This window comes from Nocardioides cavernae (assembly GCF_013410035.1).
GTDB classification, from domain to species: Bacteria; Actinomycetota; Actinomycetes; order Propionibacteriales; family Nocardioidaceae; genus Nocardioides; species Nocardioides cavernae_A.
Map to the genome: position 1 here is coordinate 1464401 of NZ_JACCBW010000001.1, position 91448 is coordinate 1555848.

83 protein-coding genes and 2 tRNA genes (1 of these 85 cut by a window edge) are annotated in these 91448 nt (G+C 72.1%); 39 read left to right on the plus strand and 46 right to left on the minus strand.

Annotated features, from left to right (window positions below):
- The 5 genes in view from F4692_RS07135 to pknB are tightly spaced (at most 19 nt apart) and all read left to right on the plus strand, a layout consistent with a single transcriptional unit that may run on beyond the window.
- Positions 1-732: the 3' portion of a PP2C family protein-serine/threonine phosphatase gene (locus F4692_RS07135; RefSeq protein ID WP_179618864.1), read on the plus strand. It extends 510 nt beyond the left edge of the window; the window shows 732 of its 1242 coding nt (coding positions 511-1242); its start codon lies beyond the left edge, outside the window; it ends in the stop codon at positions 730-732.
- A 19-nt stretch (positions 733-751) separates the two neighbouring features.
- Positions 752-2152, plus strand: a complete 1401-nt coding sequence (locus F4692_RS07140) for an FtsW/RodA/SpoVE family cell cycle protein (RefSeq protein ID WP_179618865.1) — start codon at positions 752-754, stop codon at positions 2150-2152.
- Complete coding sequence (locus F4692_RS07145) at positions 2149-3609, plus strand: peptidoglycan D,D-transpeptidase FtsI family protein (protein ID WP_179618866.1); 1461 nt, start codon at positions 2149-2151, stop codon at positions 3607-3609. Before F4692_RS07140 ends, F4692_RS07145 begins: the two co-directional genes overlap by 4 nt.
- Positions 3606-5168, plus strand: a complete 1563-nt coding sequence (locus F4692_RS07150; protein ID WP_179618867.1) for a serine/threonine-protein kinase — start codon at positions 3606-3608, stop codon at positions 5166-5168. Before F4692_RS07145 ends, F4692_RS07150 begins: the two co-directional genes overlap by 4 nt.
- A complete protein-coding gene (pknB, locus tag F4692_RS07155) occupies positions 5165-6964 on the plus strand; it encodes a Stk1 family PASTA domain-containing Ser/Thr kinase (protein WP_179618868.1) in 1800 nt (599 codons plus the stop codon). Before F4692_RS07150 ends, pknB begins: the two co-directional genes overlap by 4 nt.
- 122 nt (positions 6965-7086) lie before the next feature.
- On the opposite strand, the gene F4692_RS07160 is transcribed toward pknB, so the two are convergent.
- Positions 7087-7839 (minus strand): DUF881 domain-containing protein, encoded by a 753-nt coding sequence (locus F4692_RS07160; protein WP_179618869.1) that lies wholly within the window; start codon positions 7837-7839, stop codon positions 7087-7089.
- A 92-nt stretch (positions 7840-7931) separates the two neighbouring features.
- Here F4692_RS07160 and F4692_RS21750 point away from each other — a divergent pair, with 92 nt between their 5' ends.
- Entirely contained in the window at positions 7932-8384 is a 453-nt protein-coding gene (locus F4692_RS21750; protein ID WP_179618870.1) for a cell division protein CrgA, read from the plus strand.
- A 333-nt stretch (positions 8385-8717) separates the two neighbouring features.
- Here F4692_RS21750 and F4692_RS07170 read toward each other — a convergent pair whose 3' ends face one another.
- On the minus strand, positions 8718-9683 hold the full coding sequence (locus F4692_RS07170; RefSeq protein WP_179618871.1) for a rhomboid family intramembrane serine protease: 966 nt from the start codon (positions 9681-9683) through the stop codon (positions 8718-8720).
- Positions 9684-9719: 36 nt separating this feature from the next.
- Positions 9720-10232, minus strand: coding sequence for a peptidylprolyl isomerase (locus F4692_RS07175; protein WP_179618872.1), 513 nt, complete (start codon positions 10230-10232; stop codon positions 9720-9722).
- A 139-nt stretch (positions 10233-10371) separates the two neighbouring features.
- On the opposite strand from F4692_RS07175, the gene F4692_RS07180 reads away from it, so the two are divergent.
- On the plus strand, positions 10372-11181 hold the full coding sequence (locus F4692_RS07180; RefSeq protein WP_179618873.1) for a hypothetical protein: 810 nt from the start codon (positions 10372-10374) through the stop codon (positions 11179-11181).
- A 95-nt stretch (positions 11182-11276) separates the two neighbouring features.
- Here F4692_RS07180 and F4692_RS07185 read toward each other — a convergent pair whose 3' ends face one another.
- From F4692_RS07185 to F4692_RS07220, 8 genes are all read right to left on the minus strand, one after another.
- A complete protein-coding gene (locus tag F4692_RS07185; protein ID WP_308645193.1) occupies positions 11277-11993 on the minus strand; it encodes a siderophore-interacting protein in 717 nt (238 codons plus the stop codon).
- On the minus strand, positions 11990-12370 hold the full coding sequence (locus F4692_RS07190) for a DUF3817 domain-containing protein (RefSeq protein ID WP_218858174.1): 381 nt from the start codon (positions 12368-12370) through the stop codon (positions 11990-11992). The genes F4692_RS07185 and F4692_RS07190 overlap by 4 nt, the downstream gene beginning before the upstream one ends.
- 9 nt (positions 12371-12379) lie before the next feature.
- On the minus strand, positions 12380-13108 hold the full coding sequence (locus F4692_RS07195) for an SURF1 family protein (RefSeq protein WP_179618874.1): 729 nt from the start codon (positions 13106-13108) through the stop codon (positions 12380-12382).
- A gap of 59 nt (positions 13109-13167) precedes the next feature.
- Positions 13168-13704, minus strand: a complete 537-nt coding sequence (locus F4692_RS07200; RefSeq protein ID WP_179618875.1) for a GNAT family N-acetyltransferase — start codon at positions 13702-13704, stop codon at positions 13168-13170.
- Between the two features lie 77 nt (positions 13705-13781).
- Positions 13782-17006 carry an ATP-binding protein gene (locus F4692_RS07205; protein ID WP_179618876.1) on the minus strand — a complete coding sequence of 1075 codons (3225 nt, stop codon included), beginning with the start codon at positions 17004-17006 and terminating at the stop codon, positions 13782-13784.
- 159 nt (positions 17007-17165) lie between these two features.
- Positions 17166-17702 carry a P-loop NTPase family protein gene (locus tag F4692_RS07210; RefSeq protein WP_179618877.1) on the minus strand — a complete coding sequence of 179 codons (537 nt, stop codon included), beginning with the start codon at positions 17700-17702 and terminating at the stop codon, positions 17166-17168.
- 10 nt (positions 17703-17712) lie between these two features.
- Positions 17713-18195: a TlpA disulfide reductase family protein gene (locus F4692_RS07215; protein ID WP_179618878.1), complete on the minus strand. Its 483-nt coding sequence runs from the start codon at positions 18193-18195 to the stop codon at positions 17713-17715.
- Between the two features lie 15 nt (positions 18196-18210).
- Complete coding sequence (locus tag F4692_RS07220; protein ID WP_179618879.1) at positions 18211-18756, minus strand: carboxymuconolactone decarboxylase family protein; 546 nt, start codon at positions 18754-18756, stop codon at positions 18211-18213.
- A 98-nt stretch (positions 18757-18854) separates the two neighbouring features.
- Between F4692_RS07220 and F4692_RS07225 the strand changes: the two genes are divergently transcribed.
- A complete protein-coding gene (locus F4692_RS07225) occupies positions 18855-19520 on the plus strand; it encodes a MarR family winged helix-turn-helix transcriptional regulator (RefSeq protein WP_179618880.1) in 666 nt (221 codons plus the stop codon).
- Positions 19521-19647: 127 nt separating this feature from the next.
- On the opposite strand, the gene F4692_RS07230 is transcribed toward F4692_RS07225, so the two are convergent.
- The 11 genes from F4692_RS07230 to dnaA form a co-directional block, all read right to left on the minus strand.
- Positions 19648-19723: transfer RNA gene (locus F4692_RS07230), tRNA-Ala, on the minus strand.
- A 15-nt stretch (positions 19724-19738) separates the two neighbouring features.
- Positions 19739-19864 (minus strand): DLW-39 family protein, encoded by a 126-nt coding sequence (locus F4692_RS20690; RefSeq protein ID WP_308645194.1) that lies wholly within the window; start codon positions 19862-19864, stop codon positions 19739-19741.
- 34 nt (positions 19865-19898) lie between these two features.
- Positions 19899-19972, minus strand: a tRNA-Ile gene (locus tag F4692_RS07235).
- 83 nt (positions 19973-20055) lie between these two features.
- Positions 20056-20601, minus strand: coding sequence for a DUF3566 domain-containing protein (locus F4692_RS07240; protein ID WP_179618881.1), 546 nt, complete (start codon positions 20599-20601; stop codon positions 20056-20058).
- A gap of 7 nt (positions 20602-20608) precedes the next feature.
- Positions 20609-23350, minus strand: a complete 2742-nt coding sequence (gene gyrA / locus F4692_RS07245) for a DNA gyrase subunit A (protein WP_179618882.1) — start codon at positions 23348-23350, stop codon at positions 20609-20611.
- A gap of 51 nt (positions 23351-23401) precedes the next feature.
- Positions 23402-25597 (minus strand): DNA topoisomerase (ATP-hydrolyzing) subunit B, encoded by a 2196-nt coding sequence (gyrB, locus tag F4692_RS07250; protein ID WP_374757291.1) that lies wholly within the window; start codon positions 25595-25597, stop codon positions 23402-23404.
- A gap of 269 nt (positions 25598-25866) precedes the next feature.
- The gene (locus tag F4692_RS07255) at positions 25867-26451 is read right to left on the minus strand and encodes a DciA family protein (protein ID WP_179618883.1); all 585 of its coding nucleotides are present in this window, start codon (positions 26449-26451) and stop codon (positions 25867-25869) included.
- Positions 26441-27577: a DNA replication/repair protein RecF gene (gene recF, locus F4692_RS07260; RefSeq protein ID WP_179618884.1), complete on the minus strand. Its 1137-nt coding sequence runs from the start codon at positions 27575-27577 to the stop codon at positions 26441-26443. Before recF ends, F4692_RS07255 begins: the two co-directional genes overlap by 11 nt.
- 1 nt (position 27578) lies before the next feature.
- The gene (gnd, locus tag F4692_RS07265; RefSeq protein WP_179618885.1) at positions 27579-28553 is read right to left on the minus strand and encodes a phosphogluconate dehydrogenase (NAD(+)-dependent, decarboxylating); all 975 of its coding nucleotides are present in this window, start codon (positions 28551-28553) and stop codon (positions 27579-27581) included.
- A 193-nt stretch (positions 28554-28746) separates the two neighbouring features.
- A complete protein-coding gene (dnaN, locus tag F4692_RS07270; RefSeq protein ID WP_179618886.1) occupies positions 28747-29883 on the minus strand; it encodes a DNA polymerase III subunit beta in 1137 nt (378 codons plus the stop codon).
- A gap of 468 nt (positions 29884-30351) precedes the next feature.
- Positions 30352-31800, minus strand: a complete 1449-nt coding sequence (dnaA, locus tag F4692_RS07275) for a chromosomal replication initiator protein DnaA (protein ID WP_179618887.1) — start codon at positions 31798-31800, stop codon at positions 30352-30354.
- A gap of 506 nt (positions 31801-32306) precedes the next feature.
- Between dnaA and rpmH the strand changes: the two genes are divergently transcribed.
- From rpmH to F4692_RS07315, 8 genes are all read left to right on the plus strand, one after another.
- Positions 32307-32444 (plus strand): 50S ribosomal protein L34, encoded by a 138-nt coding sequence (gene rpmH, locus F4692_RS07280; RefSeq protein ID WP_011758123.1) that lies wholly within the window; start codon positions 32307-32309, stop codon positions 32442-32444.
- A gap of 24 nt (positions 32445-32468) precedes the next feature.
- On the plus strand, positions 32469-32822 hold the full coding sequence (gene rnpA, locus F4692_RS07285) for a ribonuclease P protein component (RefSeq protein WP_179618888.1): 354 nt from the start codon (positions 32469-32471) through the stop codon (positions 32820-32822).
- Entirely contained in the window at positions 32819-33073 is a 255-nt protein-coding gene (yidD, locus tag F4692_RS07290) for a membrane protein insertion efficiency factor YidD (protein ID WP_179618889.1), read from the plus strand. The genes rnpA and yidD overlap by 4 nt, the downstream gene beginning before the upstream one ends.
- 36 nt (positions 33074-33109) lie before the next feature.
- The gene (yidC, locus tag F4692_RS07295; RefSeq protein WP_218858349.1) at positions 33110-34048 is read left to right on the plus strand and encodes a membrane protein insertase YidC; all 939 of its coding nucleotides are present in this window, start codon (positions 33110-33112) and stop codon (positions 34046-34048) included.
- Between the two features lie 62 nt (positions 34049-34110).
- Positions 34111-34659, plus strand: coding sequence for a Jag family protein (locus F4692_RS21055; RefSeq protein ID WP_179618891.1), 549 nt, complete (start codon positions 34111-34113; stop codon positions 34657-34659).
- A gap of 50 nt (positions 34660-34709) precedes the next feature.
- Positions 34710-35411, plus strand: a complete 702-nt coding sequence (gene rsmG, locus F4692_RS07305) for a 16S rRNA (guanine(527)-N(7))-methyltransferase RsmG (protein ID WP_308645195.1) — start codon at positions 34710-34712, stop codon at positions 35409-35411.
- A gap of 40 nt (positions 35412-35451) precedes the next feature.
- Positions 35452-36555, plus strand: coding sequence for a ParA family protein (locus F4692_RS07310; protein WP_179618893.1), 1104 nt, complete (start codon positions 35452-35454; stop codon positions 36553-36555).
- Positions 36552-37556 carry a ParB/RepB/Spo0J family partition protein gene (locus tag F4692_RS07315; RefSeq protein WP_179618894.1) on the plus strand — a complete coding sequence of 335 codons (1005 nt, stop codon included), beginning with the start codon at positions 36552-36554 and terminating at the stop codon, positions 37554-37556. The genes F4692_RS07310 and F4692_RS07315 overlap by 4 nt, the downstream gene beginning before the upstream one ends.
- A 160-nt stretch (positions 37557-37716) precedes the next feature.
- Here the strand turns inward: F4692_RS07315 and F4692_RS07320 are convergent, their stop codons facing one another.
- Both F4692_RS07320 and F4692_RS07325 read right to left on the minus strand, forming a co-directional pair.
- Complete coding sequence (locus tag F4692_RS07320; protein WP_179618895.1) at positions 37717-38496, minus strand: lysophospholipid acyltransferase family protein; 780 nt, start codon at positions 38494-38496, stop codon at positions 37717-37719.
- Positions 38497-38543: 47 nt separating this feature from the next.
- A complete protein-coding gene (locus tag F4692_RS07325) occupies positions 38544-39758 on the minus strand; it encodes a pyridoxal phosphate-dependent aminotransferase (protein WP_179618896.1) in 1215 nt (404 codons plus the stop codon).
- A gap of 43 nt (positions 39759-39801) precedes the next feature.
- Between F4692_RS07325 and F4692_RS07330 the strand changes: the two genes are divergently transcribed.
- On the plus strand, positions 39802-40482 hold the full coding sequence (locus F4692_RS07330; RefSeq protein WP_179618897.1) for a GNAT family N-acetyltransferase: 681 nt from the start codon (positions 39802-39804) through the stop codon (positions 40480-40482).
- On the opposite strand, the gene trxA is transcribed toward F4692_RS07330, so the two are convergent.
- Complete coding sequence (trxA, locus tag F4692_RS07335) at positions 40475-40798, minus strand: thioredoxin (RefSeq protein WP_299930264.1); 324 nt, start codon at positions 40796-40798, stop codon at positions 40475-40477. The two genes, F4692_RS07330 and trxA, sit on opposite strands and share 8 nt — an antisense overlap.
- A gap of 346 nt (positions 40799-41144) precedes the next feature.
- On the opposite strand from trxA, the gene F4692_RS07340 reads away from it, so the two are divergent.
- On the plus strand, positions 41145-43373 hold the full coding sequence (locus tag F4692_RS07340) for a sensor histidine kinase (protein ID WP_179618898.1): 2229 nt from the start codon (positions 41145-41147) through the stop codon (positions 43371-43373).
- Positions 43374-43407: 34 nt separating this feature from the next.
- Positions 43408-44043 carry a helix-turn-helix transcriptional regulator gene (locus tag F4692_RS21755; protein WP_179618899.1) on the plus strand — a complete coding sequence of 212 codons (636 nt, stop codon included), beginning with the start codon at positions 43408-43410 and terminating at the stop codon, positions 44041-44043.
- A gap of 23 nt (positions 44044-44066) precedes the next feature.
- Here F4692_RS21755 and trxB read toward each other — a convergent pair whose 3' ends face one another.
- From trxB to F4692_RS07375, 6 genes are all read right to left on the minus strand, one after another.
- Positions 44067-45080 (minus strand): thioredoxin-disulfide reductase, encoded by a 1014-nt coding sequence (gene trxB, locus F4692_RS07350; RefSeq protein WP_179618900.1) that lies wholly within the window; start codon positions 45078-45080, stop codon positions 44067-44069.
- A gap of 99 nt (positions 45081-45179) precedes the next feature.
- Positions 45180-45884, minus strand: a complete 705-nt coding sequence (locus tag F4692_RS07355) for a hypothetical protein (RefSeq protein ID WP_179618901.1) — start codon at positions 45882-45884, stop codon at positions 45180-45182.
- Between the two features lie 74 nt (positions 45885-45958).
- Positions 45959-46627: an RNA polymerase sigma factor SigM gene (sigM, locus tag F4692_RS07360; protein ID WP_179618902.1), complete on the minus strand. Its 669-nt coding sequence runs from the start codon at positions 46625-46627 to the stop codon at positions 45959-45961.
- Entirely contained in the window at positions 46624-48573 is a 1950-nt protein-coding gene (locus tag F4692_RS07365) for a protein kinase family protein (RefSeq protein ID WP_179618903.1), read from the minus strand. The genes sigM and F4692_RS07365 overlap by 4 nt, the downstream gene beginning before the upstream one ends.
- A gap of 67 nt (positions 48574-48640) precedes the next feature.
- Positions 48641-50278, minus strand: a complete 1638-nt coding sequence (gene murJ, locus F4692_RS07370) for a murein biosynthesis integral membrane protein MurJ (RefSeq protein WP_179618904.1) — start codon at positions 50276-50278, stop codon at positions 48641-48643.
- Positions 50275-52485: a DUF6049 family protein gene (locus tag F4692_RS07375; RefSeq protein WP_179618905.1), complete on the minus strand. Its 2211-nt coding sequence runs from the start codon at positions 52483-52485 to the stop codon at positions 50275-50277. The genes murJ and F4692_RS07375 overlap by 4 nt, the downstream gene beginning before the upstream one ends.
- 53 nt (positions 52486-52538) lie before the next feature.
- Between F4692_RS07375 and F4692_RS07380 the strand changes: the two genes are divergently transcribed.
- Positions 52539-53987, plus strand: a complete 1449-nt coding sequence (locus tag F4692_RS07380; protein ID WP_179618906.1) for a CCA tRNA nucleotidyltransferase — start codon at positions 52539-52541, stop codon at positions 53985-53987.
- A 6-nt stretch (positions 53988-53993) separates the two neighbouring features.
- Here the strand turns inward: F4692_RS07380 and F4692_RS07385 are convergent, their stop codons facing one another.
- From F4692_RS07385 to F4692_RS07400, 4 genes are all read right to left on the minus strand, one after another.
- Positions 53994-55025, minus strand: coding sequence for a hypothetical protein (locus F4692_RS07385; RefSeq protein ID WP_179618907.1), 1032 nt, complete (start codon positions 55023-55025; stop codon positions 53994-53996).
- Positions 55022-56710: a YncE family protein gene (locus F4692_RS07390; protein WP_179618908.1), complete on the minus strand. Its 1689-nt coding sequence runs from the start codon at positions 56708-56710 to the stop codon at positions 55022-55024. The genes F4692_RS07385 and F4692_RS07390 overlap by 4 nt, the downstream gene beginning before the upstream one ends.
- A gap of 179 nt (positions 56711-56889) precedes the next feature.
- Complete coding sequence (locus F4692_RS07395) at positions 56890-57972, minus strand: inositol-3-phosphate synthase (RefSeq protein WP_179618909.1); 1083 nt, start codon at positions 57970-57972, stop codon at positions 56890-56892.
- Positions 57973-57985: 13 nt separating this feature from the next.
- Complete coding sequence (locus tag F4692_RS07400) at positions 57986-58576, minus strand: PadR family transcriptional regulator (RefSeq protein WP_179618910.1); 591 nt, start codon at positions 58574-58576, stop codon at positions 57986-57988.
- Between the two features lie 72 nt (positions 58577-58648).
- Between F4692_RS07400 and F4692_RS07405 the strand changes: the two genes are divergently transcribed.
- Together F4692_RS07405 and F4692_RS07410 are read left to right on the plus strand one after the other, a co-directional pair.
- Entirely contained in the window at positions 58649-60988 is a 2340-nt protein-coding gene (locus F4692_RS07405) for a transglycosylase domain-containing protein (protein ID WP_179618911.1), read from the plus strand.
- Positions 60989-60996: 8 nt separating this feature from the next.
- The gene (locus F4692_RS07410) at positions 60997-62259 is read left to right on the plus strand and encodes a hypothetical protein (RefSeq protein WP_179618912.1); all 1263 of its coding nucleotides are present in this window, start codon (positions 60997-60999) and stop codon (positions 62257-62259) included.
- Here F4692_RS07410 and F4692_RS07415 read toward each other — a convergent pair.
- From F4692_RS07415 to F4692_RS07430, 4 genes are all read right to left on the minus strand, one after another.
- Positions 62170-63249: an alanine racemase gene (locus tag F4692_RS07415; RefSeq protein ID WP_179618913.1), complete on the minus strand. Its 1080-nt coding sequence runs from the start codon at positions 63247-63249 to the stop codon at positions 62170-62172. The genes F4692_RS07410 and F4692_RS07415 overlap by 90 nt on opposite strands.
- A 7-nt stretch (positions 63250-63256) precedes the next feature.
- Entirely contained in the window at positions 63257-64393 is a 1137-nt protein-coding gene (locus F4692_RS07420; protein WP_308645196.1) for a lipid II:glycine glycyltransferase FemX, read from the minus strand.
- 148 nt (positions 64394-64541) lie between these two features.
- Positions 64542-65351, minus strand: coding sequence for a deoxyribonuclease IV (locus tag F4692_RS07425; protein ID WP_179618914.1), 810 nt, complete (start codon positions 65349-65351; stop codon positions 64542-64544).
- Entirely contained in the window at positions 65348-66265 is a 918-nt protein-coding gene (locus tag F4692_RS07430) for a serine/threonine-protein kinase (RefSeq protein WP_308645197.1), read from the minus strand. Before F4692_RS07430 ends, F4692_RS07425 begins: the two co-directional genes overlap by 4 nt.
- A 171-nt stretch (positions 66266-66436) precedes the next feature.
- Here F4692_RS07430 and F4692_RS07435 point away from each other — a divergent pair, with 171 nt between their 5' ends.
- From F4692_RS07435 to rplI, 5 genes are all read left to right on the plus strand, one after another.
- Positions 66437-66982: a hypothetical protein gene (locus F4692_RS07435; protein WP_179618915.1), complete on the plus strand. Its 546-nt coding sequence runs from the start codon at positions 66437-66439 to the stop codon at positions 66980-66982.
- A gap of 159 nt (positions 66983-67141) precedes the next feature.
- Entirely contained in the window at positions 67142-67432 is a 291-nt protein-coding gene (gene rpsF, locus F4692_RS07440) for a 30S ribosomal protein S6 (RefSeq protein WP_129426827.1), read from the plus strand.
- Between the two features lie 114 nt (positions 67433-67546).
- Entirely contained in the window at positions 67547-68155 is a 609-nt protein-coding gene (locus F4692_RS07445) for a single-stranded DNA-binding protein (RefSeq protein WP_179618916.1), read from the plus strand.
- 93 nt (positions 68156-68248) lie between these two features.
- Positions 68249-68485, plus strand: coding sequence for a 30S ribosomal protein S18 (gene rpsR / locus F4692_RS07450; protein ID WP_056603689.1), 237 nt, complete (start codon positions 68249-68251; stop codon positions 68483-68485).
- Positions 68486-68499: 14 nt separating this feature from the next.
- Positions 68500-68946, plus strand: a complete 447-nt coding sequence (gene rplI, locus F4692_RS07455; protein ID WP_179618917.1) for a 50S ribosomal protein L9 — start codon at positions 68500-68502, stop codon at positions 68944-68946.
- A 132-nt stretch (positions 68947-69078) separates the two neighbouring features.
- Here the strand turns inward: rplI and F4692_RS07460 are convergent, their stop codons facing one another.
- The 4 genes from F4692_RS07460 to F4692_RS07475 all read right to left on the minus strand — a co-directional run bounded on the left by F4692_RS07460 (position 69079) and on the right by F4692_RS07475 (position 76970).
- Positions 69079-69492, minus strand: a complete 414-nt coding sequence (locus tag F4692_RS07460; protein ID WP_179618918.1) for a hypothetical protein — start codon at positions 69490-69492, stop codon at positions 69079-69081.
- Between the two features lie 87 nt (positions 69493-69579).
- Positions 69580-74271, minus strand: a complete 4692-nt coding sequence (locus F4692_RS07465) for a S8 family serine peptidase (protein WP_179618919.1) — start codon at positions 74269-74271, stop codon at positions 69580-69582.
- Positions 74272-74462: 191 nt separating this feature from the next.
- Positions 74463-75611 carry a hypothetical protein gene (locus tag F4692_RS07470; RefSeq protein WP_179618920.1) on the minus strand — a complete coding sequence of 383 codons (1149 nt, stop codon included), beginning with the start codon at positions 75609-75611 and terminating at the stop codon, positions 74463-74465.
- A gap of 33 nt (positions 75612-75644) precedes the next feature.
- Positions 75645-76970 (minus strand): MATE family efflux transporter, encoded by a 1326-nt coding sequence (locus F4692_RS07475; RefSeq protein WP_308645198.1) that lies wholly within the window; start codon positions 76968-76970, stop codon positions 75645-75647.
- A 550-nt stretch (positions 76971-77520) separates the two neighbouring features.
- Here F4692_RS07475 and dnaB point away from each other — a divergent pair.
- The 4 genes from dnaB (at position 77521) to F4692_RS07495 (ending at position 82862) form a co-directional block, all read left to right on the plus strand.
- The gene (gene dnaB / locus F4692_RS07480; protein WP_308645199.1) at positions 77521-78924 is read left to right on the plus strand and encodes a replicative DNA helicase; all 1404 of its coding nucleotides are present in this window, start codon (positions 77521-77523) and stop codon (positions 78922-78924) included.
- A gap of 63 nt (positions 78925-78987) precedes the next feature.
- On the plus strand, positions 78988-79173 hold the full coding sequence (locus F4692_RS07485; protein ID WP_179618923.1) for a hypothetical protein: 186 nt from the start codon (positions 78988-78990) through the stop codon (positions 79171-79173).
- 100 nt (positions 79174-79273) lie between these two features.
- Positions 79274-80281, plus strand: a complete 1008-nt coding sequence (locus F4692_RS07490) for an RNA polymerase subunit sigma-70 (RefSeq protein ID WP_179618924.1) — start codon at positions 79274-79276, stop codon at positions 80279-80281.
- A gap of 160 nt (positions 80282-80441) precedes the next feature.
- Entirely contained in the window at positions 80442-82862 is a 2421-nt protein-coding gene (locus F4692_RS07495) for a 5'-nucleotidase C-terminal domain-containing protein (RefSeq protein WP_179618925.1), read from the plus strand.
- 45 nt (positions 82863-82907) lie between these two features.
- Here the strand turns inward: F4692_RS07495 and F4692_RS07500 are convergent, their stop codons facing one another.
- The 3 genes from F4692_RS07500 to F4692_RS07510 form a co-directional block, all read right to left on the minus strand.
- Complete coding sequence (locus F4692_RS07500) at positions 82908-83198, minus strand: DUF1540 domain-containing protein (RefSeq protein ID WP_179618926.1); 291 nt, start codon at positions 83196-83198, stop codon at positions 82908-82910.
- Positions 83199-83300: 102 nt separating this feature from the next.
- Positions 83301-83621, minus strand: coding sequence for a hypothetical protein (locus tag F4692_RS07505; RefSeq protein ID WP_179618927.1), 321 nt, complete (start codon positions 83619-83621; stop codon positions 83301-83303).
- Between the two features lie 142 nt (positions 83622-83763).
- A complete protein-coding gene (locus F4692_RS07510) occupies positions 83764-84801 on the minus strand; it encodes an HNH endonuclease signature motif containing protein (RefSeq protein WP_257029525.1) in 1038 nt (345 codons plus the stop codon).
- Between F4692_RS07510 and F4692_RS07515 the strand changes: the two genes are divergently transcribed.
- The 8 genes from F4692_RS07515 to F4692_RS07550 all read left to right on the plus strand — a co-directional run bounded on the left by F4692_RS07515 (position 84800) and on the right by F4692_RS07550 (position 91352).
- The gene (locus F4692_RS07515; RefSeq protein WP_179618928.1) at positions 84800-85180 is read left to right on the plus strand and encodes a hypothetical protein; all 381 of its coding nucleotides are present in this window, start codon (positions 84800-84802) and stop codon (positions 85178-85180) included. The genes F4692_RS07510 and F4692_RS07515 overlap by 2 nt on opposite strands.
- A gap of 118 nt (positions 85181-85298) precedes the next feature.
- Positions 85299-85610: a hypothetical protein gene (locus tag F4692_RS07520; protein WP_179618929.1), complete on the plus strand. Its 312-nt coding sequence runs from the start codon at positions 85299-85301 to the stop codon at positions 85608-85610.
- Positions 85611-85685: 75 nt separating this feature from the next.
- The gene (locus tag F4692_RS07525; protein WP_179618930.1) at positions 85686-86135 is read left to right on the plus strand and encodes a BLUF domain-containing protein; all 450 of its coding nucleotides are present in this window, start codon (positions 85686-85688) and stop codon (positions 86133-86135) included.
- Between the two features lie 51 nt (positions 86136-86186).
- On the plus strand, positions 86187-87056 hold the full coding sequence (locus F4692_RS07530) for an aldo/keto reductase (RefSeq protein WP_179618931.1): 870 nt from the start codon (positions 86187-86189) through the stop codon (positions 87054-87056).
- 17 nt (positions 87057-87073) lie between these two features.
- Positions 87074-88036, plus strand: coding sequence for an SDR family NAD(P)-dependent oxidoreductase (locus tag F4692_RS07535; protein WP_179618932.1), 963 nt, complete (start codon positions 87074-87076; stop codon positions 88034-88036).
- A 69-nt stretch (positions 88037-88105) separates the two neighbouring features.
- Positions 88106-88561, plus strand: a complete 456-nt coding sequence (locus F4692_RS07540) for a Fur family transcriptional regulator (protein ID WP_179618933.1) — start codon at positions 88106-88108, stop codon at positions 88559-88561.
- 29 nt (positions 88562-88590) lie between these two features.
- Positions 88591-90864 carry a catalase/peroxidase HPI gene (gene katG / locus F4692_RS07545; RefSeq protein ID WP_179618934.1) on the plus strand — a complete coding sequence of 758 codons (2274 nt, stop codon included), beginning with the start codon at positions 88591-88593 and terminating at the stop codon, positions 90862-90864.
- 113 nt (positions 90865-90977) lie between these two features.
- Positions 90978-91352 (plus strand): bleomycin resistance protein, encoded by a 375-nt coding sequence (locus F4692_RS07550; RefSeq protein ID WP_179618935.1) that lies wholly within the window; start codon positions 90978-90980, stop codon positions 91350-91352.
- Positions 91353-91448 lie beyond the last annotated feature (96 nt).

Genomic DNA, 91448 nt, shown 5'->3' on the forward strand with positions numbered 1-91448 from the left:
TTCGAGTTCCCCGCCGAGGCCGGCGACCGCGTCTTCATCTGCAGCGACGGCGCCTGCGGCACGCTGACCGACGAGCGGATGGCCGACATCCTCTCCACCGGCACCCCCGACTTCGCCGCCGTCGAGCTGGTCCGCGCGAGCCTGGAGGCCGGCAGCACCGACAACGTCACCTGCATCGTCGCCGACGTGTCCGACGAGGAGCCGCCGGCCGAGCTCCAGCCGCTGCTCGTCGGTGCGGCCGCCGACCTGCCCCGCCGGATGCCGCTGGGCGGTGCGGTCGGCGGGCTCTTCCGCGGACACCGCTCGGGCGACACCGGCGAGATCCCGCCGGTCCCGGCGGACGTCCCCGAGGGGGCGTTCCTCGCCGACCCCATCGACCCCGAGGCCGCGCGCTACGCGCCCCGCGAGCCCGGCCGCCACGCCTGGCTGCGCCGCCTCCTGCTGGCCGCCGTGCTCCTCGGCCTGGCCTGGGTGGTCCTGGCCGCGCTGTGGTCGTGGAGCCAGCAGCAGTTCTACGTCGCCGAGCAGGACGGCCGGATCGCGATCTTCCGCGGCATCGACGCCGACCTGCCCGGCATCTCGCTCTCCCACGCCTACGAGGTGACCGACGTCGACCTCGACCGGCTCAGCGACATCGACGCCGAGCAGGTGCGCGAGGGCATCGACGCCTCCGACCTCGACGAGGCCCGGCTGACCGTCGACAACTATGCCGCGCGCCAGGACGTCGACTGAGGGTGACGGGCGGACGAGGATGAGTCAGACCGGGACCCTGATGGGCTTCGTGCACCGGCGACGCCGGGGCGCGGAGCTGTTCCTGCTCGTGCTCGCCCTGATGGTCGGCATCGGGGCGTACGCCGCCGTCGGCCTCGGCGTCGAGGGCGTCGTCCCCGCCGACCTCGTGGGCTACGGCGGGTGGCTGACCGCCCTCATCGTCGGCGCCCACGTGACCGTGCGCCTCGTCGCGCCGTACGCCGACCCGGTGCTGCTGCCCCTCGTCGCGGCCCTCAACGGGCTCGGGCTCGCCGTCATCCGCCGCCTCGACCTCACCTACGAGGCCAACGGCCTCGACCAGCACACCTTCGCGCGCCAGCAGCTGACCTGGATGACCCTCGGCGTGATCCTGTTCGTGGCCACGCTCTTCCTGCTGCGCGACCACCGGGTGCTGCAGCGTTTCACCTACACCGCCGGCCTGCTCGGCATCGTGCTGCTGATCCTGCCGTTCCTCCCGGTCATCGGCCGCGAGATCAACGGTGCGCGGATCTGGATCAACGTCGTCGGCTTCAGCTTCCAGCCCGGCGAGGTCGCCAAGGTCCTGCTCGTGATCGCGTTCTCCGGCTACCTCGTCCTGCACCGCGACGCCCTCGCCCTGGCGGGCAACCGGATCCTGTTCATCGACCTGCCGCGCGGCCGCGACCTCGGTCCGATCCTCGCGATGTTCGGCGTCTCGATGATGATCCTCGTCCTGCAGAACGACCTCGGCTCGTCGCTGCTGTTCTTCGGCCTGTTCCTGGCGATGCTCTACGTCGCCACCGAACGCCCGGGCTGGCTCGTGGTCGGTGGGCTGCTGTTCGGTGCCGGCGCGCTCGCGGCGTACACGCTCGTCGGCAACGTGCAGCGGCGCTTCGACATCTGGCTGCACCCGATGGACTACTACCCCGGCACCAGCTTCCAGCCGGTCGAGGCGATGTTCGGCATGGGCTGGGGCGGGCTGATCGGCCGCGGCCTGGGCAACGGCTTCCCCGAGCGCGTGCCGTTCGCCTACTCCGACTTCATCCTGTCCACCGTGGGCGAGGAGCTCGGCCTGACCGCCGTCATGGCGATCGTCCTCTGCTACGGCCTGATCGTGGAGCGCGCGCTGCGCATCGCGCTGATCTCGCGCGACGGCTTCGGCAAGCTCATGGCGCTCGGCCTCGGCGCAATCATCGCGCTGCAGGTGTTCGTGGTCGTCGGTGGCGTCACCGGCCTGATCCCGCTCACCGGCCTCACCACACCGTTCCTCTCCTACGGCGGCTCCTCGCTCGTCGCCAACTGGGTCGTGATCGCACTGCTGCTCCGCATCTCCGACCAGGCCCGCCGGCCCGCGCCGCGGCTCGAGCCCGTCGACGACTCGGTCGCCGACAGCGAGAGCACCCAGGTGGTGAAGCTCCGGTGAACAAGCCCATCCGCGTCGTCTCGGTCTTCTGCCTGCTGCTCTTCCTCGCGCTGCTGGTCAACGCCACCTACCTCATGTACGTCCGCTCCGACGCGCTGTCGGAGGACCCCAACAACCGCCGGGTCATCACAGCGACGTTCTCCCGCGAGCGCGGCGCGATCCTGGTCGGCAAGGACGCCATCGCGCGCAGCGTGCCGTCCGACGACAAGTACAAGTTCCAGCGGACCTACTCCCAGCCGTTCAAGTACGCCCCGATCACCGGCTACTTCTCCTGGTACGACCAGACCGGCGTCGAGCGCTCCCAGAACGAGGTGCTCTCCGGCGACGACTCGCGCCTGTTCGTCACCCGGCTCGTCGACCTGCTGAGCAACAGCGACCCCAAGGGCGGCAACGTCCAGCTGACCATCAACGCCGCTGCCCAGGACGCCGCGTGGGAGGGCCTCGAGGCGCTGCCCGGCGACGCCCAGGGTGCCGTCGTCGCGCTGCAGCCCACCACCGGGCGGGTGCTGGCCATGGCGTCCACGCCGACCTTCGACCCCAACAAGTTCGCCTCGCACGACTTCGGGGCCGTCCGCGACATCAGCGAGCAGCTCAACGACGACCCGCGCGACCCGCTGATCAACCGCGCGACCGGCACGACCCTCCCGCCGGGATCGACCTTCAAGCTCGTCACCGCGGCGGCCGCGATCGAGTCCGGCAACTACGACGCGGACTCGATGGTGCCGGGTGGCTTCCAGTTCAAGCTGCCGCAGTCCACCGCGGTCATCCGCAACCACGACGGCGGCAACTGCGGCGGCGACCGGATCACGATGACGCAGGCCATGCAGGTCTCGTGCAACGTCACCTTCCTCAGCCTCGCCAACGACCTCGGCGTCGAGGCGATGGCCGACCAGGCCGAGAAGTTCGGCTTCAACGACACCTCGCTCGAGGACCTCGGCGGCCAGGCCGAGTCGCTCTACCCGCGCGACATGGACCCGCCGCAGACCGCGATGTCCGGCATCGGCCAGTCCAACGTCACCGCGACGCCGCTGCAGATGGCGATGGTCGCCGCGGCGATCGCCAACGACGGCGACGTGATGCGGCCCTACGTCGTCGACGAGGTCCGCGCGCCCAACCTGTCCGTCCTCGACCGCACCGACCCGCAGAGCATCAGCAAGGCCATCTCCAGCACCACCGCGGAGGAGCTGACCAAGATGCTGGTCGCGACCGTCGACTCCGGGACCGCCACCCCGGCGCAGATCCCGGGGGTCGAGGTCGCCGGCAAGACCGGCACGGCCCAGTCGACGCCCGAGCGCCCGCCGTACGCCTGGTTCGTCTCCTTCGCGCCCGCCGACGACCCGCAGGTCGCGGTCGCCGTCCTCGTGCAGTCCAGCGACACCTCGCGCGACGAGATCGCCGGCGGCCGCCTCGGCGGCCCGATCGCGAAGGCGATCATGGAGGCGGTGATCAACCGGTGACCGCGCTCGTGCCCGGCGGCGCCGTCGACGGGGCGCACCGCTACGTCCTGGAGTCGCGCATCGCCACCGGCGGGATGGGCGAGGTGTGGGCGGCGCGCGACAGCGTCCTCGACCGGCCGGTCGCGGTGAAGGTGCTCAAGACCGAGTACGCCGACGACGCCCGCTTCCGGACGCGCTTCGCGACCGAGGCCCGGCACGCGGCGTCGCTGCACCACGGGGGGATCGCGGCCGTCTTCGACTTCGGCGAGGCCTCGCTCGACGACGGCTCGGGCACGCCCCGCCCCTACCTCGTCATGGAGCTCGTCGAGGGACAGCCCCTCTCCGCGCTGCTGCGACCCGACGCGCCGCTCGACCCGGCGGTCGCCGCGGAGCTGCTCGCGCAGGCCGGCGACGCGCTCGGCGTCGCCCACGACGCCGGGATCGTCCACCGCGACGTCAAGCCCGCCAACCTGCTCGTCACCCCGGACCGGCAGGTCAAGGTCACCGACTTCGGCATCGCCCGCGCCGCCGAGGCGATGGCGCTCACCGAGACCGGACAGGTCCTCGGGACCCCCGCCTACATCTCCCCCGAGCAGGCCGAGGGCCGCACGGCGACGGCGGCGTCCGACGTCTACTCCCTCGGCGTCGTCGCGTTCGAGTGCCTCGCCGGCCGCAAGCCGTTCGTCGCCGACACCCCGGTCGCCACCGCGATCGCCCACCTGCGCAACCCCGTGCCCGAGCTGCCCGCCTCGGTGCCCACCGACCTCGCTGCGGTCGTACGCCGCGCGCTGGCGAAGGCGCCGGAGGAGCGGTTCCGCGACGGGCGGGCGTTCGCCCGGGCCCTGCGCGAGCCGTCTCGCGCCGCCGCCGCCGGCGCGGACGCCGCCACCGCCGTCACGCCCGCCGCGGCTCCCGCCGCGTCGGCGTCGACGACCCAGGTCATGCCCGCGGCCACGCCGGCCCCGACGCCCGCACCGACCCCGACGCCCGTGCCGACCCCCACCGCAGCGCCGCCTGCGCGACGCCGGTCGGTGCCGTGGCCGACGATCATCGGGCTGGTCGCCGTGGCGGCGGCCGTCCTGCTCGCGGTCTGGCTCGGTACCCGCGACGGCGACGACCAGCCGACCGGATCGACGGGCGAGCCCTCGGCGTCCTCGCCGACCGGGTCGGCCGAGACCCCGGACGAGACCCCCGACGAGACGCAGGAGACTCCGGAGGAGACCGCCGGCCCGCCGGAGACGCCGGAGAAGCCCGAGCCGACGACGGTCGAGGTCGACCCCGCCGCCTACGTCGGCCGCGACCACAAGGACGTCGAGAAGGAGCTGCGCGACCTCGGCCTGCAGCCCGAGCCCCTCGAGCTGGAGAACCCCGGTGACCAGCCGGAGGGCATCGTGGACTCGGTCGAGCCCAGCGGCAGCCTGCAGGAGGGCGACGCCGTGACGGTCGGCTTCTGGGCCAAGGTGCCGCCCGGCCAGGACCCCGAGGGTCCCGGTGGCAGCGGCTCGGACAGCAGCGGGCCCGGCAACAGCGGATCCGGCGGCCCGGGTCCGAAGGACGAGAAGGGTGGCAGCAAGCGATGACGCAGTCGGAGCCGACACTGATCGGCGGCCGCTACGAGCTCGGTGAGCTCCTCGGGCGTGGAGGCATGGCCGAGGTGCGCAAGGGCAAGGACCTGCGCCTGGGCCGCAACGTCGCCGTCAAGCGGCTGCGCACCGACCTCGCCAGCGACGCGACCTTCCAGGCCCGCTTCCGCCGCGAGGCGCAGTCGTCGGCGTCGCTCAACCACCCGGCGATCGTGTCGACCTACGACACCGGCGAGGAGATGGCGACCGACGGCTCGGGGGTCGCCCAGCCCTACATCGTCATGGAGTGCGTCGAGGGGCGCACGCTGCGCGACATCCTGCGCGAGGGCCGCAAGATCCTGCCCGAGCGCGCGCTCGAGATCACCGCGGGAGTGCTGTCGGCGCTCGACTACAGCCACCGCGCCGGGATCATCCACCGCGACATCAAGCCCGGCAACGTGATGCTGACGCCCTCGGGCGACGTGAAGGTGATGGACTTCGGCATCGCCCGCGCGATCTCCGACGCGTCGTCGACGATGACCCAGACCGCGGCCGTGGTCGGCACCGCGCAGTACCTCTCCCCCGAGCAGGCTCGCGGTGAGACCGTCGACTCGCGCTCCGACGTCTACTCCACCGGCTGCCTGCTCTACGAGCTCCTCACCGGCCGACCGCCCTTCGTCGGCGACAGCCCCGTCGCGGTGGCCTACCAGCACGTGCGCGAGCAGGCCGCCCCGCCGTCGGACCTCGACGACGAGCTCGACCCCGAGATCGACGCCATCGTGATGAAGTCGCTCGCCAAGCGCGTCGAGGACCGCTACCAGAGCGCCGCCGCGATGAAGTCCGACATCGAGCGCTACCTCGCCGGCCACCCGATCCAGGCGCCGGCCGTCGTGCCGCCGCCCGTCGACACCCAGTACGTACCCCCCGTCCCCCCGGCCGACGCCACCTCGGCGATGGCCGCCGCCGCCCCGCCGCCACGGCGCGACGAGCCCTCGCGCAGCCGCACCGGGATGTGGGTGCTCGTCGGCATCCTCGTCGTGGCGCTGCTCGCGGGAGGGGCGTACGTCCTCAACGGCCTGCTCTTCGAGGACGCGCCCGAGCGGACCGCCGTGCCCAACCTCGTCGGGATGACCGAGGACGAGGCGCGCCTCGCGATCGTCGACAAGGGCTTCGAGGTCGGCCGCGTCGACCGCGAGCCGTCCGAGACGGTCGAGCCCGACATCGTCATCGAGCAGGACCCCAACCGTGACACCTTCCAGGACCCCGGCACCTCGATCAGCTTCGTGATCTCGCTCGGCCGTCCCGAGGTCGAGGTCCCGTTCGTCGTCGGCACGCTCCGCAAGGAGGCGCGGGCCGCGATGCTGGAGCGCAACCTCAAGGTGCGCTTCCAGGAGGAGGACTCCGACGAGCCGCGCAACCAGGTCCTGAGCACCAACCCGCCCGCAGGCACCTCCGTGGCCGAGGACACCACGATCACGATCGTGTTCTCCGACGGTCCCGAGAAGGTGCCGGACGTGCGCGGGATGATGCAGCGCGAGGCCGAGCGGGCGATCCAGGCGGCCGGCTTCGTCGCCGACGTGCGCACCGACGCCGCGTCCACCGAGCCCAAGAACACCGTCGTCGACCAGATCCCGGTCGGCGGCACCCTCGACCAGGGCGCCACCGTCACGATCTTCGTCTCGGCCTACGAGGAGCCGGTCGAGACCCCGACCGAGACGCCCACCGAGACCCCGACGGAGACCCCGCCGACGCCCACCGAGACGCCCCCGACGCCCACCGAGACGCCGACGACGACCGCGCCGCGGCGCCCCTGAGCTCCGGGGCCCCCGATCCCCGGGGCTGTGGTTGCGGGGCTGCGGTCACCGGATGTCCGGTGACCGCCGGGGTCACAGGTGGAGATCTCGACCGATGACCCCGGAACTCGGGTGCAGAGCACCTACTCCGGCATCGGGGTGGCGTAGGTCAGGTCCAGCAGGCCCTCGTAGGGCGGTGCGACCGCGGACTCGAGCGGGACCATGTCCCAGGTGACGCTGCCGCCGGGGATCAGGGTGTAGTCGCGGTAGGTCGCGAGGATCGGGTCGATGGACAGCTCGGTCTGCAGCGCGAGCTGGTCGCCGATCCCGACGATGACGTAGGGCGGCGAGTAGGGGATCCCGTGGAGGGTGACCTGGTTGCCCTCGCACTTGATCCCGGTCGTGGAGATGAGCCGCTGGCCCTGGATGGTCACGGCCGTCGCGCCGGCGTTCCACATCGCGTTGGCCACCGCCTGGATGTCCTGCTGGTGCACGACGAGGTCGGCCGGGTCCCCCTCGTAGGCCTCGCGGGACTCGAACGGCGCGTCGTCGAGCGTGACCTGCACCGCCGGGCCGCTGCGCTCGGTCAGGCCGGCGGGGTCGACGAGGGTGGCGACCTCGTCCTGCACGCGGCGTACGGACCGGTCGCCGAGCCGCGTGCTCAACGTCTCCACCTCGGCGTTGAGCGCAGCCGCCTGGGCGGTCAGGTCGGCCGCCTCGTCGCGCTCGGCGCGTACGACCGACGCCAGGTCGGTGAGCCGTCCGCCACGCAGGTCGAGGCCGTCGCTCTGCTCCGCGCTGACGGCGAAGAGGGCGCCGCTGAGCAGCACGACCAGCGGGGTCGCCACCCGCCAGACGCGGCGGCGCCCGGGGGACGAGTGGGACGGCGACCGCATGGCGACTACGCTAACCCCCCGTCGGGTGCCGAGCCGCCCGTGACCGGCGCCGTCGCGACCGGGACCCACGCAGCCGAGCCCCAGGAGCAGCAGTGCCGAAGTCCACCACGATCACCACCGGGGAGAAGACCTCGCTCTTCACCGTCAGGTTCCTGGTCGCCCTGCTGCTCGTCGTCGCCGGCATCGCCTGGATCGCGTACTACTACGTCGGTCCGCGCGGCAACCCGCTCGCCTTCCCGCCCGTCGAGGGCAGCCCGAAGGCGATCGCCGACCTCGGTCGCTGGAACTACCTCATCGGCTTCGGCGCCCTCATGCTCGGCCTGATGGTGTCGGCCCACCCGTCCACCCCGCTCGGCCGCGGCCGCGGCGTCGTGGTCGGCATGCTCGGCTGCTTCCTGGTCGGCCTGCTGTGGATCTGCACCTTCTACGTCTTCTCCGACGACCTGTCCAAGCTGTGGGTGATGAACGACCTCGGCCAGTGGAACCTCGTCGTCGGCATCGCGTTCATGGCGGTCGGGTTCAGCTTCGCCACCAAGTGGGAGTAGGTTTCTCCCGCGGCCGTCCACCGGCCACCAGCATTCGTCGCCTCGAGCGGTGAGTGAGGCGCCTTCCTGGGGAAGGGAAGGCGTCTCTCTCACCGCTCGAGTCGTTTCAGGTCCAATCCCGGCGCTCGCGACGCACCCGGGGGTTGTCAGGCTTTCGCTGACGTTGTCAGGCGTTGCAGAGGCCGACAACGTCAGCGATCCCCGGTCGCCCGGGGATTCCTCCACGGGCTCGAAGGCACCGACCGATTTCCACACTGTGGAGAACTGCTGTGGAGAATTACACCGGTGTAGTTGTCCACAGATGTGTGCACACCTGTGGGTAATCCGGGGCGGTCAGCCGAGGGCCGTCGCGCGGACGAACGCCAGGGCGAGCAGCAGCACGACGAGCAGGCCCACGCCCGCCCACTGCACCAGCGCGCGGCGCGCGCGAGGGGCGTACGCGATGACGACGGCGCAGGCGGCGCCGCCGAGGAACCCGCCGAGGTGGCCCTGCCACGAGATCGAGCTCCAGCCGACGACGGTGATGACGACGCCGAGGACGAGGTTCTGCACGAGCCACTGGGAGTCCAGCCTGGCCTTGCGGGCGACCACGAGCAGGGCGCCGAGCAGCCCGAAGAGGGCGCCGGACGCGCCGACGGTCGAGCCGTCGGGATCGCTGAGGTAGAGCACCAGCGTCGAGGAGGCGAGCGCGGCCACGACGTAGATCGCGAGGAACCGGGCGCGACCGACGATGCCCTCGAGGGCCGGTCCGAAGATGAACAGGGCGAACATGTTCATCGCGACGTGCCAGATCTCGACGTGGGTGAAGGCGGTGGTGATCAGCTGCCACCACGCGCCATCGGCCACGCCGGCCTTCCAGAACCCGTCGCCGTTGGTGAAGCCGGTGCAGATCTGCGAGGTCGGGATGCCGGGGTAGTACTGCTCCGGCGTCGAGGTCGACCCGCAGCTGCCGGTGGGCGCCAGCGCGAGCCAGTCGGCCACGCGGGAGAGCCGGCCGCCGGTGGCGGTGATGAGGAGCCAGACGGCGGCGTTGATGCCGATGAGGACGAAGGTCGTCAGCCGGGGGTCGCCGCTGCGCTCACCGCCGTACATCGCCCGGTTCTGGCGCGAGCCCTTGTTCGCCTGCTTGACGCAGTCGGGGCACTGGAAGCCGACGGCGGCGTCCCGCATGCAGTCGGGGCAGATCGGCTTGTCGCAGCGCTGGCAACGGATCCAGGTCTCGCGGTCGGGGTGCCGGTAGCACGTCGGCACCCCGGCCGCGGTCTGGTCCGCAGTCGGCCCCTCGGGCGGCTGGGTCATCGGCTGTGGATCAGTGGTGCGACGGTGGTCGGCGCGTCAGCGCTCGATCGTCACGGACTCGATCACGACCGGGTCCGACGGGCGGTCCATCGCACCGGTCGACGTGGTGGCGATCGCGTCGACGACGTCGCGGCTGGCCTGGTCGGCGACCTCGCCGAAGATCGTGTGCTTGCGGTTGAGCCACGGCGTCGCGGCCACGGTGATGAAGAACTGCGAGCCGTTGGTGCCGGGACCGGCGTTGGCCATCGCGAGCAGGTAGGGCTTGTCGAAGACGAGCTCGGGGTGGATCTCGTCCTTGAACGTGTAGCCCGGGCCGCCGGTGCCGGTGCCGAGCGGGCAGCCGCCCTGGATCATGAAGCCGTCGATGACGCGGTGGAAGCCGAGGCCGTCGTAGTACTTCTCGCCCGAGCGACCGGCGTCGTCGCGGTAGTCCTTGGTGCCCTCGGCGAGGCCGACGAAGTTGTCGACCGTCTCGGGCGCGTGGTTCGGGAACAGGTTGACGACGATGTCGCCCCGGTTGGTCTTGAAGGTCGCCTTGGGGTCGGCCATGGAAGTGCCTCTCGAGTGATGTCTGTGTGCGGGTCGATCCTGCCACGCGGCACCCACGCGGGGCCGACCACCCGGGAGGGGCTGGCCGCCCCTTGGGGGGCATGGTGAGATGGAGACACACTGACTGAGGAGGTCACGCATGCCTTTCGGCCGCAAGAAGTCCCTCGTGGACCGCGCCCACGACTATGTCGAGCAGCTCTCGGAGACCGTCACCGAGACCGTCATCCCCCAGCTGGAGCAGGCGTGGGACCAGGCCGTGGAGAAGGCGGGCCCGGCCCTGTCCGACGCCCGTGACAAGGCCGCCCCGCTGATCGACGAGGGTCGTACGCGCGCCAGCGGCGCCGCTGCCGCCGGGGCCACCCTCGCCGCGGCCAAGACCGCCGAGGCGCGGGAGAAGGCCGCGCCCCTGCTGGCCGAGGCCCGTGCCGCCGCGGCCGACAAGGCCGCCGTCGCCGCGGCGCTCGCCTCCGAGCGCGCCGCCGAGGGTCGCGACCTCGCGACCGCGAAGGTCAACGAGCTCCGCGGGATCGAGCCCGAGCCGAAGGGCGGCCGGCTCAAGAAGCTGTTCCTGATCGGCGGCCTGCTCGCCCTCGGTGGCTTCGTGTTCAGCAAGCTCAAGGGCAAGCAGGACGCGGACGCCAACTGGCAGTCGACCTACGTCCCGCCGGCACCGCCGAAGGCCACGACCCCGCCCGCCACCGCGGGCGCGGCGACCGCCGGCGCGGCGTCCACCGGCGCGGCAGCGGGCGGCGACCCGCTCACCGACCCGCTCCCCGAGGAGGTCACGGCCGACGACGTCGTGACCGTGGACCCCCCGGCGACCGACGACATCGGTGGCGGTGCCCCCGGCGAGGCGATCAGCGACGCCGTGGAGGACCCGCACGAGGCCACGACGCCGGACGAGCCGGCCGAGGTCATCGACATCGACGACGTGCCCAGGAAGAGCTAGGCGCCAGCCACACCACGCCGTGTCGAGCGCGGTCGGGACCCGGTCCCGACCGCGCTCGACGTGCGTCCGAGGGTGGTCGCGGCGATCGGCGGGGGTCAGGCCTCGGCGGCCGCGAGGGCGGACTTCCACTCGCGGAAGCCCTCCTCGGTCCGACCGCGCCGCCAGTAGCCGGAGATCGACGCGTCGGCACGCGGCAGGCCGCGCTCCTTCAGCAGGTAGGGCCGGACGGCGTGCATGACCTCCTGCGCCTCCCCGTGCACGAACGCCTGCACCCTGCCCTCCGGCCACGGCCAGGCGCGTACGGCGTCGCTGAGCTGCTCGTCGCTGCCGTCACGGTGCAGGAAGCGGAGCTCGACACCGACCGGGGCGTCGAGGGCCGGCTCGTGGTCGGCCGAGTCCACCAGCACGAGGGCGATCCCGACGGCATCCGGCGGGAGGGCCGCCAGCGCGGCCGAGATGGCAGGTACGGCCGACTCGTCGCCGGCGAGCAGGTGGGCGTCGGCGCCGGGGTCGGGGGCGTACGCACCACCCGGCCCGTTGACGGTGAGGGTGTCGCCCGGCTGCGCGCGGCGCGCCCACGGCCCGGCGACGCCGCTGTCGCCGTGGAGGACGAAGTCGATGGCGAGGGTGCCGGCCTCCACGTCGGGGTGCAGCGCGGTGTAGGTGCGTACGGCGTCGGGGAGGACGAGCTTGACGTAGCGGTCGGTGAACGCGCTGCCGGCGAACGCCGAGAGGTCATCGGAGCGGAACCACACCCGACGCAACGTCGGGGTCAGGTCCTCGGTGGAGGTGACGACCAGGCGTGTGCTCACGCGAGCTCGGGGTGCTCGGCGCGGGCACGCTGCGTCGCGCGGTGCTCGGCCCAGAACGAGAGGACCGGGACGGTGCCGCAGACCAGCGTCACGAGGGTGAAGGGGAGGTCCCACCGCGCGCGGCGCGAGAGCAGGAACGCGCAGAACAGGAAGATCATGTAGAGCCAGCCGTGGGCGACGCCGAGGTAGGTCGTGATCGCCTCACCGACCTCCTGGGCCGTCGAGCCGGTGCTGACCCACGCGGGCGTGCTGTCGAAGACGCCCCACATGGGAGATCCGTCGAAGTTGGCGAGCGGGACGCCGACGAGGCAGAGGACCACGAGCAGGACACCGACGACGGTGGCCATGACGCGGTAGGCGAGGAGGGTGCGTGACACGGGGTGAACCTATCCGGACGGGGGTGGGGGGAGCTCGTCGGTCGTGGCGTCCTTGCGCCAGCGCCACCAGATGAACGCCGCGAAGGCGCCGAAGACCCACCACTCGAAGGCGTAGAGCAGGTTGCGGATCCCGGTGAACCGGCTGGGCTCGGGCAGCGCCTCGAGCTCGGCGTCGTCGAGTCCCGGACCGGGCTCCTGGCTCACGACGTAGGCGGAGTAGAGGTCGATGTCGACGCGCTGCACCGCGTCGGCGACCCGGATCTCGGGGAAGACGTCGTCGTCCGGGTCGTCGTCGACGACCAGGGTGCCCTCGGGCGGCTGCAGCCACCCGACGACTTCGGCCGTCCCGGACACGGCCAGCAGGTCGGGGTCGGGCTCGGGCGCCCAGCCGCGGACGACGAGCACGGCCGACTCGTCGACGTGCAGCGGCGCCACGGCCCAGTAGCCCGGCTGCCCGTCTTGGTCGCGGTCGGCGACCCAGAAGCCGCCGTCGAGCCACTCCCCGGACACCTCGACCGGCCGCCCCAGGTCGGGCGCCGGGAACGGGTCGTCGCCGCCCATCACGTCCGTCAACGGGACCGGCGTCGCGCCGGTGAGGTCGAGCGCCTCGGCGTCGCGATGGGCCTGCCAGGCGTCGTACTGCCACTTCCCGAGCATCCCGGCCAGGCCGACGAGGACCAGCGCGAGGGCCGCTGCGCCGAGGTCGGTCAGCAGGCCGGGTCGGCGGGGGGCGGTCACGGCCCCGATTCTCCCAGCCGGGCGGTGAGCCTCGCGCCCCGGCCGTGCCCTCGACCCCCTCAGGCGCCGAAGAGGTCCTCGAGCGTCGGCGCGGGCGTGCGCGGGATGGCCAGCCACTCCGACCAGGTCAGGTCGCGCCCGACGTAGCGCGGCGCGCGCAGCGGCCACTCGCGGGCGATCCACCCCGGCACGAACGCGTCCAGCGTCCGCTCCACCTCGGTGCCGACGTGCTCGTCGCGCACCCACCACGAGATGTCGGCGTCGGCGCCGGGCTTGTCGGTGGGGTCGATGTAGACGCAGCCGACGAGCTCGGTCTCGTCCGCGTCGAGGAGCGCGTAGTTGAAGGACAGGTGGGCCTGCGCCTCGTCCCAGTGGTGCTGGAGGTCCTCCCGGTCCTGCTCGGCCGTCATGTCGGCGGGCGGCCACCCCCAGGCCTCCCCGTACGTCTCCCACAGGCGCTCGCGCGAGCCCATCACGGCAGGCATGTCGAGGTCGGTGTCGTCGGGGTGGATCGGCCGCAGGTGATGGCCGGTGGCGAGCTCCACGCGGGTCGGGTGGTCCCACCCGCGGGGCAGCCAGGTCGTCGTCTCGGTCATCGGATCTCCTCTTCGTCGGTGGCCCTCGGTGGGCCGGCAGGACCACGCTCCCGCAACGTCCTTGTCGATGCCTTGCGTCAGGCTGACCACAGCCGCGCCCCCTGCGCAGCGGCCGTACGGCGCGCCTCGTGCCGGCTGGCGCCGGCCTCCTCCGCTCGCCCGAGTGCGTCGGACGCCTCGGCGGAGAGCTCGAGCAGGCGCGGGAGGACGAGCACCTCGCCCACCTCGCGCGCGGTCACGACCGCGCGCTCGAGCACCGCCAGCGCCTCGCGGGGGCGCTCGGCGCGCAGCAGGAGGTCCGCGTGCACCGCTGCGACCAGGGTGCCGAACATGTGGTGCCCCGGCTCGACGTAGCGCGCGACCGTCGCGCCGACCTGCTCGAGCGCCGTGGCCGTCGCTCCGGACGCGTCGCTGCGGGCGAGCGCCCACGCCGACGGGGGCAGGCCGAAGACGGCGAACTGGTCCGCGCCCGAGCTCCGCGCCACGTCGAGGGCGCGGTCGCCGGCACGTCGTGCCTCCGCCTCGTCGGCGCGCCACACCGCGCTCCACGCGAGCAGGAGCTCGACGTAGACGGTCGTGTAGGCATGGTCGATCCGGTCGAGCACCTGACGGGCGGAGCGGGCGGTCTCGGCCGCCTCGGGCGCGCCGAGCAGCGTGAGGGTGAGGGTCAACCAGCCGCGCAGGGCTGCCGACGGGTCCTGCACCAGCACGTCGAGCGGTGCCGGGGGCAGGTCGTCGACCAGCACGATGCCGCGCTCGAGGTGCTCGCGCGCCTCGCCGAGGCGGCCCTGCAGGAGTCGTACCTGACCGACGGCCTGGGCTGCTGCGACCTCCAGCCACGGCTCTCGCGTACGAGCGGCCGCGGCCTCGAGGTCGGCGAGCAGCGTGTCCGCCTCGCCCAGCGCTCCGCGGACGAGGGCCGAGCCCCAGGCGCCCCACAACCCGGCCAGCAGCTGCTCCGCGCTCCCGCAGCGGCGGGCCAGCTCGAGGGCGTGGGACCGGTGCTCCGCCACGTCGGGGTGGTCGTAGCCCAGCCGGCGTGACAGCAGCGCCGCCAGCCGGATCCGCACGTCGAGCTCGAGCGGCTCACCGACGGTCGGGGCGAGGCGGGGCACGGCGGTCAGGGCGGCGCGCAGCAGCCGCTCGGCGTCGCCGGGGGCGGCACGGCGTTCGGCGACGTCGGCGGCGCGTACGGCGGCGCGCACGGCCGCGCCGGCATCCCCCACGGCACCGGCGCTCAGGTGGTGGTGCGCGACCCGCGCCGCGTGCTGCTCCGCGTCACCGTGCCGTCGTACGAGCGCTGCCGCGACCTGGGCGTGCCACGTCGCGCGCCGGACGGGACCCACGGAGCCCTCCAGCACCTCGCGCACGAGCGCGTGGCTGAAGCCCTGCACACCGGGCCCGGCGTCCACCAGGAGCCCTGCCGCGGTGGCCCGGTCGAGCGCCGGCGCCAGCACGTCGGCCGGCCGGCCGAGGACCTCCTGCAGGAGCGGGAGGTCGACCTCGCGACCGAGCACCGCGGCCGCACCCAGGACCTCGCGGTCATCTGCGGGCAGACCGCGCAGCCGCCCCTCCACCACGGCCGACACGGTGCGCGGGACGGGCACGTCCGCCCGGCCGCCTGCGCTGCGCTCCTGCGCCAGCAACCGGGTGAGCTCGACGAGGTAGAACGGGTTGCCGTCCGTGCGCTCGCGCAACGCGGCGGCGACCCCGGCGCGCAGCTCGGAGCCGAGGTGGTGCTCGACGAGCGTGGCCACGTCGGGCTCGTCCAGCCCCCGCAGTGGCAGGACGGTGCCGCCGGACCGCCCGACAGAGGCCTGCACGTCGACCGCGGGGCCGCCGTCGACGTCGCGGGTGGTGGCGACCACGCACACCCGCCCCGGCCGGCGGGCGCGGCTGAGGTAGCGCAGGAGGGCGACCGACTCCTCGTCGGCGTCGTGGACGTCCTCGAGCACGACCAGGACCGGGCGCTCGAGCGAGGTCACGTCGAGCAGCCGCGCGATCGCGTCGAAGAGCCGCAGCCGTGCCCGGTCGGGGTCGTCGGTCGTCCAGGTGGTTCCTCCCCGGGCCTCCGTGGCGAGCGCCGGGACCAGCACGGCCAGCGCGTCGGTCGCGCCCGGCACCGCGCCGGTCGCGGCCCGGGCGGCGTCGGGTCCGACCAGCTCCACGAGCGCGGTCAGGACCTGCTCCCACGGCCACAGCGGCGAGGTCCCCTCGTCGTCCCAGCAGGTGCCGCGCACGACGAGGGCGGGCTCCGGTCGCTGCGCGACCTGATCGGCCAGCGCGTCGACCAGCCGGGACTTGCCGATGCCGGGCTCCCCGACGACGCAGCCGTAGGTCATCCGGCCGGCCACAGCCTCGTCCACCAGCCCGACCAGCCGCGCCAGCTCGTCCGTACGCCCCACCAGCGGCTCGGCGACCGGGGCCGCAGAGGTGGGAGGGACGGGCGGAGGGACCACGGCAACGGACCCCGCGGCGACGGCCCGGGGAGCGACCGTGTCGTCGAGGGCCGGGTCCTGCCGCAGGATGCGCTGCCACAACCGCTGCAGGTCGGGGCCCGGGTCGATGCCCAGCTCCTCGGCGAGCGCCCGGCGCGCGCGGTCGTACACCGCCAGGGCGTCGGCCTGCCGGCCGGCGCGGTAGAGAGCGAGCATCAGCGCGCGGTGCAGCGACTCGCGCAGCGGGTGGTCGGCGACGAGGGTCGGCAGGGTGTCGAGCAGCTGCTCGTGGCGTCCCAGCGCCAGCGCGGCCTCGGCCACCAGCTCATGGCAGGCCAGCCGCTGCTCGGCGAGCCGGTCGGCCTCGAGGTGGGCGAAGTCGCCGGGGACGTCGGCGTAGGGGCGGCCGCGCCACAGCCCGAGCGCGTCCGCGGCCGAGTCATGGGCGCCGGCGACGTCGCCCTCGGCCAGCATCCGGCGTGCGGAGGCCATCCGCCGACCCACGACGATCGCATCGACCTCGCAGGCGTCGGTCGCCAGCAGGTAGCCCGAGGACTGGGTGACGACCACCGGGGCGGCGGTCACCGCGCGCAGCCGGCCGCGCAACCGGGAGACCAGCGCGTGCAGGTTGCCGGCACTCGCCGCGGCGTCCTCCTCGCCCCACACCCGGGCTGCGACGACCTCGGCCGGCACCACGTGGCCGGCGTCCACCGCCAGCGCGGCCAGCACCGCTCGGTGGCGGGACGAACCGAGGTCCAGGCGGCCGTCAGGTCCCTCCACCTCGAGGGGGCCGAGGACCCGCAGCCGGACCGACGGCGCCGAGGTCTCGGTCGGGTCGCTCCCCGGGGGCACTCCGCTCGCCATGGCCCCATCGTGCCGCGTCCGCCTTGCACCTCGCTTGCAGCCGGCGGGGCCAGGACCGCCGCACGTGTCCGCGGCGTTGCCCTCGTACGCCCCGCGCCGGGGCCACAACCGCCCCACGTGTCCGCGAGGGTGCCCTCGGGTCGGGGCCCGGGCGAGAGATCACGTCCCGACGAGGGCCTCGACGAGATCGGCCACCGGCGCGGCGGTGTCGACGCGGACGACCGGCCCGTCGAACCGCGTCATCCACTCCTCGTGCAGCGTGCGGCTGCGACCGGGGAAGTCGGGCGTCTCGTAGCCCGCCGCCCAGGTCACGAATTCCTCGTGCGTGGTCGCGAGGTCGCCACCCGCGAGGATCCGGTCGCCGTACCTCGTGGCCTCGCGGGCCCGCAGCCGCGCCAGGCGCACCTCCGGGTCGAGGGAGCAGAAGACGATCGTGTCGACGTGGTCGAGCAGCACCTCGCCCCACCCCATGACCGATCCGGACAGCACCCACGCCGGACGTGGCAGGAACATCTCCGCCATCAGGTCGAGGCGCCGCTGCTCGTCCCGCTTCTCGGTGTAGGGCGGGTCCGTCGGCACCCAGAAGTAGTCGTCGGTGTCCGCGTGCGGCACCGACCAGCGGTCCGCGAGCGCCCGTGCGAGGGTGGTCGTGCCCGATGCCGTCGCACCGATGACGAGCACGCGACAGGGATCCACGCGATGGAGCCTAGACGTCCCCGAGGACGAGTCCGGCGACCTGCGCGCCGAGCTCGAGGTCGGACACGTGCCTGAACGTCTGGCGCCGCAGCACGCCGCGCCGGTCGTACAGCATCACCGTCGGGGTGCCCCGCATGCCGAAGCGCTCCATCGTCACCGGTACGGGCCCGCGCGACGACGGCTCGTCGACGGCGACCGGGAACGTCACGCGGAACTCGTGCAGGAAGGCCCGCAGCGACACCGGGGTCATCGCGTCGTGGTGCTCGAACACCGCGTGCAGGCCGACGACCGCGACCTCGCCGGCGGGGAACGTCGCCGCGGCCTGTCGCAGCTGCGGCACGGTCTTCTCGACGCACGCGGGGCAGAGCATCTGGAAGGCGGCCGCCAGGACGACGCGGCCGGCGAGGTCGCCGACCGCGAAGTCCTGGTGCGGCGCACCGAGCCACTCGCTCACCGACCAGTCGTCGAGCGTCAGGGCGCCCGGGTCAGCCATGGCGTACGCGCTCCCTCACGCCCGCTCGAGCAGGGCGACCCGCGGGAAGTCCACGGGTACGCCCAGCGCGACGTTGACGTAGTTGGTGAAGAGGTTGAGCGCGACGTGGGCGACGAGCTCGACGACGTCCTGGTCGTCGAAGCCGGCCGCGCGCAGGGCCGCGACGTCCTCGTCACCGACCTGGGCGCGGTCCTCGACCAGCTTCTCCGCGAACGCCAGCGCAGCGGCGGTGCGCGGGTCGTCCGAGCGGCCGGCCTGCGCCTCACCCATCTCCTGGGTGGTCGCCCCGGCCTTCCGCCCGAGGGCGGTGTGGGCGGCCAGGCAGTACTCGCACGCGTTGCGGTCGGCCACCAGGACGGCGACCTGCTCGCCGAGACGGGCGTCCAAGCGGCCGTGCCCGAGGGCGCCGAAGCCCGCCCACATCATCTCCAGGGCGGCCGGCGAGTTGGCGACCGCGCGGAACATCGCCGGCGTGGTGCCGAACGCCGCGTGGATCTGGTCGAGGACGGGCTTCACCTCGGGACCCGCGGTGGCGGGATCGATCAGGTCGACTCGTGTCATGTCATCTGCTCCTTCGTCAGTGGGTCCGTGGTGAACCCTTAGGACTACTAAACGATTTGCTCTTGAGCCGTGTCAAGCATTTCGCTTAGGATTCCTAAGTGAATTCCGGTAACCCTGCACCCGACGGCCTGCCCGAGGACTCCGCGGTGCACGAGGGCGCGGCCGGCGCGCGGGTGGACGACCTCGACCAGCGCCTGGCCGCCGCAGTCGAGCGGATGGGCCACGTCACGCGCACGATGCTCCTGCGCCAGGCGTACGCCGAGGGCGTCAGCCCGCTGCAGCACCAGCTGCTCCTGCGCGTACGCGCGCTCGATGGCCGGGCGCGCGGCAGCGACCTCGCGACGGAGCTCGACGTCTCCCAGGCCACCGCGAGCGAGGCGCTCAGCGCCCTGCGCCGCAAGGAGCTCGTCGAGAAGGTCCAGGACCCCGCGGACCGCCGCAACGTCGTCTACTCGCTCACCGCCTCGGGAGAGGAGCTCTCCGAGCGGCTGACGCAGTGGGACGGACCGTTGACCGCGCGGCTCGGCGAGGTGCCCGAGGCCGACAAGGCGACGACCCTGCGCGTGCTGCTCGGGCTGGTCGCCGACCTGCACGGCGAGGGAGTCGTCAGCGTCGCGCGTACGTGCCTCACGTGCGTCTTCTTCGCCGACGGCAGCGCGGGGACGGGGCTGCCCTACCGCTGCGACCTGCTGCAGGTCGACTTCGACGACGCCCACCTGCGGGTGGACTGCGCGGAGCATCAGCCGCGCTCCGCGGCCTCCTAGAGGCCTCGAGCAGGATCGGGGAGCATGGGCCTGCCCTGGTCGAGCCGGGGTTCCCCGATGGCGCTTCGCTACCGCTGCGTCAGCGACGTCTGCCCGAGCCAGGCGCGCCGCCGGCCGGGACGGGACGTGGTGGAGCCTAGGGGACTCGAACCCCTAACCCCCTGCTTGCAAAGCAGGTGCGCTACCAATTGCGCCAAGGCCCCGGAAGGGAACGCGCGTCAGGCCTTCTCGACGGGATCGGTGGCCTCGGCCCAGAGGGCCTGCTCGTTCTTGCCCTCGTCCATCTTCCGCTTCGCGACGAGCGCGCCGGCGGCGGCCAGGGCGATCAGGAGGAGCTTCTTCACGAGCGGTTCTCCTCGCTGTCGAAGGGGGATGGAGTGGGCCTAGGAGGACTTGAACCTCCGACCTCTTCCTTATCAGGGAAGCGCTCTAACCGTCTGAGCTATAGGCCCGCACGCTGGTTGACCAGCGACGCCGAAGATTACCCGACCGTCACTGACCCGTGCCAATCGGGGAGGGAGTCAGCGAGCAGGGCTCACTTCTCGTCCTCGGCGAGGGTGACCTCGATGCCGCCGAGGAGGGCGGCCGCGAGGTTGTAGAGGAAGGCGGTGAGCGTGGCGATCGCGGTGATCAGCACCACGTCGAGCACCGACACGAGCAGGGTGAAGCCCAGGACCCGGGACATCCCGACGTAGTCGGTGACGTCGAAGGTCGAGTTGCCGCTGTCGCCCTCGACGATGCTCGCCACCGCGGAGTTGATGGAGTCCCAGACGCCGGCGGCGCCGAGCACCGACCACACCATGAAGATCGCGACGAACGTGACGACGCCGAAGGCGACCGACAGCAGGAACGACGTCTTCATCACCGACCACGGGTCGATCCGCGTCAGTCGCAGGCGCGCGCGCCGGGGCTGGCGGCCCGGCGCCCGGCGTACGCGGCTGCCGCGCGCCTCCTTGGGCGTGGCGTTGGCGCGGTGCTCCTCAGCGGCGTTGGACAGCGTGTCCTGCAGCCGCCCGGTCAGCGAGCGCTTCGCGGGCTCGTCCCCGGAGGTACGGCGCGGAGTCGCGGTGCGTTCCGACATGGATCACTCACTCCTCGGTGTCGTCGTCGGGGGTGTCGGCGCTGTCGTCCACAGCGTCCTGGCCCACGATTGTTGCACCGTCGGCCACGTCGGGCGAAACGGCTGCGGCCTCGCCGGCGTCCGGCTGGACGTCGGACTGGACCTCGGCGTCTGCCTCGGCCTCGACCTCGTCGTCCTCACGTGCCTCGACCGAGCGGGCCACGACGGCGACCGTGTCGCCCTTCTTGGGCGTCACGAACTTCACGCCCTGGCTGTCGCGGCCGGTGGCGCGGAAGTTGGCGTCGATCGGGCTGCGGACGACCTGCCCACCGCTCGTGATCGACAGGACCTCGTCACCCTCCTCGACGATGAACGCACCGACCAGGCCGCCGCGGTCCTCGTTGGTGAGCCGGACGGCGCGGATGCCGACGCCACCGCGGTTGGTGATGCGGTAGTCGGTGATGCGCGAGCGCTTGGCGTAGCCGCCGTCGGTGATCGTGAAGACGTACTGCTCCTTCACGTCGGGCAGGTCCCCGGCGTCGGTGGACTCACCGGCCGCCTCCGCCCTGGAGACCGCGGCCTCCTCGGCCGCGACCTGGTCGGCGCGGATCACCGAGAGCGACAGCACCGAGTCGTCGTCGTGCTTGAACTTCATGCCGCGCACGCCGCCGGTGGCCCGGCCCATCGGACGCAGCTGGTCGTCGTTGGCCTGGAAGCGGATCGCCTGGCCCTTGCGCGAGACGAGCAGGATGTCGTCGTCGGCGTTGACCAGCTCGGCGCCGATCAGCTCGTCGTCGTCCTCGCGGAAGTTGATCGCGATGACGCCGGCCTGCCGCGGGCTGTTGTAGTCGCCCAGCTTGGTCTTCTTCACCAGGCCGGTGCGCGTGGCCAGGACGAGGTAGGGCGCCTGGTCGTAGTCGCGGATCGCAAGCACCTGGGCGATGTCCTCGTCCGGCTGGAAGCTCAGCAGGCCGGCGACGTGGCCGCCCTTGGCGTCGCGCGCCGCCTCCGGGAGGTTGTAGGCCTTCGTGCGGTACACGCGGCCGGCTGTGGTGAAGAACAGCAGCCAGTGGTGGTTGGTGGTCGCGATGAAGTGCTGGACGACGTCGTCGCCGCGCAGCGTCGCACCGCGTACGCCCTTGCCGCCGCGCTTCTGGAGCCGGTACTGGTCGGCGCGGGTGCGCTTGGCGTACCCGCCGCGGGTGATCGAGACGACGAGGTCCTCGTCGGGGATGAGGTCCTCCATCGACAGGTCGCCGTCGGCCGCGATGATCTGCGTACGGCGGTCGTCGCCGTACTTGTCGACGATGCCGGTGAGCTCCTCGGAGATGATCGAGCGCTGGCGCGTCTCGTTGGCGAGGATGTCCTCGAGGTCGGCGATCTCCAGCTCGATGGCGGTCAGGTCGTCGACGATCTTCTGGCGCTGCAGCGCGGCCAGGCGGCGCAGCTGCATGTCGAGGATCGCGGTCGCCTGGACCTCGTCGACCTCGAGCAGCTCCATCAGGCCCACGCGGGCGTCGTCGACGTCGGGGCTGTTGCGGATGAGGGCGATGACCTCGTCGAGCGCGTCGAGCGCTTTGGCGAGACCACGCAGGATGTGTGCGCGCTTCTCGGCCTCGGCGAGGCGGTAGCGGGTGCGCCGCTGGATGACCTCGACCTGGTGGGTGACCCAGTTGCTGATGAACGCGTCGACGCTGAGCGTGCGCGGCACGCCGTCGACGAGCGCGAGCATGTTGGCCGAGAAGTTGGACTGCAGCTCGGTGTGCTTGAGCAGGTTGTTGAGCACGACCCGGGCGACCGCGTCGCGCTTGAGGACGACCACGATCCGCTGGCCCACGCGCGAGGACGTCTCGTTGCGGACGTCGGCGATGCCCTGCACCTTGCCGGCGTCGGCGAGCTCGGCGATCTTCACGAGCAGGTTGTCGGGGTTGACCATGTAGGGCAGGTCGGTGATGACCAGCATCGTGCGACCCGCGCGGTCCTCGTCGACCTCGATGATCGCCCGCTGGGTGATCGAACCGCGGCCGGTGCGGTAGGCCTGCTCGATGCCCTCGCGGCCGACGATGAGCGCGCCGTTGGGGAAGTCGGGGCCCTTGATCCGCTCCAGGAGGGCCTCGAGCAGCTCCTCGCGGGTGGCGTCGGGGTGCTCGAGCGCCCAGATCGCGCCGTCGGCGACCTCGCGCAGGTTGTGCGGGGGGATGTTGGTCGCCATGCCGACCGCGATGCCGGCCGACCCGTTGACCAGCAGGTTGGGGAACCGCGCCGGCAGGATCGTCGGCTCCTGGGTCTTGCCGTCGTAGTTGGGGGTCATGTCGACGGTGTCCTCGTCGATGTCCCGCACCATCTCCATGGCGAGCGGCGCCATCCGGCACTCGGTGTACCGCATGGCCGCCGCGGGGTCGTTGCCCGGCGACCCGAAGTTGCCCTGACCGTTGACCAGCGGGTTGCGCATCACCCACTGCTGGGCGAGGCGGACCAGGGTGTCGTAGATCGCCGAGTCGCCGTGGGGGTGGTAGTTACCCATCACGTCGCCCACCACGCGCGCGCACTTGTTGAAGCCGCGGTCGGGGCGGTAGCCGCCGTCGTACATCGCGTAGAGCACGCGGCGGTGCACGGGCTTGAGCCCGTCGCGCACGTCGGGCAGCGCACGGCCGACGATGACGGCCATGGCGTAGTCGATGTAGGAGCGCTTCATCGACTCCTGCAGGTCGACGGGCTGCACGCGGCCACCGCCGGAGCCGGACGTGAGGTCGGTGGGGGTCTCGGTCATTCTCAGCTTCTCTCTGGCGTTCTACGGATGTCTAGGACGGGGCTTAGAGACCTAGATATCGAGGAATCGAACGTCCTTGGCGTTGCGCTGGATGAAGGAGCGGCGCTGCTCGACGTCCTCGCCCATGAGGATCGAGAAGATCTCGTCGGCCTGCGCAGCGTCCTCGAGCGTGACCTGGAGCAGCACCCGCTGGTCGGGGTCGAGCGTGGTGTCCCACAGCTCGTCGGCGTTCATCTCGCCGAGACCCTTGTAGCGCTGGATCGGCGCCTCCTTGGGCAGCTTCTTGCCCTGCGCGAGGCCGTCACGCATGAGGGCGTCGCGCTCGGAGTCGGAGTAGACGTACTCGTGCTCGTGGGGCTTGTTCCATTTGATCCGGTAGAGCGGGGGCTGGGCGAGGTAGACGTGGCCCGCCTCGATCAGCGGCCGCATGAAGCGGAACAGCAGCGTCAGCAGGAGCGTGTTGATGTGGTGGCCGTCGACGTCGGCATCGGCCATCAGCACGATCTTGTGGTAGCGCAGCTTGTCGAGGTCGAACTCCTCCTGCACGCCGGTGCCGAGCGCGGAGATGATCGCCTGGACCTCGGTGTTGGCCAGGACCTTGTCGATGCGGGCCTTCTCGACGTTGAGGATCTTGCCGCGGATCGGGAGGATCGCCTGGATCGTGTTGTCGCGGCCCATGACGGCCGAGCCGCCGGCGGAGTCGCCCTCGACGATGAAGACCTCGCAGTCGGCCGGGTTGCGCGAGCTGCAGTCGCGCAGCTTGCCGGGCAGGCCGCCGCCGCCGAGGAGTCCCTTGCGGTTGCGAGCGAGGTCGCGGGCCTTGCGGGCGGCCATCCGGGCCGAGGCCGCGGCCTGGGACTTGCGGACGATGTCGCGGCCCTCGGCAGGGTTCTGCTCGAACCACGCGCCGAGCTGGTCGTTCATGATCCGCTGGGTGAAGCCCTTGGCCTCGGTGTTGCCGAGCTTGGTCTTGGTCTGGCCCTCGAACTGCGGCTCGCCGAGCTTGATCGACACGATCGCGGTCAGGCCCTCGCGGATGTCGTCGCCGCTGACCCGGTCCTCGCGCTTCTTGATCAGGCCCCACTCCTCGCCCCAGTGGTTGACCAGCGAGGTGAGCGCCGCGCGGAAGCCCTCCTCGTGGGTGCCGCCCTCGTGGGTGTTGATGTTGTTGGCGAAGGTGTGCACCGACTCGGTGAACGAGGTGTTCCACTGCATCGCCACCTCGAGGCTCATGTGCTGCCCGGTGGCGCCCTCGGCGGTCTCGGCCTCGAAGGCGATGACCGTCGCGTTGGCCTTGTCCTTGCGCCGGTTGAGGTGCTCGACGTAGTCGACGAGGCCGCGGTCGTACTTGAAGACCTGCACCAGGCCGCCGGTCTCGCCGCGCTTGATCGCGTCGTGGCTCGCGGTGTCGACCTCCGCGGCGACGGTGTCGTCCTCGATCGCGTCGACGATCGCGTCGGCGTCGGCGCGCTCGTCGCGCACGACGAACTCGACGCCCTTGTTGAGGAACGCCATCTCGCGCAGGCGCGAGGTGATGGTCTCGAGGCTGTAGGTGGTGTGCTCGAAGATGTCCTCGGAGGCGTACCAGGTCACCGTGGTGCCGGTGCCCTCGCCGTCCTCGAGCGTACGCACCTGCTCGAGGTCGGCATCCGGCACGCCGAGCTGGAACGACTGGCGCCACAGGTGGCCGCGGTTCTTCACCTCGGCGACGAGACGGGTCGAGAGGGCGTTCACGACCGAGACGCCGACGCCGTGCAGCCCGCCGGACACCTTGTAGCCGCCACCGCCGAACTTGCCGCCGGCGTGGAGCATCGTCAGCGCCATCGTGAGCGCCGGCATGTCCTGGCCCGGCGCGGTGTCGGTGGGGATGCCGCGCCCGTTGTCCTCCACCCGGACGCCGCCGTCGTTCTGGAGCGTGAGGACGATCCTGGTCGCGAAGCCCGCGAGGGCCTCGTCGACGCCGTTGTCCACGATCTCCCAGATGAGGTGGTGCAGACCGCGCTCGCCGGTGGACCCGATGTACATGCCGGGGCGCTTGCGGACCGCCTCGAGGCCCTCGAGGACCTGGATCGCGGAGGCGTCGTACTCGGTGCCCTCGTCGACGGCCGTCGAGGAACGCCGGTCCTCGCTCTCGACCGCGGCCGGGCCGACGGCTGCCGCCAGCGCCTCGGCGCGCTCGGCCTCGGTGAACGAGGCGTCGGCGGGCTGGTCGGGAGCGGCGGTGGAGTCGTGGTTCTCTTCGCTCAAGGCACGGCCTTCTGCTCATCGCCCCGGACCGGCTCCGGGGGCGCTCGACATGCGTCGAGTCGCACCGGTGCAGAGCACGGACCGGCATGCGACTCGTGCGTCCATGATAGCCGTCAGAAGCCCTCGACCGAAGCATCGACCCGGGGTTGGGGAGGGATCGGTGGGGAAAATCGCCCCGTACGGCCCCGTGAGCCGCCTCCAGCGCGACGAACAGGGGCGCGGGTAGGGCCCTATGCGTCGAGCGGGCTCCCAGATCGCCAGAACGCGCCTCAGCCGTAGGTGTCCCGCGGGCCCCGGCCGTCCCGGCTGGAGAGGCGGCCCTTCTTCCAGCTGGGCAGGTGCGGTCCGAGCACCTCGATGAGCGTCACCGTGCCGTGGCCGAGGTCCTCGTTGAGCCGGCGCACCACGGCGGGGGCGAGCAGCTTGAGCTGGGTCGCCCAGGCCGTCGAGTCCGTGCGGACCACGAGCCGGCCGTCGTCGAACGACTCCGGGGTGCAGTGGTCGGCGACCTCGTCGCCCACCAGCTCGGCCCATCGCCCGAAGACGCCCTGGACCTTCAAGTCGACCTCCCAGCCGTGGGACGCGATGAGGCGGCCCATCGCCTGGTCGAGGAGCTGGGGGTCGCGGTCGTCGGGACGTGCGCCGGACGCCTTGCCAGGGCCCGTACGACGGCGGGCGGTCGACGACCTGCGCCGGGCGGGCGGGGTGCCGGGACTCGCGGCGGCCGCCCGGGCGGCGGCCCGGGCCAGGTCGAGGCCGTCGGCGCGGTGCTGCGGCGTCGCGGTCGCGTCCTCGCCCGGCTGGTCGGGCTGGTCGGGCCCCTCGGACTGGTCGGGCCGGTCATCAGTCGTCACGGGTCACCGCCCCGTCGGCGACCAGGAACCGCACCCCCTGCAACGAGGCCGGCACGTCCGCCGCGACGGCCGCGGTCACGAGCACCTGCTCCGCACCGGCGACGAGCTGCGCCAGCTGGCTGCGTCGCTCGGCGTCGAGCTCGGCGAAGACGTCGTCGAGCACCAGGATCGGGTCGTCGCCGTCGGCGCGCAGCAGGTCGTACGACGCCAGTCGGAGCGCGAGCGCGAAGGACCAGGACTCCCCGTGCGAGGCATAGCCCTTGACCGGCAGCCGCAGCTCGGCGTTGCCGAGCGTGAGCAGCAGCTCGTCGCGGTGCGGGCCCACGAGCGAGATCCCGCGGTCGAGCTCCTCCTTGCGTCGGACGGCGAGCGCGTCGAGGAGCGCGGTGCGGAGGTCCTGGTCGGGGGAGCCGACGTCCACGCTCGCGCGGTACTCCAGGTCGGCGTCGTCACGGCTGGCGCCGCGCGCCACGGCCTCGTACGCCTTGCCGAGGTAGGGCCGCAGGTCCTCCACCAGCGCGAGGCGTGCGCCCAGGAGCTCGGCGCCGACACGGGCGAGGTTGTCGTCCCAGATCTCGAGGGTGGACATCGCGGCGTCGCGCGAGGTCCCGCGCGCCACCCCGGCGGTCTTGAGCAGGCTGTTGCGCTGCCGGAGGATCCGGTCGTAGTCGGACCGGACACCGGCGAGCCGGGGGGTGCGCAGGACCAGCAGGTCGTCGAGCATCTTGCGGCGGTCCGACGGGTCGCCCTTGACCAGGGTGAGGTCGTCGGGGGCGAACACCACGGTCCGGACGAGACCGATGATCTCGCGCGGTCGGGGCAGGGGGGAGCGGTTGATCCGTGCGCGGTTGGCACGTCCGGGGTTGAGCTCGACCTCGAGCAGGGCCGTACGTCCCTCCTTGACCACCGAGGCCCGCACCACCGCCTGGTCGGCGCCCGCCCGCACGAGCGGGGCGTCGGTCGCGACGCGGTGCGAGGAGAGCCGCGAGAGGTAGTCGATCGCCTCGACCAGGTTGGTCTTGCCCTGGCCGTTGCGGCCGATGAACGCCGTCGCCCCCGGCTCCAGCGCGACGTCGACGTCGGCGTACGAGCGGAAGTTGTGGAGGGTCAGGTGTGCGACGTGCAAGTCAGCTCTCGCCGGTCTCCCGGTCGGTGCCGGCGCCGGCCTTCTTCGCCGTCTCGGTCTGCTCGGCGCCCGCGGTGCCCTCGGCGTCGCCGCCCTTGGGCGCGGAGGAGCGCACCGCGTGGCCACCGAACTGGTTGCGCATCGCGGCGACCGCTTTCATGGTCGGGGAGTCGTCCTGCTGGGAGACGAACCGCGCGTAGAGCGCGGTGGTGATCGCCGGAGTGGCGACCCCGTGCTCGATGCCCGCCTCGACGGTCCACCGTCCCTCACCCGAGTCAGCCGCGTAGCCGGCGATCTTGCTGAGGCCGGGGTCCTCGTCCAGCGCGTTGACCATCAGGTCCAGCAGCCAGGACCGGATGACCGTGCCCTCGCGCCACGACCGGAAGACCTCGGTGACGTTGTCGGTGAGCTCGGCCCTCTCGAGCAGCTCCCAGCCCTCGGCGTAGGCCTGCATGATGGCGTACTCGATGCCGTTGTGGACCATCTTGGAGAAGTGGCCGGCGCCGACCTTGCCGGCGTGCACGGACCCGAAGTCGCCCTCGGGGCGGAGCGCGTCGAACGCCGGCTGCACCTTGGCGATGTCGTCGGCGTCGCCGCCGTACATCAGGGCGTAGCCGTTCTCCAGGCCCCACACGCCGCCGGAGACGCCGCAGTCGACGTAGCCGATCTTCTTCTCCGCGAGCAGCTCGGCGTTGGCGATGTCGTCGGTCCAGCGCGAGTTGCCGCCGTCGACGACGACGTCACCCTCGCCGAGGAGCTCGGAGAGCTCCGCGACGGTCGCCCGCGTCGGCTCGCCCGCCGGGACCATCACCCAGACGACCTTCGGGCTCGGCAGCGCCTCGACGAGCGCGGTCAGCGAGTCGACGTCGCTGACGTCGGGGTTGCGGTCGTAGCCGACGACGGTGAGTCCTGCGCGGCGCATGCGCTCACGCATGTTGCCGCCCATCTTGCCCAGGCCGATGAGTCCGATGTCCATGTCACGAGACTAGCCGTGCACGAGGAACGAGTGCACGGCGTGTCGAGGGAGATCGAGTGGCCCCGCGACCGAGGAACGAGGTCGCGCCAGGGCGTATCGAGACCCACCTGGGTCCGGGTCTCGACACGCCGCTCGTCCCTCGCAGCTGCTTGACCACCCGGAACTGGCTCGTCCGTCGCGGCCGCTCGACCGTCTACGAGAGCAGGCGGCGCGGCATCAGCAGGTAGCGGAACGAGCTCGTGTCGTCGTCCGCGTCGGTGCCGGAGATGACCACGGGCTTGGTCGCCTGGGTGAACGCGAGGTCCACGAACTCGCCGTCGATGGCGGTCAGGCCGTCGAGGAGGAACTGCGGGTTGAAGCCGGTGGTGAGGTCGTCGCCGTTGATGTCGGCGTCGACCGCCTCGGTCGCCATCGCCTCGTCACCGGAGCCGGCGTCGAGCACGATCTGGTCGTCGCCGAACTTCATCTGCACGGCGGTGTTGCGCTCGGCGACGAGGGCGACGCGCTTGACGGTCTCGATGAGCTCGGCCTTGTTGACCTTGGCGACGGTGAGGTGCTCGGCGGGGAACAGCGAGCGGACCTTGGGGAACTCGCCGTCGAGGAGGCGGGTGGTGGTGCGTCGTACGCCCCCCAGCCCGGTGCCCTCGAAACCGATCAGGCCCTCGCCCGCACCGCTCGAGCTCAGCGCGATCGTGACCTCGGCGCCGGAGGTGAGCGACTTGGCGGTGTCGCCGAGGACCTTCGCCGGCACCAGCGCGGCGACGGACTCGTCGGGGGACTGCGGGTTCCAGGTGAGCTCGCGGTGCGAGAGCCGGAAGCGGTCGGTGGCGAGCAGCGCCATGGTGGACCCGTCGATCTCGATGCGCACACCCGTGAGCACGGGGAGCATGTCGTCGCGACCCGCGGCGGTGACGGCCTGGGCGACCGCGTGCGCGAAGTCGGCGCTCGAGACGGTGCCCGTGGCGGACGGCATCTCGGGCAGCGTCGGGTAGTCGGCGACCGGCATGGTCTGCAGGCTGAAGCGGGCCGAGCCGCAGGTGAGCGAGACGCGCGGCCCGTCGAGGGTGAGCTCGACCGGCTTGGCGGGGAGGCTGCGGCAGATGTCGGCGAGGAGTCGACCGCTGACCAGGGCCTTGCCCTCGTCGTTGACCTCGGCGGTCAGCGTCGCGCGGGCGGAGGTCTCGTAGTCGAACGTCGAGAGGACCAGCCCGGCGTCGCTCGCCTCGATCAGCAGACCGGCCAGGACCGGGGAGCTGGGGCGGACGGGCAGGCTGCGAGCCGCCCACGCGACGGCGTCGGCGAAGACGTCGCGGTCGACGCGGAACTTCACAAGGGTCTCCTTGACGAGAGAGCTGGCACGGCGGGCGCGATGCACGATCGCATGACACGGCTGGGGGCACTGCGGGGGCCACGCGCACGCGCGTGGGAAGTGCATCCTGCCACGCGTGGTCCGGCGGGCGGCAGGGTTCTCCCCAGAGGGGGAGCGGTTCGGTGTTGGTGAGAGATGGGATCAGTGGTGAGGTTCATAGTCGTCGTAGGGTCCGTGGAAACTGTGGACAACTGACGTTCGTGCAGGTCAGCGTGCGCGACGGCTGTGCACGACGGGTGTGTACGAGCGACGGACCAGTCGCGCGTGGGTGTGGAGGCGGCGGCTCCTCGTGTGGTTCGTCCCGAGGTGTCCACAGGGCTTGGGGATGACCGGGCGGACCGAACCACACGTTCTCCACACGTCAGGGCGTGGGGACGAGCAGGTCCTCGGCGCTGGTGGTGCCCGACGGCATGGGCGACGAAACCGGCCTCAGACCTGGCGGGCCTGCATCTTTACCCGGTTGGTGAGCTCGCTGACCTGGTTGAAGACCGCGCGCCGCTCGGCGAGGAGCTGACGGATCTTGCGGTCGGCGTACATGACCGTCGTGTGGTCGCGGCCGCCGAACTCGCGCCCGATCTGCGGCAGCGACATCGAGGTGAGCTCGCGGCAGAGGTACATGCCGATCTGCCGGGCCATCACCAGGTGCCGGCCACGCGAGGGGCCGGTGAGGTCCTCGAGCGAGACGCCGAAGTACGCGGCGGTCTGGGCGATGATCAGGGCGTGCGTGATCTCGGGCTCGCCGCCATCGGGGATCAGGTCCTTGAGCACGATCTCGGCCAGGGTCATGTCGACCTCCTGGCGGTTGAGGTTGGCGAACGCCGTGACCCGGATCAACGCACCCTCGAGCTCGCGGATGTTGGTCTGGATCTTCGAGGCGATGAACTCGAGCACGTCCGGCGGGGCGGTCAGCCGGTCCATCGCCGCCTTCTTGCGCAGGATCGCGATGCGGGTCTCGAGGTCCGGCGGCTGCACGTCGGTGATGAGGCCCCATTCGAACCGGTTGCGCAGCCGGTCCTCCAGCGCCTCGAGCCGCTTGGGCGCGCGATCGGAGGTCAGGACGATCTGCTTGTTCGCGTTGTGGAGGGTGTTGAACGTGTGGAAGAACTCCTCCTGCGTCTGGGTCTTCCCCTCGAGGAACTGGATGTCGTCGATCAGCAGCACGTCCACGTCGCGGTAGCGGCGCTTGAACCGGTCCTGCCGGTCGTCGCGGATCGCGTTGATGAACTCGTTGGTGAACTCCTCGCTGGAGACGTAGCGCACCTTGGCGTTGCTGTAGAGGCTGCGGACGTAGTGCCCGATGGCGTGCAGGAGGTGGGTCTTGCCGAGGCCGGACTCGCCGTAGACGAGGAGCGGGTTGTACGCCTTCCCCGGTGCCTCGGCGACGGCGACCGCGGCCGCGTGGGGGAAGCGGTTGGACGAGCCGATGACGAAGGTCTCGAAGGTGTACTTTGGGTTCAGCCGGGTCTCCAGCGCCGACGGGCGGCGCTCGCCGGTGCCCGTCGGGGGCTCGGACGGTTCGGCGGGCACCGGGGGCGAGGAGTCGTACGGGGAGTCGTAGGACCGATCAATTGTCGACACGTCGACAGATCGATCTGTCGATTCATCGATGGGAGCGCGCTCGGCGTCCTCCAGTGCCGGGTTGACCGTGACGAGCATCCGGATCTCGCGTCCGAAGACCTCGCTGAGGGCGTCCTCGACGTGGTTGCGCAGCCGGCCCTCGAGCTGGTTGCGCGTGAAGTCGTTGGGCACGGCGATGATCGCGGTGTTCTCGTGCAGCGTCATCGGCACGCTCGGGCGCAACCAGGCGCGCTGGTTGGGCTGGAGGTCAGCGACGATCTGCAGCCACGCCGTCTGGAGATCTACCTGCTGGTCGTCCACCCGGACCGCCTTCGCTTCCACCGTTTGTGCGGATCACCCCGGAGGTCGTCCGGTCCGTGGTCCACAGAGTTGTCCACAAGCTGTGAGTTGCTCGTCCCGATCGTCGGAACCGGGCTCCCCGAGACGTCGAACCCCGGCGCCGCGCGCTCGTCGTCGCAGGTCAGGAGGGGTTTCGGTGGTCATGTGGCTGGGGTCGGCCGCGGGGGCCGACCGTGGCCGGCCGGTGATATCCACAGGCCGCGGAGATCTGGAACGTAACAACCGAGCGCCGCGTCGGGCAAGATGTCATCCACAGGGCGCCCCCGGGGGTGCCGCGCGGGTTTGACCCCCCGTTTGCCCTCCGCGTACCGTTGGCCGGTCACTCCGTGTCGACGGGTGCCGCATGTCCACGATCCGCCGCCTGGCGGCTGCGTGGGTGGGCGGTGCCGGCCGAACGCCTGATCACCAGGCCAAGCACTGACCTACGCGTGGAGTGGACATCCCTCGAGACCTTCGGAGAAATAGCCGTGAGCAAGCGTACGTACCAGCCGAACAACCGTCGCCGTCACAAGGTGCACGGCTTCCGCCTGCGCATGCGGACCCGTGCCGGCCGCGCGATCCTGTCGAGCCGCCGCCGCAAGGGCCGCAAGAGCCTGGCTGTCTGACGGCCCGGGCCCACGGCAACCGCCGTGCTCTCCGCTGTCCACCGCCTCACCGACGCTGACGGCTTCCGCCGAGCGGTCCGGAGCGGTCGGCGTGCCGGCTCAGCGACCCTGGTCGTCCACCTGTGGGTGGACACCGACGGCGCACCCGGCCCGGCGCAGGTGGGGTTCACGGTCAGCAAGGCCGTGGGCAACGCCGCCACACGCAACCGTGTGAAGAGACGACTCCGGCACCTGACCCGGGAACACCTCGCAGTTCTGGAGGGGCTCCCGGGTCGTGCTGCGCTCGTGGTCCGCGCGCTGCCCCCAGCGGCGGACGCGTCGTACGCCGCGCTCGGCGCGGACCTGGGTCGTACCTTGGCCAAGGTGAGCGCCGCATGAAGCACCTCCTCATCGGCCTCATCCGCGCCTGGCGGTTCGCCATCAGCCCGCTCTACGGCCAGGTGTGCCGCTACCACCCGAGCTGCTCGGCGTACGCCCTCGAGGCGGTCACCGAGCACGGATCGCTGCGCGGCACCTGGCTCGCCGCACGTCGCCTGACCCGCTGCCACCCCTGGGCGGCCGGCGGCTACGACCCCGTTCCCTCCCGCACCGCCACGGCTGCGGAGTCCACTGCAACTCGAGGAGCATGAGTGCTCGACTTCTTCGGAACCATCGGTGGCGCGATCATGACGCCGCTCTACTACGCGGTGTCGTTCGTGCTGGTGGGCTGGCACAAGCTCTTCTCGACGGTCCTCGACCCGGCGAGCGGCGCGGTGTGGATCCTGTCGATCATCGGCCTGACGGTGACGATCCGCGCGGCGTTGATCCCGCTCTTCGTGAAGCAGATCAAGTCCAGCCGCAACATGCAGCTCATCCAGCCCAAGGTGCGTGAGCTGCAGAAGAAGTACGGCCACGACCGGGAGAAGCTCGCCCAGGAGACGATGAAGCTGTACAAGGACACGGGCACCAACCCGTTCGCCTCGTGCCTGCCGATCCTCCTCCAGATGCCGATCTTCCTGGCGCTGTTCCGGATGCTCGACCAGGCGTCGAAGAAGGACAAGCCGCACGGCTTCCTCAACGAGACGCTCGCCAAGCAGTTCGGCGACTCCAAGCTGTTCGACACCATCCCGGTGTCGGGCACCTTCCTGCAGTCCGACGGCGTGGCGGGCGTGATGGTCCTCGCCGCCGTCCTCGTCGTGGCGATGACCGCGACCACGTTCCTGACGCAACGCCAGCTGATGAGCAAGAACATGCCGGCCGACGCCCTGTCCGGCCCGTACGCCCAGCAGCAGAAGATGCTGCTCTACGTCCTCCCCGTCGTGTTCGCCGTCGGTGGCATCGCCTTCCCGATCGGTGTGCTCGTCTACTGGACCGTGTCGAACGTGTGGACCATGGGCCAGCAGTTCTACGTCATCCGCAACAACCCGGCGCCCGGCACGCCTGCCGCGGCCGCCAAGGAGGAGCGCGACCGCGCGAAGGCCGAGCGCAAGGGCCTGAAGACGCCGGCGCAGCTCGAGGAGGAGCGGCTCGCCGCCGAGGCCGAGGCGAAGCGCGAGGAGCGTTCCCAGACCCGGCAGCAGCCGCAGCGACAGACCAAGGCCCAGCGCAACAAGAAGAAGCGCTGACCCAGACATCCCGTGACGGCGCCCCGCCGCCGTCGCACCTGATCGAGAAGCAGGAGACACACGTGAGTGAGCAGCTGACCGACGGCGAGGCCGTCGAGAGCACCGATGCCGCCGATGCCGGCGAGGCCGCAGATGGAACGTCGCGTCCTTCGAAGGTGCAGCGTCTCGAGAACGAGGGCGACATCGCCGCCGACTACCTCGAGGAGCTCCTCGACATCGCGGACCTCGACGGTGACCTGGACATGGACGTCGAGGGAGACCGCGCGAGCGTCCAGATCGGCGGCGCCGATCTGAGCCAGCTCGTCGGGCGCAACGGCGAGGTGCTGGAGGCGCTGCAGGAGCTCACCCGGCTCGCGGTCTACCGAGAGACCGGCGAGCGGTCACGGCTGATGCTGGACGTCGGTGGACACCGTGCCGAGCAGCGCACGCGCCTGGTCGCCCTCGCCGAGAAGTCCATCGCCGAGGTGAAGGAGTCGGGTGAGTCGGTCTCGCTCGAGCCGATGAGCGCGTTCGAGCGCAAGGTCGTCCACGACGCTGTCGCGGCTGCCGGCCTCACGTCCGAGTCCGAAGGTGCCGAGCCCAAGCGCCACGTGGTGATCCTGCCCGCGTGAGCGACGATGTTTCACGTGAGACACCCTCCGCGCCTCCCGAGGCACGGAGGGTGTTCGCGTCCGACCGGGTGGCCCTCGCAGAGCGCTACACGGAGCTGCTCGCGACCGAAGGGGTGCTGCGCGGCCTCATCGGTCCGCGGGAGGCACCGCGCCTGTGGGAGCGTCACGTCCTGAACTCGGCCGTGATCGAGGAGGCGATCCCGCACGGGTCGACCGTGTGCGACATCGGCACGGGAGCCGGGCTGCCGGGCATCGTGCTGGCGATCGCACGACAAGATCTGGCGGTCACGCTGGTCGAGCCGCTGCTGCGGCGTACGACCTTCCTCGCCGAGGTGGTCGAGGAGCTCGAGCTGGACCAGGTCACCGTCGTGCGCGGTCGGGCCGAGGACCTGCACGGTGACGCGACGTTCGACGTCGTAACGTCACGTGCCGTGGCGCCGCTCGGGCGGCTGCTCGGGTGGTCGATGCCGCTGGTGGCACCATCGGGGGCGCTCCTCGCGATGAAGGGTCAGTCGATCCACGAGGAGATCGCGGCCGCACGTGACGTCCTGGCGACCTGGCGTTGCGGGGAGCCCCAGGTGCTCGAGGTGGGTGCAGCGAAGATCGAACCGACGACGACGTTGGTGCGGGTCCCTTGGTCTGATCCGTCCCGGATAGGTTGGCCCCTTGTGCAGAGCGCCGGCAGGCGTGACGGGAAGAAGCGGCGCAGCGCGCGTCGAGATCGACGTGCGAGCACGCGAGAGGTGAGCTGACTTGACCGAACGTCCGCCCGCGAGAGAGGGATGGCGCGCCATGCCCGACACGCCGAACCCGTTTTCCACCGCTGCTGAGGGTGGGGCTGAGCGCAGTTCTCCACAGATCGATGGCATTCATCCACAGGTGGGTGATCGCGCGTCGGTTTCACGTGAAACGGAGACGACGGACGTTTCACGTGAAACACGGCCCGCATGGCAGCCCCGCACCGCAGGAGACATCGCGGCGCAGGACGCCGAGTTCGCGGACCACGCAACACCCCTCGCCCAGGCCGCCCAGCACTCCGTGCTCGCGCGAACGGGGGGGCTGCGGCGCCAGGGCGTCCCACGACCGGACGCCACCCGCGTCCTTGTCGTCGCCAACCAGAAGGGCGGGGTCGGCAAGACGACGTCGACGGTGAACGTCGCTGCCGGGTTGGCCCAGCTGGGCCAGAAGGTGCTCGTCATCGATCTCGATCCCCAGGGCAACGCCTCGACCGCCCTGGGCGCCGAGCACCACCGCGGCGTGCCCTCGACCTACGACATGGTCGTCGACGGTCGGCCTCTCGCGGAGGTGATGACCGAGTCCACCGACCTGCCGGGGTTGTGGGTGGTGCCGGCCACCATCGACCTGGCCGGCGCCGAGATCGAGCTCGTCAGCGTGGTCGCGCGCGAGCAGCGGCTGTCCCGTGCCATCGAGGCCCACCCGCTGGTCGGCGCGGCGGCCGACATCGGCGAGGACCGCTTCGACTACGTCTTCATCGACTGCCCACCGTCCCTCGGCCTCCTCACGCTCAACGCCCTGGTGGCGGGCCAGGAGATGTTCATCCCGATCCAGGCGGAGTACTACGCGCTCGAAGGTCTCGGCATGCTGCTCGATACGGTCGACATGGTGAAGCAGCACCTCAACCCGCAGCTCACCATCTCGACGATCCTGCTGACGATGTACGACGCGCGGACGCGGCTCGCGGCCGGTGTCGCGGACGAGGTGCGCGGCCACTTCGGCGACCAGGTGCTCAAGACCGCCGTCCCGCGCTCCGTCCGCGTCTCCGAGGCGCCGTCCTACGGCCAGACCGTGATGACCTACGATCCCGCATCGGCGGGAGCGCTGTCCTACCTCGAGGCAGCACGCGAGATCGCCAGCAAGGGAGCACCGTCCGCATGAATGCCGCCAACCCGCCCCGACGCGGCTTGGGCCGTGGCCTGGGATCCCTGATCCCCACTGCACCCAGCCAGGCGGCGCCGGCGCCGACCGACCAGCCGTCGTCCAGCGCTGGCGGGCCCGTCGTGTCCGCCGCGACGGTCGACCCGCCTGCACCGGCCACAGGCAGCGGGGTCGCCGGTGGATCGGTCGCCGGTGCGTACTTCGCCGAGCTCCCGATCCGCCAGGTCCGCCCGAACGCCCGGCAGCCGCGTCAGGTGTTCGAGGAGGAGGCCCTCGCAGAGCTGGTCCACTCGATCCGCGAGGTCGGTCTCCTCCAGCCGGTCGTCGTGCGCAGGACCGGCGAGGACGACTACGAGCTGATCATGGGCGAGCGCCGGTGGCGCGCGTCCCAGGTGGCCGGACGCGACACCATCCCCGCGATCGTGCGCGAGACCGACGACGACGACATGCTGCGCGACGCGCTCCTGGAGAACCTGCATCGCTCGCAGCTCAACCCGCTCGAGGAGGCAGCCGCGTACGGCCAGCTCCTCGAGGACTTCGGCTGCACGCACGAGGAGCTTGCACAACGCATCGGGCGCTCCCGGCCGCAGATCTCCAACACGCTGCGCCTGCTCAAGCTGTCGCCGGCGGTCCAGCGCAGGGTCGCTGCGGGCGTCCTGTCCGCGGGGCACGCTCGTGCACTGCTGTCCGTCGACGACGCCGGCCTGCAGGACCGGCTTGCTGCACGCGTCACGGCGGAGGGCATCTCGGTCCGCGGTCTCGAGGAGATCGTCTCGATGGGTGTCGAGGAGCCGGACGCCCCGCGCGTGCTGCGCAAGAAGCCGGTGGCGCCCGGGCTGACCGACCTGGCGGACCGGCTCTCCGACCGCCTGGAGACACGGGTCAAGGTCGACCTCGGCAAGGCCAAGGGCAAGATCACCGTCGAGTTCGCCAGCCTCGACGACCTGCGTCGCATCGTCGACATCATGGATCCCCGCAACCGGGACGACCGACCCATCTGAGGCGGCCGGACCGCCCGAGACCTCGGGGCGCCGGGGTTGTCAGGCTCTCGCTGACGTTGTCAGGCGTTGCAAAGGCCGACAACGTCAGTGATCCCCGGCCGACCGGGGATCACTCCGCAGCTAGATGTCGACAAAGCGACAGATAGACCTGTCGACAGGTCTACCTGTTGCTTTGTCGCTTGGCGCGCTTGGCAGCCCGCCGCTGGGCGCGCTCCCGCTTCTCCGCGGCGTCGAGCCGCTCCGCCTCCTCGAGCGTGGGCGCAGAGCCGCCCATCGAGGCCGGCACCCACCACGAGCCGGGAGGCTGCTCGGCGGCGGGGTAGTCGGCCACGACCTCCGCGAGCATGTCCGACATGCGGGCGTGGAGTCGTGCGGTGTCCCCGACCGGGTCGTCGCCCGACGGGTGGATCGGCTCGCCGACCTTGATCGAGATGGTCGTGCCCCGGGAGAAGTCGCGCGGGTGGTCCTTGGTCATCATCCGCTGCGTGCCCCACATGATGACGGGCACGACCGGCACGCCGGCGGCGGCAGCGATGCGTACGGCGCCGGTCTTGAACTCCTTGAGCTCCATGGCGCGGGAGATCGTGGCCTCGGGGAAGATGCCGACCGCCTCGCCCTGCCGGAGGTAGTCGACGGCGGTGTGGAAGCTGGCGACGCCCTCGCCGCGGTCGACCTCGATGTGATGCAGCGAGCGCATGAGCGGTCCGACGTAGCGGTGGTCGAAGAGCTCGCGCTTGGCCATGAACCGCACGAGACGGCCCGAGGGGTTCGCAGCGAGGCCGCCGTAGATGAAGTCGACGTAGCCGACGTGGTTGTAGGCCAGGAGCACACCGCCCTCGCGGGGCACGTGCTCCGTGCCGGACAGTCGGATGCGTTGGCCCAGGACCCGGAACGCCGCCTTGGCGGCCACGATGATCGGCGGGTAGGTCACATCACGCATGCCGAGGAGCCTAGGGTCCGGCGTCGGGGCGCCGCGACCCTTCGTGATCAGCGTCGCGTGGCGAGGAAGTCGGCGATCCGGCCGATGGCCTCCTCGAGCACGCTCGCCTCGGGCAGCGTGACGAGGCGGAAGTGGTCGGGCTCGGGCCAGTTGAAGCCCGTGCCGTGCGTGACGAGGATCTTCTTGGCGCGCAGCAGGTCCAGGACGAGCTCCTGGTCGTCCTCGATCGCGTAGACGTCGGGGTCCAGCCGAGGGAAGCAGTAGAGCGCACCGCGCGGCCTGACGTTCGAGACGCCCGGGATCTCGTTGAGCAGCCGGTGGGCGAGCATCGACTGCTCGTAGAAGCGGCCGCCGGGTCCGATGAGCTCCTCGATCGACTGGTAGCCGCCGAGGGCCGTCTGGATGGCGTGCTGCGCCGGGACGTTGGCGCACATGCGCATGTTGGCGATCAGGGTGAGGCCCTCGAGGAAGTCGGTGGCGATCTCCTTGGGCCCCGAGATCATCACCCAGCCCGCGCGGTAGCCACAGACCCGGTAGGCCTTGGAGAGGCCGGAGAACGTCAGGCACAGCACGTCGTTGCCGCCGTAGGTCGCCGCGTGGTGGTGCTCGGCGTCCTCGAACAGGATCTTCTCGTAGATCTCGTCGGCCATCACGACGAGCTCGTGGCGCCGCGCGATGTCGACCAGCGCCCTGACCGTCTCCTCGCTGTAGACCGCACCGGTCGGGTTGTTGGGGTTGATGAGGACGATCGCGTGCGTGTTCTCGGTGATCTTCGACTCGATGTCGGCGAGGTCGGGGTTCCAGTCGTCCGCCTCGTCGCAGCGGTAGTGCACGGGGATCCCGCCGGCCAGCGTCACGGCACCCGTCCACAGCGGGTAGTCCGGGGCCGGCACCAGGATCTCGTTGCCGTCGTCGACGAAGGCCTGGAGCACCATCGAGATCAGCTCGGAGACGCCGTTGCCGATGAAGATGTCCTCGACGCCGACCTCGCGCAGGCCACGCGACTGGTAGTAGTGCATGACCGCGGTCCGCGCCGACCAGATGCCCTGGCTGTCGGCGTACCCCTGCGACTGCGGCAGGTGGTGCATCATGTCGGCGAGGATCTGCTCGGGGGCCTCGAACCCGAACGGCGCGGTGTTGCCGATGTTGAGCTTCAGCACGCGGTGGCCCTCTGCCTCGAGCCGCTGCGCCTCGACCAGGATGGGCCCGCGCACGTCGTAGCGGACACCTTGCAGCTTCTTGCTCTGTCGGATCGGGCGCACGGGCTCATCCTCGCAGGCGGCCGAGCGGACTAGCATCGGACACGTGCCGCGCAAGACCACCCGCCTGACGGTCGACCACCTCGCAGAGCTGGCCGAGCCGGTGCGCGCGTGCCTGTTCTGGGAGCTTTCGCCGGTCGACCGGGCGCGCCTCGACGAGCAGGAGCGCATCGCCGAGAAGGAGCGGTGGGTCTCCACCGTGCTCCGCGACTGGGGCTCGTGCGGGCGCGTGGTGCGCGTCGACGGGCGTACGGTCGGGCACATCCTGTACGCCCCCGCGGCCCGGCTGCCGGGTGCGGCGGCGCTGCCGACGGCCCCCGGGTCCCCGGACGCGGTCATCGCGGCGACGGCGTGGATCGACCCGGCGCACCGGCGCGGCGGGCTCGGCCGCATCCTCGTCCAGGCGATGGCCGCCGACCTCGTCGAGCGCGGGCACACCGCCGTCGAGGCGTACGGCGACACCCGCGGTCGCGCGGACGGGTGCGTGCTGCCGGCGGAGTTCCTCGGCAGCGTGGGCTTCAAGACCCAGCGGGCGCACCCGACGACGCCGCGGATGCGGATGGAGCTGCGCACCGCGCTGAGCTGGAAGGACGAGGTCGAGCTCGCCCTGGAGCGGGTGTGGGGCGCCGTGCGCCCCACGCAGAAGGCGACCCGCCCGATCGGATCGGTGCGGGTCGCCTCTCACGACCAGCTGTGCGCGGTCTCGACCGCGCGTCGCATCAGATGATGCCGTCGAGCTCCTTGAGCAGCGCGGCCTTGGGCTTGGCGCCGACGATGGACTTCACGACCTCGCCGCCCTGGTAGACGTTGATGGTCGGGATGCCGGTCACGCGGTAGGACGAAGGGGTCACCGGGTTCTCGTCGACGTTCATCTTGAGGAACGTCAGCTTCTCGCCGTGCTCGGCGTTGAGCTCGTCGAGGATCGGGGCGACCTGGCGGCACGGGCCGCACCACTCGGCCCAGAAGTCCACGAGGACGGGCTTGTCGGACTTGAGGACCTGCGCCTCGAACTCGGCGTCGGTCACAGCGGCGATGTTGGCCACGGCACGTGCCCCTTTCGGTGGGATCAGTGGTCTCGGGCCGCCGGAGTCCGGTCTCCAGCGGGTGTGCCAAGTCAACACCACGCCCCCGACAGATGTTCCCGGCGCACAGCGCCGACATCACGGCCGGACGCGACGGGACCGCGAACCCCCGTACCGCGGTCCCGTGCGTCGGGCCCTGACAACCTATGACGGCCCGGCAGCCGCTGTCGGTCCCCGGAAAGGGGGAGCAACTAGGCTCGGTGCCACCGGACAGCTGAACAGGGGGGTCCTCGTGCGTGGGCGGTGGTGGACGGGCGCGTCGGCGCCGCCCCCGGCACCCTCGCCGTCGGCCGGCGGGGCGTACCGCATGTACCGCAGCATCGTCGGTGCGCTCGCCTGCCTGTACGCCAGCCTCGGCGTCTTCACCGCGCTGCCGCTGGTGGGCCGCCTGGCGTGGTCCGACCCCACGGTCGCGCAGCGGGTGAGCATCTCGGTCGTCCTGGGAGTCGTGGCCGTCCTGGTCCTGCTGCGCGGTGAGCGGACGGGCCAGCTCGTCCTGCTGGTCGTCACCTTCGTGCTCGCCACCCCCGCGCTGGGCACGTTCCCCGTGGCCAACGACAGCACCGTGGGGATGCTGCTGTCCGCGATAGGGGTGATGGCGGCCCGGCTGCAGCCGATGACCCGCGCGCTCGCGCTCGTCGCGGTGCTCGGAGCGGTGCACGCCGCGACCGTGCTTCTACTCGACCTCCCGCAGGCCGGCCTGTCGCTCGACGCGATGGTCCTGGTCGTCGGGACCGCGGCCGCGGCGATCGGGTTCGTCAACGCCATGCAGGCCAGCGCCATCGAGACCGAGCGGGTCGCCGCCTCCAACCGTGAGCGCGAGCGCGACCTCACCCGCGCCGAGGCCGAGCTGGCCGCACGGACGATGAGCCGGCGGATCCTCCACGACGACGTCCTCGGGACGCTGCACCTCCTGTCGGACTCCACCGCACCGCCCGAGCGCGTACGCCAGCAGTGCCGCACCACGGTCGAGGCGATCCGAGGCGTCATCTCCTCGGACGACCACGACGGGGGCGAGGACCCGGCGGGTGCCGGGGCGGCCGACCCCGACCCGGGGCTGCCGGAGTCGTACGCCGGACTGGTCGAGGCGCTGCGCGCGCAGTCACCCGTGCCGGTCGACCTCGACGTCGCCGGTCGGCCCCAGCGCCTGCCGGTGCTGGGGGAGGAGCACCGCTCCGTCCTGGTGCGCGCCGCAGCCGAGGGCGTGCGCAACGCCGTGCGGCACGGCCACGTCGACGCGGTCACGGTACGGCTGGCCGCCGACCGCAACGAGGTGCGCGTCGAGGTCCTGGACCGCGGTGTCGGCCCCGGCCCGGCGCCTCGCAAGGGGTTCGGGCTGCGGGAGTCGGTGGAGCGGCCGCTCGCGCAGGCCGGGGGCCGCTCCGCGCTCCTCGAGCGCCCCGGCGGTGGTGCCGCGCTGGTCCTGGCGATCCCCCGCGACCCCGGGGGTGCCCTGCACCACGCCTACGGCCTCACCACCAACGGCCTGGGACCCGTCCGCGGCCTCGCCCGCACGGTCGCGCTCCCGCTCGGCCTCGCCTGGTCCGTCGTCGTGGTCAACAACGTCGTCCGGCACCCGGAGACGTGGACGTCCGTCGTGGTCGCCGTCGGCTGGCTGGCGGTCACGGCGGCCATCGTGCGGCGCATCGAGCGCGGGGGCCCCGGGCCCGCGTGGGTCACCCTCGTGGCGCTGGCGACCGTCGTCGTGCAGGTCCTCGGCCTGGCCCTGCTGCCGGCGGGGGCGATGCTCGACTTCCGGTCGTGGTCGATCGGCATGAGCGCGGTGCCCCTCGTCGTCCTGCTGCTCTCCCTGCCCCTCCCCATCGGCCTCCCGGTGCTGCTCGTCCACGTGCTGCTCGTCCTCCTCGCCCCGCAGGTGCGTCCCGAGCTGACCGGCGGGCTGTTCCCGTGGGGGTCGCTCAACGCCGTCATCACCTGCCCCGTGCCCTCGCTCGTGCTGGGCACGCTGATCCGCCGCCAGGGCAGGTCGTTGCGGGACCTGCGGCGCCTGGAGCGCGCGCTCGACCAGCGCCGGGCCGCGGATGCATGGCGGGCCACCATGACCGACCTCTACTTCACCCACGTGCGCGACGAGGTGCTGCCGTGGCTCGACGAGATCGCCCGCGGCGAGCGCACGCCGGACGCGCCCGACACGGTCGCCCACGCGCGGCTCCTCGCCGTCGCCGCACGCGACGACCTCTACGCCCCGGGGTTCTTCGACGACGCCCTGCGCGACGACGTGGCCCGGTTCCGGTCCGAGGGCGGGGTCGTCGAGCTGCGCGCCGGCCTGCACCCGGGCGCCCACGAGCGCGCCCTCGGCCGGGTGCTGCGCGCGCTGCTGCCCGCGTCCCCCGGCCGCCGGATCATCGTCACGCCCCCCGCGGCGGACGACCGCCGGGTGCGGATCTCGATCGTCCCCGCACCGGACGCACCGGCCATCGACGCCGCACGGGCTGGAGCCGGGTCCGCCCTGCGCGCCGACGTCGACCCCTACCGCGCCGTCCTGCTCGTCGACGACCTCCCCGGATCGGGGTAGAGACATGACCGTCCGAGAGGGGTATCCCTTCCCTGTGAGCACCGACCGAGCCTCCGTCGCCGTCCTCGACAACCAGGAGGTCGTCCGCGACGGCGTCGCGGCGGCCGTGGGCCGGCACGCCGACGACCTCGTGATGGCGGGGTCCTATGCAGCGGTCGAGCAGGTCGACCTCACGTCGCCGGGGCCGGACGCCCTCGTGCTGGACCTCTACCTCGGACGCGACGACGAGCTCGTGCTCGAGCACGTCCCGGCCCTCACCGGCTGGGCCGGTGTGGTCGTGCTGCACACGGCCGAGGAGAAGCCGGTCCCGCTGCGCCGCGCGCTCGCCCTGGGGGTGCACGGCGTCGTGCTGAAGAACGACGGCACCGAGGCGCTGCTCGACGTCGTACGCCGCGCGCTGGCGGGCGAGTTCGTCTGCAGCAGCGTGCTGGCGGAGGCCCTGGTCAGCGACCCGGACGTGATGCCGCGCCTGACCGCCCGCGAGGTCGAGGTGCTCGACAACCTGCGCGACGGCCTCACCCAGCGCCAGGTCGGCTCACGCCTCGGGGTCGCCGAGGAGACCGTGCGCGCGCACCTCAAGTCGGTCCGCGCGAAGTACGTCGACGTCGCGCGCGACGTGACCAACACCGGCAGCCTCATCCGCGAGGCGGGCCGGGACGGCTGGATCTGAGACGGGGACCCGACCGGCTCCGGTCAGGCCCGCGCGGTCTCCACCTGCTCCTCGATGGCCTCCACGGTGGCGGCGGCGTCGCCGGCGGTGGACGCCTCGTGGTCGAGCGCGGCGATGAAGCGCTCGGCGTCGAGCGCGGCCTGGCAGCCGGTGCCGGCGGCCGTGATGGCCTGTCGGTAGTGGTGGTCCACCAGGTCGCCGGCGGCGAAGACGCCCGGCAGGTTGGTCTTGGTCGACGGGTGGTCGACGAGCACGTAGCCGTCGTCGTCGAGGTCGACCTGGCCGGTCAGCAGCTCCGAGCGGGGGTCGTGGCCGATAGCGATGAACAGGCCGGTGACGTCGAGCTGGCGCTCCTCGCCGGTGACCGTGTCGCGCAGGTCGATCGACTCGAGCTTGTCGGCGCCGTTGATCGCGGCCACCTCGGAGTTCCAGACCATCTCAAGCTTGGGGTCGGCGAAGGCGCGCTCCTGCATGATCTTCGAGGCGCGCAGCTCGCCGCGGCGGTGGACGAGGTAGACCTTGGAGGCGAAGCGGGTGAGGAAGGTGGCCTCCTCCACGGCGGAGTCGCCGCCGCCGATGACGGCGATGGCCTGCTCGCGGAAGAAGAACCCGTCGCAGGTCGCGCACCAGGAGACGCCGCGGCCCGACAGCTCGTCCTCACGGGGCAGGCCGAGCTTGCGGTAGCCCGAGCCCGTCGCGAGGATCACCGAGCGCGCGGTGTAGGTGTCGGTGGCCGTCCTCACGACCTTGACGTCGCCGGTGAGGTCCACCTCGACGACGTCGTCGGAGACCAGCTCGGCGCCGAAGCGCTCGGCCTGGGCGCGCATCTCGTCCATCAGCGCCGGGCCCATGATGCCGTCGCGGAAGCCGGGGAAGTTCTCCACCTCGGTGGTGTTCATCAACGCACCGCCGGCGGTGACCGATCCCTCGAAGACCAGGGGGTTGAGCGAGGCGCGAGCGGCGTAGACGGCTGCGGTGTAGCCGGAGGGGCCGGAGCCGATGATGATGACGTTGCGCGTCTCGGTGCTGGTGCTCATGAGCGGTCAGTGACTCCTGGTGGGATCTGGGGACGGACGTGGTGTACGCCGGTCTCAACCGATCGTAGGCGACCGTTGTTCCACGCGGGCGGGCCCGGCTCAGGGCGCGGGCAGCACCGTCTCGCGCAGCGGCTCGTCGCCCGCGCCGCACGCGTAGACCGCCACGCGCTGCTCGTCGCCGCTCGGTCGCCCGTAGACCACCACCACCGGCACGTCGTCGAGGGTGGCGTACGCCCGCCGGCCGGGCCCGAGGCCCGGCATGAGGCAGTCGCCGAGGATGCTCGCCTCGGCGGAGTCCTGCGAGCGCGGCCGGGCCGCGGCACGCAGGCGCAGGAGCTGGGCGTCGAGGGTGTCGTCGTCGGCGGGCGCCAGCTCGGGGGCGTCGGTGAGCCCCCGCTTGGCCTCGGGCGTGAGCTCCGACGACATGGCGCTCGGGTCCTCGATCCCCGCCCCCGCGTCGTCGGAGGCCTCGGGGGACGGTGCCGACTCGGCCTGCGACGCACCGCCACTGTCGGCGGAGTCGTTCGCCCCGCGCGGGAGGGCCTGGCCCAGGGCGACGCCGGCCACGACCACCGCGGCCGCAGCGAGCACGCCCATCCCCGTGAGCCGGCGGCGTCGGGCCCCCAGGTCGACCACGGGTGCGCTGCCGGCGTCGCCGGACTCCGCGCGCTCGGCGACCAGGGCGGCCAGGGTCTCGTTGAGGCGGCTGACGACCTCCGGCGGCGGCGGCCCGTCGTGGCGCGCGTCGGCGAGCAGGCGTCGTACGGCCTCCTGCTCGGGCGTCAGGTCGGACGGGTCGGTCATCGGTGGTCACCTCCTCCGAGGCAGCGGCGGGTGGGACAGCGGCGGGTGGGGCAGGGCTGGGCAGGGCTCGGGGCTCAGGACACGGGCGGCCCACGAGGGCGCACGGTCGGTTGGACGGGGCCGTCGGGCGGCGGGTTCCCGTGAGGCGGGTCACCGTCGGGCTGGTGCAGGTCGGCGAGCAGCGCGGCGAGCTTCGTACGCCCGCGCGAGCAGCGCGACTTCACCGTGCCCTCGGCGCAGCCGAGCATCTCGGCGACCTCGGCCACGGGGTAGCCCTCCATGTCCACGAGCACCAGGGCCGCCCGTTGCTCGGCCGGGAGGGTCGCGAGCGCGGCCAGCACGCGCCGGCGCCGCTCGGCGTCCTCCGCGGCCGCGTCGGGCTCGTCGTCGTGGACGGCGGTCGCGACGACCGTGCCACGGTCCTCGACGTCGTCGGGCAGCGCGTCGAAGCGCCGGATCTTCGCTGCCCGGAGCCGGTCGAGGCAGGCGTTGACGACGACCCGGTGCAGCCAGGTCGTGACGGCGGCGTCGCCGCGGAAGGAGCCCGCCCGGCGGAAGGCGGCGATCATGCCGTCCTGGAGCCCGTCGGCGGCGTCCTCGGGGTTGCCCATCGTGCGCAGCGCGACGGCCCAGAGCCGGTCGCGGTGCCGGGCGAAGAGGACGCCGAAGGCGTCGGCGTCGCCGTCGACGTGGGCGCGCAGCAGGTCCAGGTCGGACCTGTCGTCGGTCGGCGGGGTGGTCATCCGAGCACCTGCACCTCGGTGATCGTGCCGCGGAAGCCGCCGTCCACGGGCGGCAGCAGCGTCAGCCAGATGGTGACGTAGCGCCCGGACACGGCCTCGTCGAGGTCGATGGTGAGGTCGCCGGTGCCGGACTGCGTGGCGACGGGGGTCAACCCCGCGATGGCGGTCGGCGCGTCGGTGGTGACGTAGGCCGCGAGCGAGGTCTCGCCGCCCTGCGTCGACACGACCACCCGGCGCACGCCCTTCACGGCGCCGAGGTCGACGACCAGGCCGACGCCGGTCTTGAGCCCGCCGGGACCGAAGTTCTGCAGGTAGGTCGAGGTGCTCCACGAGGTCGCGGGGTCGCCGTCGAGGACGTTGGCCACCGCGTCCGGGTTCTCCTGGCCGCCGTCGGTGCCCTGCGGGTCGAAGTCGTCGGCCACCAGGCCCTCGAACGGCGTCGGCGCGGCGGCGGACGGCGAGGCGCTCGTCGTGGGCTCGTCGTCCGACTCGGTGATCGCGGGACGCCCGAGCTGGTAGGCCGCGACGGCAGCGACGCCGACGAGCAGGCAGAGGCCGACGATCATCGCGAGGCGGATCCAGCTGCGTCCCGGCACCTGGTCGTCGGTGTCCTCGAAGCCCTCGCCGGTGCCCCAGCGGTCCTCCGTCCACTGGCCCGAGCCCCACGAGCCGGTGTCGCGACCGGGCGGACGCACGCCGGAGTCGCGCGAGCCGTCCTGCGAGGAGTCCCAGGGCCAGTAGTCGGGGTTGCCCTGGGCGGCCTTGCTGCCGGCCCGCGGCCGTCGTACGGGCTGGCCGTCCGGCGGGTCCGGCGCGAACAGCGGCTTCGGCGTCGGGTCGCTCAGCGGGGGCGGGGGCGCGGGCTTGTCGGCGCGGGCCCGCAGCCAGTCGACCTCGTCGTCGTCGTGGAACACCGGCATCCCGGCCTGCGTCGGCAGGTCGGTGCTGGCGGTGGGAGGCGCCGGCTGCACGACGGTCTCGGGGCCGGCCTCGTTCGCGGGCTCGACCACCGGCGCGGGCTCCGGTGGCGGCTCGACCACCGGCGGGGGCGCGGGCTCCGGTGGCGGCTCCTCGGCGCGGAAGTCGGTGGTCACCTGCGGCTCGGGCTCCGCGGCCGGGACGTCGGGGCCGGGCGGCACCGCTCCCCGGTTGACCGGCACCGGGACGTGGGTCCCGGTCATCTCGCCGACGTAGTCGTGGAGCAGGTCCCGGGTCTCGTGGGCGGACGGGTGCGCGGCGCCCTCGACGTCGCCCGGATTGAGGACGCGGTCGCAGTACGCGTCGAGCGCGCGCGGGATGCCGGCGCGGACGCGCCGGGGGCGCAGCACCTCGCCGTGGACCTCGGGAGCGGGCGGCAGCGCCGACTGCGACACCCCGGCCCACTTGCCGGTGAGCGCGCAGTAGAGCAGCCCGGCGAGGTCGACCTCGTCGACGTTGACCCGCCCCGGCGGCAGCCCGCGCAGGGCGGCCTCGACGCCGAACCCGATCAGGCGCACCTGGCCGTGCTGGTCGATGAGCACGTTCTCCGGGGTCAGGCAGCCGTGCGCCAGCCCGGCGTCGTGCGCCTCGGCGATCGCGTCGGCGACCTCCGCCACCAGCCACGCCGCCCGGCGCGGGGGCAGGGGGCCCTCCCGGGTGAGCAGGATGTCGAGGGAGTCGCCCTGTCCCCACTCGTTGACGACGAAGCAGCGACCGTCGACGACCTCGGCGTCGAGCACCCGCAGCAGGCGCCGGTTGATGACCGGTCCGGCGCGGCGGGCCGCCTCGATGACGGGGCCCGAGCGCTCGTCGTCCGCGGCGAGGATGTGCACGGCGACGGGCCGGTGCAGCACGAGGTCGTGCGCGCGCCAGAAGCGCCCGTTGCCCGCCTCGGCGAGCAGGTCGTCGAGGCGGTAGCGCTCGGCGAGCACGTCACCGGCCTGCATCCACGTCGTCACCGCGCTCACCCCCGTTCCTCCGCTCGACCCGGCGCGATACCTGCTTGCGGCCACTCTAGGCAGTCCCGGCCGGCAATCAGCGGCGGCGCAGCCGGGCCGTCACGGTGTCGACCAGCGCGGTCACCTCGCGCACGTGCAGGAGCCGGGCCCCGAGCAGGACGACCAGCAGCCCGACGCCCCCGCTCAGGCCGCCGCGCAGCAGGCCCAGCACCGGGCCGGGCCGGTCGCCCAGCCCGGACAGCGCGAGCTCCACGAGCCAGGCCGCCGCGCCCGCCGCGGCCAGCACCAGCGCCATCCGGACGAGGAAGCGCACCAGCGCTCGTGCCTGGAGCCCGCCCACCTGGCGCTGGAGCAGGACGAAGCTCGCGACGGCACCCACGGCGTACGACGCGAGGTAGGCCACGACCAGCATCGGCGCGGTCTCCTCCGGGGGCCGCGACGGCACGAGCACGGTCGCCACGACGATGTTGGTGAGGGAGACCGCGAGCTGGATGAAGAACACCAGCCGGGTCATCTCCATGGCGTAGAAGCCGCGCAGCATGAAGTAGTGGACGGTGAAGAACACGAGCGCCGGCCCGAAGACCGCGAGCGTCGGCGCGAAGGCGGCCGCGGCGTCCCGGTCGCCCCAGCCGAAGGCCACCGCGGCGACGTCGTCGGCCACGACCGGCAGCAGGACGGCGAAGGGCAGCACGAGGGCCAGCGCGGTGCGCAGCGTCGAGCCCACGGTGGTGCCGAGCTCGTCGAGCCGCCCCTCGTGGGCGTAGGTCGACAACCGCGGCAGGATCGCCGTCGCCAGCGACACGGTGACGATCGAGTGCGGCACCATCATGATCAGCAGGCTGCTGGAGTAGATGGTGTAGCCGGTGCCGTCGCCGCCGTCGGCGGCGCCACCCGAGGCGAGCTTGACGACCACGAAGTACGCCGCCTGCGTCGCCACCACGAACAGGACGGTCCACACGCCGAGGGACAGCGTCTTGCGGAGCTCGGGGTCGCGGAAGTCGAAGCGCGGGCGGTAGGTGAAGCCGGACGCGCGGAGGTAGGGCAGCAGCACCAGGCACTGCGCGACGATGCCGAGCGTCGACCCGAGGCCGAGCAGGACCTCCTGGCCGGTGTCGAGCGGGGCGTACTTCCCTGGGCCGTCGCCGACCGGGCCCCAGACGAGGAGGTATGCGACGAGCATGGCCACGGACAGGGCGTTGTTGGCGATCGGCGCCCACATCATCGGCCCGAAGCGGCCGCGCGCGTTGAGCACCTGCCCGACCAGCACGTACATCCCGTAGAAGAACACCTGCGGCAGGCACCAGCGGGTGAGGTCGACGATCGACTCGAGGTGCGCGACCCGGTCCGGCTCGAGGTAGCGGCCGTCGAGGTAGAGCCGCAGCAGCCACGGTGCGCCCGCCACGAGGATCGCGGTCACCGCGCCGAGGAAGAGCGCCGACAGGGTGATGACCCGGCTGGCGTAGGCGTCCCCGCCGTCGGGGTCGTCCTTGATCCGCCGCACCAGCTGGGGGACGAGCACCGCGTTGAAGATGCCCCCCGCCAGCAGGATGTAGACCATGTTGGGCAGCGTGTTGGCAATGGTGAACAGGTCGCCGCGCAGCGCGTAGCCGAGTGCCGCGACGAGCAGCGCGCTGCGGATGAAGCCGGACGCGCGGGAGAAGATGGTGCCGGCGGCCATCACGGCCGAGGACGCCAGGATCCGCTGGTCGCTCATCGGGCCTCGGGGACCGGCGTCGCCGGGTCGGCCGGCGCGGCGGCCGGGTCGGCGGCCGCCAGCTCGGCCCGCCGGGCGCGGATCTGGCCCGGGAGCCGGTAGCCGATCATCCCGAAGAGCACGAGGGCACCGACGGCCATCGCGATCCAGATCAGGGCGCTCACGCGCGCCGCGCGGATCGGGAGCCGGTCCGCGGCGCCGAGCGGGACACCGTCCACGCTCGCCACCACGAAGCGGACCTCGTGCACGCCCGCGCTGCCCGCGGTCGCCTTGTAGCGCACGACCGTCCGTGCGCGGGGGCCGAGCGCGCGCACCCCGTCACCGGTGAGCGTCAGGTCGCCGTCGGTCTGGACCTGCAGCTGCACGGTGACGGGCTGGTCCAGCCCGTTGACCAGCGTCGCGCCCAGACGTCCCGAGTCACTGGAGAGCGTGACCGCGCGCGGCGCCTCGACGCGGATGCGGTCGAGGTCGGCGCGCAACGCGTCGTCCACGCGCCCCGCGGCGGCGCGCGCCTGCGCCTGGCGGGAGCGGTGGTGCTCGGACAGCGTGACGAGGACCTCGTCGCGGACGTACGCCTCGATGCGCGTCTGCAGGGTGAGGACCTGCTCGAGCAGGGTCGCGGACTCGCTCGCGCCGTTCGCGGCGGCGAAGCTGGCGCCCGCGAGCTCCGCGGAGACGTCGTCGTCGCTGTAGGCGACCTGCGAGGCGGGGAGGCCCTTGGGGGTGCGGGACGCGACGTCGCCGAGCGGGACCACGTCGAGCCACGACCGGTCGAGGTCGGTGAAGAACGTCGCCGCGTCCTCGCCGCGCCACACCGTCGGGAGCGTCACCACGAGCGGGGCCGTGTTGCCCGACATCGTGCGCAGGGCGGCCTCGCTCAGCAACCGCTGGCGCAGGGCGAGCGGGTCGTTGGCCGCGGTCGGTCCGGGCCCGCCGGCCTCAGCGCCCGTGCTGGTCACGACCACGTCGTGCCCCAGCAGCCGGACCACCGACCCCGGCGTGGTCGGCGGCACGGCGAACGCGATGTCGCCGAGCAGGATCGTGGTCTCGCTGGGCAGCGCCTCGATCGCCTCGGGGCTGAGCAGGCCGCTGCTCGGGGCGACGGTGGGCTGCGAGGGCAGGGTGAGCAGCGCCATGATCTCCGCGCCCCGCGTGACGGCCTGCTCGAAGCGGGTCCGGTCGTTGCGCATCGCCGCGGACACGTCGAGGTCGCCGTAGGGCAGCGTCAGCACGGGGGTGGCACCCACCAGGAGGCGGAACCGCTCCAGCCACGCCGCAGCGGCGGCGGCGAGCTCGGCCTCCTCGGGGGTCGGCTCGTCGGTGGCCTCCGGCTGGGCCGGGGTCAGCGTGTCGCCGGTGTCCTCGGGCGACGGCGTGCTCTCGGTCGGCTCCTCGGTCGGGGTGGGCTCCTGCCCGGGGACGTCGGGGTCGGGGGCGATGCTGCGGGGGAGGTTGCCGTTGGCCAGCCGGGCGATCGCGTGGAGCACCGCGGGGTCGACGAGCCAGCTGTACGGCGTCGTGCCGGCCGACTCGGCCATGTCGAGGACGCCGTCGAGGCTGCCGCCCTCGGCGAGTCGACGGGCCCACCGCTCGGTCCCCCCGACCGAGCCGTCCTCGGCGTACCAGACGGGGTTGCGGATGGAGAGGATGACCGAGGCCTCCTGGCTGGCACCCCGGGTCGGCCGCATCGGGATGAAGGTGCGGGCGCGCCCGTCGGCGACGTCGTCGCGCGGCGTCGTGGGGCTGTCACCGAGGGCGTGCACGCCGATCCAGTAGACGCCCTGGTCGCCGACGGCGTCGAGCAGCTCGACGGGGACGGAGTCGTAGAACGCGGCCGACTCGCCCGGGGCGAGCTGGTCGATCGTGGCGAACGTGCCCGGCTCGGTCACCCGCTCGCCGACGAACTGCGAGGGGTCGCTGATCGCGGAGGTGGCGAGGTTCGCGGCGTCCAGGATCGGGGTGGCGGAGGAGAACGCGTGCACGTTGATCCGGGTGTAGGTCTCGTCGCTGACGTTGGTCACGGTGCCGCTGATCTCGACGTCGCCGCGGCGCGGCAGCTCGGGACTCATCGCGTCGATGTGGACGACCAGGGGGTCGGTGTCCTTCGCGGGCGCCGCCGCTCCGGCCGGCGCTACCAGCCCGATGCCCGCGCAGCCGAGGGTCAGGAGCCCCGCCAGGGCAGCACGGAACGACGAGGGGCGGGGCACGCACCGATGTTAGATGTTCGGCCCCACCCGGGCGGCACGTAGACTGGCCTGTCGTGTCCGACGTCGCCCTGCAGCCCCTCACGATCGTCGAGATCCAGCGCCGGGTCGCCTCGGAGCTCACGCGGATCGGATCGGTGATCGACGAGCTCGGCGCACGCTTCGCCGACGCGGGCGAGGAGCTGGCCCTCGTGGGCGGCCCCGTGCGCGACGCGATGATCGGTCGCCTCCAGAACGACCTCGACTTCACCACCTCCGCGCGTCCCGACGTCACCGAGCGCCTCGTGTCCGGCTGGGCGGACGCCGTGTGGGACATGGGTCGCGACTTCGGCACGATCGGGTGCCGCAAGGGCGCGTGGCAGGTCGAGATCACGACCTACCGCTCGGAGTCCTACGACCCGTCGTCGCGCAAGCCCGAGGTCGACTTCGGCGACTCCCTCGAGGGGGACCTGGGCCGCCGCGACTTCAGCGTCAACTCGATGGCCGTGCGCGTGCCGGGCCGGGAGTTCGTGGACCCCTTCGGTGGCATCGTCGACCTCGCCGAGCGCGTGCTCCGCACGCCGGGCACCCCCGAGGACTCCTTCTCCGACGACCCGCTGCGGATGATGCGGGCGGCGCGGTTCGCCGCCCAGCTCGGCTTCTCGGTCGCCCCGGAGGTCGTGGAGGCGATGACCGCGATGGCGGGCCGGATCGAGATCATCTCGGCCGAGCGCGTGCGCGACGAGCTCGTCAAGCTCGTCTGCGCCCCGCACCCCCGCCTGGGCCTGAGCCTCCTCGTCGAGACGGGACTGGCCGACCACGTCCTGCCCGAGCTCCCGGCGCTGGCGCTCGAGCGCGACGAGCACCATCGCCACAAGGACGTCTACGAGCACACCCTCACCGTGCTGGAGCAGTCCATCGACCTCGAGCACCGGCTCGGCGGCGGGCCCGACTTCGTGTCCCGCTTCGCCGCGCTCATGCACGACGTCGGCAAGCCACGGACGCGACGCTTCGAGGACGGCGGCGTCGTGACCTTCCACCACCACGACGTCGTGGGCGCCAAGCTGACCCGCAAGCGGATGCAGGCGCTGCGCTTCTCCAACCACGACATCGACGCCGTCTCGCGGCTGGTCGAGCTGCACCTGCGGTTCCACGGCTACGGGTCCGGGGAGTGGACCGACAGCGCCGTACGTCGCTACGTCCGCGACGCCGGCGACCAGCTCGAGCGGCTGCACATCCTCACCCGGGCCGACTGCACCACGCGCAACCAGCGCAAGGCCGACCGCCTGCGCCGGACGTACGACTCCCTGGAGGAGCGCATCGCGCGACTGTCGCAGGAGGAGGAGCTCGCCGCGATCCGGCCCGACCTCGACGGCAACCAGATCATGGACGTCCTGGGGATCGGGCCGGGCCGCGAGGTCGGCCAGGCCTACGCGTTCCTGCTGGAGCTGCGCATGGACGAGGGGCCGAAGTCGGCGGAGGACGCCGAGGCAGCCCTCCGCGCGTGGTGGGCCGGCCGGGCCTGACGACCCTCAGCCGGGCCGGATGGAGTCCTCACGCGGCACGCCGAACGGGCGGTCCGCCGGCAGGTTGACCCCGCCCTCGGTGCCCTCCACCGTCGTGCACTCACCGCTCGGCACCTCGCACGTCAGCAGCGCGGGCATGGTCCACGAGACGTCGGCGCCGTCCGGGGTCGGCGTGAGGGCGACAGCCGTGTCGTCGTCGAGCCAGCCCCCGACCAGCCACTCCCGGGCGGTGCCGCCCGGGACGGTGGTGGTCACGGCCGCGCCGTCGGCCGGCCGGAGCCTGCTCACCGGCGCGGAGAACGGCTGCTCGAGGATGCTCCAGGAACGGTCGGCGTTCCACAGCGGGGGCTCGGGGTTCAGCGCGCGGTACCAGTCCTGCTCGACAAGGTCGGTGCCCGACAGGTCGAGGGTCTCGACCTCGCCCGAGGACAGGTCGTGGGCGATCACGTCGCCCAGCCCCCCGACGTACGCCGTGCCGTCGACGACACCGAACACGGACACGGGGGCGTCCTCGTAGAGGTCGGTCCAGTCCTCGTCGCCCGGGGAGTCGTCGGGGACCAGGCCCTCGTCGCTGCGGACGACCTCCTCGCCGGTGGTCAGGTCGACGACGACGGCCTCGGCGGACCCGGCCCCCTCGTCGAGCCGGTCGATGAAGGCGAGCCAGCGCCCGTCGGTGGTCGCGGTCAGGCTGCCGATCCCCGGGTGGGCGCCCGTGTCCTCGATCCCGTCGGGGGTGGCCAGCCGGAGCTCGGGGAGCCTGTTCTGCTCGAGCTCCCCAGGCTCGGCGGCGGCGAACCAGACACCCGGCCCGGCCACGACGTAGCTCCCGGTGAGGTCGCCGGTGTCGATGGTCGAGCCGTCGGGCAGGTGGACCTCGCCGCCGGAGGCCCACACGAGGCCGTCGGCGTCGACCGGGGACCCGGTGCTCGGCCACGACGCGTCGCCGCTCGTCGTGCTGCCGGCGTCGGAGCACCCGGTGACGACGACGGCGCACGCGAGACCGACCACGGCCATCGACGATCGGCGCAGGAGGGTCATGACACGAATCGTTGCAGGAAGCCGAAGAGGCCGTCGCTGCGCGAGTCGGCGTCCTCGTAGTCGTTGGCGGCCGCGATCAGTCCGGTCGCGGTCACGTCGGAGGAGATGCGGGACTCGCCGATCCACGTGGCGGTCGTGTCGAGGTGGGTGTCGACCTGGCTGACCAGGCCCGCGGCGCCGGGGACGGTGCCGAGGCTCGCCGTCGGGAGGTTGAGCCGGGCCACCCGCTTCTCTGCCTGGTCGAGACCGGCCTCCGCCTCGGCGAACCAGCCGCTGGCCGCCTGGAGCGTCGCCGGGACGACCTGCACCTGCCCGGCGAGGCCGAGCTCGTCGTAGGGGGTGATGGTCATGAACATCGACGCCCAGAGGTCGTCGGGGTCCTTGCCGTCGGGATCGGAGTAGGCCGAGGACCCCGACTCGTAGGTGGTCAGGATCCCGTCGGGCGTCATCACGGCACCCTCGGACATGGTGGGCAGCTCGACGGTGCGGAGCGGGTCGGGCAGGCTGCCGCCCCCGGTCACGTCGCCCAGGTTGTAGCTCTGCAGCGTGCTGCCGTTGTCCCGGCCGCGCGAGGTGCTGAAGACGATCTCGTTGCCGCGCACGGCGATGCCCTGGACCTGCGTGGGTGCCGGGAAGGGCCCCTGCTCGTCCGTCCACTCCTTCGACGCGGGGTCCCACGTGTAGGTGTACAGGACGCCCTCGCCCGACTTGTCGTGCGAGGCGACGTACATCGTGTCGCCGCTGACGGTCGTGGCGGCACTCGCGGCCACGGTGGTCGGGGGGCCGCTCGGGTGCACCGTGTCCGTCGGCGATGCGCCCGACAGGTCGGACAGGGAGTAGGGGACGACCTGCGTCGGGTCCGAGCTCGAGGCGACCCACACGGTGCCGTCGTGCACGAAGACGCCGCCGGCGTGGTCGGGCGGTGCACCGCGACCACCGCCGAGCTCGACGGTGTTGAGCGTCTCGCCCGTGTCGGGGTCGATGATGCTCAGGGTCGCGAGGTAGGACGTCGTGCCGTCCGCGTTGGTGACCGCCTCGTAGCCGGTCTGCAGGAGGTTGCCCGTCGCGGGGTCGTAGCCCAGTCCCTGCGGGGTCCAGGCGCGGTCGTCCTGCCCGGTGGCCAGGGTGTCGGGGATGACCGGGCCCGGCATCGTGCCGTGCTCCAGGTCGCGCAGCATGGACTTCACCAGGCCGAGCTCGAGCCAGTCCTCCTCGTCGGTGCTGAACGGGTCGGTGTGGAGGAAGTCGCGCGCCTGCTCCAGCGTCTCGAAGTAGGTCGTGCGGACGACGAGCAGGTTGTTGGTCGCGGTGAACATCACGACGAACATCGTGAGCGCGTCGGTGGCGTGCTTCTTCGCCGCGCGGTACTCGCGGACCTGCTCGTCCGCCTGCTTCTCCATGCGGTCGTAGCCGTCGGCGGCCATCTCGAGCGCGATCGCCGCGCGGTTGAGGCGGTTGAAGCACACCTCGGCCGACGCCCGGGTGGCCCAGGCACGCATGTTGTACGTCCGGCGCGCGTCGTCGCTGTCCCAGTCCGGCCGGTCCTGGGCGTAGCGGATCAGCTCGATGCTGTCGCGGACCCGCGTCATGGAGTCACGGACGTCCTCGCGCAGCGAGCGGATCGTCGAGGAGCTCCCGGACGTCATCTCCGCGTGCAGGGCCTCCGGCCCGGTGCCCACTCCCATGGCCGCCCCCTCTCGTCCTCGTGCCGGCGTCGACCGACCCGGTGAACGTGCCACGGATCGGCGCGGTCCAAACCCCCGGAGGACGACGAACGCCGGGTCGGCACGTGCTCGACCCCGTGTCACGGGGGCGGGTACGGCAGCCGACCCGGCGTCGCAGCCGGTGCGGGAGCGACCTCAGGTCACTCGCCGGCGATGAACTTCTCGAGCTCGGCGCGGCCGAGGTCGTCCGGCATCTGCACCGGCGGGGACTTCATCAGGTAGGTCGAGGCCGGGATGATCGGCCCGCCGACGCCACGGTCCATCGCGATCTTCGCGGCGCGGACGGCGTCGATGATGATGCCGGCCGAGTTGGGGGAGTCCCAGACCTCGAGCTTGTACTCGAGGTTGAGCGGGACGTCGCCGAAGGCGCGACCCTCGAGGCGGACGTAGGCCCACTTGCGGTCGTCGAGCCACTCGACGTAGTCGGACGGGCCGATGTGGACGTTGCGGTCGCTGACCTTGTCGGCGAGCTCGCCCTTGAGGTTGGACGTCACGGCCTGCGTCTTGGAGACCTTCTTGGACTCCAGGCGCTCGCGCTCGAGCATGTTCTTGAAGTCCATGTTGCCGCCGACGTTGAGCTGGTAGGTGCGGTCCAGCGCCACGCCGCGGTCCTCGAACAGCTTGGCCATCACGCGGTGGGTGATGGTCGCGCCGACCTGGCTCTTGATGTCGTCGCCGACGATCGGGACGCCGGCGTCCTCGAACTTCTTGGCCCACGCCGGGTCGGAGGCGATGAAGACGGGGAGGGCGTTGACGAAGCCCGCGCCGGCGTCGATCGCGCACTGGGCGTAGAACTTCGCGGCCTCCTCGGAGCCCACGGGGAGGTAGCACACGAGGACGTCCACCTCGGCGTCCTTGAGCGCCTGCACGACGTCGACCGGCTCGGCCGCCGACTCCTCGATGGTCTGGCGGTAGTACTTGCCGAGGCCGTCCAGGGTCGGGCCGCGCTGGACCTCGACACCGAGGGTGGGGACGTCGGCGATCTTGATGGTGTTGTTCTGCGAGGCGTTGATCGCCTCCGACAGGTCCTTGCCGACCTTCTTGTCGTCGACGTCGAAGGCAGCCACGAACTGCACGTCACCGACGTGGTAGTCGCCGAACGCGACGTGCATGAGCCCGGGGACGGTCCCGGCGGGGTCCGCGTCCTTGTAGTACTCCACGCCCTGGACGAGGGAGGTGGCGCAGTTGCCCACTCCCACGATCCCTACTCGTACCGAACCCATGGGGCTCTCCTTCTCATCTCTGGGGGTCTGTGCTTGATCTGTGCAGTGGTTCTTGGGGGGTCTTGGGGTCGCCGCGCTCCGCGCGGATGAGGTCGGAGAGCCAACGCACCTCGCGCTCGACGGATTCCACGCCGTGGCGCTGGAGCTCGCCGGCGTAGCGGTCGACCTCGGCCTGCGTGCGGGCGAGCTCGTCCTGGACACGGGCCAGCCGCTCCTGCAGCCGGGAGCGACGTCCCTCGAGGACGCGCAGCCGGATCTCCATGTCGGTGGAGGAGAAGAACGCGAACCGGATGTCGAAGTTGTCGTCCTCCCACGCCGTGGGGCCGACCTCGGACATGAGGCGCTGAAACTCCTCGTTGCCGGCCGCGGTGACCTCGTAGACGATGCGCGGGCGCCGGCTCGTGGACGTCGTGGTCGTGGCGACCTCGGTGATGAGGTTGGCGCGCAGCATCTTCTTCAGCGCGGGGTAGAGCGAGCCGTAGGACAGCACGCGGCCCCAGCCGAGCATGAGGTTGAGGCGCTTGCGCAGCTCGTAGCCGTGCATGGGTGACTCGTGCAGCAGTCCGAGGACTGCCAGCTCGATGGTGTCACCGCGACGCGCCATGTGACCTATCGTACCGATATATCCGCAGGCGACGAATCAGGGATGCCGCACCCCCACCCGTACGCTTGTCCGGTGAGTGCGAAGAAGCGACGGGCCGACGGGAAGGCCCAGACCCGGCGGCCCAAGCCGCGGCGTACGGGGAAGCAGCGAGCGGGCCGGATCGCGAAGTTCCTCGCGATCTTCGCCGTCGTCGGCGCCCTCGTCCTCGGCGGTGTCGTGGTGGTCCTCTACCAGGCCATCAGCATCCCGAACGCCAACACGGCCTTCGAGGCACAGACCACCTTCGTCTACTACCGCGACGGCAAGCAGCAGCTCGGCACCTACTACGACGAGCAGAACCGCGAGTCGATCCCGCTGGGCGAGATGCCCGAGACGCTGCAGGACGCCGTCGTCGCTGCGGAGAACCAGACCTTCTGGACCGACAAGGGCATCGACCCCAAGGGCATCCTGCGCGCCCTCTTCTCCAACGCCCGCGGCAACGCCCGCCAGGGTGCGTCGACGATCACCCAGCAGTACGTCAAGATCCTCTACCTGACCAGCGAGCAGAGCTACAAGCGCAAGATCAAGGAAGCGATCGTCTCGCTCAAGATCCAGCAGAAGCTCAGCAAGGAAGAGGTGCTCGAGGGCTACCTCAACACCATCTACTTCGGTCGCGGTGCCTACGGCGTGCAGGCGGCCTCGCAGGCCTACTTCGACCACGACGCCGAGGACCTCAACCTCCGCGAGTCGGCCGTGCTGGCCACGGTGCTCAACAACCCGTCGAAGTACGACCCGGCCAACGGCGAGGAGGCCAAGGAGGACCTGAAGGGTCGCTACGAGTACGTCCTCGACAGCATGGCCGAGATGGGCACCATCACCACGGCCGACCGCGACAAGGCCCTCAAGAAGCTCCCGAAGTTCCCCAAGATCGCGGCACAGAGCCAGTTCGGCGGCCAGAAGGGCCACATGCTCGCCCTGGTCAAGCAGGAGATCCTCGCCCGGGGCATCGCCAGCGAGGACGAGGTGGACGGCGGTGGCCTCCGCATCACCACGACGTTCGACCCGACGGTCATGTCCGACGTCGAGGAAGCGGTCGAGGAGCAGCGTCCCGACGCGGGCATGCCCGGACCGCCCGGCAACAAGGACCTCCACATCGGCGCCGCCACCGTCGACACCCAGACCGGCGAGCTCCTCGGCTTCTACGGCGGCCAGGACTACCTGCAGTCGCAGATCAACTGGGCCGTGTCCGGCGGCATGGCCGGCTCGACGATGAAGGCCGCCACCGACGTCGCCGCGATCCGTGACGGCTTCTCGCTCAACGACACCTTCGACGGCAACAGCCCGATCGACATCGCCGGCACCGAGTTCGAGAACCAGGGCGACGAGAGCTACGGCTCGGCCGTCTCGATACTCACCGCCACCGAGAACTCCGTGAACACCGCGTTCGTCGACATGGTCGACTCCATGTCCTCCGGCCCCCAGAAGGTCATCCAGGCCGCCGAGGACATGGGCATCCCCGGCAACGAGACCGAGCGGTGGGGCATCCCCCGCAAGTCCATCGACTTCCAGGAGAACGTCGGCGTCACCCTCGGCACGGCGCAGGTCAGCCCGATCAACATGGCCAACGCCTACGCCACGCTCGCCAACGGCGGCACCCGCAACGACGTCCACGTCGTGCAGAAGGTCGTCGACAAGGACGGCGAGGTCCTCTACGAGGCCAAGGAGCGCAGCAAGCAGACGATCGACACCGACATCGCCTCCGACGTCACCTACGCCCTCCAGCAGGTCGTGCAGTCGGGATCGGGCTCCGAGGCGCTGGCGCTCTCCCGGCCCGCGGCCGGCAAGACCGGCACCGCCACCAACGACGACGGTGACGTGTCGTCCTCGTGGTTCGTCGGCTTCACCCCGCAGGTCTCGACCGCGGTGATGTACGTCCGCGGCAAGGGTCGCGAAGGACTCGACGTGCTCCGTCCCGACGGGGCCGACCTCTGGCTCCCGACCAGCTCGGACGGCCGGTCCGGCTACTTCGGCGGCAACTACCCGGCCAAGACCTGGACCTCGATCATGCAGCGCGTGATGGAGGGCAAGGAGGTCGAGGACTTCCCGGAGCCGGTCTACCTCGACGGCGACGCACCCGAGGACGGCCACGAGTACACCCCGCCGCCGCCCCCGCCGCCGCAGCCGACCAAGCCTGCGACGCCGACCGAGACCGCGGGTCCGCCCGAGGAGCCGACCGAGGAGCCGACGCCGACGGAGGAGCCGACGCCGGTCCCGACTCCCACGCCGACCCCGACGCCGGTCCCGACCCCCACGCCGACCCCGACGCCGGTCCCGACCCCCACGCCGACCCCGACGCCGACGCCCACCGAGACGGTGCCGACGCCCACGCCGCGGCAGCAGCTGCGCCACCACCATCCCGACTCCAGGCCCTGAGGGTCGTCGTGGACCGCCGGCCCGTGGAGGCGCCCACGCGCACGGACCCGGTCGCCGCGACCATGTCGGAGGTCGTCGGCGGCCCGCTCGGTGACCACGCCGGCGGGCACCGCTGGTGGGGGCCGGCGCGCGTGCTGGTCGGTGCCACGTCGCTCGTGCTGGCCGCGGGGATGGCGAGCAAGTCGGCGTGCGTGCCGTCGGGGTGGAGCAAGCCCGACCAGCCGTTCGCCCAGCTCTGCTGGACCGACCTCGCCGGAGCACCGATCGACGCCGGCCGCCCGCCCCACGTCGCGACCTGGCTCGAGCGGGCCGCGGCGGCGCTCCCCGGCGACGGCACCGTCGCCACGACCGCCGCGCTGGCCGTGGTGCTCGCGGCGCTGGCGCTCCTCGCGACAGCCCTGCTCGTGCGCGTTGACCCCCGCCGCCCCTGGGCGGCTGCGGGGTGGGCGTTCGGTCCGGTGCTGCTGGTCCACTGGCTGTCGTGGGACCTCGTGCCGGCCGTCGCGGTCGCCGTGGTGCTCTGGGCCTGGACGTCCGGTCGTGGCTGGGCGGCCGGCGCCGCGGCAGGCGTCGGCGCCGCGTTCGCGCTCCCGGTCGCCGTCGCCCTCCTCGGCGTGATCGCGGTCGGCGGCAGGCTGCGTGACCGCGTCGACGCGGTGCTCGCGGCGGCGGCGGCGTACGTCGTCGTCACCCTGCCCGGGCGCGCCCGGGGGGAGACCCCCGACCTCGGGTCGATCTGGCTGTTCCTGGACCCGGTCGGTGTCGACGGGTCCGCCCGGACCCGCACGGCCGTCCAGGTCGTCGTGCTTGCTCTGGCGGCCGTCGCGGTGTGGTGGCTGGTCCGGCGCACGGTGGTGGTCAGCGCGATGACGACCGCACGAGCCGGGCTGGTCGTGCTGGCGGCCGCCCTGGTGGTCGCGCCCGCCGCGCCGCCCGAGCAGGCGCTGCTGGTGCTGCCGCTCGCGGCCATCGCCGTACGCCGCTGGCGGGACCTGCTCGTGTGGCAGGGCCTGACGCTGCTGAGCTCGGTGATCACCGGGTGGTACGTCGGCCAGGCCCTGCTGCCCACGGTGACCGACGACGGCCGGGCCTACTGGCTGGCGATCCTGCTGCGGGTGGCGGGCCTGGTCTGGCTGGTCGTCGCGGTCCTGCGCGACGCGGAGCCCGCGCCGGCGGTCGGCTCAGGTGACGACGACCCGGTCGAAGTCGGTGGCGGTGAAGCGGACGCGGACCTCGATGTCCTCGCCGACGCGCGGGACGCGCGCGCCTGACGGCACGAACAGCATCGACGCCTGCATGTGGGGCGGCTCGGCGAAGAGCCGCTGCTTGCCGTCGATCGAGAAGGGCGAGCGGACGAAGCCGACGGCGTCGAGGCCGCCACGCGCCAGCGTCGCGGCCCGCGCCTTGAGCGACTGGTCGCCCGTGGGCGCCTCGAGCCCGATCCCGTGCGCCGTGCCGCCGCTGACCACGACGATGTGCCCGTGCTTGGGGGCGCTGCGGCCCCGGTAGCCGAAGGTGTCGCCCCGCTCCACCTCGTGGACGTCGAGGACGGTCGCGGTGACGCGCAGTGCGGCGCGGTCGCCGAGCCAGAGGTCGGTACCGATCCTGGGTCGCACGGTGAAGTCCGGGTAGGTCGTGGCGAGCCGGGCCAGCTCGGAGGAGGTCAGGTGGGAGACGAACACGGTGCGGGTCGGCAGGCCCGACGCGACGACGTCGTTGATCAGGCGGGTGACCTCGCCGAGGTGCGAGGTGGTGTTGAGCGGCAGGTGCATCGCCACGCCACGCAGACCGCTGCGGCCCGTGCCGAGCGCCTCGGCCGCGGCCGCGAGGTCGCGCCGCGACATGCCGTGGCGGAGCATGGAGGTGAGCTGCTCAAGGACGAACCGGGCGTCGGGGTCGCGCTCGCGCAGCGCCGTGAGGTCCTCGGGGCGGCTGACGGTGTGCACGACGCGCTTCGCGGCCCGGGCGTCGAGGTCGAGGGCGGCACCGAACGGCCGCCACGGGGTGAGCACCAGCACCTCCCCGTCGTAGCGGGTGGCGACCTCGCCCACCTCGTCGTACGTCCCGACGGAGAGCAGGTCCAGCGGCGCCCCGGTCTCGTCGGCGTGGTCGGCCAGCCACTGGCAGCGGCGCGCGAGCCGACCGACGGACAGGCCGTAGCCGTTGCCCTTCACCACGGGGACGATGCCGGGGTGGGCCCGTGCGGTCCGGAGCAGGTGCGAGCGCCAGCGCTCGCCGTCGACCGTCAACGTCAGACTCATCGTCCGATCACCCACGCCTCGACAGGTAGACCTGGAACGCCTTGTAGATGGCGCGGTTGACGGGCAGGTCCCACTCGCCGGCGTGCTCGACGGCCTGGCCGCCGGTGCCGACCTTGAACTGGATCAGCCCGACGTGGGGGTCGTCGGCGTCGAGGGTCTCGGTGATGCCGCGCAGGTCGTAGACGTGGGCGCCCGCGGCGATGGCGTGGCGGATCATCGCCCACTGGACGGCGTTGGAGCCGCGGACGTCGCGCTTCTCGGTGGACGACGCGCCGTAGGAGTACCAGGCGTGGGTCCCGACCCGGATCGCGATCGTGGCGGCGACCAGGTCACCCTCGTGGCGGGCCAGCCAGAGCTGGATCCGGTCGGGGTCCTCGGCCGCCAGCGCGTCGTGCATCGTCTGGAAGTAGGACAGCGGCCGCGGGGTGAAGTGGTCGCGCTCCGCCGTGTGCACGTAGAGGTCGTGGAACGCCTTGAGGTCGGCGCGCTCGCCGAGGGCTACCTCGACCCCGGCCTTGTCGGCCTTCTTGATGTTGCGCCGCCAGAGCTGGTTCATCCCCTTCAGCACGTCGTCCTCGGAGCGGGGTGCACCGTCGGCGTCGACCAGCGGGACCTGGAAGTTGAACTGCGGCTGGCCGGCGGAGAAGCCGCCCTCCGCCGACTGCTGCTGCCAGCCCAGCTCGTGCAGCTGCGCGACGACGCGGGCGCCCTCGCGGGACCGCTCCAGGGGAGGCACGTCGCCCAGCCGGTGCACGGAGTCGTCGGCGATGCCGGCCTTGACCTGCTCGGCCGACCACCGGCGCGTCACGACCGGCGGTCCCATCCGTACGGCGAACGCACCCTGCCTGCGCAGGTGGGCCACCATCGGCGCCAGCCACGCCTCGAGGTCGTCCCCGGACCAGTCGATCACGGGTCCCTCGGGGAGGTAGGCGAGGTAGCGCTTGACGCGGGGCAGCTGGCGGTAGAGCACGAGACCGGCGCCGACCTGCGCGCCGTCGCGGAACCACCCGATCGACTCGGCCCTCCACTCCGACTTCACGGCCGCCCAGGCGGGCGTCTGGAGGAAGCTCGCGGACGACCGACCGGCGATGAAGTCGCGGTGCTCCTGCGCGGAGATCGGGCGCAGCGTCGGGGATGTCGTCACCCGCACGAGGCTACAAGGGACCAGACACGACCCCCGTACGTGTCTGGTCCCTACGTGAGGTGAGACGCAGGAGCCGGCCGTCCGGTTGCCTCGGCGTCGGAGATTTCTTGACGGATGTGCACGGTGTCCCGCTCGGCGGGACGGTGTCTCACAGGTGCTCGCGCAGCCAGGCGAAGTCGGCGACGTGCTCGGCGGCACCGCCGGGCGTCTCGCAGATGACGGGCGCACCGGCCTCGCGCACGACCGCGGCGAACTCGTCGGGCGGCAGGTGGCCCTGCCCGAAGTTGGCGTGCCGGTCGGCGCCGGAGTCGAAGCCGTCGCGCGAGTCGTTGGCGTGCACCAGGTCGATGCGGCCGGTGATGCCGCGGACCTTGTCGACGGCGTCGCCGAGGTCGATGCCGCCCGCCCACGCGTGGCAGGTGTCGAGGCAGAAGCCGACCTTCTCGGCGCCCTCGGCCGATGAGATGGCGTCCCACACGCCCGCGATGCGATCGAGGTGGCGCGCCATGGCGTTGTCCCCGCCGGCGGTGTTCTCGATGAGCAGCGGGACCTTGATGTCGGTCGCGTCGATGGCCTTGCGCCAGTTGTCGAAGCCGACCGCGGGGTCGTCGGTCTTGTTGACGTGGCCGCCGTGGACGATCAGGCCCTTGGCGCCGATCTCCGCGGCGGCGTCCATGTGCTGCTGGAGAAGCTTGCGGCTCGGGATGCGGATCCGGTTGTTGGTCGTCGCCACGTTGACGATGTAGGGGGCGTGGACGTAGAGGTCGACGCCGGCGTCCTCCGCCGCTTCCCGCAGTGCGGCGGCCCCGCCGTCGAAGCGCACCTCCGGGCCCTTGTAGCCCTGCGGGTCGCCGAGGAAGAACTGGACGAGCGTCGTGTCGCGGGCGAGCGCCTCGGCGATCGGGTCGGTCTGCTCGACGTGGGCGCCGATCCGGGTGGTGGCGGTGCTGGGGCTCATGACGACCAGCCTAGGAGCAGCCACAGACACCCGACGACCACGCCGACGAGGAGGGCGACGGCGAGCCAGGCGTACGCGTCACCGGCGCGCCGGACGCGGGGCAGCGGGCCGATGCGGTCGGGCACGGGCGGTCCGTCCGGGGGTGGGAGCGGCAGGCGGCGCAGCAGCCGCAGGGCCGCCTCGGCGGTCGCGATCCGCTGCTCGGGGTCGGGCACGAGGAGCCGCTCGACGAGCGGACGCAGCGGGTGGGAGGGGACGCCGGCCTGCTGCGCGGGTCGCAGGCCGGTGACCAGCTCGAGCGCTACCCGGCCGACCGCGTAGAGGTCCTGCGTCGGCTCGGGCGGCGCGCCCCGCGCCTGCTCCGGCGCCATGTAGCCGTCGGTGCCGATCGCACCCGGCACGGTGGTGTAGCGCGCGTCGGCGACCGGGGCGGCCACCCCGAAGTCGCCGAGGCGCAGGTGGGGCGGGCCCGTGCCGGTGGGCTCGAGGAGCAGGTTGGCGGGCTTCACGTCGCGGTGCACCAGTCCGGCCGCGTGCACCGCCGCCAGACCCGCGAGCAGCTGCTCGACCAGCACGCCCGCGGTGCCGGCGTCGAGCGGGCCGTGCTCGCGGAGGAGGTCCGCGACCGAGCCGCCGGCGACCAGCTCCATGGCCAGCACGACCAGGTCGTCCTCCGCGGCCCAGCCGTGGGGAGCGACGACGTGGGGGTGGCGCACCCGTACGGCCTGCTCGCGGACGAAGCGGGCGAGCAGCGCCGACCCGTGCCGGCCGAGGACCTTGAGGGCGACCACCTGCCCGGTGCGCTCGTCGTGCGCGCGCCACACCGAGCCCATGCCGCCGGAGCCGACCTGGTCGATCAGCCGGTAGCGCCCGGCCACGACGGTGGCGGTCCGGGTCGCGTCGGTCGCGGTCACCGTCCCGACGCTAGACCGCGCGCGGTCCCGTGCGGCCGTCCTCCACAGGCGGTGAGGACCGTCACGAGGTCTGGACCTGTGGTGCCAGCCCCATTGCCGCGGCCGCGCCGCGTACGGGATCCTCCCGGCTGACCGGTCCCGACCGCGGACCACCCACGGGGGGAGACACCCATGTCCGACCACACGCCCGGCGCCGAGCCGACGCCCGACCCGACGCCGGCGTCGAGCCCCTCCGACCCGTCCGGCTCCGCCCAGGCCAACGCGGCCGTCGAGACGCTCAAGAACGCCCACCGGCTGGACCTCGGCATCATCGGCGCCGGTCTCGTCGCGTTCATCGCCTCGCTCCTGCCCTACTACACGGTCTCCGTCGAGCTCTTCGGCGCCTCGGCCAGCGACTCCGGCAACGCGTGGAGCGGCGGCTTCCTGGGCTGGTTCGGGGCGCTGCTCGCGCTCGTCGGCGCCGGGGTCCTCGTCGCGAGGATCCTCGGCGTCGCGCTCCCGTTCCCGGTGCGCACGACCGTCCTCGGCCTCTTCGCGGGGGCGGCGCTGCTCACCCTGCTGGCCCTGTTCGTCTTCCCCGGGGGCGGCTGTGACGACCTCGGCATCGACGGCATCTGCGACTCCGTGGACGAGGGCCGAGGCTTCGGCTACTGGCTGACCCTGCTCGCGACGCTCGCCGGCACGGGCCTGGCGGCCGTGCGGCGCTCCGCCGACTGACGCACGACGATTCCGGCCCGCGGGGCAGCCGCTGATAATCTCCTGCGGTTGCCTGCGGGCGACACGTGCCGTGCGACCGATGTCGCCAGCCACGAACGCAGAGTCCTCCTGCCACGGAGAGCCCGTGGCCGCTCTAGCCCAGAGGAGGTGGAGACCGCTATGCGTGCCTATGAAGTGATGGTCATCCTCGACCCGAGTCTCGACGAGCGCACCATCGAGCCGTCGCTCGACAAGTACCTCAACGTGATCCGCAAGGACGGCGGCTCGGTCGAGTCCGTCGACGTGTGGGGTCGTCGCCGGATGGCGTACGAGATCAAGAAGAACGCCGAGGGCATCTACGCCGTCGTCAACCTGACGGCCGAGCCCGCGACGGTCAAGGAGTTCGACCGCCAGCTCACGCTGAACGAGTCGATCCTGCGCACGAAGGTCATGCGTCCCGACGCCCACTGATCGCCCTCGCGGGCGTCTGTGGATAGACCCTTCCCGCTGTCGGTGCGTGCCTGTTTGATGGGCGCATCACCGGGAGCACCCGGACCACACAGGTACATCTAGAGGAGACCTGACATGGCAGGCGAGACCACGATCACCGTCATCGGCAACCTCGTCGACGACCCGGAGCTGCGGTTCACCCCCTCGGGTGCACCCGTCGCCAACTTCCGGATCGCGTCGACGCCGCGCACCTTCGACCGCCAGAGCAACGAGTGGAAGGACGGCGACACGCTGTTCCTCTCGTGCGCTGTGTGGCGCCAGGCCGCGGAGAACGTCGCCGAGTCCCTCCAGCGGGGCATGCGCGTGATCGTCCAGGGTCGCCTCAAGTCGCGTCAGTACGAGACCCGCGAGGGTGAGAAGCGCACCGTCTTCGAGATCGACGTCGAGGAGGTCGGCCCGTCGCTGCGCAGTGCATCGGCCAAGGTCACCAAGACGACGCGGCAGGGCGGCGGTGGCGGCTACTCCGGCGGTGGCGGCGGCTACTCGGGCGGTGGCGGGCAGCAGTCCGCGCCGGCCGACGACCCGTGGGCCAGCCCGGCTCCCTCCCAGGGTGGCGGCCAGGGTGGCGGCGGCTGGGGCGGTCAGTCCCAGGGCGGCCAGCAAGGCGGCGGCCAGTCCTCTCCGCCCAACGACCCGTGGGCGACGCCCGGGGTCAGCGGCGGCAACGACGAGCCGCCCTTCTGATGCACCGATCCTGATCCGGATCACCTGACACACACATCACCATTCCGTCCCTGATTGCCTTCAGGGCCGGGCTCACTGAAAGGGAGCACCACAATGGCCAAGGCAATTCTGCGCAAGCCCAAGAAGAAGGTTTGCCAGTTCTGCAAGGAGAAGGCGACCGGTGTCGACTACAAGGACACCACGCTGCTCCGCAAGTTCATCTCCGACCGCGGCAAGATCCGCGCCCGTCGCGTGACCGGCAACTGCGTCCAGCACCAGCGCGACGTGGCCATCGCCGTCAAGAACGCGCGCGAGCTCGCCCTGCTGCCCTACACGTCCACCGGTCGCTGAGAGGAGCACGGGACATGAAGCTCATCCTGACCCAGGAAGTCGACGGCCTCGGCGCCCCCGGCGACGTGGTCGAGGTCAAGGACGGCTACGGCCGCAACTACCTCGTCCCGCGTGGACTCGGCATCAAGTGGACCCGCGGTGGCGAGAAGACCATCGAGTCGATCAAGTCCGCCCGTGCGAGCCGCGCGGCGCGCGACGAGGGCCACGCCCAGGAGATCAAGGCGAAGCTCGAGGGCAACGCCGTCAACGTGAAGGTCCGTGCCGGTGAGGGCGGTCGCCTGTTCGGCTCCGTGACCACCGCCGAGATCGCCGACGCGATCGCCGCCGTCTCGGGCGAGTCGGTCGACCGTCGCACGATCGTGGTCGCGAACCCGATCAAGTCGCTCGGCGCCCACGAGGTGTCGGTCAAGCTGCACGACGAGGTGTCCGCCACGGTGGCCCTCAACGTCGTCCCCGCCTGACGCACGACGCTCGACGCCCCGTCACCTCCTCGGAGGTGGCGGGGCGTCTGTCATGTCCGGGGTGGGGCACAGCGCGGTGGTCCGCGACGAATGGCCGCTCTCGGGCCTGTTGCACCGGCCTATCGCAGCGGACTACTCCGTCGGCCTGGCGCACCGCGTGGGCGGCCGGCTGCCCCCGGCGTGGTACTCGTAGGTCTTCCCGCCCGACCCCAGGATGATCCGCGCGCCTTCGACGAGCGCCTGGGTGTACGCCATCCCGGGCTCGGCGCAGCCGCGGCTGCCGTTGCGCCAGGTGACCTCCTCGACCGAGATGACCTTGACCTGGTCGGCGGCGACACCGAGCTCGGCCGCCAGGTCGTCGACGGCGAGCAGCGCGTCGGGCGACCCGCCACCGGGGACGGTCGGCGGGGCTGGGGTCCCCGGGGTCTCAGGTGTCTCGTCCACGGAGCTCTCCTCGCCCGGCGGTGCCGTGGGGTCGTCGTCGGCGCAGCCCGCGAGCGCCAGGCAGCAGGCCGCGGCGGCGAGCAGTGCGCGTACGGACCTCATGGCGTCCAGCATGCCGGAACGACGAAGGGGCCGGCGGTGTCGCCACCGCCGGCCCCTCCTGCGATCCGGGTCCGGATCAGCCGTCGATCACTTCTTGACGACCTTGATCTTCACCGAGTCCTTTGACTCGAGCACCGCGGCGTCGCCGAGGTACGACACCGTGACCTTGATGGTGCCGGGCTGCTTCGCCTTCGGCAGGCGCAGGCGCGCCTTGCCGTACTCGTTGAGCGTGAGCGTGAAGGTCTTCTTCTTCAGCGCGCCCTTCACGGTGACCTCCACCGTGCCGGTCGGGACGACCTTCGGGGCGGAGACGGCGACCCTGACGAGCGCCTTCTTGCCCTTCTTGACCGTCCTGGGTGCGTCGACGTCGAGCTTCGACCTCACCTTGACCACCGCACCGACGACCAGGTTGACCGGCGCCGAGGTGGCCGCCGCGTTGGCCGTGTCGCCGAGGTACCTGGCGGTCACCGGGATGGTCCCGGCCGCGTCGAAGCCGGACAGCGTGGCCGTGGCCTTGCCGGTGGCGTCGAGCGTGCCGGTGCCGGCCAGGCGGGTGCCCGCCCAGAACTCGACCGTGCCCGTCGGCGCCGCCGCCTTGGAGCTGAACACGATCGCGGTCGCGGTGGTGCTCTCACCCGTCTGGATGCGGTCCGGCGTCACGGCCAGGCCGACCCTGGACGTCGCCACGCCCTTGATCGCGACGGTGTGGCTCGCCGTGGCGGGCTTGGCGCCCGGGTTGTCCACGGAGTGCACGAGCTTGTTGGTCAGCGCGCCGTCCGCCACCCCGGCGTCGACCTTCACCTGGTAGGTGAAGCTCGCGCCGTCGACGTCCTTGGGCTTGGCGGTGTAGCACACGACCGTGTCGTCCGCGATCGCGCTCGAGGCGTCACCCTTGTTGACCAGGGCGTCGCCCTCGGTGCCGGACGCGTTCTCCGTGCCGATGGTGACGCCGGTGAGCGGGCCCGTGAGGTTGTCGTAGGCGACGACGTAGTCGTTGCTGCCGGCCTCGGCGAACACCTGGTAGTCGTAGGTGCCCTGCGCCCCGGTCGGGTCGGACTTCCGGCGCATCTTGTCGAACTCGACGATGTAGAAGCCGGCCCCGTCGGAGGCGATGGAGACGCCCGCGCCTGCGGCGTTGTCGTGCGTGAACACCATGTCCTGCCACAGCATGGCCAGCACGTTGTTGGGTGCGGCCACGTCGGGGACGGACTGCGTGACACCCGGGGAGGTGCCGTAGTTGCCGGCTCCGCCGAAGAGCAGGAACCCGTCGTCGCTGAAGCTGACGCCGGGCTGGAAGCCCTCGTAGAGGCCGTACTGGTATCCCGTGCCGGTGGTGAAGACCTTCCCGTCACCGGTGACGCCCGGCTGCCGGGTGATGCCGAGGTTCGACTGGAGGTCGAAGTACTCGGCGTCGCCGGTCAGCGGGTTCACGCAGGACGCGTCGGTCGCGCTGGTCGTGATGGAGTAGGCCTCGTCGTCCTGGCTGGGCGCCTCGGCGGTGCCCGTCCAGGTGACGGTACCGCCGGCGAACGTCGCCCCGTTGGTCGCCGAGCCCTCGACGTACGTCGTGCCGGCCGGCAGCGGGTCGGTGATCGTGTAGGCCAGGTCCTCGCGCGCCACGTTGGGCGCGACGTCGACCGTGTAGGTGATCACGTCGCCGGGTGCCGCGGTGGTCACGTCCGCCGTCTTGGTGACGTCGTCGGCGATCCGGTCGACGACGACGGGGATGACCCCGATGTCGCCGGGCGTCTGGGCGGAGGTGCCGAGCGTCAGGGTGCCGTGCCAGGTCTGGCCGGCCTCCATGCGGTCCTCGTCCCAGAAGGTGCGGATGTCGAACGGCTCGGCCGCCGGGACGGCGCCCGACGGGCCCTCGGCCCGCAGGTTGCCCTGGTCGCCCGCGACGACGGCCGTCACCAGGTCGGTGGTGTCGACGTCCCCGGGCGAGGCCTGCCAGTTCTGCACGAGCACCCAGTACGTGCCCGGCTCGGGGTTGGCGATCGAGAGCGACTCGTTCGACCCGGCGGAGGCGCTGAACGCAAGCTGGTTGGCCGCGGACACCGCGCCCTTGCCGACGTAGAGGTCGAAGTCGGGGGCTGTCGGGTTCTCCAGCTTCACGATCAGGTTGGTCGCCCCGGCCGGGACCTCGATCATCTCGACCTTGGTCCCGTTGCCGTCGTAGGGGTTGGTGTTGGTGGTGTCCTCGACGACGGTCAGCTCGACCCGGTCCTCGGGCACCAGACCGCTCGCGTCGATCTGCAGGTCGTCGATGGCGATCGCCTGCAGGTCGGTGTCGACCTGCGAGCCGGCGTCACGCCGCGTCGTGATGTCGATGGAGGTCGGGAGCACGCCCGACGGGGGCAGGACGCCCACGGGGAGGTGCGCCACGGGGGCGGTCGATCCGGCGGGCGGCGTCAGCACCAGGGTGCCGAAGAGCCACTCGCCGGTGGGGGTGCCGTCGGCGATGGTCGCGGTGACCGTGACGTCGACGTTGCCGCCGTCGGTGACCGCGACGGTGTCGACGTCGGTCTCGAGCGTGATGCCGTCGGAGAGGTTCTCCACCGACACGTCCCAGGTGCCGACACCGGTCGCAGTGCCGGTGAACGTGCGGGTCCACTCGCAGGAGCGGAGGCACTCGTCGTCGGCCATGCTCGCGGTGTTGAGGTCGCGCACGTCACCGCCGACGGCGGGGTCGGCGGCCTCGTAGCCCGCCTGGGTCTCGTCGAGGACGACACCCGCCTTGGCGGCGTTGCGGAGCTCGATGCGCCCGGAGCCCATGTCGAACCAGTCGGCGGCGGTGCCGTCGGAGTCGGTGATGTCGCGCTCCGAGGTCGTCATGAGTGCGGACTGGGCCTCGGCCGGCGTCCACTGCTGGGCGGCGGGCAGCTCGAGCTGCATCCCCTTCAGCAGGGCGAGCGCACCGGCGGTGTGCGGGCTGGCCATCGACGTGCCGGAGATGAACTCCCACACGACGTCGTTGTCCGTGCCGGCGGCGGCGAGGATGTCCACGCCGGGTGCCGAGACGGACGGGCTGATCGAGGACACCGCGCGGTTGGGGCCACGGCTGGAGAACGCGGCCATGATGTCGCCGTTGGCGTCCGCGACGTTCTTCACCGAGCCAGAGAGGGCGGCCTCGGTGCCGGCGTGGGCCGCCATGAAGGCCCGCAGCGCCACGCCGTCGTCGTAGCTGAGGTGCGCCGCCGGGAGGGCGTGCGCGTCACCGTTGAGCGAGTCGCCGCTCGCCGCGTTGTTGACCAGGATCATGCCGGCGGCGTTGAGCTCGGCGAGGTTCTCGCCCTTCTCGACGCGGCCGTTGCCACCGCGCTCGCAGATCACGATCTTGCCGGTGAGGTCGGTGCCGGCGGGGAACGCCCCGGCCTCCTCGCTGTCACCGGGCTGGCCGCAGAGCGCGTTGGCGTACGGTGCGGCCGCGGCGTCGACGACCGGGTAGGAGCCGTCGGTCGGTCCCGAGAGGCCCGCGCCGGCGATGTCGGGGAACCTCTGGGCGTCGTCGGCGACGATGTCCGTGACCGACGAGACGTACGTGCGGTCGTGGGTGGTGGCACCGACGGTCGTCATCCACGGCACGTCGCCGGGGCTGCCGAGGGTCGCCGCGCCAGGACCGTCGTTGCCGGCCGAGGTGGCGACGTGGATGCCGGCGGCGCGGGCGTTGAGGAAGCCCACCGCGTCGAGGTCGGTCCAGGGGTTCGACGCGGCGCTGGAGCCGATCGAGTAGTTGATGACGTCGACGCCGTCGATGATGGCCTGCTCGATCGAGGTCACGATCGAGTAGCCCTGGCAGCCGCCGTCGCAGACGTCGTAGCCGATGATGTTGGCGTGGGGCGCGACGCCCTTGATGGTCGAGGTCACCGAGAACTCGTTGTCGGTGCCCTTGGCGGCGTAGGCGGTGGCCTCCACCTGGTTGCCGGCGGTGGTGCTGGCGGTGTGGCTGCCGTGGCCGTCGTCGTCGTAGGGGTCGTCGAGCGGGTCTCCGCCGTCCTCGGGGTCCTCGAGGTTGTAGTAGCCGATGAGCTTGTCGTTGCAGCCCCAGTCGGCGACGTACTGGTCCTCGTTGTCCGGGTCGCACATGCCGAGGTAGGTGCCGGCGCCGAGCGGGTTGGTGTGGTCGTAGCCGTCGCCACCCTGTCCGGCGGGGACCACGTCGGCGAACGACGGGTTGTCGGGGTTGATGCCCGAGTCGAGGATGCCGACGACGACGCCCTCCCCGCGGTTGCCCTCGAATCCGGCGGGCACCTCGGTGCCCTCCCAGATCTCCGGCGCGCCGATCCACTCGGGACCGCGGTCGGTGGTGAGCTCGCGCTCGAAGTCGACCTGGACGGCCGTGACGCCGTCGATCTCGGCGACCTTGCGGGCCTGGGAGCGCGTCATCCGCACGGCGACGCCGTTGAGGGCCTCGGTGTAGCGGTTGATCACCTCCGCGCCGCCGGCCACCCGGGAGATCGAGGTGACGAGGTCCGCCTGCTCGGAGCGCAGCTCCTTGCGGTAGCCCGACTCGGACGACGCGGCCGTCAGGCCGCGCTCGACCGCGACCGCACGCCGGGGCACGGCGGGGGCGTCGAGCTGGACGAAGTAGATGTCGGCGGCCGAGCCGGTGCCGAGCTCGAGCACCGGTCCCTTCTCCAACGACTCGGCGAGGCTGGCCTCGGCCGACTTCAGCGCGCCGGGGTCGACGTCGGCCGCGTTGGCGGCGACCCCCCACGGCACGAGCAGGGCGGCAGCGACGCTGGTGGCAGCGCCGGCCGCGATGGTCCTACGGATCACGCGGATCTCCCGTTCGACTCAGGTGGCCCTGCTGCACGACGACGCGCCCCCGAGACGAATTGCGTACGGACGTGCGGGCAGGGATGGGTGGAGCCCCTGTATCTGAAGTCACACCTGCCCGACGTGTCAACGAAAACGACCGTCGGAGATCGTCCTGTAACTGAGACGTAACGCCGCAGGGTGTCCCGGGCTCAGGGCGCTTCGCGCCGTGTCGGTGCCGGGAAGCGGTTGGGCCGGGCGACGACCGCGTCGAGGACGACCGGCCTGGCGCCCAGCGACTCGATGACGATCCGGCCGGTGCGCATGCCGGAGTAGCGGTCGATGACGACGTGCTGGGTCGACGAGGACCTCCTCCCCGACAGGTCGACGACGTGCCAGGCGCGCTTTCCCACGCGCACCCGCACCTTGCCGTACGCCGGCCCGGTCGGCGCGAGCAGCCTGAGCTCGCCGACCCGGGCACGGGGCAGCACGAGCCGGGCGCCGCGGCGCGACGCGGTGACGGCATCGCCTTGGACGTAGCCGTCGTCGCTGACCGTGGTCCAGCCACGCTGGCGGGTGAGGTTGCGCGGCACGAAGAACTCGACGGCCTCCGACCAGGTGCTCGCGTTGCCGGCGGCGTCGATGGCGCGGGCGGTGAAGACGTGGCGCCCGGCCCTCGCGCCCTCGAGTGCGAAGCGTCCGGGCGAGCAGGCGACCGGGAGCCCGTTGTCGAGGCACTCGACGGTGGAGCCGGGCTCGCTGCTGTTGAGCCGCAGCGGCACGGCCGCGCTCGTGACGACCGGCTGGGTGGGGGTCACCTCGTCGTAGGTGGTGCTGGTGACGTAGACGAAGGGCGCCTTGGTGTCCTGGGTCCACCGCACGGTCGCCGGCGTCGGGTCGTGGTCGGGGGTGTCGACCACGGTGCCCAGGCCGAGCGGGGTGTCGGGATTCCGGTCGCGGTCCCCGAGGTCGACCGCGCGCGCCTCGAAGACGTACGGCCCGTCGACCAGCCCGCTCAGCGCCACCGGCGAGGCGCAGGCCCGCCAGTCGTGGGCCTGCGTCGGGCCGGCGAGCCTGCACTCGAGGCCGAACGGCCCGGCGTCCCCGTCGGTGACGGAGGCGGCCAGCGTGAGGCTGAGGGACGACACGGCGAGCAGGCCGGCCGCGTTGGGGGTCACGCTCGGGACTGCCGTGGTGTCAGGAGGGGTGGAGTCGTCGCACCCGTCCTGCAGGAGCGACGGGACGGTCTCGTCGAGGCACCCGGGTGTCGCCTGCGCGGCCGTCGCGCCCGTCAGGGGGACCAGCGCCCCGGTCGCCAGCGTGACGAGTGCCAGCCGCGCGGCTGCACGGTTCTTCTCCATCGGGCCCTCCCCGGTCGTCGACTGCTGACCGGCTCAACGAGCGACGGCCGCCCCCGTCACGAGCCAGCGGTCGCCGCGGGCGCGCCACGTGAGCAGGACGCCGCGGGCACCCATGAACACGACGGTCATCGCGACCCAGACCGCGACCAGCCCGTGGGGCAGCGTGGCCGCCCACAGCGCGGCCGGGGCGTACGCCACGAGGACGATGATCCCGGCCCACGCGAGGAAGGCGCCGTCGCCCGCGCCGATGAGGACGCCGTCGAGGACGAACACCACCCCGGCGAGCGGCTGCCCGAGCGCGGCGACGAGCAGCACGGGGACGAGGAGGTCGCGGACGGCCGGATCGGTGGTGAAGACCGCACCGACGACGGGGGACACCGCCGCGAGGGCGACTCCCGCCACGATGCCGCTGCCCCAGCCCCAGCGGATCATCCGACGGGTGAGCGCGCGGGTGCCGGCGACGTCCCCGCTCCCGAGCGCCCGTCCGGTGAGGGCCTGCGCCGCGATGGCGATGGCGTCGAGGCCGAAGGCCAGGAAGCTCCAGAGCGTGATGGCCACCTGGTGGGTCGCGACGGTGACGTCGCCGTCGCCGGTGCCGACCCGGGTGACGGCGTACGTCCCGACCAGCAGGCACGCCCGCAGCGCCAGCGTCCGCACGACGAGCGCGACCGCGGCATGGGCGGCCGCCCGGATCCCGGCGAGGTCGGGGGTGAGCGGGGCGTCGTGCGCACGGGCGGCGCGGACGACCACGACCAGGAACCACCCGGCGCTGATCACCTGGGCGATCACCGATCCGATCGCGGAGCCGGCGATGCCGAGGCCGAGGCCGTAGACCAGCACGACGTTGAGCACGATGTTGAGGCCGTTGCCGACGACCGCGACGAGCAGGGGCGTACGCGTGTCCTGCAGGCCGCGGAGCACGCCGGTCGCGGCGAGCATCACGAGCAGCGGCGTCGTGCCGAGGAAGGCGATCGCGAGGTAGGTCTCGGCGTGGTCGGCCACCTCGCTCCCGGTGTCGAACGCGCCGACGAGGGTCGGGGTGAGCACCACCCCGAGGACGGTGGCGACGACGCCGATGACGACGGCGAGCCACACCCCGTCGACCCCCTGGGCGAGGGCCGAGCGCAGGTCGCCCGCGCCGAGGTGGCGCGCCACGCTGGCGGTCGTGCCGTAGGCGAGGAAGACGCAGAGCCCCACGACCGTCTGGAGCACCACGGCGGCGACCCCGAGACCGGCGAGCTCGGGGGTGCCGAGGTGGCCGACGATCGCGGCGTCGGAGACGAGGAAGAGGGGCTCGGCGACGAGGGCGAGGAACGCCGGCACGGCGAGGCGGAGGATCTCCCGGTCGACGGCCTGCACACCGTCCACCCTAGGAACTCCCCGGACGTCGGCGCTCGCGCGGGTTCGCATACTGACCGTTCGCCGCCCCGTCCATGGTCCTTTCGGACCACCTGTGAATGGCGGTGTGGATGAGGCGCCCGTGGCACTCGTCACCACCTCGTGTCGACACAGCAACCGGCGACCTCCAGATGACGGACAGGTGAACGACCACAGCGGCGAAGAGATTTTCGTCCACAGTGTGTGGACCGCATCTGTGCAGGTCAGCGGCCATGTCGACGACGGACGGGGACTACTCTCCACAGCTCGGTCCACCGTGTGTGCACGACGCGGCGCGTGTCGTCCACGACGATGCCCACCTTCTCCACAGGGCCTGTGGACAACTGGTGCTCGCTGGCTTCCGCAGGCCGCCGGGTAGCACGTACGGTCTCGCGCGGACGTGGTTCCACCACGGCACCCGCCCGCGGTCGGCGGCGGGCGTTGTCGGTGGTCGTCCCTACCGTCGGACGCGGTGGGTCGAGGCACGGGTCGAGGCTCGCCGGACGGGCGGCAGAGAGTGAGGGGAGCTTCGGTGAGCGTCGCTTTCGAGGGGGACACCGACGAGGCCTGGGGCGACGGACCCGCCGCCTACGAGCCCGGTCACTCGCCACGCTCCGCCGGCGACCGGACCCCGCCCCAGGACAACGCGGCCGAGCAGAGCGTGCTCGGCTCGATGCTGCTGTCGAAGGACGCCATCGCCGACGTCGTCGACGTGATCAAGGGCGTCGACTACTACAGGCCGGCCCACGAGGTCATCCACGACGCGATCATCGACCTCTACGGCCGCGGCGAGCCCGCGGACCCGATCACCGTGGCAGCCGAGCTCACCAAGCGCGGCGAGCTAGAGCGCATCGGTGGCGCCCCCTACCTCCACACCCTGTCGGCCAACGTGCCGATCGCGGCCAACGCGGGCTACTACGCCGAGATCGTGCGCGACAAGGCCATCCTGCGCCGACTGGTCGAGGCCGGCACCCGCATCGCCGCCCTCGGCTACGCCGGCGAGGGCGAGATCGACGACGTCGTCGACAACGCGCAGGCCGAGGTCTACAAGGTCACCGACCGTCGGGCGAGCGTCGACTACGCCCCGCTGAGCGACATCATGAGCGGCGTCCTCGACGAGATCGAGGCGATCGGCAACCGCGAGGCCGGCCTCTACGGCGTGCCGACCGGCTTCGCCGACCTCGACGACCTCACCAACGGCCTGCACTCCGGCCAGATGATCATCGTCGCGGCGCGACCCGCGATGGGGAAGTCGACGCTCGCGCTCGACTTCTGCCGTGCGGCGTCGATCCACAACAACCTCACGAGCGTGTTCTTCAGCCTCGAGATGACGCGCTCGGAGATCATGATGCGCCTGCTGTCGGCCGAGGCGAAGGTGCCGCTCAACCACATCCGCAACGGCACGATGCGCGACGACGACTGGGAGAAGCTCGCCCGCAAGATGGGCCAGGTCTCCGGCGCGCCGATGTTCATCGACGACAGCCCCAACATGACGATGATGGAGATCCGGGCCAAGGCACGCCGCCTCAAGCAGCGCCACGACCTCAAGCTCATCGTCATCGACTACATGCAGCTGATGAGCTCGGGCAAGAAGGTCGAGTCGCGTCAGCTCGAGGTCTCGGAGTTCTCCCGCAACATCAAGCTCCTCGCCAAGGAGCTGGAGTGCCCGATCATCGCGCTCTCCCAGCTCAACCGTGGTCCCGAGCAGCGCGGCGACAAGCGCCCGATGATGAGCGACCTGCGTGAGTCCGGCTCCCTCGAGCAGGACGCCGACATGGTGATCCTGCTCCACCGAGACGACGTCTACGAGAAGGAGTCGACCCGCCCCGGCGAGGCCGACCTGATCGTGGCCAAGCACCGCAACGGCCCGACCCGCGACCTCACCGTGGCGTTCCAGGGCCACTACTCCCGCTTCGTCGACATGGCCCAGGGCTGACGCCGGCGCATGCCCTCGGGTGCCGCGGGTACGGATCGGCAGCCGACGAGGAGGAGGGCTGCCATGGCCGAGGAAGACATCCGCAAGCTCCGCGGGAGCGACGAGCACCGTGACCGCCCGACGATGAACCAGCCGTTCAACGCCGAGAAGCGCCCGGTGTGGAAGCCGCTGATCTACCTCGTGCTGCTGATCGCCGCACTGGTCCTGATCTACCTGTTCGGGCTCGCCGTGCTCGTGCCCTCCGACTGAGGAGCGCCCTCCCTCCCGTCGTCCGCTCCCGGGCGTGATGAGTTCTCGCCCGCGCCGCCGTCATAGGTGTGACAGGACACCACGGACGGAAGGATGAGCGATGACGGTCGACCTACGGCGGGAGGTTCGCGTGGCGGAGCAGGTGCACCTCGACGACCTCGACGAGGCGACGTTCGCCGCGATGGCGGACGTGCACCGGCGCGAGCTCCACGTGCACTGCTACCGGATGCTCGGGTCGTTCCAGGACGCCGAGGACGCCGTGCAGGAGACGATGCTGCGTGCGTGGCGTCGGCGCGAGACCTTCGAGGGCCGCTCGACGCTGCGGGCGTGGCTCTACCGGATCGCGACCAACGCGTGCCTGGACCTGCTGGCCAGGCTCCGGCCCAAGCCGGCGACCGGCGGGGACGTCAGGTGGCTGCAGCCCTACCCGGACCACCTCCTCGACGAGCTCCCCGCCCCGGCCGACGACGACCCCGAGGCGCAGGCCCTGGCCCGCGAGACGATCGAGCTGGCGTACCTCGTCGCCGTGCAGCACCTGGCGCCGCGCCCGCGGGCGGTGCTGGTGCTGCGTGACGTCCTGGGATGGCCGGCCAAGGAGGTCGCCGACCTCCTCGGCGACTCGGTGAACTCGGTCAACAGCGCGCTCCAGCGCGCACGTGCCGGCATGCGCGCGCACCTGCCCGCCGAGCGGCAGGACTGGACGGGGGAGGAGGGCGACCCCGCCACGCTCGACCTCGTGCGCCGCTTCACCGAGGCCAGCGTCGCCACCGACGTCGATGCGATCGCGACCATGATGCGCGACGACGTGCGGTTCGCGATGCCGCCCTCGCACGGCCTGACCGTGGGCCGCGAGGCCGTGCTGGCCGCGTGGGTCGCCGACGGCTACCCGGCCATGACCGGTCTGCGCGCGGTGCCCACCACCGTCAACCGGCAGCCGGCCGCGGCCTACTACCTGTGGCGGGAGGCAGAGCAGGCCTTCCTGCCGCTGACGCTGGACGTGCTGCGCATCTCCGCTGGCACGGTCACCGAGATCACGATCTTCCACGGCGACCGCTTCCCCTCCCTCGGGCTGCCCGAGCGACTGGGGCCGGACCAGGACGGCGGGTGAGTTCTCGGGAAGGGTTCGCGTACGTGAACCGGGGCTGCGTGCCCGGACGTCGACCGCGCTCAATCCGTATTCTGGAACATGGTTCGACATGGTGAACTGAGCGGAGTAGCGTCCGTGGCTGCTGTGGCATGCGTCACAGCCCTGCCCGGAGGAGATCACCGTGTCCCTGCCCCTCACCCACCGCCTCCGTCGTCTCGCGACGGCTGTCACCGCACTGGCCGTCGCCGGCGTCGGCGCGCTCGCAGCGGTCCCCGCCCCGGCGGGTGCCGCCGTGGGCGACGAGCAGGTCGCGTGGCTCGAGGTCGAGGACGGTGCGATCTCCGGCGGCCCCGCCCTCAACTCCGGCGACCACGGCAACTTCTCCGGCACCGGCTCCTACACCTTCCGCGAGACCGGCATGACGTCGGCGATGACGTTCCAGGCGCCGGCTGCCGGGACGTACCCGGTCTGGATCCGGTACGCCGCCGGGCCGCTGTCGGCTGAGGAGAACGTCACGCGCGCGATGGGCCTGCTGACCAACGGCGGCTCGCGGCAGAGCGTGAGCTACCCGCTCACCGGCAGCTGGGAGTCGTGGGCGTGGGCGCCTGCGACCGTCACGCTCCAGCAGGGGACCAACACCCTGACCGTCCAGTGCGACCGCGCCGTCGAGATGTGCCGGCTGAACTTCGACGCGATCCAGGTCGGCGGCACCGCCCCCGACACGTGCGCACCGACCCCCGTCGCCCCCGGTGCGACGCGCCTCTTCGACGGGACCTTCGCGTCGTTCGACCAGTGGCGCAAGGCCGGGGCCGGCGGGTTCGGCCACCAGACCGACTGCACCATCCGCGGTTTCCGCGGTCGCGGTGCCACCTGGACGACCGCGGAGCAGACGGGGCCCTACACCCTCGGCGTCGACTGGAGGCGCGCGGACGCCAAGGCGGCCTCGAGCGTCTACGTCGCCTCCTCGACCAACACCTCGGCCGACCCCACCGGGGGCTACCAGGTGCGCATCGGTGCGAGTGACACCGGCGCCATCACCTACGGCGGCACGACCCAGCCCGCCGACGCAACGGCCGTCGCCGCGGCGGTCGACCCCGTCGGCTCGTGGAACCACTTCGACGTCCAGCTCACCCCCAGGCGGATCCGCGTCCTGCTCAACGGCGTGGCGGTCAACGTGGTCGACCGCACCGCCGCGACCGCCGGCCACATCGGCCTCGAGAACCGCGCCGTCACCGCCGACGTCACCGACCAGGTCAGCTTCCGCGACATCCAGGTCACCCCGACGGTGGTCCTGGGGGAGCTCGCGGGCCCGGCCAGGCGCGCGACCGGCGCCGGCGGCGGTCAGGGGGCGGAGTCGACCCTGGCCCACCTCGTCGCCGACTCGCAGCGCTGGGCCACGCGCGGTGCGGCGGGCGGCACGGCGAGGATCGCCCTGGTCAGCCCGACCTCTTTGCAGGCGGACCTCGTCCCGAGCGGCGGCGACGTGACGTACGCCCAGGCCGCCGCCGCGGTCGCGGACGAGCCGCTGGTCAACCGCCGGCTCACCGGGGCCCAGCTGAAGGCGGTCCTCGAGCAGCAGTGGCAGCGCACCGCGGACGACGCCGTGGCCACGCCCGCCTTTCGCCGGCTGGGCGCCTCCACCGGGTTCACCTGGACCGAGGACGCCACCCGGCCCGAGGGCGACCGGGTCACCGGCATGTGGCTCGACGGCGTCGCGATCCTCCCCACCGGTACCTACTCGGTGACCGCCAGCCGCTCGCTCGCCGATGGTGGCGACAACTTCCGCGCCTTCGACGTCGGAGTCGAGCGGCTGCCCGACGCGAGCACGCGGTCCGCGTTCGCGGCGTACCTCGCCGACGTCTCCGCCGGCGGCGCCGTCGCGCTGCCCGCCACGCAGCGTGCGGTCGACGTGCACGTCCCGGGCGGTACGACCACCTACCCGGCCGGCACGACGTACGCCGTCGACCTCCGCTCGTGGTCGTACTCCCACCCCACCGACCCGGTGGACACCGTCGTCGACGTGAGCATCGGCGGCCGCCCCGCAGGATCCTTCGCCGTCACCGAGTCGGGCGACGACGACGACCCGTACGACCAGCGCGGCGCTGTCGCCGTGCGCGCCGTCGTGCCAGTGGGCCTCCCCACCGCCCCCACGACCGTCACGATCGTCGGCCGGACGACCGGCACCACGGTCCGACTGCCGATCGACGTCGTCGCGGCCCCCACGACGCCCACCCCGGACCCCACCCCGGATCCCACCCCGGCACCCACGCCGACCCCCGTACCCGTCGTCGCCCCGTCGCCGTCGGCGCTCAAGGCGACGGCGCGGATCGGCGTGAAGGTCAGGCCCGGCCGGATCGTGGCCCGGCGCACCCGGGCCACCCTCGTCGTCACCGTCCGCTCCAGCGGCGCGACGCCCACCGGTACGGTGACGGCGCAGGTCGGACGGAGGACGGTGCAGGGGACCGTGCGTCGCGGGAAGGCGGTGCTCACCCTGCCGAAGCTGCCGCGGCCGCGCGCGACCCGCGTCACGGTGACCTACTCCGGGGACGCCGGCACCCTCTCGACCTCGCGGACCCTGCAGGTCAGGGCCGTCGCCCCCTGACCGCCACGCACCTCACCTACGAGGTGCGTGAGCGGTCCCGGGCACTCAGGCCGGCGCGAACGTCAGGCAGTCGGCACGGTCCGCGCCGGCGCCCACCTCGACGCCGGAGGCCGTGCACTCCAGGTGGTCATTGTGGGTGCAGTCGGACCGGTGGCACGCGCCCACGCGGCCGCTGGCGTCGACGCCGCCCTTGTCGCTGGCGTCGACGTAGGTCCCGCACGCCGCACCCGCGGCGTCCGTGACCGTGATGGCACCGGCGTGGCAGTCGTGGTCGTGGTTGTACGAGCAGCCGTCGACGCTGCACGAGCTGATGATCGGCAGGTTCATGGTGGTCATGCACCGACCATGCGCCCGCGCCGGGCGTACGTCCAGACAGGACAGGTTTCCCTCACCGGTGGTTCCGCCCCCCGTCGCCCGTCGAACGACGGACCCGAGGTGTCAGCTGCAGGACCCGCCTGCGTCGCCGCCGGATCCGCCACCGGGCAGGCCGACGGCGGCCCCGACCCCGGTCCACCCGGCGTCGTGCCCGGCACGTCGGCGCACGTCCGGGTTGCCCGGCACGAGAATCGCGTCGAGGAACGCACCCAGCACGACAATCGCCACGAACCACGTGGCCACCGTCGCGACGACGCCCGGCCGGTCACCACCGTTGAGCACGACGACCAGGACTGCGGCGACCAGCACCGCAGACGCCACCGCGGCGAAGGTGACCCACGATGCTCGGGCGTGCGGGGCGAGGCGCCGCGTCAGGTTGCGCATGGGCCCAGTGTGCGACGGCACGGCCGTGACCGCCAGAGTCTGGCGACGGCACGTGCGGCCACCAGCGGGGTCGGAGCTCCTTCTGTGCACGGACGCGCCTGTGGCCCCGCCCTCGTGGTGACTGGCGGGGTGTGGGGCGTGGTCATCGTCGGCGGGGTCGCGGGATGTCGGGCGGTGGTCCGGTGTCGATCGCTCGGGTGCCGGTGGGGTCGCGTCGGAAGCGGTGGCCGTGGGGGCTGGTCCAGTCGTACGTCCCGGGTGCGGTGGTCTTGTAGCGCCAGGAGCTGTGGGTCTTGAGCCTGTGGTGGGTGCGGCACAGGGGTGCGAGGTTCGACGTGGAGGTGGGTCCGCCCGCCTCGAACGGGACGACATGGTCGAGGTCGCAGGCTCGTGCCGGGCGGGTGCACCAGGGGAACACGCAGGTGCGGTCGCGGAGGATCACGGCCTCGCGGATGCGGGTGGTGGGTTCGTAGGCCGGGGAGGACAGCTCGGCGTTCAGGTCGATCACCGGTCGGATGGTGACCCTGGTGTGGGTGTCGGTGCACCAGTCCTCGACCTGGTCGAGCAGGACCAGGCGCTGGCCTTCCTCGAGGCGACCGGTGGCGTCCAGCAGGGAGTCGCTCGCGTTGAAGTGGGCGTGGAGGACGACCTCGCGGGCATGCGGGAGGTCGGGTCTCGATACGCCCGCTCGTTCCTCGCGGGCTACTCGACCACCTTCGTTGGTGGCGAGGTCGAGGGCGGTCTGCGTGCGCGCGAGATCACCGAGGGCGGCGGAGCGGCGGACGTCGAGAGACGCATCCGAGCCCAATGCCTTCATCGTTGCGGCGCCATGGGCCAGTGCGCGGTCGAGGTCGAGGGCGTCGGCGATGTCGAGCTCGGCCTCGAACCTCATCGTCCCGGCGTAGTGCACGTCCTCGGAGTGAAGGGTGGCGTGGCGGGGGTCGACGTGCTGCCACCCGTCCTCCGGATCAGCAGACGGGTCCGCGTCGGCGAGGTCGTACCGCTGGATCGCTTCCGCAACGAGCCTGTCCAGCTGCGCGGGCCCGACGCGTCCCGCGACCGCGGCGACCTGCGCGTCGACGAAGGCTGCCGCCTCGACGGTCAATGCGGGTGAGGAGTGGATCGTCGTCTCGGCTACCGACCGGGCCCGCCACGCGGGCACCGGACTGGAGTCCGGCATGGAGTCGCGGGAGTCGGTGGCGCAGCTCCAGGGCGTGCCCGACGAGCCGCTTCGCCGCGGTCGTCGAGATCCCCAGCACCGCACCGAGCTCAGCGATGCAGAACTCCGCCACCAGGGGCGTACCGGGTCCTGCGATGGGTTCCTCGTGTTCGCAGCCGGGGACGGTGAACGAGGCGGCGGAGTGGATCGACTCCGGCCGGTGGAGGTCCGCCCACCGCGCGGCGAGATCGAGCTGACGGGCAGCGGCAGCGTTCTCGGTGTCGCGGGCGGTGCGGATCGCGGCGAGCAGGCCGGCGGCGGAGAGGTCGTCGTCGACCTCCGCGGCGGCCTGCTCGAGCGTCTCGATCATGTGTTCGATTATAGCACCAGCCGCCGATAGCAGCTTTGAGAGCAATGCGGGCCCGGCTGTCAGCACCGTCGACGGGGTGAGGCGCCCTGGCCCGCTCCCCGCCTAGCGTGGATGGCCTGAGGACCGAGGGACGACCGAGGAGGAGCCCGTGCCGCACCGACCCCCGAAGGACGTGCAGGAGGCGGCCCAGAGGGCCGAGCGCTGGATCGAGGACGGGAAGGCGGGCAAGGGGTTCACCGACACCGGTCGGCGACGCGCCTCGCAGCTGGCCGCCGGCGAGGAGGTCAGCGACGAGGTCGTGAAGAAGATGCAGGCCTACTTCGCCCGCCACAGCGTCGACAAGGACGCGGAGGGCTTCACGCAGGGGGGCGAGGGGTTCCCGTCGCCCGGCCGCGTGGCCTGGGACGCCTGGGGCGGTGACGCCGGGGAGCGCTGGGTGGGCACCATCGACCTGGACTGAGATCCGGGGGCGTGGCCCCGTCCGCCCTTGGGGTGTGTTCACCCTTTCTGGGGGGTGCCTACGCTCGCTAGCGTCATGACCACCTCTGCCCTGCGACCGGACGGCCGCGTCGTCAGCATCACCTACACGAGCTCGGCGACCCGCCTGATGTCGGTCGGCCAGCTCGTCGAGCTGATCGAGCAGATCCGACCCAAGAACGAGCGCCTCGGCATCACCGGGCTGCTCCTCTACAGCGGGGGCAACGTCATCCAGACGCTGGAGGGCACGGCCGACGCCGTCGACGGGCTGCTCGAGGTGATCTCCGCCGACCCGCGCCACGCGCAGCTCCGTGTGCTCGACCGCCGGCTCGTGGACGAGCGCGCCTTCGCCACCTGGTCGATGGGCTTCCGCAACGTCACCGCGCGGGAGGTGGCGCAGCTGCAGGACTTCACCGAGTTCGCCCGCCTGTCCGTCGGTGACGACCTCGCGCCGCACGCGGTGGCCGCGTTCGACCTCCTCGACACCTTCCGCGTCAACGCCGTCTGACCGCCACGTCTGGCCGCCACGTCTGACCGGCCGGGTCGTAGGTTGGGAGCCATGCAGACTCGCACCCTCGGAAACCAGCAGGTCGGCGCGATCGGCCTGGGCCTGATGACCTTCGACCAGACCGGCACCCAGCCGCGCCAGCAGCTCCTCGACACCGTCACCGCGGCGATCGACGCGGGCGTCACGCTCCTCGACACCGCGGACGCGTACGGCCCCGGCGACGAGAAGGGCGCCGGCGCGCAGGGCGAGAACGAGCGCCTCATCGCCTCGATCCTCGACGAGCTCGGGGTCCGCGACCGCGTCCTCCTCGCGACCAAGGGCGGGCACGTCCGCACCGACGGTGGCGGCTGGGACACCGACAGCTCGGCCGGGCACCTGCGGCGCGCCGTCGACGAGAGCCTGCAGCGCCTCGGCGTCGAGCAGCTCGACCTGTGGCAGCACCACCGCCCGGACCCCAAGGTCCCCTACGACGACGTGATCGGCACGCTCAAGGAGATCGCCGACAGCGGCAAGGTCGCCCGCGTCGGGCTCTCCAACGCCGACCCCCAGCAGATCCGCGACGCGCACGCCGTGCTCGGTGACGCGCTGGTCTCGGTGCAGAACCAGTTCAGCCCCAAGTTCCGCTCCTCGCGTCCCGAGATCGACGTGTGCGAGGAGCTCGGGCTGGCGTTCCTGCCGTGGAGCCCCCTCGGCGGTCTGGGTGACGCCAAGGAGCTCGCCGAGAAGCACCCCGCCTTCGCCGAGATCGCGGCCGACCGCGGCGTCAGCGCCCAGCAGGTCGCCCTGGCGTGGGAGCTCGCGCAGTCCCCGGTCGTCATCCCGATCCCCGGCGCCAAGCGGCCCTCCTCGATCACCGACTCCGCGGCGGCCGTGCACATCGAGCTCACCCGGGACGAGCTCGCCCGCCTCGACGCCAGCTGACCCGGGACTGCTCGGCGATGGCGCGCCCGCTTGCCGCCCGGCTGGTCGACGCGGCCCTGGACCGCTCGCTGGTCCTCGGCTACACCACGATCGGCCTGGCGGTGCGGCGGGCGCTGCCCGGCTGGCCGGCCGACCCGCTGCCGCGCTCGCTCGAGGGCCGGCACGTGCTGGTGACCGGTGCGAGCTCCGGGCTGGGTGTCGCGACAGTCGAGGGCCTCGCCGACCTCGGCGCGACCGTGCACCTGCTGGTGCGCGACGAGGAGAAGGGCCGCCGCGTGCTCGACGGCGTACGCGCCGGGCGGCCCGGTGCCGGGCTCCGGCTCTGGCGCTGTGACGTGGGGGACCTCGACGACGTGCGCCGCTTCGCAGCGGACCTCGCGGCCGAGGTGCCCGACCTGCACGCGGTGGTCCACAACGCCGGGGTGATGCCGCCCGAGCGCACCGAGTCGCCGCAGGGCCACGAGCTCAGCATGGCGGTGCACCTCCTCGGCCCGGTCGTCATGACCGAGGCACTGCTCGGCCCCCTCGCCGGCGGCCGCGTGGTGCTGGTGAGCAGCGGAGGCATGTACGGCCAGCCGCTGCGGGCCGACGACCCGGCGTACGCCACCGGTGACTACTCGCCCACCACGGCGTACGCCCGCTCCAAGCGCTGGCAGGTCGAGATGGCGCCGCTGCTGGGCGCGCGCTGGGCACCCGACGGCGTCACCGTCGCGACGATGCACCCCGGCTGGGCCGACACCCCGGGCGTTCGGGACTCGCTGCCGCGCTTCCGTGCGCTCATGCGACCCGTCCTGCGCGACGACGCCCAGGGTGCCGACACCAGTATCTGGCTGGCGGCCTGCCAGCCGCCTCCGCCGACGGGACGGTTCTGGCACGACAGGGTCGAGCGCCCGACCAGCCTGCTGCCGACCACCCGGGCCTCCGAGGAGGACCGGTCGCGGGCGTGGGCCTGGCTCGCCGGGTCGGCCGGTCTGGACTGAGGTCCGGGGCCAGGACTGCGGCGCCGCAAAACTTGACTGGTTCAAGAAAAGTGGGCAGGGTGGTGGGTGATGGACCACCACACGACCGAGGCCGACTTCGAGCTCCTGCTCCGCGGCGCTGACCTGCGGGTCACCCGGCCGCGCCTGGCCGTGCTGCGCGCCGTCGGACGGCACCCGCACGCCGACACCGGCAGCCTGCTCACGGCCGTCCGCACGGAGGTGCCGGCGGTCTCGCACCAGGCCGTCTACGACGTCCTCGGCGCCCTCACCGACGCGGGGCTCGTCCGCCGCATCCAGCCCGCCGGCTCGATGGCGCGCTACGAGCTGCGCGTGGGCGACAACCACCACCACGTGGTGTGCCGCTCCTGCGGCGCCGTCGCCGATGTCGACTGCGCCGTCGGGCACACGCCGTGCCTCGCGGCGGCCGACGACCACGGCTTCGCGATCGACGAGGCCGAGGTCACCTACTGGGGCGTGTGCCCCGCCTGCGCCGCCACCGCGGCGCTCCCCGACAACCGCTCGTGACATCGACTCCCAACCCCGAAAGGTTCGCCATGACCGACAGCCAGGACACGACGCCCGAGAGCCCGCAGGGGGTCGACCGCAAGGCCGACAGCGGCTGCCCGGTGATGCACGACTCCGCCACCGCCCAGGGCAGCGAGAGCGAGAACCCGGCGCTCGACTCGCCGACCCCGAAGACGGGTGGTCGCCCGCACACCAACAAGGACTGGTGGCCCAACAGCCTCGACCTCTCGGTGCTGCGGACGCACTCCGACAAGGTCGACCCGCTCGGTGCCGAGTTCGACTACGCCGCCGAGTTCGCCAAGCTCGACCTCGCCGAGCTGCGCCGCGACATCGTCGAGGTGCTCAACACCTCGCAGGAGTGGTGGCCGGCCGACTTCGGTCACTACGGCGGCCTCATGATCCGGCTGAGCTGGCACGCGGCCGGCACCTACCGGATCCACGACGGCCGCGGCGGCGCGGGCGAGGGCGCCCAGCGGTTCGCCCCGCTCAACTCGTGGCCCGACAACGGCAACCTCGACAAGGCGCGCCGGCTGCTGTGGCCGGTGAAGCAGAAGCACGGGCAGAAGATCTCGTGGGCCGACCTGCTGGTGCTCGCCGGCAACGTCGCCCTGGAGGACATGGGCTTCACGACCTTCGGCTTCGGCTTCGGTCGCGAGGACGTGTGGGAGCCCGAGGAGATCTTCTGGGGTCCCGAGGACACCTGGCTGGGAGACGAGCGCTACACCGGCGACCGCGAGCTGGGCGAGACCCTCGGCGCGGTCCAGATGGGCCTGATCTACGTCAACCCCGAAGGCCCCAACGGCAACCCCGACCCGATCGCGTCCGCGCGCGACATCCGCGAGACCTTCGCCCGGATGGCGATGAACGACGAGGAGACCGTCGCCCTCATCGCCGGCGGCCACACCTTCGGCAAGACCCACGGCGCCGGCGACGCCGACCTCGTGGGCCCGGAGCCCGAGGGCGCCCCGCTCGAGGAGCAGGGCCTCGGCTGGAAGAGCGCGTACGGCTCGGGCAAGGGTGCGGACGCGATCACGTCCGGCCTCGAGGTCACCTGGACCTCCACGCCGACGCGGTGGAGCAACGACTACTTCAAGTTCCTCTTCGCCTACGAGTGGGAGCTGGAGAAGAGCCCGGCGGGCGCGCACCAGTGGGTCGCCAAGGACGCGCCCGAGATCGTGCCCGGCCCGGCCGCCGACTCCCCGAAGCGCCGCCCCACGATGCTGACGAGCGACCTCGCGCTGCGGTTCGACCCGGAGTACGAGAAGATCTCGCGCCGCTTCCTCGAGAACCCCAACGAGTTCGCGCGGGCGTTCGCGAAGGCCTGGTACAAGCTCCTCCACCGCGACATGGGCCCCGTGTCCCGCTTCCTCGGCCCCTGGGTGCCCGAGGAGCAGCTCTGGCAGGACCCGGTGCCGGCGCACGAGGGCGACCTCGTCTCCGACGCCGACGTCGCGACCCTCAAGGCAGCGGTCCTCGACTCCGGCCTCTCGGTGTCCGAGCTCGTCTCGACCGCGTGGGCCTCCGCCGCGTCCTTCCGTCACACCGACAAGCGCGGCGGCGCCAACGGTGCGCGGATCCGCCTCGAGCCGCAGCGCAGCTGGGCGGTCAACCAGCCGGAGCAGCTCGCCACGGTGCTCGAGAAGCTCGAGTCCGTGCAGGCCGAGTTCAACGCCAAGGGCGGCGCGCAGGTCTCGCTGGCCGACCTCATCGTGCTCGCCGGATCGGCCGCCGTGGAGAAGGCGGCGAAGGACGCAGGTGTCGAGGTCACCGTGCCGTTCCACGCCGGACGCACCGACGCCACGCAGGAGCAGACCGACGTCGACTCCTTCCGTGTCCTCGAGCCCCGTGCGGACGGTTTCCGCAACTACCTCCGGGCGGGCGAGAAGCTGCGCCCCGAGGAGCTGCTGGTCGAGCGCTCCTACATGCTCGGCCTCACCGCGCCCGAGATGACGGTGCTCGTCGGCGGCCTCCGCGCCCTCGGTGCCAACGCCGGCGGCACGTCGCACGGCGTCCTCACCGAGCGCCCCGGCCAGCTCACCAACGACTTCTTCGCCAACCTCCTGGCCTCCGGCACGGAGTGGAAGGCCTCGGAGTCGGAGGAGAACGTGTACGAGATCCGTGACGCCGCCACCGGCGACGTGAGGTGGACCGCCACCGCGGCCGACCTGATCTTCGGGTCCAACTCGCAGCTGCGGGCCCTGGCCGAGGTGTACGCCAGCGCGGACGCCACCGACCGCTTCGTGCAGGCCTTCGTCAAGGCGTGGGTCAAGGTCATGGAGAACGACCGGTTCGACCTGCGCTGACCCGACGCACCACCCGGTGGCCCGGATCCCTCACGGGGTCCGGGCCTCCGTGCGTCCGACTCGAGCTGGACGCGTCGGTGGCCGACGTCCTCGGCCCGCTCTAGCGTGGCCGCATGGTCGACCACGCCACCCCCAACCTCCCGTCGCGTGACCTCGACGCGACGGTCGCGTTCTACGACGCGCTCGGCTTCGAGGTGGGATTCCACGACCCGGGCTGGCTGGTCCTGCAGCGGGGCACGCTGGTCCTCGAGTTCTTCCCCGACCCCGGGATGGACCCCGCCTCGAGCGCCGCGAGCTGCTGCCTTCGCGTCGACGACCTCGACGGGCTGTACGCCGTCTGCGCGGGTGCCGGGATCGAGGAGACCCACCTCGGCTGGCCGCGGCGGCACCCGCCGCAGGTGGAGGACTCGGGGATGCGGATCGCGTACGTCGTCGACCTCGACGGCAACCTGCTGCGGCTCGTGCAGAACCCGGAGCTCGAGGACTAGGTGTAGTTCCCCGTGACGTTGTGAATGCGGTCTGCGGGGACGAGGCCCTCGATGCCGGTGTGGGGTCGGTGGTGATTGTAGAAGTGGAGCCAGTCG

Coding starts and splice junctions, on each gene's coding strand:
- F4692_RS07140 (WP_179618865.1), top strand. CDS start 752: ATGAGTCAGACCGGGACCCTGATGGGCTTCGTGCACCGGCGACGCCGG.
- pknB (WP_179618868.1), top strand. CDS start 5,165: ATGACGCAGTCGGAGCCGACACTGATCGGCGGCCGCTACGAGCTCGGT.
- F4692_RS07160 (WP_179618869.1), bottom strand. CDS start 7,839: ATGCGGTCGCCGTCCCACTCGTCCCCCGGGCGCCGCCGCGTCTGGCGG.
- F4692_RS07170 (WP_179618871.1), bottom strand. CDS start 9,683: ATGACCCAGCCGCCCGAGGGGCCGACTGCGGACCAGACCGCGGCCGGG.
- F4692_RS07175 (WP_179618872.1), bottom strand. CDS start 10,232: ATGGCCGACCCCAAGGCGACCTTCAAGACCAACCGGGGCGACATCGTC.
- F4692_RS07180 (WP_179618873.1), top strand. CDS start 10,372: ATGCCTTTCGGCCGCAAGAAGTCCCTCGTGGACCGCGCCCACGACTAT.
- F4692_RS07200 (WP_179618875.1), bottom strand. CDS start 13,704: ATGACCGAGACGACGACCTGGCTGCCCCGCGGGTGGGACCACCCGACC.
- F4692_RS07205 (WP_179618876.1), bottom strand. CDS start 17,006: ATGGCGAGCGGAGTGCCCCCGGGGAGCGACCCGACCGAGACCTCGGCG.
- F4692_RS07215 (WP_179618878.1), bottom strand. CDS start 18,195: ATGGCTGACCCGGGCGCCCTGACGCTCGACGACTGGTCGGTGAGCGAG.
- F4692_RS07220 (WP_179618879.1), bottom strand. CDS start 18,756: ATGACACGAGTCGACCTGATCGATCCCGCCACCGCGGGTCCCGAGGTG.
- F4692_RS07240 (WP_179618881.1), bottom strand. CDS start 20,601: ATGTCGGAACGCACCGCGACTCCGCGCCGTACCTCCGGGGACGAGCCC.
- gyrA (WP_179618882.1), bottom strand. CDS start 23,350: ATGACCGAGACCCCCACCGACCTCACGTCCGGCTCCGGCGGTGGCCGC.
- gnd (WP_179618885.1), bottom strand. CDS start 28,553: ATGGACATCGGACTCATCGGCCTGGGCAAGATGGGCGGCAACATGCGT.
- yidD (WP_179618889.1), top strand. CDS start 32,819: ATGAAGCACCTCCTCATCGGCCTCATCCGCGCCTGGCGGTTCGCCATC.
- yidC (WP_218858349.1), top strand. CDS start 33,110: ATGACGCCGCTCTACTACGCGGTGTCGTTCGTGCTGGTGGGCTGGCAC.
- F4692_RS07310 (WP_179618893.1), top strand. CDS start 35,452: ATGCCCGACACGCCGAACCCGTTTTCCACCGCTGCTGAGGGTGGGGCT.
- F4692_RS07315 (WP_179618894.1), top strand. CDS start 36,552: ATGAATGCCGCCAACCCGCCCCGACGCGGCTTGGGCCGTGGCCTGGGA.
- F4692_RS07320 (WP_179618895.1), bottom strand. CDS start 38,496: ATGCGTGATGTGACCTACCCGCCGATCATCGTGGCCGCCAAGGCGGCG.
- F4692_RS07340 (WP_179618898.1), top strand. CDS start 41,145: ATGTACCGCAGCATCGTCGGTGCGCTCGCCTGCCTGTACGCCAGCCTC.
- trxB (WP_179618900.1), bottom strand. CDS start 45,080: ATGAGCACCAGCACCGAGACGCGCAACGTCATCATCATCGGCTCCGGC.
- F4692_RS07355 (WP_179618901.1), bottom strand. CDS start 45,884: ATGACCGACCCGTCCGACCTGACGCCCGAGCAGGAGGCCGTACGACGC.
- sigM (WP_179618902.1), bottom strand. CDS start 46,627: ATGACCACCCCGCCGACCGACGACAGGTCCGACCTGGACCTGCTGCGC.
- murJ (WP_179618904.1), bottom strand. CDS start 50,278: ATGAGCGACCAGCGGATCCTGGCGTCCTCGGCCGTGATGGCCGCCGGC.
- F4692_RS07385 (WP_179618907.1), bottom strand. CDS start 55,025: ATGACCCTCCTGCGCCGATCGTCGATGGCCGTGGTCGGTCTCGCGTGC.
- F4692_RS07390 (WP_179618908.1), bottom strand. CDS start 56,710: ATGGGAGTGGGCACCGGGCCGGAGGCCCTGCACGCGGAGATGACGTCC.
- F4692_RS07395 (WP_179618909.1), bottom strand. CDS start 57,972: ATGGGTTCGGTACGAGTAGGGATCGTGGGAGTGGGCAACTGCGCCACC.
- F4692_RS07400 (WP_179618910.1), bottom strand. CDS start 58,576: ATGGCGCGTCGCGGTGACACCATCGAGCTGGCAGTCCTCGGACTGCTG.
- F4692_RS07415 (WP_179618913.1), bottom strand. CDS start 63,249: ATGAGTCTGACGTTGACGGTCGACGGCGAGCGCTGGCGCTCGCACCTG.
- F4692_RS07425 (WP_179618914.1), bottom strand. CDS start 65,351: ATGAGCCCCAGCACCGCCACCACCCGGATCGGCGCCCACGTCGAGCAG.
- F4692_RS07435 (WP_179618915.1), top strand. CDS start 66,437: ATGTCCGACCACACGCCCGGCGCCGAGCCGACGCCCGACCCGACGCCG.
- rpsF (WP_129426827.1), top strand. CDS start 67,142: ATGCGTGCCTATGAAGTGATGGTCATCCTCGACCCGAGTCTCGACGAG.
- F4692_RS07445 (WP_179618916.1), top strand. CDS start 67,547: ATGGCAGGCGAGACCACGATCACCGTCATCGGCAACCTCGTCGACGAC.
- rpsR (WP_056603689.1), top strand. CDS start 68,249: ATGGCCAAGGCAATTCTGCGCAAGCCCAAGAAGAAGGTTTGCCAGTTC.
- rplI (WP_179618917.1), top strand. CDS start 68,500: ATGAAGCTCATCCTGACCCAGGAAGTCGACGGCCTCGGCGCCCCCGGC.
- F4692_RS07460 (WP_179618918.1), bottom strand. CDS start 69,492: ATGAGGTCCGTACGCGCACTGCTCGCCGCCGCGGCCTGCTGCCTGGCG.
- F4692_RS07470 (WP_179618920.1), bottom strand. CDS start 75,611: ATGGAGAAGAACCGTGCAGCCGCGCGGCTGGCACTCGTCACGCTGGCG.
- F4692_RS07485 (WP_179618923.1), top strand. CDS start 78,988: ATGGCCGAGGAAGACATCCGCAAGCTCCGCGGGAGCGACGAGCACCGT.
- F4692_RS07490 (WP_179618924.1), top strand. CDS start 79,274: ATGACGGTCGACCTACGGCGGGAGGTTCGCGTGGCGGAGCAGGTGCAC.
- F4692_RS07500 (WP_179618926.1), bottom strand. CDS start 83,198: ATGACCACCATGAACCTGCCGATCATCAGCTCGTGCAGCGTCGACGGC.
- F4692_RS07505 (WP_179618927.1), bottom strand. CDS start 83,621: ATGCGCAACCTGACGCGGCGCCTCGCCCCGCACGCCCGAGCATCGTGG.
- F4692_RS07515 (WP_179618928.1), top strand. CDS start 84,800: ATGGAGTCGCGGGAGTCGGTGGCGCAGCTCCAGGGCGTGCCCGACGAG.
- F4692_RS07510 (WP_257029525.1), bottom strand. CDS start 84,801: ATGCCGGACTCCAGTCCGGTGCCCGCGTGGCGGGCCCGGTCGGTAGCC.
- F4692_RS07525 (WP_179618930.1), top strand. CDS start 85,686: ATGACCACCTCTGCCCTGCGACCGGACGGCCGCGTCGTCAGCATCACC.
- F4692_RS07530 (WP_179618931.1), top strand. CDS start 86,187: ATGCAGACTCGCACCCTCGGAAACCAGCAGGTCGGCGCGATCGGCCTG.
- F4692_RS07535 (WP_179618932.1), top strand. CDS start 87,074: ATGGCGCGCCCGCTTGCCGCCCGGCTGGTCGACGCGGCCCTGGACCGC.
- F4692_RS07540 (WP_179618933.1), top strand. CDS start 88,106: ATGGACCACCACACGACCGAGGCCGACTTCGAGCTCCTGCTCCGCGGC.
- katG (WP_179618934.1), top strand. CDS start 88,591: ATGACCGACAGCCAGGACACGACGCCCGAGAGCCCGCAGGGGGTCGAC.
- F4692_RS07550 (WP_179618935.1), top strand. CDS start 90,978: ATGGTCGACCACGCCACCCCCAACCTCCCGTCGCGTGACCTCGACGCG.